Here is a 91,585-nt window from a genome sequence, read left to right as displayed (position 1 = left end):
ATGGGGAGTTCGTCGCGCCCGTTTATCTGCGCCCAGCCGGTGAGGCCCGGCAATACGTCGTTGGCTCCGTATTTGTCGCGCTCGGCTATGAGGTCGTACTGGTTCCACAGAGCGGGACGAGGGCCGATGACGGACATTTTGCCAGTTATAATACAAAATATTTGCGCTAATTCATCTAATGATAATTTTCTTAGCCACGCTCCGCTTTTTGTTATCCATTTAGACGGATCGTTAAGCATGTGGGTCGGCATGTTGGCGGGCGCGTTTGTGTACATCGTTCTGAATTTCGGCATCATGAAGGTAGTCTTATGTATGCCAACTCTTTTCTGCCAGAAGAGCACTGGGCCATTGGAATCTGCCTTCACGATAACAGCGATCAGTGCCATCGGAAGCGCCAGAACGGCCAAGCCGCAGACGGAAATTATCAAGTCTATCAGACGTTTTATAAAGCATTTATACATTATAGACACCCAATATGCAATGTACGCGATTTTGTAGTTCTATGTATGCTTCTACGCGCGCGGCATTTGCTTACAGTGTTTTCTGCCGTTATCGGGCTCTTCGGCCGCGCCTTGTATTGCTTGTGAATTATCAAGAATTTGTTTCAATGACGCCGACTCCCCCGCCGTGTGTTCTTTCAGCTGCTTTGATGAGCGCTCCGTCATGCTTAACGTTTGCTCATGCGACATACCTTTGGCTGTATATCAAATAAAATGAATCAGCCTTATAAATGTCTATATATTTTTACTTCACATAGGCTAAAAAGTCAATCTCTACAGCACGTAAATACATTATCTCTAGTCATATAATTTTTTTGCTTGGCACGGAAGCCGTGTAACTATGTGGTTTTATGAGTTTTTCCTATTATCGCGTCGCTGTTGTTTTTCTATTTTATGGTTTTTCACTGGCATAAATAATATCAGTATGCTGTATGCCGCTATTTTAAATTTGTTACTGTTGTATTCTACATAGCGAACGCGGCAGGTTTTCCTTAGCTGTATTGATTTATGAAAATCTGCTACACTGATTGACAGCTTCATTGAAACGCATCAGACAAGCGTGTTTGTTGGGGTATCCCGTATTCAGTTACCGTCATAGCTTTAGTTAAGATGTTTTTGCTTTGCGCGGACATAGGGGGCTGGCGATGTGTGAAAGCGGACGGCGGCGTGTCGCAGGTAAGCAAAGGCGGCGTCCGTGTTTCCGACGGGCACCGCCTTGCGAAGCAAATTTGATGTGGTTCGTTTTCTAGTATCTGAATAGGAAAAGGCGCGCGAAGATTATCGCCGTTACTACCAGGTTGACGCGGATGGAGTATATTTCCTCTTCGCGCGCGCGTTTGGCGTCGAAGGGCTTTTCGTTTGGGGATTTATCGGGGAAGCCCCCGCGCGGGTATGGAATGAGCTGCGGGACACGCTTTTTGAATTCTTCGTATTCATTCCCAAATTTACCGGCGAGGAATTCCTCTTCGGCCGGGATTATTATCATCGAGTAGAGGAGCATGAAGGCGACGACGAAGGCGGCGACCCATCCCCAGCCGACCATCAGCGACCATCCGAGGCCCATTATCGCGTTTCCGGCGTAGAGCGGATTGCGTACCCATTTATATGGCCCCCAGGTGACAAGCACCGGCGCGCCTATGACTTCCGTCCTGTATTTGGGGATGTAGCCGGCAGCCCAGAATCTCAGCGCCTGGCCGCCGAGGACCAGCGCGAGGCCGACCACGAATCTTGCAAGATCGAATTCGCCCGGAAATATCAATATGCCAGCCGCAAAGACGCCCCAGAAGAGCCCTCTGCATTTGAACGCCGTGGAACTTACTTTTTTACTTACTTTCATTCGCCGTATCCGCCTTTTTCGTATTGTCTTCGGAGAGGACTTTGTCGGCTCCGCCCCATCCGAGCATTCTTAATATTATACAGGTTCCTATAGCTATCCCGGTATATTCGGAAAGCAAACGCCATGTGACCGCCATCACTCCGGCGACGCTCCACGGGACGAAGAGGCCGAATACAGCGACCGCCCCGCCTTCGGCAGCTCCGCTGGCCCCGGGCGTCGGGATAAAGTATAGCATGAACAGCAGCAGTGATTCAGCCAAAATACACTGCAAGTAGTTGACCGAAAAGCCCGCTGCGAGTATCAGGCAGGGCATTATCGACATGTACGTTATGAGGTGCGCTGCGGCGAAGAGCGCCGAGAGCGCGAACCATGCCTTCCCGGTCGATGTGAAGAGCTTGATGTTGTCGTTGTAGGAGCTTATCTCGCGGTTTATCCAGCGCGCGACGCGGAGCAGGTATTTCGACTTGAGCAGGCCGATCTTATTCACCCATACGAGCACCGCGTTTACCCAGCGCTTCATCCATCTCGGGCGCGCTATGCTGACGACGAGGAGAAACGCGCAGGCGCCGATGAAGACGACGACGTAGCAGGCGTACCATCTGAGGTACGAGTATCTTTCCAGTATGTCCGGGTCGGCTATCATGGAGAAGGGAACGACCATCGCGAGCAGGAATAGTACCTGAAGCGTACGGACTAGAGTTATAGCGACCGACTTCCCCACCGAGACGCCGTATCTGTAGAGCAGATAGACTTGGAACGGGCCTCCGCCGCTCTGCATGGGCGTGATTGCGCTGCCGAAGTAGTTTATCCATATCACAGAAAGAGTGCGGCGCAGAGTCAGCCGCTCGCCCGCAGCCCGCGCTAGCGACATGAATTTGAATGCGTCGAGCAGCCACATGAGCACGACGAGAGCGGCCGCGCAGGCGAGCAGCGCCGGGTTCGCATCTTCTAACATATCGAAAGTCGAAGCGTCTATGCTGCAGAAAAGCACTCCGACTATGGACAATACGACGATTATGACGAATATCGAAAAGCTCTTTTTTACGCTCATTCTGTCCTCCCTGGTATGAAACGGGACAACATAGTTGCCGCGTGTTCTATTATTTTAACATAGGCTCGGCTGATGAGAGGGAATAAAAATCCTCGGAAATCTGAGGAAGCCCCTCGCGCCACGCGAGTGCGGCGGCCTTCGTCCTGTCTGTCAGTTCAAGCTTCTTCAGTATGTGGCTAACGTGGTTCTTTATGGTTTTTTCGGAAAGTATCATTTTTTTTGAAATTTCTTTGTTGGTTAGGCCGTGCGCCAGCCAGTAGAGGACCTCGCGCTCACGCGGGGTTATTTCGCAGAGCGGGTCGTTCAGCCGTTCCGCGCAGCCGCGTCCTCCGGCAGCCGCCAGCACTTTTTTGCTTATGTAGCGCTCGCCGCGAGTGAGGGAGCGCAGTGCGGAGACGAGCTCCGTCATATCCGACATTATGGACATGACGCCGATCCCGGCGTTTTCGCCGGCGAGCGACAGGAGGTCTGCGGTCGGCTCGCTCACTATAAGCAGCGCCCGCATTTCTTTTTTCTTTCTTTTTACCTCGCGCAGCGTATGTATCGTTTCCGCGTCCGGCGTCAGCCGGTGTATCACGACGGCGTCCGGATCGCGTTCGAAGGCCGCGCGAAGCGCCGCGGAGCCGCTTCCGTCAGTTGTTTTTACGCTGAAGTCTTCTTCCGCGCCAAGCGCGGCGCGCAGCGCGTCTGTGAAGAGCGATTCGGCGTCGGCGAGAATTATCTCGATTTTTTTCATTGCGGCGCACCTCCGGCATATTCTGTGTTAGCATAATATTATATCTCCGAAGGGGAGCGATTTCGCTGAAAGATTTTGAGGAGCTTTACCCCATATCGAAAAAAATATCACGCTTCGTCGGCGAAGCCATAAGGGATTATAACATGATAAAGGCAGGAGACGGCGTTATGATAGGTCTGTCGGGAGGGAAAGACAGCCTTCTGCTTTCTCTCGCGCTCGCCGCGCTGCGGAAGCGCAGCCCGGTGAAGTTCGATCTTCGCGCCTGCATGATAGACCAGTCGGGCGGGGAGATGCGGACGGGCGAGGTGCTCAAGTATATGGAAACGCTCGGCATTCCCGTGACTGTGACGACGCATCCGACGTATCAGATAATGAAGGAGCGCGGGGAACGTTCGCCGTGCAGCCTCTGCGCCAACATGAGGCGCGGAATGCTGGCGAACGCCGCGCGAGCCTGCGGCTGCAACGTGCTGGCGCTCGGACACCATAAGGACGACGCGGCGGAGACGGTGCTGATGAATCTGTTTTACGGCGGGCGCTTCAAGTGTTTTCACCCGCATCTTTATATGAGCCGGACGCAGGTCCGCGTGATACGGCCGATGATATATGTCGAAGAGCGCAATATCAAGCTCGAAGCGGAGCGCCTCGCACTGCCGGTGACGAGCTCGTGCTGTCCTTTCGGCGGCGCGACGAAGCGCGACGAGGCGAAAGCGACGCTGGCACGTCTGATGGAGGAGACTCCGGAGCTGAAGAGCAACATCATCCACGCGCTGAGGAACATGCGCGAGTCCGAGGGGTGGCCCGATGGAATGCTGAACGGCTGAGTCTGCGGCTCCGTCGGCTGCTCGGGAAGATTTCTTTCCCGCCTGCGCCTGCGTCTATATCGTCTTCCCTTCTTTTATATAGCGCCATAGCGTCTCCCGGTCTACCGGTATGAATTCTCCGGCGGGCAGTGTTTTCAGCGTCAGTTTGCCGATTTTGCGGCGCAGCAGGCGGCGAACGTCGTTCCCCAGGGCTCGCGCCATTAGGCGTATTTCGCGCTTTATCCCCTCGCCTAAGACGACCTCGAACCAGCACTGCATCGGATTGCGCGCGAGGCGGCGGACGGAAAGCGGCTTGAGGAACACTCCGTCGGCGTCTACGCCTTTCGTCCAGCGTATGAGCGCCGGCTCGTCCATCGGGCGGCGGAGCTCAACCTCGTAGGTCTTTGTGAAGCCGTTCCGCGGGTGTATGAGCTCCTGCGAAAACATGCCGTCGTTCGTGAGAATCATCAGCCCCTCGCTGTCGCGGTCGAGCCGCCCTACGGGGAAGAGGCGCAGTCTGTCCATCGAAGGCGGCAGTATATCTATGACGGTGCGCTCGCGCGAGTCCTCAACAGCGGAGAGCACGCCCTTCGGTTTGTTGAAGATAAGATATGTAGATTCGACCGGCGATAGCTCGCGTCCGTCGAGCTCCACCACGTCTCCGGGGGCGACCTGACGTCCCGGCTCCGTCACCGTCGTGCCGTTTATGCGCACGCGCCCATCCGTTATATATTCCTCGACCTTGCGCCGCGCTCCCGCGCCGCACATCGCGAGATACCTGTTGAGCCTCACAGTCCCCTCACTCATCGCAGTTCGTCTCCTCCCGCGTTTCTTCATCCGGCGTTTCGTTTTCCGGCGCGTGGCCGTCCGCGTCTTCTTCCTCGTATTCTCCGCGAAGTTCTTCGAGCGTCGGCAGAGCGCTGATGCTCGAAAGGCCGAATATTTCAAGAAATTTGTTCGTCGTGCGGTAGCGCCGCATGGATTTTTTGCGGCTGTCGCTGCGCGGCCTGTCTATAAGGCCGTTTTTCAGAAGAGTCTCGACTACGCGGTCGCAGCGGACGGAGCGTATTTCCTCTATCTCGGACATCGTTATCGGCTGATTGTATGCGATTACCGACAGCGTTTCTAGAGCTGCGCGCGAGAGCCGGATGCGCTGTGTCGAAAGGAAGGCCGCAAAGCTCTCTACGGCATCGGCCAGGTCGGGCGCAGTCGCCATCTGCCAGCCTCCGCCAATGTGCAGCAGCGTTATGCCGCGCCCTTTCGCGTATTGGGCGCGCAGCGTCTTTATCGCGCTTTCGGCCCGCTCGGGCGAAATGCCTAGATGAGCAGCTATCGTCTCCGCCGGAACGGGCTGCGGCGAGACGAAGAGCAGCGCCTCCACCTGACGTTCTATGAGCCCCAGTCCTATATTTTCGTCAACAGGCGGCAATTTCAACACCTCCGAGCGTCTCCGGCTGGATTATATGCACCATGCCGAGACGCGAAAGCTCAAGCAGCGCAAGCAGCGTAACGATGAGCGCCTTTTTGCTCCGCTCCGCGAGCAGTTCGCCTAGCGGAAGTCTCCGCCCCGCGACTATTCGCATCAGCTCGTCCATACGTTCTTCTATCTGACGTTCCTCCGGCACTGCGTCCGGAATCTCTTCCCAAAGCATAGCCTCTTCGTCGTACCGCGCAGCGGCGCGGCTTTCTTCGACGCGCGCGTATAGTTCCCACCACTTTGTCGCGAGCATCTCGAGGTCGCCTATATCATAATAATAGTTGTCTTCTTCGTCCGTCACGCGAAGGAAACAGAGCTCGCGCTCTTCCTTCGACGCCGCGAGCCAGCGCGCCGCCGCCCTGTACGGGCGGTAGCGGTTCATTATGAACTCAAGCTCCTCTTCGGAGGCTATAACGTCCTCATCCGGGGGAAAATCGTCCTGGACCGGAGCGCGGTCCGGAAAGAGCGAATCGACTTTGCGCAGCAGCAGGCGGCTCGCGAAGGAGAAAAAGTCCGCGAGCTCGTTGAGCGTCGCTCCTTTCGCGCGCACGAGAAAGTCTATATACTGAGTTACGAGCTCCGTGAGGTTCAGCTTCACGGCGTCCATTTCGCGCGATTCTACCAGATGGCACAGAAGGTCGAGCGGCCCGGAGAAGCTGCCGAGGTGTACCTCGAAGCCGGCTTCTTTGCCCTCCTCCGGCGTGTACGCGGCGCTATTTTCCGCCAAGGCCGGCCTCCGAAGCCTCCGCACCGCCGTCGATTATTGTCACCGGAAGCCCCGTCTGCCCGGCCGCGATGGCGGCGAGCGCGGGAAGCGAGACGCGCTCCATTTCGCCGTGGTCGCATGCCGCGACGTAAAGCCCGGATTCAGCCGCCTCTTCGCGCGGGTGGTAGGTCACGTCGGAGGTAATGAAGCACTGCGCTCCGAGCGCGAGCGCCTCTGGCCAGAAATCCATGCAGGCCCCGCCGCCCAGAGCGACGCGCCGCACGCAGCCGTTCAAATCGCCGTAAAGCGAAAGCTCCGTCAAGTTCCAACGCTCGCGCAAAAGCTCGCCGAGCGCTCCGAAATGTACTCCGCGCGGCAGATCACCAGCCGCTCCGAGTCCCCACGCGCCGCTCTGCGACGGTATCAGCGGCTTGATGTTTTTAAGTCCGAGCTGCGACGCAAGGACGAAGTTAACGCCCTCCGGCGAAGAGTCCCAGTTCGTATGCGCCGCGTATAGCGCCACGCCGTTCTTGACGGCGGCGAGCAGCGTCTTCCCCACATGGCAGTCGTCGGTCACGGATTTGACCGGACGGAAAATAATCGGATGATGCGTGAGCAGCAGCCCGCAGCCGAGTTCCGCGGCGCGCGCGACCGCTCGCGGCGAGGCGTCGAGCGCGACGGCTATCCGCCGCACTTCAGCGCCGCGCTCTCCGGCCTGCAGTCCAGGGTTGTCCCACGGCTCCGCCCATTCTTTGGGCGCTCTTTTCTCTATGGCTTCGATAATATCTGAAAGTTTCATGACAGCACCTCAAATTGTCTCTTTGATTTATTTTATAACGCAGCCGGGGTGAACGTCAAAGCCGGAGAGATATCCAGACAATAAGCGCGCCGCCGGCTCTATCGAAGAGGCGCGCGGCTCATATAAACGAGCGGAATACATGGAACCGTCCGTTCCCTGCCTGCGGATATGAAAAGGCCGCGAAGCGGTTTCCCGTTCCGCGGCGCGCAGAGCACCCAATAAGCCGGGTTTTGTAAGGGGCGTGCGCCCCCGCCAGCCATTTATCTAATCCCGCGCTTGCACGCGGACTTAAGCGGTCGTACCCGGGAGTCGGCGGGCCGCCTCATCCTCCCCTATTCGACCTTGCTCCTGATGGGGTTTGCCAGGCCCGCGGGTTCCCCTCGCGGCCGGTGGGCTCTTACCCCGCCTTTTCACCCTTACCGCTTTCGCGGCGGTCTGCTTTTCTGCGGCACTTTCCCTGGGTTCGCACCCGCAGGAATTTCTCCTGCATCACGCCCTGCGGAGCCCGGACTTTCCTCCCGCGCCATGCGCCGGCGGCTGGCTCGGATACTCTAACAGTGTATTATAGCACGCGGCGGCGCCTCTCATCAGCCTTCGAGCACGGCGTGAACCTCTTTCAACAGCTCCGCTATCTTCAGCCCCTGCGGACAGCGGCGCTCGCACCGGCGGCGGCCGACGCATTTGTCAGCCTTGCGCGTGCCGGAACGGTACGCTTTTTTAACATTTCGGCCTTAGTTCTAATATAAAGGCCGTAGTAGACGAAGGCTCTGGAAATATGGACTGTCTTAGGACCATAGCAGACAGTATTTGCAGTCCGTACAGCCTATTGCGGACTGAACATCGAAGGTCGCGCGAAGCGATGTTATCAGCTCTTCCCCCTCGTGCGTCATTACGTCCGGCTCGGCCTCGTCGAATATTCTGATGAAGCCCTTGAGCTGTCCGAGCCTCGAAGAGCCGCGAGTATCACGCCCGCCCTCGGTTTGTGGAGCAGGTATATGCCGGCACGGTCGGTATTGAGCCTCCGAAGCTGTTCGTCGAGAAATTTCTCAAGGCCGGAGCGCGAAACGCGCAACCCGGTTTTTCAAGCGTATTTCCCTCGGCTTCAGCCATATTGTCAATGCAAGAGCATACAAAACGGCGCGCCGAAGGCGCGCCGTGCGATAATGCTTTTGTGTTTTCTAGTGATTTCTCACTATTTCCTTGATGACCATGAGCCTGCTCAGAGTCGAGCGTTCCATTTCGTCAAGCTTCATCGATATGGAGCGTATCGCCTCCGAGAAAGACGGTATCATAACGTGCTCGAGCGCGTTGACGCGGCGGCGGGTGCGCTCTATTTCGAGCGCCATCGCGCGCACAGCCTTTTCCTCGGCGGCGAGGCGTACAAGTTTCGGCATCACGTCGAGGAATTTTTCAAGCGCTACGTCGAGACTGCCCGGCGACGCTGCGAGGCCGTAGTTGAGTTCGGAGTGCTGCTCCGGCAGTGCGTACTCCGGCACGCGGACGCTCATGATGTTCCTGTATTCGACGTCCACGCGCAGGTCGCCGCTTGCCGCCATCAGAGTCTGCTCCAGTATCTGCGGCAGGGTCTGGGCGCGCGCGAGCAGGAAGCCGCCGTAGCATTCGCTCAGCTCTTTTTCAACGCTGAGGCGCAGCTCGTATGTGGCTCTCGCGCGCACAAGGAACTCCTTGACGAGCGCGTCCTGCTTGTCTTTCAGCAGCTTGTGTCCGCGCTTCGCTACGACGAGCTGTCTCTTGAGCCGCGACAGCTCCATTCTGTTGGGGTTGACGTTAAGCGCCTTTGCCATCGAAGGTCACCCCTTCCTACTGCTGTTCCTGGTGCGCGAGTTCCTCTTGTGCCTCGACGAGCGGATTAAGGTACTTCTCTATGTATTCGTCTCTGACGCGCTTGAGCTCCTTGACCGGGACGAGGGTCAGCAGTTCCCATCCGAGCTGCAGCGTGTCTTCTATACTGCGGTTGTCGTACTCGCCCTGGCGAACGTACCTGTCTTCGAAATCATCCGCAAACCGCGCGAAAGCCTTGTCCTCTTCAGATAGCGCGCCTTCGCCGAGGATGACCGCGAGCTCCTTCGCTTCTTTACCGCGCGAGTAGGCGGCGAAGAGCTGGTTCATAAGGTCGGCGTGATCCTCGCGGGTCTTGCCCTTGCCTATTCCCTTGTCCTTAAGTCGCGAAAGCGAAGGCATGACGTCGACCGGCGGATAGATGCCCTTGCGGTGCAGCGTGCGCGAGAGGATGATCTGCCCTTCCGTGATGTAGCCGGTAAGGTCGGGGATCGGGTGCGTCTTGTCGTCTTCGGGCATCGTCAGAATCGGTATCTGCGTGATTGAACCCGTCTTGCCGCGAAGGCGTCCCGCGCGCTCGTACATCGTCGCAAGGTCGGTGTAGAGGTATCCGGGATAGCCGCGGCGTCCTGGGACTTCCTTACGAGCCGCGGAGATTTCGCGAAGCGCTTCGCAGTAGTTGGTAAGGTCGGTCAGTATGACGAGAACGTGCATTCCCTTCTCAAACGCAAGATATTCAGCCGCAGTCAGGGCGAGGCGCGGAGTCGATATGCGCTCGATCGCAGGGTCGTCCGCGAGGTTGACGTACATGACGGTGCGCTGAAGAGCGCCGGTCTTACGGAAGTCTTCCATAAAGAAGGATGCTTCTTCAAACGTGATGCCCATCGCGGCGAATACGACGGCGAAGTCGGAGTGTCCGCTGATGACCGTGGCCTGACGCGCGATCTGCGCCGCCATTCTGTTGTGAGGCATACCGCTGCCGGAGAAGATAGGAAGCTTCTGCCCGCGGACAAGCGGGTTCATACCGTCTATCGTCGATATACCGGTCTGAATGAATTCCGACGGGTAGTCGCGCGAAAACGGATTCATCGGGTTCCCGTTGACGTCGAGCGTCGCTTCGGGAATTATCGCGGGGCCGCCGTCGATGGGGTCTCCGCGGCCGTTGAAGATGCGTCCGAGCATGTCTCTTGAAACTGGCAGCTTCAGAACGTCGCCGAGGAAGCGCACCTGCGTCGTATTGACGTCTATCCCGCTGCTTCCCTCGTAAACCTGGACGAGGGCGCGGTCGCCGTTGATTTCGAGCACGCGGCCGCGGCGGTGCTCGCCGTTGGCGAGCGTAATTTCGGCAAGCTCGTCATAGCTGACGTCGCTAACCTTGTTGACCACCATAAGCGGGCCCGAAAGGTTGGATATAGTTCTATATTCCTCAGGCAACCTCATCGTGCTCACCTCCCATTGCCAGCAGTTTGCCTAGTTCTGTTTTTATCTTGGCCTCAAGCTCGTCGAGCTTGGCCAGTTCGTTCTCTTCCGTGTAGCGCATGCGGGCGATTTCTTCGCGCACAGGCATATCGAATACGGAGCGCATCGAGCCGCCGCGCTTCAGGACCTGCATTCCGAGCGAATGGAAAGTGAGAATGTTGCGAAGCATCTTGAACTGTTTGTCCATCGAGGCGTACGTGTCTATCTCGTGGAAGGAGTTCTGATGCAGGAAGTCTTCGCGTATAGACTTAGAAGTCTCAAGAACCATACGCTCTTCCTTCGACAGCGCGTCGACGCCTACGAGGCGGACGATTTCCTTGAGCTTGTCTTCGTCTTCGAGCAGAGACATGGCTTCCGTGCGGTAGACGCTCCATTCTCCATCGTAGAAACCGTCCCAGTAATCGCCAAGCTTCTGCGCGTAGAGCGAATAACTGTTAAGCCAGTTGATAGCCGGGAAGTGGCGCTGGTAAGCGAGCTGCGAGTCGAGTCCCCAGAAGACCTTCGTAACGCGCAGCGTGTTCTGCGTTACCGGCTCGGAGAGGTCGCCGCCGGGAGGAGAAACGGCTCCGATGACGGAAACAGCGCCTTCGCGCCCGTCCTTGCCGAAACAGATCGCGCGGCCGGCTCTTTCGTAGAAGGAGGCGAGACGGGTACCGAGGTAAGCAGGATAGCCTTCTTCACCGGGCATTTCCTCAAGGCGTCCCGACATTTCGCGGAGAGCCTCGGCCCAGCGCGAGGTGGAGTCCGCCATAAGCGCTACTGAATATCCCATGTCGCGGAAGTACTCAGCGATCGTGATACCGGTGTATATGGACGCTTCGCGCGCGGCGACGGGCATGTTCGAGGTGTTCGCTATAAGCAGCGTTCTCTTCATAAGCGGCTGCCCAGAGCGCGGGTCTTCGAGTTCGGGAAATTCGAGAAGAACGTCCGTCATCTCGTTTCCGCGTTCGCCGCATCCGATGTAGACGACGATTTCCGCGTCGGCCCACTTGGCGAGCTGATGCTGGATGACCGTCTTGCCCGAGCCGAACGGTCCGGGGACGCAGGCGGTGCCTCCGCGCGCTATCGGGAAGAAGGTGTCTACGACACGCTGCCCGGTCGTGAGCGGCACCTCAGGCGGAAGACGCTTAACGACGGGGCGCGGCGTACGGACCGGCCAGCGCTGGAGCATCTTTATCTCATGCTCTGTGCCGTTCTTATCGACGACGACCGCCACGGTCTCCTCGACTGTAAACTCTCCGTGCCGTATTTCTTTTACGACGCCTTCCACTCCATGCGGAACCATGATCTTATGCTCAACGAGAACAGTCTCTTTCACTATACCGACTACGTCCCCGGGGCCGACCTCTTCGCCCTCCCTGGCTGCAGGTTCAAAAGCCCACTTACGCGTACGGCTAACCGCCGGAACGCTGATCCCTCTGAGGATGTAGGGACTCTGCGCCTTCTCCTGGATGGCTTCAAGCGGGCGCTGGATGCCGTCGAAAAATTCCTCTATCAGTCCCGGAGCGAGCTCGACGGAGAGCGGCTCTCCCGTGCTCACGACCGGCTCGCCGGGAGCGAGTCCAGACGTTTCCTCGTAAACCTGGACGGACGCCTGATCGTCTTTAAGCTCTATTATTTCACCGACAAGGCCGGCTTTTCCGACTTTAACGACGTCGAACATACACGCGCCTGCCATGCCGCCGGCTATAACAAGCGGGCCGGATATCTTTTCAATATATCCGGTAACGGCGTTTGGTGTGGTCAAATTAAATCGCCTCCATCATAATCATCATTTATCACCGAATATGTCCATTCCGACAGCGCGCTCGACGTTGCGGCGAATCGTGCGGAGACCGACGTTCATCGACCCGCTCTGATTCGGCACGGGAATTATGCTGATATCGGAATACTCGTTTATTTCGTCCACGGCCTCCGTGAATTTGGCGTAAAGAGCCTCTTCCAGGAACAGCGCGGCGTATCCCGCGCGCGCGAACTTATTCAGAGTCTGCGGAACGGCGTCGTTGTTTTCTTCAGTGACGATCACAACGTCAAGCCCTATCGCCTTGAAGGGCAGTATGCTTTCATAGCTGCCGACCGCCGCCATCGGTGCTCTTTGCTTATGCGCCGACATTACGCAGAAGCCTCCTTACCTGGCCGCCGTCCTTGGCGTTTGCCTTCGAAACAGCGATCATGCGAATATTTTTAACCTCGAGCTCCTTGGCCCACAGGTAGGCGATGACGTTGCACGGGGCGCTGGAGCTGTAGCGGCTTCCGAGAACTGTTCTGAGGTAGAAGTCGTCGAGCTCGCGCTCGAGATTCATCGTAACGTCCGCAAAGGACGCCCCCGCGTCTATTGAGGAAAAGAGTCCGGCAAGGTCGGAGTAATCTATCATCCTCCCCCACGTCTCAAAGGGCTCGGGCAGCATTTGAGCAAGAGTTGCGAGATCTATGTTTCCGCCGTCGTGGAGGAATGACTGCGCGCGTCCGGCGTCGAAGCCGAAGCGCTTCAGCCTCACCAGCGAACGGATGTTCTCGCCGTCAATCCTGATCTTGACCCAATCGACGACCTCCGGCACAGCCAGCTTCTCGGCCTGCTCCAGCATCACCGCGAACATCTGCTTGTCGAGGAGGCGTTCCGTCTCTAGCACATCCCTGCTCTGTTCCCAGACTGAAAGGCATTTCGGGAAGAGCGTGTTGAGCCCGAACGGAAGGAGCTGATAGTCCTCGGTCTCCACGTCGGAGATAAGCTTGTCGACAGGGTACGAACCCAGCGATGTGAGAAGGTCCCACCGCTTCTTTCCTCCGCTCCTTACGCTGAAAACGCTCTTCAGCATGACTTTTGCGTTGCTGAAGTCGTACGGCAGCCTAAGCAGGGCGACGAGCTCCTTCTGCGGAGCGAACGAGTTGATCTCCTCGTAGGTGTCGTGCAGCACCGTTTCGAGGACCTTGTCGAAGCCTCCGTCGCCCGAGACCGATGTCAGCGCTGCCGCGTAGGAGGTCTCCCCAAGGATTTTCATAACGGAGGCCGTATCATCGGCGTCCAGCAGCCTTGTGAAGACAGAGGCGTCAAGAAGGCGAAGCTCCATAGCGCGTATTCGCGCCACAGCATATCCGTAAGCCTCCTTATATGACATCAGGCCACCTCCTCATCACGCCGACGGGAACAAACGCTTTACAACGTCAGATTCCTGTTTTTCCTGGGAAACTTTAAGCAGCATCTCCCATGAACAGTTCACGCTGATTCTGCCTCTCCTGAGTATGAAGCCGCCCGATATGCCGGCCTTTTCATCCGAGAGGGAAAGCTTCGTCCCGTGAGCGGAGTTGTAAGAATCTATCCACGCCGCGTCGATATACTTCTCTCCGTTTCCAACCACTACCTCTTCGTCCTTGGCAGTCACGCCTCCGTCCAGAAGGGCGGAGCAGAAGGAGAGGTACCGGTCCTCCGGGAGCTCTTTCATTTTTTCGAGCGCGCCGCGGTACACGTCGTCGATGAGATCGCGCTTGGCGCGCAGCATCATCTTGCTCACGTCTATATTGGCGACAATTTCACCGCGTTTTATGATCTCGGGACGTTCCGCTTCAAAACGGGCGTCGAATCCTGCCTTTATCTCGCCGCACTCCTTCTCAGCCTTGCCTGTTATGGAGCCGGCCTGAGCCTTGGCCTTAGAAAGGATCTCGTCCGCCTCTTTCTGAGCGTCGTTCCTGATCTTTTCCGTAATCTGAGCTAAAGACATGACGTTCAGCTTCTTTGCTTAGAGCTGGATTCCGTTGAGCAACAGAATACTGATAAGCAGGCCGAAGACCGCGTAGGTTTCGCACATGGCGGGGAGGATGACCGCTTTACCGATTTCCTCGGGACGCTTCGCTATCATAAGTATCGAAGCGGCGGACGACTTACCCTGCCAAATAGCGGAATAGAAACCGACTATCGCTATGGGGAGACAGGCGAAGCAGATGCCGAGTCCCTGCCATACGGTCAGCGCGGCGCCGCCGCCGAGAAGTCCCGACTTCTGCATGGCGAGGACGGCCACAAGCAGGCCGTAGATACCCTGAGTACCGGGAAGGGCGAGAAGGACGAGCGCGTAACCGAATTTCTTGGGATCCTCGGTCATTATTCCGGCGGCCGCTTCGTTCGCGAGGCCTATACCCCACGCCGACCCCGAACCGGCGAAGCCGACCGCTAGCGCCGCTCCGAGAATAACCAGCATCTGTCCAAGCTGTTCACCCATTGTTGCGAGAATTGTTTCCATAGTATACTTTACCTCCTTGAAAAATTGTGTTGCGTCTGCTTATCGTTAGCTTGCGGAAGACTCTTCCGTAATGCGGGAATACTGAGCCGCGTTGTTGAGCGGTGAGAAATTGCGCCCAGAGGCGTCGTAGAACTTGCCGAAGAACTCGACATACTGGAGCCTCAGCGGATGTATGAACGCTCCGAGAATGTTGACGGCGATGCTGAACAGGTGCCCGAGAACGAAGAGGAGCACCGCCAGTACGATGCCGACGTACGGAACGCCGGAAACGAGTCCCGCTAGAAGGTTGATGACCATGCCTACAGCGGCGGAGCCGAGGCCGAGCGCCAGAAGGCGGCTGTAGCTGAGCACGTCGCCCAGATAGCCCGTAACGTTATAGAGGCTCATGACGCCGGAGAAGAGCTTGCCGAAAAGGCTGGGCTTCTCCCTGCCCTGCGTCGCCACGAGGACGACCGCCCCTAATATAGAAACGACCTTGCCAGGCAGCAGCATCGAACCAGGAGCATAGCCGCCGGCCGCGCACCCAAACAGCACGAGACCGCACAGAAGCAGTATCCATCCGCCCTGGTCGGCGCAGGCGGCGAACTTGTCTCCGGCCTTCCAGTTCTGATAGAAGGCCAGCAGAAGTCCATACAGTATCTGCACAAAGCCGAGAACGAGCGAAATCGTCAGCATCGTTATAGGATCGCCCATCGGGTTCAGCAGCTGGATTTTTGACGCGACAGGAGCGACGCCGCTGAGGAACGGGAAAACCGTAAGCGAATCGCCGAACCACGACACCGTTATCGCGCCGAAGGCGACCGCCACCATCATGCCGGCGACCATCATCACGAAAAACTTGCGAAGCGTCGGCGGAAGCTGGTAGCGTATCAGGAAATAACCTAGAATCGCCGCAACGACAAGCCCGTACCCCGCATCCCCGAAGCATATCCCCATAAAAAGGAAGAAGAACGGGGCCATGTGCGTGGTCGGGTCGATCTTGCCGTAGGTCGGCGTTCCGTACATTATCGTAAGCGGCTCGAGGCACGCGGACCACGACGGGTTCCTGAGCAGCGACGGAGGTTCTTCGCCGTCGTCCGGCTCGACCTCAGCAAACTCGGTGTAGGCTTCGTAACGAGCGACAGCGGCGCTGACCTTCTGCAGCTCCGTCCTCGGAGTCCACAGGTCCCATATCAGCACGTCGTCCGTCGGCTCGCCGGACTCCATCGCCTCAAGTCTGCGGCTCACTATGCTCCAGTAGTCGCAGTGCTCGCGTGCGGCCTCAAGCGCTGAATCTGCGCGCGCCGTCAGACGCTCGGCGATATCGTTTTCCTTCGCCTCGCACGCCGCTATCTGCCCGTTGATACGTTCTTTTTCTTCAGCCGAGGTAAGAGTGAAGTCCTTAGGAACCTCTATACGCGCAGCTCCGAACTCCGACGCGACTTCGAGAAGCCTGTCCGAGTCGCTCTTACGGTAAAGTACTGCGAACACGGTGCTCGGGTCCTTCTCGGCCCCTGGAATTTCCTGTATCTCGGCCAAATCTCCAAGCGTCTCGGAGATTTTCGCGCGCATCGCGGCGGCTGAATTCTTCTGAACTCCGTAGATAGCGCCCGCTACGCTTTCGGTGCCCGTAGTAAAAAATTCAAGCGGGTATTTGATCTTCTCAAGCAAAACGATCTGGGTCTGGAGCCCCTTCAGCCTGGAAAGCTCCGCTCGGGTTTCGGTGAGCTCCCTTTCAGCCTCCCTCATCGAGGAAGTAAGTTTTGCGAATTTCTGTTCGTCAATCTTCGCGGCCAATTCGCCGAAGGTACGGGCCGGAGCGCCGCTCAGCATTTTGCCCAAGGATCCGCCGCTCTTGCTTTCGTACGGCTCCAAAAGGCGAATAATAAACTTGGCGTCTCCAATCAGCTCGTCGATACGGCGCTTCCGCTCACGCAACGGTTCAATAGCCTCCGCGCGAACGGACGGATCGCCGTTCTTCCCGGCAAATTCGCAGCACCCCAGCGCCTGAAGGCCGGCCGCTAATTCATCGGCTACGGATTTATGTACAGCTATCCGCGCCTTACACATTTCAGCGAGAGCCATAAGCCGCCATCACCTCACTAACCAGCCAGTTTGCTACTTCGTCCGTATCTCTTTTCTTACTTTCGTAAAACGCTTTCGCGTCGTTTTCGCCCTTCTGCGTTATCTCAAGAGCCCTGGCTTCCGCCTCTTTTTCGGCCTCCGCCACCCTTTCGCGCCACTGCCTGTGACACTGCTGTTTTGTGCTCTTGACAGACTGCTCCGCCTCGGACTGAGCGGCGGCGATCATTTTCGCTGCTTCAGCCTTCGCGTCAGAGACGATGCTCTTCGCCAAAGCCTCCTGCTCCCGAATTTCCTGTGCAAGATTATCCGCCAATGAAGTCACCCCCTCCCAGAGCTTCTATAGTTAGAAGATATTTCACAATACATTAATAGATTTTAGCGGCATTTTTTAATTGCGTCAATTTTCACGCATTTGTATAAAATATACCGCAAGCCGTTAAATAGGCACATATTACGCATATATAAAAGCAATTTCTCTAAAAACGCATTATATAGTAAATTTAACGCAAAATTTCGTTTATAAAAGCATTCCGATTGATTTACTTAATTAAAGTACTCGATATGCTCATATAATTTAAATTATGCCTTTCAAACGTCGGCTCGGCTGCATAACATGAATCTTACTCGAACGGCACTGTAAAATTACGCATTGAACGGCGGCCGCCGCTTTTCACTAACAGCGTCTGCCAAGAATGTTTTCTTTGTTCATTTGCATAAAAACATTTTTGGGCAGAGATTCGCGATACGCACGCACAGGCTGGAAATTTTACTCTCCTGGCAGTATTCTTAAAATTCACGGCTCATAATAAATTTTATACTTTATAATGAGAGAGCGGAACACCAGAAGGCATTCCGCTCTCTCATTTATTTTGGCAGTCCCTAGGAGATTCGAACTCCTGTTAACGGGCTGAGAACCCGCCGTCCTGGGCCCCTAGACGAAGGGACCGTCTTACTAAGTAAGTGGCTGGGGTACAAGGATTTGAACCTCGATTACCTGATCCAGAGTCAGGCGTGCTGCCGTTGCACCATACCCCAATCGGGCCGGACAGGGAGTATTATATATGAATCCGCCATAATGTCAACAACGAATCGAAAAAATTTTTTACGGCCGGGAAATCTGCACATAGAGCACGCGCCAGTTTCCGCAGGCGGAGTTTTCCGCCGTTGACGGCCCGGGAGGCCGTTGCTATATTCAGGATATCATGCACACAATCGCACGAGGGGGAGTAAGGATGTACGGCATCAAGTGGACGGACAACAGAATGCCGAGAGGCGGCGGGAAGCTTGAGATAATGTCGCTTCGGAATGTAGAGGCGGCGCGCTCGTTCCACGAGAGTTTTCCGCAATATAAAGAAACGCCGCTCGCGGTTCTCGACGGGCTCGCCGGTTTCCTCGGAGTCGGTAAGCTCTGCGTTAAGGATGAATCTTACCGTTTCGGCCTCAACGCTTTCAAGGTGCTCGGAGGCTCTTTCGCCATGGCGCGCTACGTCTCCAAGATCACTGGCCGCCCCGTTGAAGAGCTCGGATACGGCGAGCTCACCTCCGGCGGATTGAAAGAGGAGACAGGAGAGATAACGTTTTTCAGCGCTACGGACGGCAACCACGGGCGCGGCGTAGCATGGGCGGCGAAGATGCTCGGACAGAAGTCGGTGATTATGATGCCGAAGGGTTCGCAGGCGGCGCGTTTCGAAAATATCCGCGCAGAGGGCGCGCTCACGACGATAGAAGAATTAAACTACGACGACTGCGTGCGCAAGGCGGCGAAGGCCGCGAGCGAGACGCCGGGCGGCGTGCTGATACAGGACACGGCGTGGGAGGGATATGAAGAGATACCGTCGTGGATAATGCAGGGTTACGGCACTATGGCGATGGAGGCCGGCGAGCAGTTTGAGCGCTCCGCCGGGGCCGCGCCGACGCACGTGTTCGTGCAGGCGGGCGTGGGATCGCTCGCTGGCGCCGTAGTCGGCTACTTCTCTAACAAATATCTTAAAGACACGCCTGTCTTCGTCGTTGTGGAGTCGGACCAAGCCGACTGTCTGTACAGGTCGGCGTGCGCCGGCGACGGAGAAATAAGGACGGTCGGCGGCGACATGAAGACTATTATGGCCGGGCTCGCGTGCGGCGAGCCCAGCATAACTTCGTGGCAGATACTCAAAGACAAAGTTGCCGCCTTCGCCTCGCTGCCAGACCGAGTCGCGGCGGACGGGATGCGCATTCTTGGAGCCCCCCTGCCGGGCGACCCGCGCGTCATATCCGGCGAGTCCGGCGCAGCGCCGCTCGGCTTTCTCTACGCGCTCATGCGCGGCGGCGAATTGGCGACGCTTCGCGAAAAACTCAAAATCGGCAAGGACTCGCGCGTCTTGCTATTCTCCACCGAGGGAGCAACTGATCCGGAAAATTACCGTAAAGTCGTCTGGGAGGGGACGTGCGGAAGCCGCGAAGACAAGGCTTAGAAGGTTCCACTGAAATGCCGTTTGTTCCATTCTGTTGATTGCTTGGCCGTATAAAAATGCCGGAAAGCCATGACAACAGGCTTCCCGGCATTTTTTGTATGTAAGGCGCCTCAGGAACGGGGCGACGGCGGCCAGCAACATTCCGCGCCTCTTAGCGCCGCTCTTTAAGGCCTGACGCCGTCCAAAAATTCGCTGAAGCTGACATCGTAAAACTGCTTTATCAATTCATAGAGAGAATCAGAGGACGCGCCTTCACAGTCTGAAATTTCGCCCGTCTCGTGATCCCAGAAAACGAGCTTTGAGTTTTCCGCGCCGCCGTCCTTCACTGCATAGCCGTAAAGGCCGCCAGAGCCATCTGTAGCGATGAAGAGCGGCTTCGCTCCGGCGAACCACCACTCAGAGGGCATAGCCTCGTTGTATTCGATAATCTCTTCCAGCGCTAACAGAAAGTTGCAGTCGCCGTCCATTTCCAGGAGTATGGCGCGCAGTTCCGGAGGAAATGAGATGCCGAGACGCTCCTCCGCCTCGGTTATCTGTGTTTCGCTCACTGGAAGACGCGGCTTTATATCTTCGCCGTACTTTCTTGTCGTCTTATAACTGTTCACCAATTCCAAGTACATATGACTTTCTCCTGTTTTATGAAATCTTCCCTACACTGCGTGCCCATTCGAACATCGCAAGAGCGGCGGCTACAGAGGCGTTGAGCGAGCCCGCCGCACCGAGCATCGGGATGTAGCGCACGTCGTCGCAGGCTTTCGCGGTCGCCGTGCCGAGGCCGTTTCCCTCCGCGCCTACGACTATCGCGCTGCGCGGCGGCAGGTCCTCGCGGAAGAGCGTGTCGCGCCCGTCCATGTCTAGGCCGGTCACCCACAATCCGGCCTCCTGAAGCTTACGCACTGTCTGAGCCACGTTGCCGGTAAGCGCTGCCGGCAGGCGGAGCGATGCTCCGGCGCTCGTCTTGACTACGGTGCCGGTCGGCAGGCAGCCGCCGCGTTTGGGTATCAGCACGGCGGACGCGCCGGCGGCTTCGGCGCTGCGTATCATCGCGCCGAGGTTGTGCGGGTCCTGCACGTGATCGCAGAGCAGCACCATGACTGGCTCAGGCGCCGGCGGAAGAGATGCGATGAGTTCGTCGGCGTCCCAAAGCTTCGCCTGCGTCAGATAGGCCGCCGTACCCTGATGGTTCTCTCCGCCGGTCAGACGGTCCAGAGCCGCCTGCGCGACATTCTGAAAGGTTATTCCGTTGTCGCAGCAAAGGGAGATTATCTTAGTTTTTATGTGCGGCTGCATCGTCTCCGAAAGGAGCACCTTCATGCAGCGCTCCGGCGAAACTTCAAGCAGCGATATGACGGGATTGCGGCCCCAGCAGAGCTCTCCGTCCGCCGCGGCTTCGCGCACCGCCGGCTTTTCGCCCTTTTTTCTGAATTTCTCCATCGTTACGCTCCTTTTCTGATCTCCGCCAGGAACTGCGCGAGATATTTCGACGTCGGGCCGTTCGCCTTGGCGACCTCTTCCGGCGTACCTTTCGCAATGAGCTTTCCGCCGCCTTTGCCTCCCTCGGGCCCAAGATCCATTATATAATCGGCCGAGGCGAGCACGTCGAGGTTGTGTTCTATTGCAAGCACGGAGTTGCCCTGTTCGACAAGCTTGTGCAGAAGGATGAGCAGCTTTTTCACGTCCGTGTAGTGGAGGCCCGTCGTAGGCTCGTCGAGCAAATACAGCGTATTGCCGCGGAATTTTTTGCCGAGCTCGGTCGCGAGCTTGACGCGCTGGGCCTCGCCTCCCGAGAGAGTCGTCGCTGGCTGGCCGAGGCGTATGTAGCCTAGCCCAGCTTCCTGTATCGTTTTGAGCTTGTTCGCTATGCGCGGGACTGCGCCGAAAAATTCCGTCGCCTCGTCCACCGTCAGCTCCAGCACGTCGGCTATGGAAAGCCCCTTGTACTTGACCTCGAGCGTCTCGCGGTTGTAGCGCTTTCCCTTGCAGACGTCGCACTTGACGTAGACGTCGGGCAGGAAAAGCATCGAGACCTTTATGACTCCGTCGCCGTTGCAGGCCTCGCACCGTCCGCCCTTGACGTTGAAGCTGAAGCGTCCGGGCTGGTAGCCGCGCAGCTTCGACTCCTGAAGCTCGGAGAAAAATTCGCGGATGTATGTGAACACTCCGGTGTATGTGGCCGGGTTCGACCTCGGCGTGCGTCCTATCGGGCTCTGGTCTACCAGCACTATGTTGCGCAGCGGCTCGTATCCGGTTATCGAGTCGAATCTGCCGGGACGCTCGCGGAAATCGCGGTCGAACTTGCCGCGCAGCCCTTTATATAATATCTCGTATAGCAGTGTGCTTTTGCCGGAGCCGGAAACTCCCGACAGGCAGGCGAAGGTGTTGAGCGGGATGTCTATGTTCAGCTTTTTCAGGTTGTTTTCGCGCGCGCCGCGCACCTTGACGAACGACGAGGGCTTCCGCCGCTGCGGATGCGGCATGTACGTCCCGTCGGCCTCTCCGCGCAGATAGAGCGCGGTGCTCGAATTTCCCTTCATTATCTCTTCCGCGCTGCCGTCCGCTATCAGTTCGCCGCCGCGCTCGCCCGCTCCCGGGCCGAGCTCGAGTATATGGTCAGCCGCCGCCATCGTGTCGCGGTCGTGTTCGACGACGAGGACGGTGTTCCCTATGTCGCGTATCGCGCGCAGCGTGTCGAGCAGCCTGTTCGTATCGCGCGGGTGCAGCCCTATCGTCGGCTCGTCGAGTACGTAGAGGACGCCGGTGAGCTGCGAGCCGATCTGCGAGGCGAGGCGTATTCTCTGGCTTTCGCCGCCGGAGAGTGTGTCCGCGCGGCGCGACAGGCTGAGATAGCCCGCCCCTACGTCGTTGAGAAATGCGAGGCGCTTGCGCACCTCTATGAGCGCGACGCCGACTATCTTCTGCTCGCGCTCGCCGAGCACGAGGCCGTCGAGCACCTTTATCAGCTCGTCCACAGGCATTTCCGTAAGCTGGCGGATGTTGTACCCGCCGAGCGTCACAGCCAGCGCCTCCGGCTTGAGGCGCGCGCCCTTGCAGGTCGCGCATACGTCCTCAACACGGTAACGGTCCAGTTCTTCTTTATAGTTTTCGGATTCCGTCTCGTTATAGCGTTTTTCTATCCACGGGATGAGCCCGATATACTTGCCGTTGTATTCCCAATCACCGTGGCGGTCCGTGAAGACGAGAGGAAGCACCTCGTCCGAACCGTAAAGCAGGGCCTCCTGCGCCTCGCGCGGAAGCTCGCCGAACGGCTTGCTGATGTCCCAGCCTTTTTTCTCTGCGAGCTTCTCCGCCTTCTGGATCATGTGCTTCATCGCCTTCCACGGAATGAAGCCTCCCTCCGCGAGCGGCAGTTCGGGGTTGACCGCCAGCTCCGGCGAGAAGTGCATGTGAAAGCCGAGGCCGCCGCAGTCAGGGCAGGCTCCTACAGGCGCGTTGAAGGAAAACAGGCGCGGCTCTATATCCGGCAGACTTATCTCGCATACCGGACAAACGTACTTTTCCGTCAGCTCGTTGTCCGGCATACCATCCGATACAAGCAGCACGAAGCCGTCCGAAAGTTTGAGCGCCATCTCCACGGCTTCGCTGAGGCGCAGCCGGTTGTCCTCGCGCACCTTCATGCGGTCGATAAGGCACTCTATAGTGTGGCGGCGCTTTTTGTCGAGTTCGACGGCCTCTTCGAGCCAGTAGAGCGTCCCGTCTATGCGCGCGCGCATGTAGCCCTGCTGGTGCAGCTTGAGCAGAAGGTTCCTGTATTCGCCCTTCTTGCCTTTCACGACCGGAGAGTATATCTCAAGCGGCTTCCCGTCATATTCTTTGAATATCAGGTCTATTATCTCGTCTACACTGTAACGGTGCACCTCACGCCCGCATTTTGGGCAGTGCGGCGTGCCGGCGCGCCCGAAGAGAAGGCGCAGATAGTCGTATATCTCCGTGACGGTGCCCACCGTCGAGCGCGGGTTGTGTCCCGTACCCTTCTGTTCTATGGAGATCGCCGGAGAAAGGCCCGTTATGTCGTCTACGTCGGGCTTGTCGGACATTCCGAGGAACTGGCGCGCGTACGACGAAAGCGACTCGACGTAGCGCCGCTGCCCCTCGGCGTATATCGTGTCGAATGCAAGCGAAGATTTGCCGGAGCCGGACGGCCCCGTGACGACGACGAGTTTATTTTTTGGTATATTTACGCTTACGTTTTTTAAGTTGTGCTGCCTTGCTCCTGTAATTTTTATTTCCTGTTCCAATGGTGCCTCCGCCTTTCAGTTTCTGAATGTCGTCCCTAAGCTGAGCCGCAGTCTCGAAGTCCAGCTTCTCAACCGCTTCCCACATCCTGCGCTCCATCTCCGCAATGCTTTCCTTATTCTCCGCGAGCGGCGAGGCGGCGCGCATTCCTGCGTAACGTTCTTCGCCGTCTTCCGTGAGCTCGTCTGGCAGCAGGTTCTTGACGGACTTGATTATCGTCCTCGGGACTATGTTATGTTCTTCGTTGAACGCGATCTGCGCCTCTCGGCGGCGCTTCGTCTCGCGCATCGCAAGCTTGATGCTGTCCGTAAGCACGTCCGCGTAGAGTATAACCTTGCCGGCGCTGTTGCGCGCTGCGCGGCCTATCATCTGTATCAGCGAGCGGTGGGCGCGGAGATAGCCTTCGCGGTCCGCGTCGAGTATCGCTACGAGCGAGACCTCCGGCAGGTCTATGCCTTCGCGCAGAAGGTTGACGCCGACGAGCACTGCGAATACGCCGAGACGAAGGTCGCGCAGCAGCTCGGCGCGCTCAAAGGTGTCGAGTTCCGAATGTATGTATCTGACCTTTATGCCTAGCTCAGCCATGTACTCCGCAAGGTCTTCCGCCGAGCGCTTAGTGAGGGTTGAGACGAGCGCCCGCTCGCCGCGGTCTACCACGGGACGTATCTCCGCGAGCAGATCGTCGACCTGCCCGGTCGCCTTATGGACCTCTACCTCTGGGTCCGGGATTCCGGTGGGGCGTATCAGCTGCTCTACTACGTGGTCAGAATGTTCAAATTCGTAGTCTCCGGGCGTCGCTGAGATAAAGAGCGCGTTTTTGAGCACCGGCTCGAACTCATCCCATTTCAGCGGCCTGTTGTCGAGGCACGACGGGAGACGAAATCCGTGCGCGACGAGTATCTCCTTGCGCGCCCTGTCTCCGTTGTACATTCCGCGCACCTGCGGCAGCGTCATGTGCGACTCGTCTATAAAGAAGAGCGCGTCTTTCGGAAAGAAGTCGAGCAACGTCCCCGGCGGGTCGCCCGCCTCGCGTCCGTCCAGGTACCGAGAATAGTTCTCGATGCCGGAGCAATAGCCGACTTCGAGCAGCATCTCGAGGTCGTACTTCGTGCGCATCTTGAGCCTCTCGGCTTCGAGATATTTTCCTTCACTCGTAAAGCGCGCGCAGCACTCCTCCATCTCTTTCTCTATCGCCGAGGCGGCGTTTTTTATCGCGTCAGGGCTCGTCACGTAATGCTTCGACGGGAAAATCCCGAATTTTTCCTTGCGCGCGACGCTGTTGCCGGTTACGGGGTTTATCTCGTCTATGCGCTCTATCTCGTCGTCGAAGAAATATATTCGCAGCGCCGTGTCGCTGTAAGATGGAAATATCTCCATCGTTTCGCCGCGGCTCCTGAATGTGCCGGGAACGAGCGAAACGTCGTTGCGCTCGTAGTAATTTGCGATCAGCTTCATCATAAAGTCGCGCCGCTCCCAGCGCTCCCCGCAGGCGAAACGGAATATCGCGTCCTCGTAGTTTTTGCGCTTGCCGAGGCCGTATATGCACGAGACGCTCGCGACGACGACCACGTCGCGCCGTTCGAGAAGCGCCTTCGTAGTCATGAGACGCAGTTTCTCTATGCGCTCGTTGACGGAGGCGTCCTTCTCGATGTAGACGTCGGAAGCGGGAATGTAAGCCTCGGGCTGGTAATAGTCGTAGTAGGATACGAAATAATTAACGGAGTTCTCAGGAAAGAACTCCTTGAACTCGCTGTAAAGCTGCGCAGCGAGAGTCTTGTTGTGGGCGAGGACGAGCGTCGGACGGTTAAGCGCCGCGATGACGTTCGCCATGGTGAAGGTCTTGCCGCTGCCGGTGACGCCGAGCAGCGTCTGACGAGTCCCGTCCTTTTCGAGAAAGCCGCGCACTAGCTTGTCTACGGCCTGCGGCTGATCGCCGGAGAGGCCGAACGGCGCGGTAAGCTTAAATTTATCTTCCATGGTGTCTTTCCCGCACATCCTCCTCAATCAGACTAAAACCGTTAAATTTTAGCACAATCCGGCAGCTTATGCCCTACTGCATAAAATTGGGCCGCTCCTGTGGGAGCGGCCCGTAATATTTGCTATTTACTTTCGTCCATAGGCGCGTTGAGCGTTTTTTCATCGACCTGCTCGATGTCCGGCAGCTCGCGGACGACCGAATCTCCGTCGGGCCCGCTGGGCGGCTCATCCGCACCGTCGTGCTTCTCCGTCTCTTCGCCGCCGTTCGCGGCGTCTTTGCCCTCCGGCGACGGATGCTCCTTCTTCGGGTAGCCGAGAAGTTCGTCGAGCTCGTCGCCCTCAAGCACCTCTTCTTTGAGAAGGCGCTGAGTTATCTCTTCGAGGCGTTCGCGGTTCTCCGTCAGTATGTCGTGCGCCCTGTTCATGCAGCTGTCGATTATCGCGCGTATTTCAAGGTCTATCGTATGCGCGACCTCTTCGCTGTAGTTGCGGTCGTCGACTATGTCGTGTCCGAGGAACACTTCATGCTGCTTACGTCCGAGCGTGACGAGGCCGAGTTTGTCGCTCATGCCGAACTGCGTAACCATCTGACGCGCTATCTGCGTTGCTCGCTCAAGGTCGTTCGAAGCCCCCGTCGTCACGTCGCCGTAGCGTATCATCTCCGCCACGCGCCCGCCGAGCAGGACACATATCCTGTCGGAAAGTTCCTGCTTGGAGACGAGGAATCTGTCCTCCTCGGGGAGCTGCAGCGTGTAGCCGAGCGCCATGTGTCCGCGCGGGATTATGGAAATCTTGTGAACTGGGTCGGTCCCCTTTATCTTCGCGGCGACGAGCGCGTGTCCCGCCTCGTGATATGCTATTATCTCGCGTTCTTTTTCGCTTATCACGCGGCTCTTGCGCTCGGGACCGGCCATTACGCGGTCGATCGCCTCTTCGAACTCGGGCATGCCGAGCTTCTCTTTGTCGCGGCGCGCCGAAAGGAGCGCGGCTTCGTTAACGAGGTTGGCCAGGTCGGCTCCAACGAAGCCTGGAGTCCTTCTCGCTATGACGTCGATATCGACATCGTCTTCTATCTTCTTGTCTCTGAGGTGGACTTTAAGAATGTCGCGGCGTCCGTTCACGTCCGGCCTGTCTACGACTACCTGGCGGTCGAAACGTCCGGGGCGCAGAAGCGCAGGGTCGAGTATATCGGGACGGTTGGTCGCGGCGATCAGTATTATGCCGGAGCCTGCCTCGAACCCGTCCATCTCGACGAGAAGCTGGTTCAGAGTCTGCTCGCGTTCGTCGTGGCCGCCGCCGAGCCCAGCCCCGCGGTGACGCCCGACGGCGTCTATTTCGTCTATAAATATTATGCATGGCTGATATTTGCGAGCCTGTTCAAACAGGTCGCGCACGCGCGCCGCTCCGACGCCGACGAACATTTCAACGAAGTCTGAGCCGCTGATGCTGAAGAACGGCACGTCCGCCTCGCCAGCTACGGCCCTCGAAAGCAGCGTCTTACCGGTTCCCGGGGCGCCGAGCAGAAGCACGCCTCGCGGGACCCTCGCGCCGAGTTTCGTGAACTTAGCCGGATCCTTAAGGAACTGCACGACCTCCTCGAGCTCTTCCTTGGATTCGTCGCATCCGGCCACATCTGCGAAGGTCACCTTGGGACGGTTGTCGAGGAAGAGCTTGGCCTTGCTTTTAGCGAATCCCATAACCTTGCTGCCGCCGCCCTGCATGTTGTAGATGAAGTATATCCATACGCCTATAAGCAGCAGAGTCGGAAGCAGCGACGTGAGCAGCGCGGTAAGCCAGGAATTCTTAGGCGGCGGGACGACCTCCACTTCGACGCCCTTCTCCGAGAGAAAATCCGGGAGCGACGACGCATCGACGATATAAGTGACAAACTCTCCGCCGGATTTCAGCATTCCGGTAAGTTTTTCGGGGTCTATACGCACCTTCGTCACATTACCGTTGTTTACCTCGCTGCGCATGACGTTGTACGGCATGACGTTCGTCTGCGCCGATTTCTGACCGCTGTCGGGGCCGAGGAACACATTGACCAGGCTGACCACCAGCACGATCAGGACAATGTACATCCCCACGTTCTTAGAAATTTTTTTCAATCTATGTTGTCCTCTCTTTCCTATTCTTCCTTTTTATACTAGTCTGCCGGCTCCGCCACATGTATCGCGGGAAGCTGACGGAAACGTCCGGCGTAGTCGAGGCCGTAGCCGATGACGAATTCGTCTGGGATCACGAAACCGGAGTATTTCACTTCGACAGGCTGCGTGCGGCGCTCCGCCTTGTCGAGCAGAACGCATATTTCAAGCGAAGCCGGGCCGCGCTCGCGCAGGAGTTTTACGATGTAGTTGAGCGAAAGGCCGGTATCCAGTATATCCTCGACTATCACGACGTGCTTGCCGTGGATGTCGGTGCTCAGGTCTTTTTGTATTTTTACTACGCCGCTGCTCTTCGTCGAGGCGCCGTATGAAGCTATGGCGAGAAAATCGATCTGTACGTCGACGTCCGGCCCCATCTCGCGTATAAGATCGGAGAAGAATACGACCGCGCCCTTCAGTACGCACACGAACACGACCTGTTTCCCGGCATAGTCCTCGCGTATCTTCGCGCCGAGCTCTTTAACCTTTTCTCTTATTTTTTCTTCGGGTATAAGCGTTCTGCCTATTCTATATTCCACTCTCAAGCACTCCCTCGCGGAGGAAAATCTGTCTGCAACAATAGAGAATGATACCACACTTTAATTATCCCGCCCACCACGGGAGATGATTTTCGCCGCGGCTTTTTCCGCGCGCGCGCGTTTTCTCGACGTCGGCGCGGCGCAGCCATCCGAGGCCGCGCTCAGAATAACACGTCTCGACGTCTAAAGCCCACTGAAAGCGCCAGAAGCCGCCGCGCCTTATAAGTGAAAGCAGCTCCTCCGTGCGCCGGCGCGAAAGCACGGGAAGCGACAGCGCCGCACCCTGCGCGCGAAGCATTTCGCAAAGCAGCGTATCCGGCAGCTCCTTCAGAGGCGCGGCGCGCCATGCGGCGAGAGCCGGCGGCTGCGTGAACGATACCGCTTCAAGCGCACGGCGCGCCGCGGCTGCGCGCTCGTCCGTTTCGACCGAGACCTGCCGCGCCAGGCCGAGCATGACGTTTTCAAAGCCAGGATTGAGGTTGTCCTTTATCCATGGGATCAATATGTTTCGGATTTTGTTGCGCATATAATCGGACTCGTCGTTGGTCGCGTCGTCGCGCCACTGCACTCCGTTTTCCTTGAGAAGCGCGCGCAGCTCGGCGCGTGTGAAATCTATGACCGGGCGCACTATGTTTCCCCTGCGCTCGGGGATTCCGCGCAGCCCCGCTATTCCTGTGCCGCGCGCAAGGTTCAGAAGCTGCGTTTCAACGACGTCGTCAGCGTTGTGACCGACGGCGATGAAAGGCAGGGAATAACGGCGCGCCGTCTCCTCGAAATGCTCGTAGCGCGCGCGGCGGCCTGACATTTCAAAAGACTCGCCTTTTCCTCGCGTCTCATGGACGTCGACGACTTTTACCGAACACTCTATCCCCCACTCGCGGCAGAGCCCGCGCGCGAATTCAGCGTCGCGGTGTGATTCGCCGCCTCTGGTGCAGTGGTCGAGGTGCGCAGCTACGACGCGTCCGCTGAAAAATTCTTTGAGCAGCCACAGCGTCGCCACGGAGTCGCCGCCGCCGGAAAGCGCGCAGACGATCCCCTCAGCGCCGGCCCAGCCCTGCCGTCCGGCTGCAGCGAGAAATTTCTTCCTGGCCTCAATCAGAGACGTGTTCAAGCTCTTTCTGTCCAAACGGGCACCACCGTATAAGCGTGCATTCTCCGCAGCGAGGCCGGCGCGCGTTGCATATACCTCGTCCGTGCTCGAGGAAATTCAAATGCCCGCCGCGAAAGCGCTCTTTAGGCAGCTCCGCCTCGAGAAGCCCCTGAATCTTGTCCGGCGGAAATTTCTCCCCGGCCCAGCCGAATCGCTTGCTGAGCCGCGTAATGTGCGTGTCTACGGGAAAGCCCGGCATATCTAGGTCGAAGCATTCAACGATGGCCGAGGTCTTGGGGCCGACGCCCGGCAGCGACGTGAGGTAGGCGCGCACCTCCGGCTGCGTCCAATTACGCAGCTCCTTTATAGAGTAGACGCCGAACCTCTCCTTCACCGCCGCCAGTATCTGCTGTATGCGAGGCGGCTTCGTGCCGCTCATTCCGGCGATGCGCAGCACTTCCTTCAGCTCGTCGATGTCAGCGGCCGCGACCTCGTCCCATGAGGCGTAGCGCGCCTTCATATTCGCGAATGCCCGGTCGCGCAGCTTGTCGTTGGTGTTCTGCGACAATATAGTCAGTATGAGGTCGTCGAGCGGCTCCTCGTAGCAGAAATCGCTCGCAGGGCGGGCTTCGTTGCCGTACAGAGCCTCGAGCCCGTCAAGAATCTCCTTAACGTCGTGCAGAGCCATCACTCGGCCTCCCTGCCGCCACCGGCGGACTCCGGCGACGCCTTTTCTTTCTTGGGCTGCCTCTTTTTCTTCGGAGGATCTATCCTGTCGCCGATGACCTTCTTATAGCGGAACGAACGCTCGAGCCATTCCTCGAGGGCCGCCTGCACTCGCCCGTGCACGCTATCCTTCGGGTAGTCTCCGTTCTCGTCAGGCGTACCGGCGGGGACTCCGGTAAGTATTTCTATGCCTTCGTCTATGGTCGAAATGCTCCATATATGGAATTTGCCCTTCCTGACGGCCTCCGTCACTTCATGGCAGAGCATAAGGTGACGTTCGTTCTGCACAGGGATCATGACGCCCTGGCGTCCCGTCAGCCCATTGTGCTCGCAGTAGCGGAAGAAGCCCTCTATCTTTTCGTTGACGCCGCCTATAGGCTGTATGTTGCCGCGCTGGTCCACGGAACCGGTCACCGCTATCCCCTGATTGAGCGGAATTTCGGCTATCGCGGAAAGCAGGCAGTAAAGCTCTGTCGACGACGCGCTGTCTCCCTCTATGCCGCCGTAGGTCTGCTCGAAGGCGATGCGCGCGCTTATCGAAAGCGGATACTTCTTCGCGTACATGCGCCCGAGATAGCTCGTAAGAGTCATAAGCCCCTTGTTGTGTATAGGCCCGGTCATGCGGACCTCGCGCTCTATGTTGACGACCCCCTCCGTCCCCATGAAAACGTTGGCCGTTATGCGCACGGGCGAGCCGAACGAATGATCTATAAGCTGAGAGACGGTCAGGCCGTTTATCTGTCCTACCGCAAAACCGTCCGTGTCTATCCTTATTACGCCGTTTTTATACTCGTCTAAGACCTTTTCTTCCCACATGTCGGAGCGGAACAGCTTTTCCGAGAGCGCATTCCTTACGTGCTCCACGCCGACCTGTCGCTTTCCTGCGCCCTTGGCTAGCGCCGTAGACTCTACCAGAACCTCAGCGATTTTATTGAGCTGGGTAGAAAGCTTGTTCTTATCCTCTACAAGGCGCGAGGCCCACTCTATCACCTCTCCGACCGCCGCAGCCGTGAAATGCAGCTTTCCCTCACGTTCGACGAAGCCGGCGACGAAGCGCGCTATCTGCATTTCGCTTTCATCTGTACGCGGCATCTCCGAGTCGAACTCAGCCTTGACCTTGAACACTTTGGAGAACTCGGGGTCGTATATGTTCAGCAGGTAGTACAGATACGGAGTACCTACGATGACGACCTTCATATCAACCGGGATAGGCTCCGGGCGCAGCGAGGATACAGGAATGTAGCCGAGCTGCTCCGCGAGATTTTCTATGGCGAGCTCGCGGTAGCGCAGGACGCGCTTCAGCACGTCCCACGACATGAACTGACGCAGAAGCTCGTCCGCGTCGAGCAGCAGGAATCCGCCGTTCGCCCTGTGCATCGCGCCCGGCGTTATGCGGCGGAAGTCGGTGTAGAGATTGCCCTGGCGGTTCTCGTAATCAACTTTGCCTACTAGGTTGTAATATATGGGGTTCGTCTCGCAGACGACTGGCGCACCGTCGTTCGGATTGTTGCTGACGAAGGCGTTCACCTCATAGCGCGAGAAATCTACGTCGGCCTGGTCGTCGCGCACCGCGGCGAGAAAAACGTTGAAATTAGCTATCAGATCCTCGGAAAAATCGTCGAGCCAGCGTTCGAGCTTCTCGTTCGGCTGGTATTTCGTCCTAAGCTCAGACATCACCGGCGCTATCGCGACGCGGCATATCTGGCTCTCCAGCTCGTGTATCTTTTCTTTCAGGTCTTTTTCCTTTTCTCTGATGAGGCGCAGCTTTTCGAGCGTCTTCTGAGAAATTTCCTCGGACGCCTTTTGGAGCTCGGCCTGCTCGCTTTCGGAGAGCTTCTCAAACTCTTCCTGCTGCATCTCGCGAAGCACCGGCTCCGCCTCCTTGGGCTCCTCGCCCTCCGCAGCTTCGCTTCCAGGCGCGGGAAGCGGCGGAGCCGTTATGAGCGGAAGGTTGACGAACCCCTGCGGCGTGCGCTTGATAGCGAAATTCTTCGACTCGGCCCATTTACGCAGCTCTTCCATTATAGAGTTGACCTCGTCCTGGAAAGCCTTGACGAGATGCGCTTTACTGTCCTCGAACTCGTTGTTGTCGAAGGCCTTCGACAAAGCGGTCTTCAATTCCTCAACAGCGTCAGCCGCGTCCTTCGCAAGCTCGCGCCCCCTGCCGGCTGGAAGTCTGAGCGCAAGCGGCACGCTCGGATCGTCGAAATTGTAGACGTAGACCCAGTCGTCCGGCGCCGGCATCGACGCCGCTGCGTGGCGAAGCTCTTCCAGCGCGTAGGTCGTGCGTCCGCATCCCGGCTCCCCGACCATGAATATGTTGTATCCTTTGCTCTGAACGGACAATCCGAAATTGACGGAACGAACCGCGCGTTCCTGTCCGATAAGCCCGGAAAGCTTGTCCAGCCCCTTCGTCGTCCTGAATCCCAGGGCGCTGAGGTTTGCCTGACGGCGAAGACTGCTTGCCGGAAGTTTTCTATCTTCTGAAAGGGACATGAAGCTCCTCCTGTTTACCGCCATACCGGCGATAAAAGTTAATATTAGTCAATTGCTGAATTATATCACAGCGAAATAATTTAGGGGACAGATTATATACGGCTTTACCGCCCCCTACATAACGAAAAAGGGAGAACGCCGCGCGCTCTCCCTTGCTGTCAGATTTCTTTATATTTTTCTATGTATAAATACGAAAGAAATACTTGTTGATGAAGCTTACAGCTTCTCCACGTTGGAAGCCTGGGGGCCCTTGCTTCCCTGCGTGATTTCAAAGCTTACCTTCTGGCCTTCGTCAAGGGTCTTGAAGCCCTCGCCCTGGATTGCGCTGAAGTGTACGAATACATCGTTGCCTTCATCGGTGGTGATAAATCCGTAACCCTTCGTCGCGTTGAACCATTTTACTGTGCCGTTGCTTTTCAAGGTGTTGCCTCCCAACAGGAAATATGTTTCATCGGCTTGCGCCGACTGAGCTTACATTATACTTTTATCAAGCGCTTGTCAAGGAAAATACCGGAATTCTAATGTTTTTTCATCGGTTTTCATCAAAATTTTGATTCTATAACAAACAGCGAAATAAATCAATCTCTTAATGCGAGATTTTTATGCGTTCTAAAAATAATTCTACAGACCTACGATTTCAAGCTGAAAATAGCAATCCAAGCTTGTAATTTTTTCTGGAAACTATTGTTTGATATTCATTGATGTATTATAATATCACCGTTAAGTCAGTATTGGTTAAATATGGCTTACCGAGGAGTGATGGAAATGGATATGAACAAGCTGACACAGAAGTCGCAGGAAGCATTCTATGAAGCGCAGAACTTGGCTGTCCGCTACGGACACCAGGAAGTGGACGCTGAAAACGTAGCCCTGGCGCTTATTAAGCAGGAGAACGGCCTTATCCCGCGCCTTCTTGAAAAAATGAACGTTCCCGTCAATAACATAGCCGGGGCGATAGAAAACGAACTCAACCGCAAGCCGAAAGTTTCCGGAGCCGGACAGGAGAGCGGCAAAATCTACATCTCACAGCGTCTGTCCAAGATACTGGTGCGCGCGGAGGACGAAGCAAACGGACTCAAGGACGAATACATATCGGTGGAGCATATTTTCCTCGCGATACTGTACGAGACGAAGGGCAGTCCGCTGGGAAAGGTTTTCGAAACATTCGGCGTAACGCCGGAGAATTTCTTGAAGACGCTATCTGAAGTACGCGGCAATCAGCGCGTGACCAGCGACAACCCGGAGGACACCTACGACGCGCTTGAGAAATACGGACGCGACCTCGTGAAAGCCGCGCGCGAGAACAAGCTTGACCCAGTCATAGGACGTGATGAAGAGATACGCCGCACGATACGCATACTGAGCCGCAAGACGAAGAACAACCCCGTGCTCATAGGCGAGCCGGGCGTCGGGAAAACGGCGATCGCCGAAGGGCTCGCGATGAGGATCATGCGCGGCGACGTTCCGGAAAATCTCAAAGACCGTATAATTTTCGCGCTCGACATGGGATCGCTGATCGCCGGCGCGAAGTTCCGCGGCGAATTCGAGGAACGTCTGAAAGCCGTGCTCGACGAGGTCAAGAAGAGCGACGGACGCATCATCCTCTTCATAGACGAGCTCCATACGATAGTCGGAGCCGGAAAGACGGACGGCGCGCTCGACGCGGGCAACATGCTTAAGCCGCTGCTGGCGCGCGGCGAGCTGCACTGCATCGGCGCGACGACGCTCGAGGAGTACCGCCAGTACATAGAGAAGGACGCGGCGCTCGAAAGGCGCTTCCAGCCTGTGCTGGTCGAGCCGCCGAGCGTAGAGGACACCGTCTCCATCCTGCGCGGACTGAAAGAGCGCTTCCAGGTTCACCACGGCGTGCGTATCAAGGACAGCGCGCTCGTAGCGGCGGCGGTGCTCTCAAACCGCTACATCACCGACAGGTTCCTGCCCGACAAGGCCATCGACCTTATCGACGAAGCATGCGCGATGATACGCACGGACATCGATTCTCTGCCGGCGGAGCTAGACACGGCCAACAGACGCGTGATGCAGCTCGAAATAGAAGAGGCGGCGCTGAAGCTCGAAAAGGACAAGGCGAGCCTGGAGCGTCTCGAACATCTCCAGAAGGAGCTCGCCGACGCGAAGGAGCACGCGAATACGCTTCGCGCCCAGTATGAGGCTGAAAAGCAGGACATTTCTAAGATTCGCAACGTCCGCGAAGAGATAGAGAAAGTCCGCCATCAGATAGAGGACGCGGAACGCAGCTACGACCTCAACCTTGCGGCGCAGCTCCGCTACGGCACGCTGAACAAGCTTGAAGCCGAACTGAAGGCAGAAGAGCAGAAACTTCAGGAGGCCGACGGCGGCAAGCCGAAACTACTGCGCGAAGAGGTCACCGAGGACGAGATAGCTGAAATCGTATCGAAGTGGACCGGGATACCGGTCGCGCGCCTCGTCGAAGGTGAACGTGAGAAGCTTCTCCACCTCGACAATATCCTGCACGAGCGCGTAGTCGGCCAGGACGAAGCCGTAAGCCTCGTCGCGGACGCCGTCCTGCGCGCGCGCTCCGGCATCAAAGACCCGAAGCGGCCTATAGGCTCCTTCATCTTCCTCGGCCCGACCGGCGTCGGAAAGACGGAGCTTGCGCGCGCTCTCGCGGAAGCGCTCTTCGACTCGGAGGACAACATAATAAGGATAGACATGTCCGAGTATATGGAGAAGCATACGGTCTCTCGCCTCGTCGGAGCGCCTCCGGGATACGTCGGATATGAAGAGGGCGGTCAGCTTACGGAAGCGGTTCGCCGCCATCCGTACTCGGTCGTGCTCTTCGACGAAATCGAAAAGGCGCATCCCGACGTCTTCAACATCATGCTTCAGATACTCGACGACGGGCGCGTCACTGACAGCCACGGGCGCACGGTTAGCTTCAAGAACTGCGTGATAATAATGACGAGCAACATCGGCGCGCAGATCCTGATAGAGGGCATGAACGACAAAGGCGAGCTGCCGCAGAGCGCGATAGACGAGGTTATGTCCATCCTGCGGTCGAAGTTCCGCCCCGAGTTCCTTAACCGCATCGACGAGATAATCTGCTTCAAGCCTCTGACGCTCGACAACCTGCGTAAGATAGTACGTCTGATACTGCGCCAGCTTGAGCAGCGGCTCAACGACCAGGGAATCAGGCTCGACGTCTCCGATGCGGCGCTCGATCTCTGCGCGAAAAACGGATACGACCCGGTGTACGGAGCGCGCCCGCTGAAACGATACGTTCAGAAAGCGCTAGAAACACGCATCGCGCGCGCGATAATTGCGGGCGAGGTGCGCGACGGCGGCACGATACACGTCATAGACAACGAGGGCAGGCTCGACATGACATTCGAGAACGCCCCCGCGGAGAACGAAGACAAATAAACGGACAAACAACCGAATCAGAACGAGCCGGACGGCGGCAGCCAGCCGTCCGGCTTTTTACGGCCCGCGCGGCTGTAAAAAATCAAGATTTTTATTTATAATGACTGCTGCAAATTTTTAGGAGGGAAGATATTCATGGCTGAAAAGATGGAATTCCAAAGCGAAGCCAAACAGGTTCTGGAGCTGATGATCAACTCCGTCTACTCCAACCCCGACATATTCGTAAGGGAGCTCGTGTCGAACGCTTCCGACGCGCTCGACAAACTCCGCATAGAGAGCCTCAGCGACCAGTCGCTCGCGGAATACGCGAAAAACGGGCGCATCGACATAACGATAGACAAAAAAGCGGGAACTCTGACATTCTCCGACAACGGCATAGGCATGAGCCGCGACGACCTAGTCTCCTACCTTGGAACGATAGCGCGCAGCGGCACAGGCGAGTTCATCAAGGCGCTGCAGGAGGCGAAGAACGGCTCCGCCGGAGACCTCATCGGGCAGTTCGGCGTCGGATTCTACTCAAGCTTCATCGCAGCCGACAAGGTGACTGTAGATACGCGTAAAGCCGGTTCGCAGGAAAGCTGGAAGTGGGAATCGGACGGCGACGGCACATACACCATAGACAACGGTACGCGCGAGACTAACGGCACTACGATAACGCTGCACATGAAGCCCGCCGGAAAAGACGACGAGGGCGAGGATCTCAAGGACTACCTCTCAGAGTGGACCATCCGCGGCATCATCAAGGAATACTCCGACTTCGTGACATATCCGATTTACGTCAAAGACGCGGAGGACGACAAAAAAGACGGAAAGGAAGAGCCAGTCAACTCGATGAAGGCTCTCTGGACGCGTCCTCAGAAAGAAATAACCGACGAAGAATTCAACGAATTCTACCGCCACATCTCGCACGACTGGGAAGATCCGCTCGAACGCATATATTACAAGGCCGAGGGCGTCAGCGAGTTCCGCGCGCTGCTCTTCATACCGTCGCGCCCGCCGATGGACCTGTTCTATCAGGACGGCAAACACGGCGTTCAGCTCTACATCCGCCGCGTCTTCATAATGAACGACTGCAAGGACTTGATTCCGGAATACATGCGCTTCATCAAAGGCGTGGTAGATTCCGAAGACCTCTCGCTAAACGTCTCGCGCGAAATGCTCCAGCAGGACCGCCAGACGGCGCAGATAAAAAACAGCCTAACGAAAAAAGTGCTCGACACGCTCTCGAAGCTGCGCAGGGACAAACCTGAGACATACGCTAAATTCTGGCAGACCTTCGGAGTCGTGCTAAAAGAAGGAATAATATCCGACACGCGCCACCGCGAAGAGATAATGAAGCTCTGCACCTTCGAAGGCTCAAACGGCGAAAAAACGACGCTCGAAGACTACGTGATAAAAATGCCGGCCGGACAGGACAAAATATACTACCTCACCGGCTCGTCGCTCGACAACCTCCGCAGCTCGCCGAAGCTCGAAGCCTTCAAAAAACGCGGCGTCAACGTACTGCTGCTCTCCGACCCAGTAGACGAGATATGGGTGAACAACGCGCGCAAATTCGACAAGTATGACTTCGTCTCCGCCTCGGCAGAAAACGTGGAACTTCCGAAAGGCTCGGAGAGTTCAGAAAAACATTCGGAAGAAGTCGAAAAAAGCGGACTCGTAAAGAAACTCAAAGACGCGCTGGGAAGCCTCGTCGAAGACGTAAAGGTCTCAGACCGCCTCGTAGACTCCCCCGTCTGCTTCGTCCAGAAGGGCGAAGAGATTTCTCCGCAAATGCGCAACTTCTTCAAGGCGATGGGACAGGAAGTCCCCGAGGAAAAGCGCGTCATGGAGATAAACCCTGACCACGCGCTAATCAAAAAAATCGCCGAGGAATCCGAAAAGCCGGACTTCAACGCAAACGACTGGTCGAGCGTCCTCATGGGGCTCGCCTCGATAGCCGACGGACAGCCCGTCCCCGACGGCAAGAAATTCACGGCTCTGCTCAGCAGGATGCTCGAGAAATAACGGCGCAAAAAACTGAGCGCCCTTCGTATGAAGGGCGCTTTTTTAGTATATTTCAAAAGCTCATCCTGTAATAATACCAGTTCCCTATTATACGGCGGGTTATATAGCGGTTGTCTCCGCCTGGCTCGGCGTATTCCCATCCCCCGCCGCTGCGGCGGAGTTTCATTTCCACGCCTCTGAAGCCCTTCGGCGCTCCGTCGGGTGAATTATATATACCGGCGTACCATCCGGCTGGGGCTATTCCGAATGAGGCACAGGCAAAGTCTACGGTCCCGTCCGCGCTTATGACGGACGGCCCGCGCACGCCGCATAGCCCGTCCAAGCTCGGCGCGCCGCCGGCGCGGAGCGCTGCGGCCGCACGTTCGAGCTCGTTTTCGTTGATTTTGAATATCAGCGAAACGTAAGCGTAAGAGCCGGCTGCGCGCGGAAGAGCGAAAAAGCATACGCAGAAGATGACGAGCGCCGCCGCGAGAGGCTTCGCTATGTGTTTCACAGCAGCCGTACCGCTGGAGCGGTCATACGCGCGCGCCGAACACGCGCCAATATTTCCAGTACAACGCGGCGGACGCGGCGCACACGAGCAGGCCGGTGAAACGGTACGTGTTGCTTACGCCGAGGACGGGCGAGAGGTAGCCGTACATGAGCGGGCTCGCTATCCATCCGACGTCTATGACGAGCAGTACTAGCCCAGTCGCCTTAGGATGATACTGCGGAGGCATGAGGTCGCCGACGAGCGAGAAATTCGTCGGATAGGCGACGCCGATGCCGAGACCGAACAAAGCTCCGAAAAATGCGAACATCCACGCGGACGAGCAAAATGCCAGCCCCGAGAGCGCGAACCCCATAACAGCGACCGAAGGGGCGGCGAGCCTGACGCGCGGAGCTTTGGATATGAGGCCGAAGCCGAGCGTGCGGATGGCGACAGCCGAGGCCGCGCTCGCCACCATGAAGTAGGAAACCGATACTCCGCGCGCGCCAGCGAGCGACGCGACGGAGAGCGTCCCGGCGTCCGCCAGCGACATTATTATCGCGGTGAGCAGAAGCACGGCGAAACCTTTAGTCCGAAACAGATCTGCATAGCTTCCCCACGAGCTTTTTTCCTTGCCGGTGTAATTCAAGTCGCTGACCTTCCAACCGACTGCGGCGCAGATAACGGAAATGGCTACCGGCGTCCATACATAAAGCGTTCCGAAACCGCCTTTTATCAGCTGCTCGCAAAGCGGCACGACCGTCGCGAGAGGAAGCATCGAGCCCGTTGTAAAGAGCGCGAAGCCTATGCCGCGAGATTTTTCGTCGAGAAGTATGGATTGAGCCGCTACGGTTGCAACGATGAATACGCTGAAAAAAATTCCGCTAAGCGCGCGGAACACAAGCAGCGAAGCGCCGCCGCCCAGAGTCAGCGCTATGCCGGCGGTCGCCGCAGCGCAAAGCAGCGCGCTCCCTATGAGCGTCCGCCGAATGTCGAACCTCTCCATCACAACGCTTCCGAGCGGACGGCAGAACAGCGTGACCATATAGAACGCGCTTAGGAACAGCCCCGCGCGCTGCGGAGTCGCCCCAAGCGATTCGTAGAACGGGCCGAAAAGAAAATATGCGTTCGAAACGCAGGTCATACCATAATAGGCCAAGAAGATAAGAAAAATCTGTCGGCTGTTCTTATTCATTCCTCTCATCCTTCAAAAAAGGCGCCCTCAAAAGAGGGCGCCCATGCAGATTCGGCAAAAATATTATTCTTCTTCGTCCTTGCGTTCCTGTGCGGCCTGCTCGATTACCTTCTTCGCGATGTCGCCAGGAACCTCTTCGTAGTGGCTGTACTCCATCGAGAAGGAGCCGCGCCCAGAGGTCATCGAACGAAGGATTATCGCGTAGCGGAACATCTCGGAGAGCGGGCACTGAGCCTTGACTATCTGAAGTTTTCCTTCGCTGTCTATGCCCATTATACGCCCGCGGCGGCTGTTGAAATCGCCCATTACGTCGCCGAGGCAGTCCTCGGGAACCGTGACTTCGACGTTCATGACAGGCTCCATGAGCACCGGGTTCGCCTGCTCCATGCATTTCTTGAAGGCTATCGAAGCGGCGATCTTGAAGGCCATTTCCGACGAGTCCACGTCGTGATACGAGCCGTCGAATATAGCGCAGGAGAAGTCCGTCGCTGGATAACCGGCGAGGTATCCGCGCGCAGCGGCCTCGCGGAGACCTTTTTCAGCGGCCGGGATATAGTTCTTCGGAACCGCGCCGCCGACTATCCTGTCTATAAATTCGATGCCGGCGTTCTTATCGAGCGGCGCAAGCTCGAACCATACGTCGCCGTACTGGCCGCGTCCGCCGGACTGCTTCTTGTGCTTGCCCTGAGCGCTCGCCTTTTTCTTTATCGTCTCGCGGTACGGCACCTTCGGCGTGCGCGTCTCGAGGTCGACCTTGTAGCGCTCCTTTATCTTAGAGAGTACGATATCGAGGTGCATGTCGCCCATGCCGGAAAGCACGGCGTCGTTGGTCTCGGGATTCTTCTCATACGAAAGCGTGCGGTCTTCCTTGAGCATCTTGGTGATGGCGTTTCCGAGCTTGTCTTCATCGGCGCGGCTCTTCGGGAAGACGGCTACGCTGTAGACCGGCTTCGGGAACTTTATCGGGCGGAACTTGAGCGTCTCGCCCTTCATCCCAAGCGTATCGCCGGCAATGGTGCTCTCAAGCTTCGGAATAGCCACTATATCTCCGAGGATTATCTCCTTGCCCTCAGTGCTGTCCTTGCCGCGCATGAAGCGGAAGGTGCTGATGCGCTCTTCCGTCTCTTCGTTGACGTTGTAGACAGTCTGGTCGCTGGTGAGCTTGCCGGAGAAGACCTTGACGAACGAAAGCTTTCCAACATACGGGTCGACCATGACCTTGAAGACAAAGGCGAGGAATTTAGCGTTTTCGTCGGGCGGGATGTTGACGACCTCGTCGCCGTTGAGCGCGGCACGGTGAAGCATATCCTTCGGAGACGGCATATAATCGCTTATCATGTCCATGAGCTGGACGACGCCGATGTTGAGCGTGCCCGACCCAGGTATTATCGGGAACAGCGCGCGCGCGCATACGGCCTTGCGCAGCACGCCGAGAAGCTCATCTATCGAAAGTTCTTCGCCGTCGAGATAGCGCATCATAAGCTCGTCGTCGGCTTCAACCGCGCGCTCGATAAGAGTCTCGCGCGCCGAAGCTATCGCGTCCGCCATGTCGGCGGGAGCCTCTCCCTCGGTGAACTCCTTGCTTCCGTCGCCCTTATACATATAGGCCTTTCCGGTAAGAACGTTGACGAGGCCCTTGAAATTCTGCTGGCTGCCTACCGGCAGATAGAGCGGTACGGCCTTGTCTGAAATGTTTTCCTGTATATCTGCCACGACGTTGTCAAAGTCGGTATTTTCTCTGTCAAGTTTGCTGATGAAGAAAATCGCCGGCGTCTCGAATGTCTCAGCAAATTCCCAGACGTTGTGGGTCTGTACTTCGACGCCGGAAGTAGCGTTAACGAGGACGAGCGCACCGTCGGCGACGCGCATCGCGCAGCGCTGTTCTCCTACAAAGTCGGCAAAGCCGGGAGTATCCAGAATATAAAAAGTTTTGTCCTTATACGGAACGGTCGAGAGAGAGGTGCTGATGGAAATACCGCGCTTCTGTTCCTCGGAATCGAAGTCAGAAACCGTGTTCTTGTCCTCGACCCTTCCCATGCGGCTTATAAGCCCGGCGTCGAACAAAAACGCCTCGTTCAGCGTGGTCTTCCCCGCACCTCCATGTGAAATGAGCGCGATGCTGCGGATGTCTTCAGGTTTGCGTGTCCCCATTACTTTCACTCCTTCTTGTGCTATGAAGCATTAGGTATAACTTGTTCATTTATGACTCACTGATAATACTTGCATTAAGGAGTTACGTCAAGAAACGAGATAAAGCAATGCGCGGCTCGTATATAAGCGCCCAGATGATTGCGTTGAAACAACCGTATGGCTGGAAGGTTGTTTGTGAAATTAACGCAGCAACACCCCTTTGCACGAATATCACAACGCCGCGTTTTTTGCCGTGTTTCCGCCGCTTCTGTATCGATTGACGCAAACCGGTAAGTCCCTTGCCACAGCCGTCGAGTCCGAAATACGGTCCGGCTGACTTTTGAAAACTTGTAAACCTAATCGAATGCACCCAGGTAAGATTTTTAATAAACAGGCTGAATCATGATGTATTCGCCTACAGTTCCTTGCCTGCCAGCAAAGAACAGCTAGACTTATGAGGGATAAGATGAGAACTGCACGTTTCGAAATAAATTCCGCGTATTTGAACAGAGTCCTTTCTTTGAGCACAGTATGCAGGCTTCAGGTTAGATATCAACCGATGGCGTATTTATACGCGCCTTTTGCAATCGTTCGCGCGAGGCTCAAATAGATATTTTAATTATTGCAGTGAGATGCGGAGCCTCTTCTGCGCCCTCTCATCATCCATAAGCGGCATAGAGCGAAAAAGGCTATGCCGTAGAGCGAGGTGAGAGGTGCGGCCAGGCCGACCAGCGATAGGGAGGCTCCGGGGAGACCGGCCATGAAGAGGCTCAGCGGGATGCGGACGAAGAGCGCGGAGGTAATGCCCTGCGCCATGACTGGCATGCTGACGCCGCAGCCGTTGAAATATCCGATGGCGCTGAAAAGCACGCAGGTAAGCACACATTCCGGCGAAAAGCCACGCAGGTAATCAGCGCTGCGCACTATTACTCCGGCGTCGCCTGTGAAGACCGACGAGAGCGCGTCCCCGAAAAAGAACCCGGCGCAGAACATGAAGAAACCGAAACCGCAGCCTATGGCGGCGGAAGCGCGGAAGCCCTGCGCCGCCCTGTCCGCGCGCCCGGCGCCGATGTTCTGCGCTACGAAGGCCGATAGGGTCTGCATGATAGACGACGGCACGAGCATTATTACCGCGACGACTTTCTGCGCCACTCCGTAGCCGGCGGAAGGAAGCAGCCCCATGCCGTTCACTATCATGTTGAGAACCAGGAAGGAAAGCTGAACCGTAGTCTCCTGTATCGCTATAGGAACACCGACGCGCATGATCCGTCTCAGCTCCGCCGCGTCTATGCACAGATATTCGCGCGAGAAGCGGAACGGCAGTTTTCTGCTGCGCAGCACGGCGAGCGACGCTGCAACCGACACGAGCTGCGCGAAGACCGTGGCTGAGGCGACACCCGCGACATCCATGCCGAGCAGCCCCGTGAGCAGGAGGTCGCCTATCACGTTCACGACGCAGGCTATCCCCACGAAGAGCAGCGGAAGGTTCGCGTCGCCCGCGCCGCGCATGACGGCGCTTATCACGTTGTAGAAAATTATGACAAGCAGGCCGCCGCAGCATATCCGCAGATAGGCTACGGCCTTAGCGTGCGATTCCGGAGGCACCCTCAGCAGCGAGGCTATGTCGCCGGCGAAAAGCTCGAGCGCCGCTGTCAGGACGATGCCGAGGGCCGTGAAAAGCAGCAGCGACGTGCCGATCGCTCTTCCGGCGAGGTCGCCGCGGCCTTCTCCGAGATGATGCCCGACGACTACCGTTATCCCCATCGCGAAGCCGGAGACGACGAATGTGACGAGCTGCATGAAGGCGCTCGCCGTACCGACCGCAGAAATGCTCGACGCGTCGCCGAACCAACCGACTACGAGCAGGTCTACAGCCCCGTAGGCGGCCTGAAGTATTAGCGCGCCGAGCACGGGCAGCGCGAATCTTACGAGCGACGGCGCGACCGGCCCCTCAGTGAACGATTTCCTCTTTTCCGTTTTGTCGTTAAACATTAAGATGTTCCACTCGCTTTTTATCAGATTTGCGGCGGACGCCCGAAGCGCGGGCCGCACCGACTATTATATGGATTTACCCTGCGCGGTGAATTTAGCGTATGTTATTATTGATAAGCAAACGTTATTAATCTTTTGGAGGGCTGCGTGAGATGAATATTTTTCAGATAAACTGTTTTCTGGCAGTGGCCGAGAATCTGAGCTTCGCGCGGGCGGCCGAACAGCTCCACGTGACGCAGCCGGCGGTGACGCAGCAGATACACGCGCTCGAGAAAGAGCTGAACGCGAGGCTTTTTACGCGGACGACGCGCGCCGTGAGGCTGACGGAAGAGGGCAAGAGCTTTTTCAACGACGCGAGGCAGATGTCGGAAATTTACGAGCGGGCCGTAAAGCGTTTCGAGCACGCCGCTTACGGCGAAATTCAGACTCTTTCGATCGGCTGCTACAATTATCCGTGTCTTTTCCTGCTCACGGGCGCTCTCGGCAAGCTCGCCGCGGCCTTTCCGAATTTCCATCCGCGCCTTCAGGTCGTGCCGTTTCTCCGTATTTACAGAATGCTGGAGGAAGGCGGCCTCGACGCTGTAGTCAGCTTTCGCGAATCGGATTCCATGAAAATCTCCGCAGCTTATGAAGAGCTAGGCAAAGTCCCGGTCGTCTGCGTGTGCAGGAAAGACCATCCGCTCGCGCGGCTCGGCCGCGTCACGGCAGACGACCTTCGCAGCGAAAAACTCGTGATGTTCACGCCGTCGCGCACATCGCCGCTTATCGCGCAGACGCAGGGCGCGCTGATGGGAGGACGCGCGCCGTCGGAGTTTTATTTCTGCGACTCGGGCGAGGCGATCGTCGTCCTCGTCGACGCCGGTTTCGGCGTCTCGGTGCTGCCCGACCTCTCTCTGCCGAAGACTCTCGAAATCACGAGCGTCCCGTTTGAAGATGCCGAGCCGCTTTCGTTCGGCGTCTACCACAGGGCCGCGCACGGCGGCGAGCTGCTCGACGCTTTTCTGCGCGAGCTGAAGGAGGACATTTTTAAGGAAACACGGCGCCGCATATAGCGCGGAAGCGCCGCGTCCGCCGGCGGATAAAAACGGACGGAGCCGCGGATTCTGCGTGTCCGTCCGGCTCCGTCAGTGATTTTTATAAAACGCGCGGGACTATCCCAGTTTTTCGGCTATCGTCTTCGCGACTTCCGCAGGGTCTGCGCTTCCGCGCGTTTCGCGCATTACGAGCCCCTGAAGGAATTTCGCCTTCGCGCCCTTCTTGTCCGCGCCTTTTCTGATCGTTTCGACCGCTTCCGGCTGCGCGGCGAAGACTTTGTCGATGACGGCGGCGAGCGCGTCGCCCGTCATGCGTCCGCCCGAAGCGCCGCATTTCTTCATCGCCTCTTCGAGCGTGAGTTTTTCGCCGAACATCGCGGCGAGCACATCCTTCGCCTGAGTATTGGAGAGTTCGCGCTTCTCCACCTTTGCTATGAGCGTGCCGAGCTCTTTTGCCGGGATCGGGAATTTCGTGATGTCGAGCTGCTCTTCGTGGAGTATGCGCTGCACCTCCATGCGGGCCCAGTTCGCTGCCTTCGCGGCGGGCGCTCCGGCCTTGACCATCTCTTCGTAGTAGTCGGCCATCTCGCGCTGTTCTGTGATTTGCTGGCTTTCCTCGAGCGAGAGGCCGTACTGCTCCATGAAGCGGTCGCGTTTGTCCCACGGCATTTCGGGCAGCGAGGCGCGTATGCGTTCCACATAGTCCGGCTTCGCGTCTATCGGCGCGAGGTCCATCTCGACGTAGTAGCGGTAGTCGCGGGCCCCTTCTTTGCTGCGCATCGAGCGCGTGACGCCCGCCGCGTCGTCCCAGAGACGCGTCTCCTGCACGAGCGCGCCGCCCTCGTCGAGCACGCGGTTCTGGCGCGCTATCTCGTATTCGAGCGCGCGCTCTATCGACTTCAGCGAGTTTATGTTCTTCAGCTCGACGCGCGTGCCGAACGAGCCGTCGGGGTTGCAGAGCGATACGTTGACGTCGACGCGCAGCGAGCCGGATTCCATCTCGCCGTCCGACACGTCGAGATAGCGCGCGAGCTGGCGTATCTGCGTGACGTAGGCTATCGCCTCGGCGGGCGAGTTCATGTCCGGCATCGAGACTATCTCGGAGAGCGGCATCCCGCCGCGGTTGTAGTCGACGAGCGAATAGGCCGCGCCCGAAAGCCTACCGTCGGCGGTCGGGTGTACCAGCTTGCCGGCATCCTCTTCGAGGTGCAGGTGGTCGAGGCGTATCCGCTTCGGCTTGCCCTCGGCTATCACGTCGAGGTATCCACCCTGCGCTATGGCGTGCTCGTACTGCGTTATCTGGTAGGCTTTCGGAAGGTCGGCGTAGAAATAGTGTTTGCGGTGGAAGCGCGTGCCGTCCTGTATCTCGCAGTGGAGGCCGAGCCCCATCTTCACGGCGAGGTCGACCGCGTGGTCGTTGATCACCGGCAGCGTGCCGGGCACGGCGAGGCATATCGGGCAGACGTTCGTGTTCGGGGTCGCGCCGATGTAGTCCGTCGAGCAGCCGCAGAAGAGCTTCGTCTTCGTTTTGAGCTGAAGGTGTATTTCAAGTCCTATGACGACTTTTCTTTTCATCTCGTTGACCTCCTATTCCGTTTCGACGGGCGCTGGCTCTCCGGCGGCTTTTTCTATGACTGAGGCGCAGGCCAGGAGCTCCGCGTCGCCGAAGCGCGGCGCAAGTATCTGCACGTTCGCCGGCAGCCCTTCCGGCGTGAAGCTGAGGTTGAGGCTCATGCTCGGGAGCCCGGCGAGGTTCGCTATCGTAGTAAAGACGTCGCCGAGGTACATCCTTACGGGGTCGGTTTCGCTGAGGCCGCGCTTGTATGCGAGCACCGGCGTTATCGGGCATATCAGGAAATCCGCCGTGCGGAAGAGCTCTTTGAACTCGTCGGAGATGAGCTGGCGCACCTTCGTGGCGGGGACGAAATAGTTTTCGTAGTAGCCGCGCGTGAGTATGCAGGTGCCGACGAGTATGCGCTTGCTCACCTCTTCGCCGAAGCCCTCCATGCGGCTCTTTTTATACATTTCGGAGAGGTTCCGTCCGTCGGCGTGATGTCCGTAGCGCATCCCGTCGTAGCAGGCGAGCTTGGAACTGGCGTCTCCGAGCGCGACCATGTAATAGCAGGCGACGGTGTGCTCCATCGTTATCGGCAAAGCCGCCTCGATTATCTCCGCCCCGGCCTCGCGGCAGATTTCGACGGCCCTGTCTATCGCCGCGGCGAGAGGCGCGTCAATGCTGTTTTTGTCGTAGCCAGTGAGCACGGCGACCTTTTTGCCGGCGAGCGACGCTCCGTCAAGCGCGCCGCTGAAGGACGGGCGCTCGTATGCGTCGCAGGTCGAGTCGTTCGGGTCTTCCTTCGCGAGCACGTCCATCATCACGGCGAGGTCGCCGACGTTGCGCGCTATCGGCCCGACCTGGTCGAGCGACGAGGCGTAGGCGACGATGCCGTAGCGGCTTATCTGTCCGTACGAGGGCTTCATGCCCTGCACGCCGCAGAAGGCCGCCGGCTGGCGCACCGAGCCGCCTGTGTCGCTGCCGAGCGCTACGGGCACAAGTCCCGCGGCTACGACGGCGGCGCTGCCGCCAGAGCTTCCGCCGGGGACGCGCTCCGTGTCGCGCGGGTTGAGCGTCGGGCCGAATATCGAGCTTTCGGTCGTGCTGCCCATCGCGAACTCGTCCATGTTCGTCTTTCCGACGAGGACGGCTCCGGCCTCCTTCATATTTTTGACTGCGGTCGCGTCGTACTGAGGCACCCAGCCTTTGAGCATGTTGCTGCAGCAGGTGGTCTCTATGCCGTTCGTGCAGAAATTGTCCTTTACGGCGAACGGGACGCCCGCGAGCGGCCCCGGGTCTTCGCCGCGGGCCACGGCTTCGTCGATTCTGCGCGCGGCGGCGAGAGCCTCATCCTCGCAGAGCGTCACGACTGAGTTGTATTTTTTGTCCAGCGTCTTTATGCGTTCTATCGACTCGCGCGCGACCGACTCGGCGGTGAAGCGCTTCGACTTCACGCCTTCTGCTATCTCGCGCGCGGACATTTTATAAAATTCCATGCGCTACTCCTCCTCGTCTTCGAGCGCGATTATACGCGGCACGCGGAAGAAATCGCCGTCGCGCACCGGCGCCTGCGCCAAAAAGGCGTCGCGCCCGTCCCATTTCACGGGCTCGTCGCGGCGGCGCGCCGGAGCCTTCTTCACGTCCCACTCGAACGGCGGCACGTCCTCGCCCGCCAGCTCCTGCATCTTATCGCACATTCTCAGTATCTCGTTGACGCGGTCAAGGACTTCCTGGTACTTCTCTTCGGGCAGTCCGATGCGCGACAGCGTAAGCACTTCGCGCAGTCTCTCCCTGTCCATCTCCATGTTCTTAATCATATATGAACCCCCTTGAGCGAGGAATATTCCGTTAATTTTCCGCAGTTTCCGCGGTTTCCGGCCAGTCGCCCGAATCCGCGGCGGCCAGCTTCGCCATGAAGGCCGCCTCGTCGAGCACGGGGACGCCGAGGCTCTGCGCCTTTATGTATTTGCTTCCTGGATTTTCCCCGACGACGACGAAGTCAGTCTTTTTGCTGACGCTTTCGGCGACTTTGCCGCCGCGCTCCTTTATCAGCACGCCGGCCTGCGCGCGAGTCATTCCCGAAAGCTCGCCGGTCAGCACGAATTTAAGGCCGTTCCACGGAAGCGGCCCGGCCGCCGCGCTTTTCGCCTCTTGCTCGAAACGCACGCCGGCTGCTCTGAGCTTATCCAGCAGAGCGATGTTGTGCGGCTCTGTGAACCACGCGTGGAGCGACTGCGCGATTATCTCTCCGACGCCATCGACGGTCTCAAGCTCTTCTACGGCTTCGCGCGACTTTTCCGCGAGAACGTCCAGCGAGTTGTATCGCTCCGCCAGGTCGGCGGCGGTCTTCTCCCCGATGTTGCTGATGCCTAGCGCGTTTATGACCGCGCCGAGCGGACGGCTCTTCGACTTCTCTATCGCCGCGAGCAGGTTCTGCGCCGATTTGTCGCCCATCCGGTCGAGCGCCGCGACCTGCTCCTCCTTCAGCGAATATATGTCCGCGTAGTTCGAGAGCAGCTTTTTTTCGACGAGCTGCCCGACGAGCTTCTCGCCGAGGCCCGTTATATCCATTGCGGAGCGCGAGGCGAAATATATGATTCGCTCCTTGACCTGCGCCGGGCATGCGCTGTTGGTGCATTTGACCGCGGCCTCGCCCGGCAGCCTTACGGCGGTGGAGCCGCATACGGGGCATGCCTCCGGCAGTTTAAAGGGCTCCGTCCCGTCGGGGCGTTTTTCGTACTCGACGCGCACAACCTCCGGGATTATCTCTCCGGCTTTGCGCACCCATACAAAATCTCCGACGCGCACGTCTTTTTTGTCGATTTCGTCCTGATTGTGGAGCCCTGCGCGGCGCACGGTAGTTCCGGCGAGCCGTATCGGGTCGAAGACGGCGGTCGGCGTAAGCACGCCGGTACGCCCCACTGTCACCTCGATGTTTTTTATCTGCGTGAGCTTTTCTTCCGGCGGGAACTTGAAGGCGATGGCCCATTTCGGGGCTTTCGCCGTCACGCCGAGCAGAGGGCGCAGCGATATGTCGTTGAGCTTGACGACGACGCCGTCCGTGTCTATCGGATGCTCAAAGCGTCCCGTCTCCCACTCGTCGAGGTAGGCGTATATATCTTCGAGCGAAGAGCAGAGACGGTCGCCGCCCTGGGTCGGAAGGCCGAGTTCTTTCAGCCATTCGAGCATTCTCTGCTGCGTCTTGACGCCGTATTTCTCAGGTTCTATCACCTGATAAAGATATATCTTCAGCCTGCGCCGGGCCGTTTCTCTAGGATCGAGAGTGCGCAGGCTGCCGGCCGCGGCGTTGCGCGGGTTCGCGAAGAGCGGCTCTCCGTTTTCTTCGCGCGCGGCGTTGAGCGCCGCGAAGCCTCTCTTGTCTATGCAGACCTCGCCGCGCACCTCAAGCGTCCCTTCGACCGGGACTGAGAGGCGAAGCGGCATCGTCCTGATAGTTTTGAGGTTCGCAGTGACGTCCTCGCCTATCTGTCCGTCGCCGCGCGTCGAGCCGCGCGTAAAGACGCCGTTTTCGTAGATCAGCGAGACGGCGAGGCCGTCTATCTTCGGTTCGCAAAGCACCTCGGGGCTTTCGTCCGACAGAGCTTCGCCGAGTTTCGTGTAAAACTCGGCGAGCTCGTCGCGGTTCAGCGCGTTTTCGAGGCTCATCATCGGTTCCGCGTGGGCGACCTTGACGAAGCCCTCGCGCGGTGCGCCGCCTATCCTCTGCGTCGGCGAGTCCGGTGCGGCGAGCTCGGGATGCTTTTCCTCTATCTCCATAAGCTCGCGCATCAGCCTGTCGTACTGAAAATCCGAAATCTCCGGCGCGTCGTCCTCGTAATAGAGCCGCGCGTGGCGGTCAAGCTCCGCGCGCAGCTCTTCTGTTCTTTTTTTCAGATTTTCAAATTCGCCCATGAAACTTTTCCGGCGCCGCCTCTAGTCCTTCGGCCTCATCGTCGGGAAGAAGATGACGTCGCGTATGCTCTTGGAATCCGTCAGTATCATCACGACGCGGTCGATGCCGATCCCCATTCCTCCGGTCGGCGGAAGGCCGTATTCGAGCGCATTTACGAAATCCTCGTCGAACGGATGCGATTCGTCGTCGCCGTCGGCCTTCTTGCGCGCCTGGTCGATGAAGCGCTCGCGCTGGTCCAGCGGGTCGTTGAGCTCGCTGAAAGCGTTCGCCATCTCCCAGCCGTTGATGTAAAGCTCGAAGCGGTCCGTGATGTCCGGGTTCTCCTTGTTGCGCTTTGAGAGCGGCGATATGACTGTCGGGTGTCCCATGACGAAGGTCGGCTGTATCAGCTTGTCCTCGACATATTCGTCGAAGAAGAGCGGCAGGATGTCGAAGCGCGTGAACGACGGCTTGATCTCCAGACCGCGCAGCGCGGCCTGACGGCGCGCCTCTTCGTCCGTGATGTTTATGAAGTCTACGCCTACGTGCTCGTTGACGAGCTCCGCCATCGTAGCGCGGCGGAATGGCGGGTTGAGATTTATCTCCGTCCCCTGATAGCTGACGACGCGGCCGCCGAGCTCGTCGGCGCAAGCGACTATCAGCTCCTCGGCGAGGTTCATCATGTCCTCGTAATTGGCGTACGGCCAGTAGACCTCCATCGTCGTGAACTCCGGGTTGTGGCGCAGGTCCATGCCCTCGTTGCGGAACTGTTTGCCTATCTCGTAGACGCGGCCCATCATGCCGACGACGAGGCGCTTGAGGTAAAGCTCCGTCGCGATGCGCAGGTACATGTCGATGTCGAGCGTGTTGTGGTGCGTGATGAAGGGGCGCGCGTTCGCGCCGCCAGCAATCGTAGAGAGTATAGGCGTCTCGACTTCGAGAGTTCCGTGGCTGTCCAGGACGCGGCGGAAGGTCTGTATTATCTTCGTGCGCTTGCGGAATACGTCGCGCACCTCCGGATTGGCTATGAGGTCTGCGTAGCGCTGGCGGTAGCGGACCTCCATATCTTTGAGGCCGTGGTACTTCTCGGGCATCGGGCGCAGCGCTTTCGACAGGAGCGTGAAGCTGCGCACCGACAGCGTAAGCTCGCCGCGCTGCGTGCGGAACGGAACGCCTACAAGGCCGATGAAATCGCCCGCATCGACCCATTTCTTAAAGAAAGAGTAGTCCTTCTCGCCGAGCACGTCGAACTGGAAGCAGAGCTGCAGGCGGTCGAAGCCGTCCTCGAATGTGGCGAAGGCGGTCTTTCCGTGGCGGCGCAGAACTATTATGCGCCCCGCCGTCTGAATCTCCTCGTCGGCCCACTCTTCGGGCTTGAGGCAGCCGTATTTCTCCTTTACATAGGCGAGGCTGTGCTTCACCTCGTAGTGGTCCTGCTTGTAGGGGTCGTAGCCCTCTTCCGAGCGGAGGCGCGTCAGCTTGTCCTTGCGCTGGCGGAAAATCTCCTCTTCCGGCATTACGTTCTGCTGCGCCGGCGCGTTCTTCTTCTCTTCTGCCACTTGAATCACATCTCCCGTGTGTTTATTAAAACTCTATGATGACGCATATTTGCGTTAATGCCGCGTTTCCGCGCCGCATTCGCTGCTTTCGCAAGATGCGCGGTCTTTCAGGAGTTTTTCCATTTCTTCCCATTTTCTGACCATGGCGCCATCGCGGCGGAGCTTCGGCGCTCCAGCGAAGCCCTTAAACAGAGCGCCGAGCATTCTCTTCGCTATCATGAGAGCGAGAGACTCTCCCTCGGTATTATAGATGTTTCTACCGAGTTCGAGAAGAATTTCGGCCTGCGCCTCCGGGGACTGAGTGCAAAAGCCGTCCGGCACAGGCGCGCCGAGCAGTTTCAGCGCGCGCGGCACGAGCAGCGCGTCGCGCAGCACGCCGCGGGCCGCGAGCACCGCGGCGCAGCCGCGCGACAGATAGTCCGCGAAATCCTCCGGCGCGTAGCAGTCGCCGCTTCCGCCTATCATTCCTGGAAACATCGCGGCGACCCCGCCTACGGCCTCGCGCGACGCGGTCCCCTCGTATCTCTGGGCCGGCGTGCGTCCGTGTACGAATATAAAATCCGCCCCAGCGTCGAAGAGCCTTTCGCAGAACTGCTCGGTAGTGAGCGCCGAGCCGCGCGGCATGACGCGCACCTTCGCCCACACAGGGAGGCCGAATTTTTTCAGCGCGCTCATCATAGCCGCGGCCTCGTCCGGAAATTCCATAAGCTTCGAGCCGGCGCCCTTCTTCGTCACCTTCGGCATCGGGCAGGCCATGTTGACCTCGAGCGCGTCGAACTGGCGTATAGAGAGCGCGATCTCCGCGCCATTCGCCATGTCAGCGGCGCTCGCGCCGAAGAGCTGGAGCGCGCACGGGCGCTCGTCGTCGAAGCCGTAGAGCAGCTCCTTCGTCTTGCGTCCCTTGTATATGAGGCCGAGCGCGCTGACCATTTCCGTATGGACGAGCCCAGCGCCGAGCGCCCGGTGGAAGCGCCGGAAGGAACTGAAGGTTATTCCCGCGAGCGGCGCGAGCCATACCGGATTGGCGACCTCGACGCCGCCGACTTTTTTCGGCCAGCCCGGCGGAGCGAAATCGCGCGGCGCGCCTGCGGCCTCAGTCAGCAACGCGGTTCCTTTCGTACAGTATCCTCAGACCGTCGAGCGTAAGCCACTGGTCCACTGTGTCGATGCGGTTCGAATATTTCGCGATGAGCGGCGCGTGGCCGCCTGTCGCTACAACGCGGCATGGGCCTCCGAGCTCCTTGAAAATTCCCTTGATTATCTTATCGGCCATGCCTACGGTGCCGTAGATTACGCCGGACTGTATCGCCTCTACCGTGTTGCCGCCGATGACGTGCTCGGGAGCGGTGAGCTCTATCTGCGGCAGCTTCGCCGTGCGCGAGAAGAGCGACTCCATCGCAAGTTCCATTCCCGGCGCTATCGCGCCGCCGAGATACGCGCCTTCCGCCGATATGACATCGAAAGTTATGGCGGTCCCGAGGTCGACGATGACTAGCGGAGCGCCGTATTTTGCGCGTCCCGCTACAGCGTTCACTATGCGGTCGGCCCCGATGCCGGTCGGGTTCTTCATCTTTATCGTTAGTCCGGTGTTGAGCTTCGCCGTCACGCGGATACAGTCTATGCCGATATATTTTTTTACGCCTCCGCGTATCATCTCGTCGAGCGGCGGCACCACGCTGCCGAAAATCGCGCCGTCGACGGCGCTCTTGTCTATCCCGAACGACGAGAGCATCCCCTGCACCATGAAGCCGACCTCGTCCGCGGTGCGCTTGCGCGAGGTCAGCCGCCAGTGTCCGACGAGCTTTTCTCCGTCGTAGATGCCCATTACCGTATTTGTGTTCCCAATGTCGAAGACGAGAAGCATCCGCCATTCCTCCCAGAGAGATAATACAATTTTTATATTTTACTACACGGAGCGGAGATACAGCAGCAGTATCACGGAAAAGAGGACGATGAAGGGCGTGCGCCCAGCCGGGGCTCCGCACCTGAGCGCGGCCGCGGCGCTGAAAACGGCGGCGGCGAAGACGAAAAGCATCGCAGACCAGCCTACGCCCGCCGGCGCCAGAGAGGCGAGGAATTCAAGCGCATTCTGAGAGAAACTCAGGATAATTTCGGAGAGCGCGGCGAAGAATGACGAGAATGGAAGACCGAGCAGCGGAGGCAGGGACAGAGCGAAAACCAAGGGAAATATCACAGCGAAATACGGCACGGCGACGACGTTGATGAAAAGCCCGGCGACCGGCACGGAAGAAAAGACCTCAGCCACGACAGGCGCGCTGACGAACCAGACGAGCACGGAGAGCGCAGCGGCGCCGGAAAAGCCGCGCCCAGCGAAGCGGGCTCCGGCCGTTATGAAGAGCGCCGCGAGCACAGACAGACGCCACCCGACGTCGAAGAAGCTCCACGGATTATAGAGCAGCATGACGCAGCCTGCGGCGCTGACGTTGTTGAAGGACGAATACGGACGCCCGAGGGCCTCCGCCGCGAGACACATCTGCGCCATGACGGCGGCCCTAACACCGCCGGGCGGGAAACCGGCGAGCGCGACGTAGAACCACATCGCCGCCGATACTACGGCTGTGCGCGCCGCGCCGCCGCGCTGGAGAAAGAAGAGCAGCCCCGCAAGCACGCCGACATGAAAGCCCGATACGGAAAGCAGATGTATAGTGCCGGCGCGCTCGTGCGGCTCCTCTATCGCGGCGGAGCGACGCCCGGTCGTGAGCGCCGACATATAGGCCGCGCTCAAGGGATACAGCCGGCCGGCGAAAACCCCGTCGAGCCGTCCGCGCCACGCCGCGACGCCGGACGGCGGAGCCGTCTCGCGTATCTCGAAAAGCTCGAGCCTTTTTACCGCGCCCTTGCCGCGCCAGAAAAGCATCTCGTCGAAGCCGCCGCGCTCCTCCGCGCGTTTGAAATCGAACGACGCGCCGCGCAGCCAAACCTTCGCGCCTTCGCGCGGATTCTCGCGAGTGTAGGCGGCGGCGCGCCCGTATGGAGTCTCGATCAACACGGCACGCCTTTTGCCCCACTCGCGCGAGAGCAGGACTTTTCCGGCGGTCTCAACTCGATCCGGAAACGAGATATTCTCGCGCACGCGGAGGATCGATACGAAAGAAACCGCGAATGAAATCATAAGCACGAGGCAAAGCATCCGCCGCCAGCCGGGAACGACGCCGGCCGTCCCCGCAAATATCGCCGCGGCGCACAAAAGCGCCGAAGCGAGCGCCGCGGCGGCGGGCGGCGCGAAAGTGCGCACGCCGAGCAGGATCGCCGCGCAGAGAGATAAAAATATGAAAAAGGCGGGAGCCGAGGAGAGAGGCCCCTCCTTAGCCGCCAACCGTTATGTCGTCCTTTATCGCGTCGAACTTTTTCGGCCCGATGCCCTTGACGTTCATCAGATCCTCGACGCGGCGGAAAGGCCCGTTGGCCTCTCGGTAGTCGATTATCGCCTGCCCGGTCTTCGGCCCTATCCCGGCAAGCGAGTCGAGCTCGCCTAGGCCCGCGGTGTTGATGTTGATTTTGCCGGAGGCGGCAGATGCGCGCGGCGCGGATGAAACTGAGGCCCGCGCCGGAGCTGCGGGCGCGGAAGACTGAGGCGTAACGGCCTCGCCCTTGCGTGGGAATTTTATATGGACGCCGTCGGTCAGCATAGCGGCGAGGTTTACCGCCTCCTGGTCGGCATCGGCGGAAAATCCTCCCGCGGCGTTCAGCGCTTCGTAGACGCGCGACGAAGGCGCGATTTCGTAAACGCCCGGATTGCGCACCGCACCAGTGACGTAGACGACCCATTTCTGCGGCAGAGCGGTACTTTGCGTAACAGAGGCGAGACGCTCCGGCTCCTGCGCCGCAGGCGCCGCGGCCTTCGGCGTAACGTCGAGCGTGTCCTCCATCTGCGGCAGCTCCGTCGAAAGCCCCGCCGTATCCTTGCCGAACTCTCCCTTAAATGAGTTCAGCAGAAGAAACGCCGCTGCGAAGCATATAATTCCCGCCGCGGTCAGGACCTTGCCGGAGGCGCGGAAATTCACGGCTTTCTCCTCCGCTCGCCCTCAAGCGACCAATGGCTCGCGCGCGTTATCGTGACCGGAATCGTTTTGCCGAAGTCCTCCTCGCCGCCGGGGATTATGACGACCTTGTCGGTCATCGTGCGGCCCTGTATCTTGCCCTCGCCGCGCGGGGCCCATCCGTCGGCCAGTATATCGAACTCCTGTCCGACATATTGCTCGTTCGAGGCGCGCGCTATCGACGCCTGCAGCGCGTTTATCTCGTTGAGGCGCGCGGCCTTGACGCGATTGTCTACCTGACAGTCCATCATCGCGGCGCGTGTCCCCTCGCGCGGAGAGTAGGCCGCCGTGTGGACGATGTCGAACTTCACCTTTTCAAGAAGCCTGTAAGAATCGCGGAACTCCTCCTCCGTCTCGCCCGGGAAGCCTACTATCAAGTCGGTCGTCAGGCTCACGTCCGGAAGCGCGCTCTTTATCCTGTCCACAAGCTCGAGGTACTGCCCCGACGTGTAGCCGCGGTTCATCTCGCGCAGTATCCTGTCGCTGCCGGACTGCACCGGCAGATTTATCGCGCGGCATATGGACGGGCTCTCCTTCATCACGTCGAGTATGTCTGCGTCGAAATCCTTCGGGTGCGAGGTAGCGAAGCGCAGGCGCTCGAGCCCGGGCAGAGCCGCCGCGTCGGCGAGCAGAGAAGCGAAGCCGTAGCCGTTCTTCAGATCCTTGCCGTAGGCATCGACATTCTGCCCGAGCAGCGTTATCTCGCGCACTCCGCCGTCGATGAGGGCCTTCATCTCGTTCAATATATCCTCGTGGGCGCGCGACTGGAGCCTGCCGCGCACGTAAGGGACTATGCAGTAAGAGCAAAAGCGGTCGCAGCCGTAGGTTATCGTGACGTATGCCTTGAACGGGTTCGTGCGCGCCGTCGGCACGACCTCGAGATCGATGAGCGCGCGCGGATCGTCGTCCATGAAAAAGCGCGGCGCGCAGTCGGGCGTCAGCTCCGCCGCGGCCTGCGGGACGAGGCCGAGATGGCGCGGCCCCGAGACGAGCTTGACGCAGGGAAATTTTTTCGCCATTTCGCGCCCGATGCGCTGAGCCATACAGCCGACGAGGACGACTGAGGGCTTTCCCGTCCTGCGGCGCTGCAGGTCGTAGCGGCCTATTTCGCTCGCGGCCTTCTGCTCCGCCTTCTCGCGTATGCTGCACGTGACGAGCATCACGACGTCGGCCTCGTCCTCAGCCGACTCCGTCCACCCCATATGGTTCATAGCGGTGCGCAGCCTGTCCCCGTCGTAGGAATTCATCTGGCACCCGAAAACTCTGATAAAAAATTTACGCAAAGGCCGCCGCTCCTTCGATTCATATTATTTCCGGCGCGCCGAAACGCCGCCGTGAAAATATCCCGGCAACACGCGCGCCCGTCCATTTTTAGTATTTTACATTACGCGGCAAAATTTGTCTTTGCGGCGCGCCGCGGCGAAAACGGCGAAAAAACGAAAAATCCCCGCGCGTCCGCTTCGGGCGCGGGTGAACGGTCAACTGCGTGATGTGGGACGACGTGATATATTAAAAAACCGCATTAAGCGCTATACTTAGCGGCGAAAAATGACGTGACGGAGGGAAGCGATCATGTATAAAAAATTGACTGCGGCCGCAGCGGCGGTGCTGCTCGCTGCATCGGCGGCCTTCGCGGCCGGCCTGCCTGAAATAGAAGGATGGACCAACGGGACGCTGCGCGAGACGAAGCTGGAGGCCGTCTCCGGCAGCCACGGCACATGGCAGGAACGTGAATACAGGACGGCGCGCGGCGCGAAATTCCTCGCCGTATTGATGGAGGGAGCCGGGCCGAAGCTGTGGAAGCCGGTCTCGCGGATAAATGAAGGCGGCGCGCCCGACGGATCCGGCGCGGAACAGCTCACTGTCGCAGGTCTGGACGCGGTGCTCGAAAGCCGCCCCGTCCTCGGCCTGAGCCTGGTCGTAAAGACCGGCAAGGACGCCGTGCTAACGCTCGAGTCGCAGTCGGCGGGCAAGGAAGAGCTGACCGAAGCGGCGGAAAAACTGATCGAGACGATGAAGGCGTCGTGTACGGAAACACAGGGCTAACAAGCATAAACGTACGCCATGCGGCAACGCTCATGGCATTAAAAGAAAGACAAGGGCCGGAGATAAACAGCTCCGGCCCTTGGTGATTTCTTATTTGGTGCGGGAAAGGTACTACAATAACTAGACATAAACGAAACAAAAGAATCCCTTTGCTCCAAAATCTACTAATTTTTAACTAATTTTAGTGTCTAACATCTTATCATTCAACCATTAGTAGTATAACACATATTTGATATAGACACAAGCTACCAATCTGTTTTGTGATTTTTAATAAAAATTTTTAATAAAAATTAACTCGACTTGACTTTTAGAATATCTTGTGCTACTATACATCATGACGAAAGGAGGTAGTGCTCTATGAGCCGTGACATAAGAGTTAGTCAAATCTCAATTCGTTCATATTGCAGCAATCAATATGAGCGACTACAAAATAGAACCGCTCTTTCGTGACATTAAGTATGTGTCCGAAGCGCTTGGCATGTCGCCACAGACTATAAAACGATGGGTTCGTCAAGGCAAGTTCCCGCAGCCCGTTAATTATAGTGAATTCTCAAGAGAGAAACTTGGCGGAACAGAGCCTTATCGGTGGACAAGAGTTGCACTGAATGCTTGGTATAAAGATTATACTGGAAGCGAAGTTGAAGTTCTTGTTTTCTAAGTAGCACTACTCAAAAGAAAGTCTGTGTGAAAAACACACAGACTTTCTCTATTGGATAAGATAAATTTTTTAAAGAGTTAAATCAAATATTTCTCTTTCCGTCATCTTATCAACATTAGGTTTTACCTTTTTAGATTTCCTATCTTCATAGTTTTTCTTCATACCTTCAATTAACGGCATAAATCGCTCTTCTTGCGGATAATAACAAAATTTACATGTGAAATTTTTATCACCGAAGCGATTTTTCATAGCGCGTAGGTTTACATATCTAGGCGTATGATTTTCAGCTTTAGAAATCTCTGCTAATTTGTCATCGTCACTTTTCAATTTCTTATATTCTTCATCGTAAAAGACATTTAATTCTAAACCTAAAACACAATCAGCAGTAAACTCTACCTGCCCAGATTCTTTCGGCGAAGTTGCGTCAAGTGGGCGGTAATAACTGCTTCGATTGACACTACTTATAACAATTATAGGGATGCGAAACATTTTCGCCATTTCCCTAATTTCTTCCATTACTTGATTCACTACAAGGCGTTCTTCTCGATGATGTTCAGCGGTACGTATGACTTGTAAATAATCTATAAATACAATAGGCTTTGTTTTTATTGTATCTATATGTAGTTTGATATACTCTGAAATATCATGTATTTTTGTTTTAAAATTACATGATACCACTCTCATATATGGAGCAATTTTATCTTTATATTCTTCTATATATTGGTCTCGTATTGCTTCATATTTGCCATAACGAAAGTCCCTAGCACATATTAACCTATTTCCGCCACCTGTTAGATTTTTATAATAGAGATATGTTAGACTTTTTGAAAGCATTTCTTCTTTTGTTTGTTCTATACTAAAAAATAAAACATGTTTCTTTTGTTCTGCTAATTGATTCGCCATTTGCAGACAAAATGTTGTTTTACCTACACTAGATGTTCCAGCTACAATATATGCTCCGGCAAATAATCCACCAGTAACCTCATCAAAGTTATCAAATCCAGTATTGCCATGAGAGGATAATTCATTTTCTGTAATATCTTTTAAATACTTATTCTCTAAATAATAGTTATCGCTATCCAAATCATAGCAGTCTACTATATTGTTATAATTTTCTTGAGAATCTTTTTTATCCATAAATTTATTCAAGGCTAAATCGATAGTTCTATCTAAATATGTCTTATTGTCATACCATTTACTCCGACAACGACTTGTAAAGTCAAATAATATTTTCTTAATTACCTCTTGGTCTTTTGTATATTGTGCGATACAGTTACACAGGCGCAGGTCTACACTACTATTATTTGTTTCGTCATTGGGATTATCTTCAGTAGGATTTACCGGCATAGATGCGAGACTGTTAAATACCTCATCACGCAATAATTTTTTCAAGGCGTTACCTAATTCATCTGCATGTCCAGGCATATATTTATAATGCATAATTATTGCTTCTTTTTCTCTGGCAAAAACGGTGCTCGGAGTTTGTGGAATGGCATTACCAGTGACAATAATTGCCCTGTCTCGCCAATAAAACTCCAAGCCATTATATCTATTCCGAAATGTATTTGGTAAGGTCCCCCAAAAATATATATGTACTCCATTTCCACTTTTTGAATATTCAGTGTAGCTATTAATTGTTGCAATGCAGTCCTGTGCCATGTCTGATAAATTTCCACTTTCATCAATACATTTATCAATATCAACGACTGCCAAATTACACGTACCACCTGTAACTAAACCAATATTGTATTCTGTATCTTTTGTAGCCTCTGTAACTTGCTCAAAAGTAAGCCAGTGCTGCTCATCTGTTGCATCTATTGCTGTGCCAGTCTTAGCATCGACAGGGACTTTACCATTAAAGGCTATCCACTGATTTATACTCTTTAAGTCTTCTGGAATTTTATTCATATCATACATTATTGAAACCTCCATATTATGATTCAAAATAAATTTTTCTATGTTGTTTTTCATAGGTAAACGACTTGATAATTTTATACTCTTTCAATTTGTCAAAAACATACCCTATATGTTTATATAATTTACTCCTTACATTCCTGATATTCTGATTACTGACATCTGTCAAATTTAGCTTCTCAAACAATGTATCCAAACGCAATATACGTTTTTTGTTCACAGCACTGTAACCAATTTTCTTTGCCTTGGTAAATGAGCACAAATATATTGAACTTAACATAATTAATTCATCAATTCTTTCATAATCTTCATTGACCTTCTTTAATATGCAAGATGGAACATGTATAATCTGTTTTAGAGCCAGAGCAAATGCATAAGGCACAACAGGAGATTCAATCTTTATTGCCATACTAGTTTTCCCATTATTTGTTCGATATTGTGTATAAGACACATCTAGCAAAAGACCTTTATATATATAATTATCTCCCAGATAATCTTTTATAAATTTTTTAAGATTTTCTTTCCTTGTATTAAAAATAACATCTATATATTTATTGACGTTATTAAACGATATTTCTAAAGAGATATTATTCAGAAAATCAATACTAGATTTTATAACTTGTTCCTGTTTTTTTGAAACACGCGAATCATCTCCGTATAGCAAATTCTTTATTTGTTTTATTGTCACATATTGTGTTTTATTGTTATAATACAGGCTATTAATTGCATTATAAACACATAAGTCAAGCATTAATTCATCTTTTGTTCTTTGAATATTCTTTTTTAAAAATATTTTTCCATCTATATTTAATATCAACTTTCTCATTTTTAAAGTAGATTGAAAAGTAAGATTTTCATACTCTTGAATTTCCCCAAAAATATCCCTCGTTAATTGAGTATTATCAATTGATATTCCACTAATTTCAGTAGGTCGAAGGATTTCATATATTTTAGGAAACAATATATTTTCATATTGTTCAAATAATACTGGATATTGTTGTCTTATAATATTAAGCGATAGTTCATATTCTCTCTCTATGACTAATTTTATATAATTTGCATTAAATTTCTCTTGTGAGCAATTAAAACACAATAAAAGAGTATCGATAGACGGAAATTGTGCTAATCGCATAAATTCTTGATTATATATATATTGTAGTAAGTTACTATTCATGATATTATTAGATTTATTAAGCACAGAAATAAAGTTTTCCACATCTTGTTTTGTTCTTTCAATTGCATTTAACCACCCTTTTCTATTTTCTTCTTTTTCTAAAGCTATCTGCACTTTTAAATAATCATCATTCCCATCAAAATGAAAGATTTGTGCTTCAAGAGGTAATTTTTGAAAGATAGATTGAGGATTGTACATTACTTTCATGTTTTTATTCATCCTTTCCATTCGCCGCGCGGAACAATCGACTATTATTCCACACTTTTATATATATAAAGCATATTCGCTTTTTATATATATAAATACCTTAAATAACTTTAATATACTTTAGCAAAAAAACCGCATTATAAAATTAACTATTTTTTTAGAATATCACTGATTTTATTCATACTAGCTAATATTACAATGTAATCTATAATCACATAGTACGTACTGTATTATTACTAATACGGTAATGACTAGTTACCAATACAATCGCCTATAAAAACCATACAAAAACATTCACCGCTTTCAATATCAATTTATGCTTGAAAAACACATGCTTTGCGTTCCTCGAACACACATCAATAATAGCATAAAGTTTATAAAATGAAAATAATGTATAATATAGTTCAATTTATCCCAATTGCCCCTCTTTCGTATCATCTTAATTTTCTAAAAAAATATTTTTCATGAAAATTTTTCAAAGTAACACAATCTTATTGTGTTACATATACAAAATAGCCATAAATCTAGTTATAGCCTAGGCCTATGGCCTTTTTCTTATTTCCTATAAAAAATTCGCCCTTCTATTATGTAACATAATATGCTATAATATCATTGTTTGTTAAATACATGGAGGTTGCTGAATGGAATTAGTTGAGCCTATCAGGGACATGAAAAAACTCGAAAAAATGAAGAAGTATCTCAAAGGCAAAAATCTTCGTGACTATTGTTTGTTCGTGTTGGGCATCAACTCCGGCCTTAGAGTGTCAGATTTGCTCAACCTCAAAATTGATGACGTTGCTGATAAAGGCAAATTAAAAGATAGGATTCATCTTATTGAACAGAAGACGGGGAAGACTAAGGACTTCCCTATCAGTGATACGGCTGCTAAAGCTATCAAAGAATATCTTGGCGAATTGAATGATGATACCGGTTCTGATTACCTTTTCCAGTCCCGTAAGGGGAAAAAGGCCATTTCTCGTATTCAGGCATGGAGAATATTAAATGAAGCTGCGGCTCATGCAGGACTTGAAAAGGATTCTATCGGAACTCACACTATGAGAAAGACTTTCGGTTACCATGCCTATAAAAAAGGCATGGATATTACTATTATTCAAAAGCTGCTGAATCATTCCAGCCCGTCTATAACGTTGTCTTATATCGGAATTACCAGAGATGATTTAGATAACGTCTATCTCAACTTGAACTTATAAAACTTATAAATTTAAAAAATTAGCCTCTTTGTCTATTTTTTAATTTCAGATATTCCGTTGCAAAATGCAGGTCACGTGCATACGTGAAGATTTTAAATTTCTCGTCTGGGGACATTGTTTTCATCATTTCGATGACTGACTTCATAGTGTCCTCCAGATTGTCTATTGAGTTTTCGTCTTTATCTCTAATATATACTTTAGGCTGGTCGTCTCCAAGAATCATCTCGTTAGGAGTACATTCTAATAGTTCCATCATCTTAAACAATTTCTTGGAAGAGGGCATTTGTCTGCCTGTCTCTATTTCAGACAGATAGCCTATAGAAATATCAAGCTGCTCGGCAAATACAGCCTGTGTCAGTCCTTTTCCGGCTCGAAGCCGCTTGATATTCTCCCCTATCTTCCTGTAGTCAAAACCACTCATAGATACAATCACCTCATATATATGATGGTATCGGCTGAGTGGTTATACTAAAACAACATATAGATGATAAAAAATAAAAGTTTTATAGAGAATCATTGATATCCAAGAAATAGATGTATATAATACAATTAATTATTGGGGAATGCTATCTACAAATTTAATCTAAGGAGAAATAGCTAATGGAAGAACATACCTTGATACCAACTGTAAAACCATCACAAGAATTTATTGAAATAGCTCTTGATTTTGCAAACCCCTTGGATTTGGTGCGTGAGGCAATTAGTAATGCCTTTGACGCTGGAGCAGACCGCATCAAACTTGGTTTTGATGTTATAAGAGAACATGGCGATGATGTGTTTAAGATTATTATAGAAGATAACGGCTCTGGTATGGATTTTGATGATTTACAATCATTTTTTGATTTAGGTAATTCGACACGAAAACATGAGAAGGATAAAAATCCACATAGTTGCGCCTTTATAGGAGAAAAGGGGCATGGGACAAAAATATATTTTAATAGTGACAATATAGAAATAGAAACATTAAAACAAACATCTGATACAAATAAAATATATAGGGCAACCTTGTCCAACCCACGTAGAGAATTATATGATGGTAATATCCCGAAAGTTACAGTTACAGAAGAAATAACAGCCAGTAGTGAACACTATACAAAAATTATCATCAAAGGGTACAATGGAAATAAAGCTGATAAATTTACACATGATAGACTTCGGGATTACATATTATGGTTCACTAAAATGGGGTCTATTGAAAAAGAACTGGGAATTTTAACAAATAAGGACGTTAAACTAGAGTTAAAAGGAATTGATTGGGATGCTAGAAAATCAGGATATGATGTTATTGAATTTGGACATGTCTTTCCGCCTGAAAGTACTAATAGCAAAAGTTTATTAAAAAGCTATACACTGGATGCAGCAAAACATTATTGTAAAAAAGTCATTGTTGTTAATGATTATCTGAATGGACAAGCTGGGCATATTGCAATACAAGCTGTTTTTTATATAGAAGGAAACAATGTTAAATACAAATACAACCCTATGATAAGGCGTAAAAAACTAAGGCCCAAACCAGGTGCATATACAGTGCAGGAGAGATATGGTCTTTGGATTTGCAAAGATTACATCCCTGTACAAAGAAAAAATGAATGGATAGTTGAAAAAGGCTCTGAGTTTACTAAATTTCATGCTTTTATAAATTGCCAGGCATTAAAATTAACTGCTAATAGAGGGTCTATTGAAAATACCGAATCGTATATTTTAGAAGCACTGCGCGAAAAAGCGTGGGAAATATACGATAAGGTATATCACGAAACTGCCTTACCTGACCTAGATATGCTTGACACAGAAATAAACGCCATATATACAACAGAAAAAGAAATTCGTGATTTTGACAGAAGGACAAAATATATCGATAAGTCAAAGATAGCAGATTATAAAGGAATAAGGCTTGTCGAGCCAAGGCAAGAGATTGGTGTCTACACATTGTTTATGCAGTTATCTCAAATAGAGCCAAACTTATTCCCTTTTACCATTCTTGATTACGATACAAAATCTGGTATTGATGCTATCGTAGTAGACAATGCAGATTTAAATAAGCCATTAAAAGAATGTTATAAATCATATGTCGAATTTAAAAACCTCCTTGATAAAAGGTTTAATCATTCTTTTGAGAAATTGAATAGTATTATTTGTTGGGATTTAGCAAAGAAAAAGAGTGACGATACCCTACATGATGGAGATGAAGTGCTAGATATTACTCAGGATAACGCTAAAAAACGCATCCTTCGTGTTGTTAAGCCATCTGAAGATAATAGGCTAGACCATACACGTTATTTTTTGGATAATGAAACATTACCACGAAAAATTGAAGTATTTGTTTTGAAAACATACTTAAAAGAAAAACTTGGAATAGAGTTTAGACCACGCACAATGAAAGAGTGTTACTAAAGGTATAAATAATAGAAAAAACATTATATCAGGAGATAGAACGGATGAACAAAAAATCACTATTGTTAATTATATCGACACTAGCATTAGTTGTAATATGCGTATATGTATCAACAGCCAACGCATTTCCAGCTCCACAAGGCATACCTGTGCCACAGAATTTAGTCAATGAATTGCCATCAGTTTTGATGAATAACCTGAACAATTCACAAAAGTTGCCAAGTTTTGAAGAATTAAAAAATATTTATATAGAAAGCGACTATGGGAAACGTTTGACAGGTAAGGATATGTTAATGATAGAAGCATATGTACAGCAAAATTCCAAAGACCCAAACGCATGGATACTATACGGGAAAGCAAAATGGGCTGTTGTATCCAGGCCAGATACACCTATGCAATGTTTTTTAAAGGCAAGTCAACTTGGTTCTGAAGAAGGCACAGTGCTTTATTATTACTGTAAAATGCATGGCCCGTATGGAGGAAGCGTCAACGATTTTAATGTACTATATGAGATGGCTCAAAAAGGAAATCTCCTTGCAGCATTTATCGTAGCTGAGACATTAACTCATGGAAGAGATTATTGTCCATTTGTATTCGATTTACCTGATGAACAAAGGCTTGGTGCGGCTGCAACATTCTACGAAATGGTAATCAATGCAAATTTTATTGATTGGGGTAAAAATTGTTCTGATATTGCTAAGTTGCGTCTGCAAGAAATGGGGCGCTCTTTTGCAGAAACACCTCAGCAAAATACTCAAAATAATAGCGCCGCTACGAATATGTCTTCTAATCCATCATCAACAGGCGGAAAAGCTGCATCTGGGGATACTCTTCGAGGTTTTGACGTAAAATATCTTACAGATGAGCAAAAAAAAGATGCAGATGAAGCCTTCTATTCCCTCGAAGATGACGCTATAAAACTAGATGGTATAGTAGCCTCTGACGGGAAAGCGCCGTGGAGGCTATCAGAAAACGTATTAAAAACAAGTCCAGCGCTGTATAAACATTACAAAGACCGCCACGGGAAATTACAATATGTAGTTGACACTTTACGTAAATGTCTTGACGACATCCGTGCAGGGGAGGCAAAAGACACCGCATACTATACAAATATCTACAATAAACTTACCAAAGAAAAAGTGTTTGATTGGGTTGAAGATGCTAATAAAAGAAAAACTGCGTATGTCAAAGTGAAGGACTGCTGTGAATATTATGCCAGGGTTGCTGCTGCTTATCATTCTTTTGCAAGTATTCCCAATAGCCGTTTAAAAGAAATAATAAGTGAGCAAAGAGTATATGACGGTGGCAGAACTATAGGCGAAGCCATAGATTTCGCTCTGGAGAAACCCAATTGGCAGTTTAGAGAAATTTTAGTAGAATGCAACCCAAAAAGCCAAGGTACAATCATAATGTCAAAAACTATTGCAGTGGATGGATACTATGAATCCGCCCTTAATACAATGGTGCATGGAATGTTGTTTTTTCGTGTTCTTCAGACAAATGGAGAGCAAAGTATAAAAGTTGAATACGCTCTAGGTAAAGAGGATGAATGGTTTGATTATGCCTTGAGATAGACAGATATACTATTTATTTTGTTAGAGGCCGGGTTGTTATAACAAATTAATGGCTCGGCCCTATTTATTGTGTTGTAAAGGAGATAATATGTATAATAAATGAAATGACAGCATAAATAAAGGACTAGAATATTATGCTCAACATGTTACACTTATCGTAATATAACGGCGTAAATATCTCATTTGAGAAATAAATTTTTGCCTTCTTGGAAATAAAATGCTATTATAATAATAAGGATTATAAAGCATTTTTGAAGGAGGAAATATACATGGCAAAAACTCAAACAACAACAAAAAGGCCGCGGCGCACGGATGAAGAAATTGAGCAGACGCTTTTAGAGAAATTACAAAAAGTACAGGAGCGTATAGCCAAAAAACATTCAAAAGTCTATACAGATATTGGATATTTGCTCTGCCGGATGGCAAGTTATGATGTTTCAAAATTAACAGACGAACAGAAAACTGATATTGAACAGAAAAACGATGCAGGAAAAGCTCTTGTCAGGCAGATTGCCGAAAATATAAAATAGAGAAATTATTAATAAACAAAGAGGCCGAATATAAAAAATTCCGCCTCTTTGTTTATTTTTCAAGCACTGACGCATAAAATAAATCATTACCTCAATACATCTCTAATCAGCAATTTCTTTGTCGGCAGATTTTATTTATCTCAAAAAAATTATTTACTATATCCTATATTCTTTTCGCTCTTCAAAACTAACGATTATATCAAGAGGATTATGTAATAATGTGTTTGCTATCTCTTCTTTGATGTTCTCATGAATATAACCGCCTTTGAAATACAGCCGTTTATCGCCGCTTTGTATATAGAGGCCATTCATATAGGTGCTTTTTAATAGGTTTTCATTACATAACTCTTGAAGTTCAAAATATTGCCTGTTAAACCTTGTATTGACATACCTAGGAGCAGATATTTCTTTAAACACTGATTCTGTATTTTGCATTTTGCATTTGGATGAATTTGTTATGGGCGTATCTCTCAAATATCAGTTTGATGTTAATTTTGTTTTTAGTCTTTTCAAGATAGATGTTTGAATAATTATATTCTATGCCGTTTTTCATAAAATATACATTTATGTTTAAGAATATTACTATATCTACCATATTCTCAAAACTATACTCATCATCATTATCTATAAAAACCTTATGTGGCGGTAAATATGTTTTTCCAATCAAATCATCAACTTTTATTGAGTAATAATCATTGTTCCTGTTATAGTAGGCGTTTACACCTTTTGCCAATAATTCATCTTCATCGCCTGAAAAATATATGTATAGGTCTATTTTCGGAAGCGGACTCAACAAATCAGTCCTTTCAAAAGCTATTATTGGCAAGTTTGAGTTGTCCTATTGCCAGTTGCCCTTATATTTCCCCTGTTTAAATTGTTCTAGCCCACGCTTAATGACGATGGCGTCCTCTATTCCCAAATACTTATCGGCTGGGCTGTTTGTAATTTCTTTCACCGACCATTCAATTTCAGCCCTAGAGGCGACAAAGCCGCTGCGAAGCATCACTCTTTCATATCCCCGTAATTTTCTTCTTACTTTTTTAAGATGTCTTTGTTCTATGTCCGTCAAGTGTTTATGTTTCATAATCCGCTCTGTCGCTATCCTCTCTTTTTAATCAACGCATTGTCATCGTCGACATCAAAGATTACCGTAATGTCGCATTCTTTATCTTTATCCACATGAAAACGTGAGAAGTAACGCCTTTTTCCCCTTTTTACGACATACACCCCGCGCATAAAGGCGTCTTTCAAAAAATCCTTACTGGGTATTCTGTTTATGCAGAACTGGGAACAGTTACAATTACTGAGGAAGTCTCCCCCATTTTCTATAATCTCAAAATCTGTAGTTTCAACATTTGCTATGACGTTATCAAGCTCGTCAATCGTGATAAATTCGTCGCAGCCATCTTTTTCAAAAACGGCCTCTATAGTTATCCCCTTGCGGCCTTTCATCACATGGAGATTGCTGAAAAAGTATTTCTCACCTTGCCTGTCGAAGAAGGCTCTTTCCATGAATACGCTGCTTACCCGCATTTTTCCCCTAAGCTCATCAACGTCGATAAAGTAACAATCCGCCTCTGGGCAATAATCACACTTCGCACCTTTCACTACAGGAGCTTTATCGTAGCTGACATAAACATTCACTTTCGGTCTCGGCATATATATCATTCTCCTTTTTACTTGTATCAGGCTTTGACAGTTGTAGGCACGACCGTTTTATTATCATAAAAGATATAGAATAGCTATATTTACCTACCAAGCGGCGTTGTGCTTTTTTTTTGAGCGTTATATATAAAATACAGATTACTCGCTATTCAGTTCGATAATAGGTGTTTCCCTGCGTTAGATAAGCGACCAATAAATTTCTTGGCTTGGCTATTATACACGTTCCTTTAACTAATATCAATACAAAATACATGTATTTCTTGAAAAACCATTGACATTTGTTGTTTATGTCTATATAATATGTCCTTGTCGTTAATCGGCGCATTCTTTTCAACTTATCAAGGTTAAATGGTTGTCTGTTTTGTAAGTGTACGGCTTCTGCCGTCGGCTTAAAAGAGAAAAATCGGCAGTGTATGGCATGAATCTATGTTATGTGTAACTGCCGCCGCGTAAAAAATAGTTTTCTTGCCCCATGTACTTTTTATGCTTTACCGAAAACATAAAATAAAAATTTTCAACAAGAAAGAGTGATATAGAAATGCAAAGAATGAAAGCTGCTATGTACTCTGATTTTATGACAGCAAAAATACTTTTTGACGGCATCAACTGCGACTATTCTCCGGCAGGGGACTATTTCTGTGTTGACGAGAAAGAGATTGCGGCTCAAATTGTGTCAAAAGAGCGTCATTTAAGATTTTGCTCTGAACGCTTAAACTATACTTTTATGTTAAAAAATGGACATAAATACTTATTCAGCAACATATTGATAGAGAAAAAATATAAAAACATGCTGAACTTCAAAGTATATTATGAAAGTGAATGGCAGGGTAGGTTTTATAAACCTGAGAACTTTTACAATGCCATCAGAGGCATAGACATTAACGATAAGAGGTTCTTCTATAAATCAAGAAACTGCATATTCGTAACAATACCTACAAATCAGTTAGAAGGGCGTATGATACTCAAGGACACATTCGTCAGCGGCTTGTACATCCCCAGAGACGGCGAGAAATTATACTTTAGAGATGCAGAGATTGAAAAAGAAGGCGATTCAGCCTACCTGACTATTGGCTTTTCTTCGTTGGAAGAGGCCAGTTTTGTTCTGCATAGAGACCTTGTGGCAGAGGAGTAAGATGAACATGCTGGATAAAGACAAAATCGTAAAAGAGCGTATCATCAACAACGAATACCCCAAGAAAGAGATACACGAAATAGACCATTCCAAGCTGCTGGTCATGCTGTACAGCCATATCCCCTTCGTCCTTGCGGATGTCAATCTCAGCAAAGAGTCTGAGCTTCTCGACTTCATAAAAGCCAACCGTATGCAGTACATAAAATTAAGCTGCGCTTGGAAGGATATGAGGATTAAAGGCTATAAGGCTATGAAGGCGAACAGAAACGTTTTATACCTCATGGCCTTTGCCGAATATGCCGTGTATGACGAAGATGGGCTTCAAAAAATTGTGCCGGTTATTGCTGAGATGATAAACAAAGAGCTGATAAGAAGCTCCCATATGATTCTCTATCGTCTGGAAGCTAAAGATAAGTCGGATATGTCCATACGATACGACATATACGACACAGAGGCCGATATGATGCCTATAAACGATAAGCACCTGATATACTCGGCCTCCATATATAACTTGTATCTGCGCGATGCATTAAAACACCTTATAGACGAATACATATCGGTATCACACGATATGCAGACGTTGGAAAAGGATGAATTTGGTAAATATGACGAGATTCATCTCAACGTCGATGGGCATTATTATGCATACCTTAGAATATTGCCGTCCCTATTTCCCTTTGTCGGCGGAGTTTTCCCGCGCAATATGATCCCGCTCACGTTTTACAACATAAAGGTCAAGTGGTGACATACAGGAACCGGATACAACAAACACAAGATAGAAGGGGGGTTCCGTATGATAATCAATATCCACGGCTACAATGGTAAAGGAAACAATTCAAAATATGAATGGCTGAAAGAACACTTTCCGGCAGAAACTATTATTTCCCCTACTTTGAATCATGGCGGCGGCATTACTCCGTCCCTGTCAAAGCTGAAATATGAGATGTTCATGCACGGATATGATATGAAAGACGGCACGAAGAAAATCCTCATTGCGACAAGTATGGGCTGTTTTGCCGGATATATTCTTCATACGAATTATGGTTTTGATAAAGCTATTTTTCTAAATCCCTGTTTTTTGCCGTTTCTGCACCTAAGCGGCGACGATAGAAAAGAATTTGTGTTAAAAGATTATGTCAAGCAATTTGAAAAATATTTTTATGATTGGGATGATGGAGAAGATAAATTTATAAATAGAACAGTTCATATCGTATATGGCAGTAAAGATGAAAGAATCAATCACAAGATTGAGACCGTTCCACTTATGCCGTACAACTTCAAGAACTGGCACGAGGTCGATACGTTTCATGATATTCATATTACAGGCGAGGTAGAAAAGACGATTTTAGATATACTCAGCCAGTGACCTCAAAGAATTTACAAAAACAAAACATTTTGGAATGTATAGAAAAAAATAGAAGGGGTCGTGCATAATAATGCAGCTAAGCTGCGCCACACTTATTTATTGCAGGAACACAAAGAGATTTCTAATAGTCCATCCTACCAACAGCCCATTTTACGAAACAGACCATGAGACTAATATAAAAGTGCCAAGCAAAATATGGGGGCTTCCGAAAGGCATTCATGAAGACGGCGAAGACTATCTCGCCGCGGCCTTGAGGGAATTGAAAGAAGAAACCGACATCGACGCCGATGCGGATAAAATGATTGAGGTAGGCAGATTCCAATATAAAGCAGACAAAGACCTGTATGTCTATCTCTACATCGTAGACGACGAACTTCCCGTGACATGCGTATCAACGTTTCTTGATAAAGACGGCATGAGGAAGCCGGAGAACGACGGCTACAAATACGTCACGGCTGCTGAGATGGGCATGTATATGAATACGAAGATGTACAGGTCTATAGGCAGAATAATAGCTGAATATCAGGACAGAGGCGTAATCCGATAGATAACGAGAGACTATATAGGCTTTGAACATTAGACACATTCAGAAAGGGGCTATGTACATTGGACAATACCAAGAAAATCATGACAGTCAAAGAACTAAAAGCCCGTATTCCAGAAGTGATAAATGCAATCCCAAAAGATGAATTACAGGCTAAAGGGCTTATGCCCTATGTAGTGTTCAGCTATATGGGGACAGACGGCAAAGAGCATAACGTAAAGCCCAGAAGGTGCGGAGGCGGTTATCTCTATGACGGTGCGTATCATCAGACAAAAGACAGGGTATTCAGGATTGAATACTGTATAAACGACTTGATGGATGCAAAAATAGTATTAGAGGGATTCCAGTACGAATATTTGCTTATTCATTCTCTTTTGACGAGTATCAGCAGAAGCATGATATTTTCGTCGGATATACTAAACGCCCCAGTTTGTTTCAGCTATAGGACATATGCACATGACGATACTGTACTCATCGGAATACATGATTGTGTCGCAGAAGACGACGAAGAAGGACATATAGTGCTAAAGCTCAAAGCATCTCCAGATAAACGTTATGACTTCGATTGGGAGAATTTAAGCGACGGCTCCGGATTTGACTTCGCCTTCGCCAGTGAATACTGCGAATATCTCGAATGGTTGGAAGAAAAGAAGTCCGCCGAAAAAGATACAATGCTTGAGTAGCAGAAAATCAAAAATAAGGCATGTCTTTTTCCAGAGAGGCATCATTTATCCTCTTGATAAAATAAGTGCCTAGAAACGCCTAATTTTGTGCGAAAACAGGCTAAAAAGCAACAGAAATCATCGTTAATTTATGTGTTTTTGACAAGCAACTGAAGAAAGGAAGAAAGCTATGTCCCTAACAAACACCCTCCTATTGCAGTCTATAGAAGGGAAAGAAAGATATTACTCAAACAAGATATTTGTTAAACAGAACGCCCAAGATTTGGAACGGCTGCTTGATACAAAATATGCAGGTGAGATAACCTATAAGCTCAATACAAGCATCCGCAGCCGTTCAAACAACACGGCCTATTATGATGTCGAGTTTGTGAATTTGGCGGAGAACGACATGTATAAGAATGTAGTTGTAAGAATAGGGGACTACCCGCAAGAATTTGACGAATTTATGCCACACTGTAGTACATCTAAAGCAATATTCAGCATAGCGCCTGACGAAACTACCATTGATGAACTAGAAGAGCAGTTCGACAAGATACTGGGCAATGAGGAAATAATATCTGTTACAGCCAGAAAAATACTAACAGGCGAAGAGGAAACAGAAGATGACTATATAATGTTATATCGATTTGATGCAGATATTAAGGCCAAGCCAGGATATGTAACAGGAAGCTCCGGTAAAGGTGTAAGTAGCGCCGTCAGAGATGCATTCAGCGAAGGCAATAAAGATAAATTTCCTACTCTCTCGATGAAAGAATACGGCGAATTAAGAGACTGCGTTCTCGGAATATTGCAAGAAGAGGCTGAAAAGATACGAAAGAAGTGTGAAGATGCAGATGAAATGGAAATAATAACAATACTATAATGTAAATCAGAATAGCGTAATACCGTTAGAATCTGAAAATTTATAACCAAGAAACTTCATATATCTATATAATAAAAAGTGGAATAGCAATTTATTCCGCTTTTTATTATGTGTGTTCTTTGTTTTACTAAATTTTTAAAATTTAAACAATAGTTATATAACGTTAATTCAATAATATTATTATATGATATTTTTAATGTTTAGCGGCAAATTGAAACAGATATTAGACAAAATACTCTTAAAAACAAAAGGAGGATACTGTTTAACGAAATTTGCATGAGATGTGAAGCATATTCTGGTTATTCCCATATATTGATTTATTAAAGTTATATAGTCTTTATTTTGCATTCTATTTGTCTCAGAAATAGAAGATAATGCTGCATTCATAAACGTCTTTCTAAAGCTAGAAAAGCATAAACCTGGCCTTTTAATTCTTATTGTGACTAAAAATCTTTCATTAAACCAACGATTAAATGTTTTATATTCATTATTAAAATCAACATTATCATTTAATAAACTATATTTTTCAAATAAAAAACCATTAGTATCAAATATAGACATTATATCTTTTACATAATACAAAAAGCCAAATTTTATAACAAAACGATGCAATGGAATAACTCTACATGATTTATTTTTATTGGTAAGTTTTAGACACAAAACATTATCAACGATAACAACATCATTAAAACGCAAATTATACAGTTCATGCAATGTTGCCCCTGTGTATAAAGCCAATAGAGACAGCCACAACGCATATCTTTTATCATATATTTTATTCCTATAGTTTTGATTAGCAAAAATCGCATCAAGGTCAGAAGAAGTAAATATAGAGTTTCTATCCTTATTATCTAATGCTTTATACATTAAATAACCAAGTAGTCTCCTTTCTAAAAAAGATAGGGGGATATATCGATAACAATAACTTTTATAATGAACACAAATAACGATATATCCCTCGTATTTTTTATTTAATTACCTATAATATAAAAAATTAAGCAACTGCTTTTTTACTATATCCTATCTCATCAAGAAAATTACTCCAATCTTGTAATAACGCCCTTCGACATTCCAAATGTTCCGATTCGTCATATATTCGAGCAACACCTGTTCCAACTACGTGGTCTAACTGTTTCTCTATAATTTCACGCCCATATTTTGAATCCCACATTTCATGAGCAAACGTTGAGAATGTCGTTCTAAAGCCATGAGTAGTATGCTCTTTATGTGTATCGTATCCCATCAACTGTAAAGCCGCATTTGTCGTTACATTGCTTATTGGTGTCTTAAAATCTCCACGTTTATGAAAAATATAATCATCAATTTTCAGAGAATTGCCCCTAATGACTTTCAGTTCGTTAAGCATATCTTCAACTTGACAGCTCATAGGAACTTTCAAACTATGTTTGTTTTTTGTATTTTGTACTGTAATTATCTTATTTTCCCAATCTATATCCCTCCACTTGATATGACGCATCTCACTACTCCTCGTTGCACAATGCAAAAGAAAAATCAACGCCCCTCTAACAATAGGATTACCACTATAGCCATAGATATTTTTTATGAGATTAGGCAACTTTTCTTTATCTGTGATACCAGGGTGCTTCTTTTCTGTATATGTACGATGTGAAAGCAGTGTTCCTTTGGGCACTGGATTAATAATAGTCTTTCCCTCTCTATCTATACCATACCCCTCATTGATAGCAAACGTAAAAACCATATTGTATATTCCCTTGACCTTTTCGGCACTAGGGGCACTTAGCTTGTTTAAATCTGTTGAAATATCTAAAGTGGTTATGTCACATATTAGCTTTTTATTGTTTTTACTGGTCTTTATGTGGCAGTTATATCGGGACATGATTTTTTCTTCTGTAGTTGGTGCTACAGTTTTGCGCCAATATTCATACCATATATCAAAAACATCTTCAAATGACTTTATACGTTCTAAAATTACCTCTTTTTTTTTCCTTTCCAATTCCGCATTAGGGTCACTACTCCTAGCCAATTCTCCCCTTATTTGCCTTGCTTCTTTTAAGGACACATTAGGATAATCACCAATCTTCCCTTTATACCAAACTTGTTGTCCTGTAACAGGGCTTGTATAACGATACATCCACTTATAGTGGTACGAAACCCTTCCACCTACTTTAATAGGGGAAACATAAATATACAGTCCATTACCGTCACTTTTATATTTCGGTTTGTTCACTGGTTTTATCGCTTTTATTTCCTTGTCTGTCAAATTCATTATTTCATGCTCCTTTATGTATTTCAGAATTTTTCAAACTTGTAAGTATTATATCTACACATTTTATATTTGTCAACTATTTTTTATAAAATATTAAAAAATAAACTTATATTAAGCTATAGCGATTTATCTCATCTTGTCTTTTTGAAATTCCGCATTCATAAACCGTCTAAATTCAGCATAAAAGTCAGTATGGCACATAATTTAAGGGTGTCTGATTTTCTTTCTACTATTTCATGGAAAAACTCACTCATACCAACATTTCCCAGGAATTTAGTAACACATTAAAAACTACTTTTCTACTGCGATTTTCTTACTACTGTTTGACTAAAAGCATGACATCTTAGTTAACGCTAGTTGTTCTATATTTACATAAAGTAATCTTTTTAAAAATCCAACTAACACTCTACGAAGCCGCTCTATTACTAACTTTTTCAGAATTTATGATAGACACTGATTTTGTTTAATAAGTTGGAAATGTTGCCTGAATGTAGAAAATTGGTGCGGGAAAGGCACACCATAAAAATTTGCATAATAGCTGATTGTACCTAGTCTTATATGTTCATTATTTTTCTTTGTGCCGCTCTTGTGCCGTGTTTAAATTCGGGAAAACATTTTTTAAGGCGGCGGGGTAATTTCTAACGCCGCCTTATCCTATCCTTCGTTCTATGTATCTGGCCAACGAATCTCTAGTTATCCTATGCTGTATTTTTACAAGCCGCCCCTCTTTGGCAGCGAGCATTATTGCCCCTCGTGTTACTCCGGCAAGCTCCGCGGCTTCGTTTATTGAGACGGTCGTCTCTTTCAGCCTGACGGCGGCATCAGCCCATTCCAGTGGGATGGCGTAAGAGTTACCTATCAATATAGCGCCAGGGATTTTCCCGTTCCGACACATCTTCGAGATGTGCCCCTGAGACAGCCCAGTCATTCGTACAGCTTCCGCCGTGGATATATATTTTTTTTCTACAGCCACTCTCTTGGCTCTCCTTTCATATAAGCGTACTTCCCGCGATACGTCTCCGCCTCAAAGCCAAGCCCGGCGAAACGCTCCTGTAGGTACGGAGGCACGACGGCCCATATCTCTGTGACGCCGTGGTCTTTGAACCAGTTCATCTGGAGGTTGAGAATCGTCCGGTAGACATCCTTCTTGCGGTACTTTTCCGTGACCCATGCGTCATAGAGATGGCCGACGCCGTGCCTGTCCACGCCGAAAGAGCCGAAGCCTATCACCTCGTCTGTGAGCAGCGCGACCACCCACATGCGCCCCGCCGCGTTGGATATGCGATAGCCTATCTCCCGCCTGTATTTGAGCAGCGCGAAGAACTTCCCCATCACCCCGTAGAACTCGCGCTCGTCCTCGTCGGCGCACATGAGCCTATAGGTTATCGTCTTCTTCGGCATTGTCGGCCTCCCATGAGCGAGAGAACTCTTTGTCTTTGAAAAGCGCCGCAAGACCGGAGATCTGTTTCAGCCGGAGCAGCTCTTCGGCGTCCATGCCGATGTTTTTCATTATCCACGCGTCGGACATCCCCGCCTCGACGAGCTCCGCGACGATGTTTTTCATCAGCTCCACGTCGTGCGTGCCGCGCGCGCGGTTGTGCCGTATTGTGCTCGCCATGCGGTTTGATATGTCCTTGTCAATGACAGTCACTGGTATCATTCCGTGCTCGCGCTCGTAAATGTCCTTGTGCTTAAGCATCGTCATCCAGCGGTGAAACCCGTCTACTATCTCGTAGACGTCCTCCTCGGGGATGTAGTAGCAGACGATGGGCATAGTATAGCCGTCCTCGAGTATGGATTTATAAAGCAGCTTCATCTCAGGCGGCGCGACGGAGTTCGGGTTATACTCGTTCGCGCGTATCCGTTCCACCGGGACGGGTCTCACATCATAAGCCGGGCTTCTGAACATTTATATCCTTCCTTCCGTTCCCTCTTATCTCTGTTATAAATTCTTGTATTTCTCCATCGCCTTGCGGCGCTTGACCGTCGCTTCCTTCGTCGGGCCGAAGCCGGCGTATTTACAGTAATAGTCGTTTTTCATTATGCAAATACACATACGCTTGTAGGACGGCACGACAGTGAACTCGGAGCAGTCTATGTCGTCCGGGTACTCCGAAAAGCGCAGTATCTCGCGACCCTCGTACTGCTTCGAGGGACCGACGTGCTCGACGCCCGGTATTGTCTGCATTATTTCCTTGACCGTCTCTTTCCTGACTCCGCCGCCCTTCTCCATCCAGTATTTCTTGCTGCGCCGGAGCACGTCGTCATAGTGTTCCGCTGTGGCCTTGTCCATCGTCGTGAGCAGGAACTCGTAATACGACTTCCACGTGTGGCCCGCCGGAAGTTTTATATCCTTCCAGCCCATAGCTATCGTGTCCCCGTATATCGCGGTGAAGTTGACGCCGTTGACGCGCCCGACCATCTTCGCCCAAGTAGACGGGTCAATGACCTTATACAGCCGGAGGCTCGCCGCGCCGCACTGGTGGAACGGAGATGCGACGCGCATCTGCTCGACCGGGACGCCCGCCATGTAGTAGAGGTCATAGAGCTTGTTATAGTCCCATCCGAATTTCGCGTTTGCTATCCATACATCCGCCGTCTCCCAGTCGTATATCGGGTAAGCGTTGACGGTGGAGCCGTCTACCTCGGTGAGCCAGCTCTTCCCCTTATAGCCGGTCGTTTTGTCTATCCTTGCCACCGCGCTGTAGCGGCTGAGGCTCTCCGTCGCGCGTATGCCGACGACGACCGCGGTGCGTCCGTTCTCCTTCGCGTACCACTTCGAGAAGTTTTCCTGAAAGACGTAATCGCTGTCTCCCGGGGTAAAAGGGGCCTTGCAGTTGTCCTCGTTGACGACGAACTCGTTGTCGGGCATCGGGCGCACCCAGATCTCTTTTTTCGCCTTCTCCCAGGGATACCAGTACGCCCCGGTCATGCTGCAGGCGCAGCTTGCGCCTACCGGCATACAGCACCAGTATTTTTCTATGCCGGGGAACGCCGCGAAGGTCTTTTCAACGAACTCGGTCGTGGCTCTGTACTGAGCCTCGTAGTCGATGTGGTACATGGCGAGCTTGCCCAGCAGGCCGCGCTCTTTCGCGTACTCGTAGCAGAGGTTGAGGCAGACGCCCGAGTCCTTGCCGCCGGAGAAGGCGACGAGCACGCGGTCGAACTCGCCGAAGATGTAGTCGAGCCTCTTCTGCGCCGCCTCGTATACGTTTATGTTCGTATAAGTTTTTCCCGTCTTCACAGCTTCCTCACCATCTCCTTCAGCTTTTTCACTTTATCAGCCTTGCCTGTGTCCTTGTCGTCTTTTATCCGCTTCACCTCGCGCCGGAAGGCGTCGAGAAGGCTGCCCTTTTTCGTAAGCGCTTCATCTATTTTCTCGTCTATCGTGTCTGAGGCGCAGAGGTCTATGTAAGTAACGTGCCGCCTTTGTCCGTGTCTGTGACAGCGGTCTTCGGCCTGCAGCCGCTCGGAGTACTTGAAGCCGTTTGCGAAGAATATCTGCCAGCGGCAGAACTGGAGGTTGAGCCCGTGGCCGCCGCAGCTTTGAGTCGCCACTAGAAAGCGAGCCCCGTCCTTCGCCTCGAAGCGGTCAAGCTCGGCGTCGCGCTGCTTCGCGTTGAGCCCGCCGTGATAGAGGCAGACCTTTTCCTTCCCGTATTCTTCGCAAAGGGCTTCTGAAATGTCTTCTATCGAGTTGAGATATTTCGCCCAGACGATGACCTTATCTTCCGGCAGTGAGCGGACGACGTCGAGAAGGGCCTCCGTCCTGCGGCTGTCGTACCGCCTGAGCTCGAAGCTGTCCCTGCCCGTTCTTACGCGCTCGAAGCCGCAGACTATGGTCTGGAGGCTCGTAAAGAGACGGAATATGAGCATGGAGCTTCTACGCCAGAAGGAATCCGGGTAGTCGTCGCTCATATAGCTTATGGTGTAGCGGCTTTCGAGTTCGTCCATGTCGTGCTCGAATTTTTCTTTTGCCGCCTCGTATGCCTCTTCCTGCTCGTCCGTGAGGCGTACCCAGCGCGTTTTGTAGAGCTTGTCGGGGATCTCCATGCACTCGTCTTTCGTACACTGGTAGACGTAGGGCTTTATCTTCTCGGCAAGATACGGGACGTTGTGCGCTCTGACTACGAGCCCAGGACGCTTCGGATGGTATTCGAGATGGTTGGCCTCGAAGGAGTAAAAGCTCTTGTAGCCGAGTATCTTCGGCGAGAGGAAGTACATCTGTGAGAAGAGGTCAACGATGCCCTGTGTGAGCGGCGTGCCGGTGAGTATCGTGCGGTATTTCGCCTTTTCCGCGAGCAGCGTGACGCGCCGCGTGCGGATGGCGTTGTGTCCCTTGATGTAGCTGCTCTCGTCCATGACTACGAATGTCTTGTCGGTGATTATCGCGTTCGCCGCCATCGTGACGCGCGAGGACGACGAAAAGCTCTCTATGCCGACTATATACCAGAGCTTGTCTTTCGGCAGAGCGGAGTCGGTCTTGTCGCCGAAGACGTATATATCCTCCGGCGTGCAGTCCGTGTGTTTCATTATCTCGCGCCGAACCGTCTCTTTAAGAGACACAGGGCATATCCAGAGCACATGGTCTATGCGCGGCGCGCGGAGCTTGGCGAGCTCTATGACCGTGCGCGTCTTACCCGTGCCCATGTCCATGAAAAGCCCGGAGACCTTTATACCTCTGACCTTATCGACCGCCGCCTGCTGGTGCGGTAAGAGCTGTGTCGTTGTGTTAATCTGCCTCATCGTCTACGAGACTCGCGTCGACCGCTTCTTCTTTCGCCTCGAGCTTCGGGATTCTGCCGGGGACCGGATGCGTTTCCGTTTCAGGCGTTTTTATGTCTTCGCAGACGAGGGCCTTACGGTCGGCCTCTTTGGAGACGGCGATAAGCTCCTGCGCGCCGGGCGAGAGGTCGAACTTGTTGCGCTCGGCGAAGTCTTCGACGAGCGCCCAGCTTTTGCCGGGGACGACGACGCCCCCTTTTTCACTGTTCCACTTCGCACCGGGGAGACGTTTAGCTCCGCGGTACCAGTCTTCGTCTTTGCCCCAGTAGACGATGAACTTATCCTCGCCTAACTTAAAAATCCTGCGCGGGTTATACGGCTTATATTCTCCGTTTATGACGCGCGCGACGAGCTCTTTTTTCGGCAGCTCGACCGCGTAGCCGCATTTGAGTATCTTCGCGGCTATCTCGCATACTCTGTCGTCGATGACGGGGTTGTCTTCATCGTAGTTTCCGCGCCACGCGCCGGAGGCCCACTTGTAGCCGAGGCGGCCCTTCACGAGCTCGACGACTTCTTCTATGCGCTCGGGCGTCGAGACGACGATCTGCCTGCCGCCCTCGAGCTTGCGGATGCTGATTTCCGCGTGTATCTGAGATTTGACCTCTTCGGGCTTGACGGTGCAGGATGCGCGCCTTTCGGCCTCGGTCTCTTCGAGAGCGTCTATCTCGTCTTTGGTGACGGGAGTGACGCCTATCTTTATCTCTTCGCCCCGCGCGGCCCTGTCCGCAAAGATGCCGAGCTCTTCGTCGGTCAGGCCGTCAAGGACAGTTCCGGGCGTGCCGCTTTTTATTAGCGCCGCGATGCCGCTCATTATATTGCCGACAAGCTCGACGGTGGATTCCGCCATCTCCCTGTGTTCTATCCACCAACTCGCTTTGTCGTGCGAGTAGCAGAAAGACGCCCATGCGTTTATGGCGCGCTGCGCTTTTGGCTTTTTCGAGTAGTAGCCGAGATTTTTCGTGATGCCGTCCGAGAAATTTCCTCGGATTTCCGTCGCCCATTTTATCTGCTTCTCCGTCCCCGTAAGCTCCGGGAGCCCGAGTTCTTCGGCGCGCTCCTTGAGTTGAGCCTGCTGTTTTTCACGCGCCTCTTTCAGAGATTTTTCGTAACACGCGGGGCACAGAGCGTGTTCTTCGTACCAGCGGATTTTGTCCTCTCTATCGGCTGATTTGCCGAAGAGGTTGACTACGCCCTCGTGACCGCAGGAAAAGGTGATAGTGTATTTAGCCATTAGCGTTCTCCAACACTAACACGACGTTGCTTCGTATGTTCCGCAACCGCCGATGGGGACATAGCCCAGGCGAGCCACAACCTTGAGAGGTTCGCCGTTTTCGTCGGTGCGGATAAGGTCTATCGCCGAGATAACGCTGCCGTCGTCGCCATAATAGTATCCGTTGTCGTCGCGTATCAAGCGGAATATGCGTCCGTCTTCGAGAGTGACCGTTTCTTTTTCGTAATCCTCCGAGCCATCGAGCATGGCGTTGATGTCATTCAGAGTCACGTCTCTTTGCTCATAGAGATTGCGTGTCCGTCCGGTGAGCGCCAATGCGTGGCGTTTCCAGTATTTTATCGGGCGGCAGAGTTCCGAATAGGCGTTTGACGCCTGTTCCCAGTCTTTACGGAGCGCGTTGATTCCGGTCTCTTTTAGCAACTCTTCTTCACGATCCATGAATCGGTCGCTGTCTTCGCATATATTCTCGTCCGCGATGCGTTTTTTGATACGCCCCCGCTTTATATCAATGATTTCAAGAATCTGTTGCTCCTCCTGCTTCGTGCTTGCACGGGCGGTCTTGAACGCTTCAGGGGAAATGTCGTTTAAGGTCTTGTTTATCAGTTCGCCGGCTAAGGGTCTCGTCATTGTGTTTTTTCTCCTTTCTTTTTCGTCGATTACCACAGTTATAATTCTCTGTCCCTCTTTTTCACGCACCTCGGATATGTGACATCCGGCTATGGTAGGAACCAAGCCGAGAAGCTCATAGAGCGAGCAGCCGAGAATTTGCGCAATTTCTTTTATGGTGGATACCGGCGGCTCCACTTCGCCGCGCACCCAGCGGGAGACGGTTACGAGAGCTACCCCCATCTCAGATGCGAGTTCGTTTTGTGTGACGCCTGCTTTTTTCAGAGCGTTTTTAAGGCCGGGAACATAATTATTCATTTTAGTCTCTCCAATCCGATATTATCCATGCCGCGACTACCCCGCCGCCTAACCCGTTGACCAATGCGATGAAGGAATTCATGTCCCAGTCTATGAGATAGCAGACCGCTAAAAAGACCACCACAGGACAGATATACTTAAATTTTAATTTTCTCATTGTTCTGTGTGATAGAATTAAGAAGAAGGAGGGGAGTTTCCCCTCCCCGGGATTACCGCTTCCGCTTGCGACGTTTGCGGTTTTTCTTCTTCTCGTCCTTCTTTGCTTCTCTAAGCTGTAATATTCCGACTATCAAGTTCAGAGTCGCGATTGCAAGGGCGAGAAGTTCCCTTTCTTCTTTATCTAACACTTCATCACCTCCTCTGTGACTATTATTATATCATTTTATGACGTTTTGTAAAGCAAAAACAATCATATTATGATGTATTTTTCTCTGTGTTCGGGCACAAAAAAAGAGGGGCGGATTTCTCCGCCCCATATAATACCGCCGCGACACGGCTGCTCCCTTTGCATTTGAATTTTAGATTTTTGTCCGTGCCGCAGTGGCAAACTTAATTTGCAATCGCCCCTACCGCCCCGCCGATGACGAGGCCGAGTATCAGCTTGCCCCAGCCTTTCTGGCGCTCCGCCTCCGCCTTGCGCTTGTAAGCGTCGGACATCGCCTTAAGTATTTCGTTCTGCTCGCGCAGGAGCGTCCGCTCTTCCGCGCTCGCCGTCGTGTAGGCGTTGAGCTCGTTGATGAGCTCTTGCGTGCTCTTGCGCTCTTCCGAGAGCGCCTGCCGTATGGCCTCAACCTCGGCGACGAGCGCGGCGTTGTCGGCTACAACCTCGCGTATATCACTCTTCGGTGCTGCTATCTCGCCGCTCTCTGTCAGCGTTGCGCTTGCGAGCGCCGTCGATGAGGCGATTATAAGCAGCAAGCAGCTCGTTGTCAGATAGAGTGCGAGCTTTGCGGTACGCATCGGCGGTCACCTCCTCGATGGCGCGGTCATGCTCCTGCTGGAGCCGGTAGATCTCCTCCTGCTTGCGGTCGAGCTCGGTTTGGAGGCCCGTCACCTTGTCCTCAAGCGCTTTGACCTGCTCAACGCTTTGTGCGTAGGCCGAGCTTAGTGACGAGAGCTCGCGCTTGAGCGACAAGTCTCTTGCATATATCCCTAAGACGAGCAGGGCTATGAGCGCCAAGCCGACGAGATGCCATTTGTGCGAGGCGAGCCAGTCAGCCGCTTTTTTGAGCGTCGTCTTGACTGCCGTCATTATCTTCGTCATGTTGAGGTAGTTCGCCTCCTTCACACTTTCCCGCTTCCGGCGGGTTGGCGCGGCGCTTGAAAAGATACGCGCCCCAGATGCCGCCTGTGAGGGCGCATAGTTCCGAGAACCCCGGGAACATGCGGTCTGCGCGCACCCAGACGGCAACGCACCAGACTATCATGCCAGTGAGCACAGCCGCCGCGACGCGAGGCAGGGACATAGCTCGGAACTCTAAGTCGTCGTAGAGTATCGAGGCGAGGTCGCGAAAGGGCTTGAGAGCCGCGCGCGCGATAGCTTTCAGTGTCATCATTTTCCTCCTCCGAGATGGGAGAAAAGCCAGCCGATGAAGCCGCTTACACCTAGCCCGAGCACGTATATGACTCCGTGAGCGATGGCCTTGTCACGCGCAGCGTCTACGGGCACGTCGGTCTCTATGTGATGTTTTATGGATTCTATAAGCGGCATTATCTGCGCTTGCTGCGCTTTTATCTCTGAGATTTCTTTTTCCATTGAGTTTATGCGCGTATATATGTCCGCATGGGCTTGGCTGCTCCTGGATTGCAGCTCGATGCGCATGGCTTCTACGGTGCTCTCTATTTTTCGCAGCTGCGCGCCCTGAGCCGTCACCCACGCGCGAAGGTCTTCATCGCCCATGCGTCCGCCTCCTATCTCTCGCCTATGAGTTCGCGGTTGCGCGCCAGCCTGTTCAGCCAGCCGCGCAGGAACTTCGCCTGCGACGGGTTGCTTTCGACGATGGCGCGATAGTATTTTTCACGCTCGTTGCAGTAGATTTCGCATATCAGCGACACGTTGCCCTTGAGGTCGAGACACTGGCAGAGTGCCGAAAGCGTCTTCGTCCCGACGGCTCCGTCTACGTCTACGCGCACGCCGATACCGGCCTTCGCGGCGTAGTTGTTGATGGTTCTCTGCAAGAGCTTCGCAGCCCCGCCGAGCCCGTGGTTGACCGCCGCGTCGAAGTGCAGCGTGCAGAGCGGAGAATCCATGTCGCAGGCGTGTGACGGCTGCCAGTAATAGCGCTCGTATATGACGGCGGCCTCGTCTCGCGTGAGCGTCTTAACGTCGGTATGCTTGACCAGGCCGTCATTGTAGGCTCGTCGCATTGTGGAGGCGGTTATGCCCATGTTGGTCTCGCCGCCTCGGTCGTGCGGATCGTCTACGTAGCCGCCCTCGTTAGAGAGCACGAACGAGAGCGCGGATGAATATTTTTCGTCCAAAGTTATCACCTCTCAAAAAGCAACGGAGCCCCGAAGGGCTCCGCATGACAAAAATAAAGAGCCTCTGAAGAGGCTCTTTCGGCTGATACTGTTGTCGCACTACTCGTAGATGATGCACCAGAGCACCGCCACGCTCGCAGGCGTGACGTTCTGGGAAGCACCATAGATAGGGTTAGCATTTTGCGCGTGAAATCGCACAACTTCTCCACCGATAGCATTACCGGCAGATGAAGGGGCAGATAGTCCTATCGCAACTGCAGAAGACCAGCAGCCGGGATTCTCTGCTGCATCGCTTTTGGTAAAAACGCCTGATGAGCCAAGATTAACTAACGCCGCATATACAATGTTAGGATAAGTACCAGACGCTAATGGTCTAAATATTAGAGAACCGTATAAATCCGGCAATCCTTCTGCTATCGATGCCCCCGCTGTACGCTCTGCATCTGCACCCGCCAGCCACCGCCCGCGCATGTCAGGCAGATTGAATGTCGATACACCGTCCCCAGCGCCCGCCTTGGTGCCGAGAACGGCGAAAAGCTCCTTGTACGCCTCGCGGCTTACCTCCGAGCCGTCACACGCCAGAGTGCCGGGCGGGGCCGTCTCGCCATAGTATGGGAGGACGAAGCCCACGCCCGCGTTGATGACTACTTTCTGCATCTCTCCGTTCTCGTTCTGCATGTAGGTCGAGTAGTAAGCCATCACGCAGCCCTCCCGGAGAGCGGCGAAATGACTACTATTTGACTGCTAACTAGGGAGGGTTGCCCCCCCCCCGTGTACACTTTCTAATTGTTATCTGTATCATGGTTTATTATTCTCCTTATCACACATATATTACGCATGGCAGGAACGCCACGTTCCGCGGGCGGTTTTCGTCGGCGGTCGGAATACCGGCATTGGCAAGACTTAATGTTACCTGTCGATACTGTCCTCCCACACTTGTGTCGGGTTGTGTCGCCATAGATGTGTCCGTTAGTCGCGGAATGCCAGTAAAACACCCTGTGGCCCGGGTAAATATACCATTTGAATCAGCTCCGAATAAACCGGACATATCCCTTATCGCGTCCCCCTGCGTACTCCCCACCGTCCGGCTCGTCCCGTTGAAGCGCGGGAACTCGTCTCTCCAGTCCGGCAGCGCAAACGTGCTCACACCGTCCCCCGCGCCGTACTGTGTGCCGAAGATGGCGAAGAGCTTGGCGTAGGCCTCGCGCGAGACCTCGCTGCCATCCGCTACAAGTGTGCCAGCGGGTGGCGTCGGTGTCGTGGCCAAGAGTAAGCAGCCGGTGAAGTCAGGCAGATGGACTTCGTTCGCATTGCCGTACTCGTCAATGCCGGAAGAAATAAGGGAGGCCATCTATCGCGCCTCCCTTGCTGAAACTGCTCTATGTTGTCTTAGGTTGCATACTCTGCGATAGTGTTTACCACAGAGCGCCCCCCCGTATACATTACGTAATGTCATTATTTATGCCTCCGTGACCTCTTCCCACTGCCAGAGGCCTGCCGTGCCCGGTGCCCATGTACACGGTAGCATGTCTGCTTTGGCTAAGTAGATTTTGCCGTTGTAGCTGTAATATTTGCCGTTGTACACGTCCATGCCGTCCAGATAGGTGTACGGATTTTCGAGCGTGCCGTCCGGCTCATCGCCGGTCTCGCTGTCTACCGAGAGCGGGCGATATATCGCGAGCATACCCTCCGCGCTCGGCGGCTGCGTCTCGATTGCCGTGACCTGCTGGATTACCTCATAGACGACGCCCTCGTGGACGAGGCGGTATCCGGCCTCGTAGGTCTCGCCCGCCTGCCACTCGTCAAAGAGTCTAGCCTTGGCAAAGGTCTTAAATTCAGCGGCGGAAAATGACATCGTCTGCACGGCGCTGCGCTGCATGGCGGCTGTGATTATGTCGTTGGCCTGCCGCTGTGCCTCTGCGAGGTTGCGGCGCTCCTGCACTTCGGGCGGGATTACCCAGCCGCCGGTTTCCTCGTCCCAGACGGATTCACCGTCTTTCGGTTCGGTCTGTGTCCATACGGTTTCGTCAGGCTCGACGCCGATGTCCTTGATTTCGTGCAGCTCGCGCGTGGCCTTGTCGTACCACTTCTCGCCGCGGTGGTCGGGCATGAGCGTCCACGCTTTGGAGGCTGCGTCAAAGCACGCGGCCTGCTTCTCGCCCGCGGTCGGCGGCTCTGTGGTCGTGGCCGCTGCGGGGATAAGCCACTTATTTTCGCGAGGTGACCACTGGCACGTGGCCTTTGCCTCCGGCTTGTACTCGCCGGTGGTCTTGTCGTAGGTGTATATGACTGGTGCGGCGGGTCTCTCCGCCTGCTGATTGTTGCTCATATTCAATTTGCTCCTTTCGGGATTTTTAGATTATTCGTAGACTACGCAGATGTTGACTGCATAGTTGAGTGGCCGAGATGTCCACCCAATATTTCCGCTTACAATTTCACTTTGTGGTATATACCCCATTGGTGTATATGAGTATGATGTATTTGCCCTTGGAAGCGTCCCTTCGCTATCTCGTTGGTACACAGCAAGTGCAATTTGGGAACCATTGTTGCCAAGACAATATTGACCAACGAGAGTAGCATCTTGCAATACTCCTAAATTAGCTGCATTGCCGCCGACACAACGCAAAAACGCGCCACGGAAATCCGGCAAGTTGAACGTCGTAGTCCCGTTACCGGCCCCATACATCGTGCCGAACACCGCGAAAAGCTCGCTGTACGTCTCACGACTTACCTCGCTGCCGTCACAGGCAAGGCAGTGCGGCGGAACGCTCTCGAAACCGAAATACTTGAACTCGCCAACATAGCCAGAGAGTATGAACTTCGATGGCTGGCCATACTCATTGATGCCACTCCTGACGCCAATCATCTTGCGTCCTCCGCGGCAACAAAGAGATGACTACTGGGGAGGACTACCCCCCCCGTATATACTTACAGTATGCTAACATTGTATGTGTCCTCCTGTGATTATTACTCGTAAACGATGCATGGCAAAATTGCCACGCTCGCGGGCGTGACGTGGTTGGATGCACCGTAGGTAGGGTTAGACGCTGAAGCGTTGAAGTTCACTCTAGACAGAGTCGTGTTCGAAGTCGGTTGCGCAATAACTCCGTAGTCGTTTTTGCCTGGCACGCCAGAAAAAGCGCCACTTGCCACGGTAAACAAATTGTCGTTGACCCATCCAACTGTACCAACGATGTCCGGCAGCCCCTCCGCTACCTCTTCGCCCGCACCGCGTTCTGTGTCAGCGCCCACCATCCACCGCCCGCGCAGGTCTGGCAAATTAAACGTCGTAGAGCCGTCGCCCGGCCCGCAGAGCGCGCCTATCTCCTCATAAAGCTCGTGGTAGGTCTCGCGCGAGATTTCCGAGCCGTCGCAAACGAGCGTCCCAGGCGGCGGCGTGCTGCCGAAGTGCGGGATGATGTCGCCTATCGCGCAGCCCAGCAGTACGCTGCTCGGCGCGCCGGTCTCGTCGACGCCGTACTCTCTGACGCGGGCCATCATGCAGCACTCCCTGAGAGCGGCGAAATGGCTACTATATGACTACTAACTAGGGAGGATTGCCCCCCCCCGTGTACACTTTCTGCGTGTATGCTGTATCATTGTTCAATATCTCCTATCTACTCGTAGATTATGCACGGCGTCAACACCACGCTTTTGGGCGTTACGTGGTCGGATGCGCCGTAGATGTCATTGTCGTTTTGTGCGTTAAACCTCAACACAGTAGTCCTTTGCCCGGTTGTGTTGCTGGTGCCCGTGCTCAAAACGTCTCCCCATTCATCCCCTGATTGGAATTCTGTGGATATTAACCCTGCGCCATTATAAACTCCACTATCCACAATGTTATTGGGCGGCATTGGCGAGCCTGAGTTGTTGGAATAATTACGTGCTTGTATTTGTCCTGTCAAATTTGGCAGCCCCTCCGCGACACGGTCCCCCGCCTCGTGCTCCGTCCCAGCGCAGAGTATCCATACGTCGCGTAGGTCGGGCAAGTTAAACGTAGTCTCGCCATCTCCTGCGCCGCAGGAAACGCCGAGGAAGTCAAACAGCTCCTTATACGTCTGTCGAGACACAGCAGAGCCGTCGCAGACCAGCGTGCCAGCGCGCGGGGTGGCTCGCGGCGAGAAAACGATGTCACCCACGCGCGATCTGGATCTGACGCCCGAGGACTGGCCATATTCGTCAACGCCGTAGCTCTCGATGTCCGGCATCTCAGTCCGCCCTCCGCGCGCGGGATATGTTAACTATATGTTGCGTCCTATGGAGGAGCGCCCCCCCCCCGTTTGCATATACTAACTGTCATTGTTTTGTTTCCTCCTATACGTATCTGATGCAGGGTCTTAACGCGACATTTACGGGGCGGTTCTCGGCGGCGGTGGGGACAACACGCGAAGCGTCAAACAAAATTCCGTCATAACCGGTTAATTTGATTGTATTTGGGTTCGCTACACTTCGCGCTTCATTCGTGTCAGTTGTATTGTTGCCAAAGCAACCATTGTTAGATGCTGATAATATCGGTACATCACCACCGTTTACATCTTGCCATAGATAATCAAACAACCGTCCCTTAATGTTCCGTATTGCATCACCCTGCCTCACTCCCAAATCCGCATTGTTCTCCCCGCCGTCGCCGCGCACAAAGATGCCTCTGAGGTCAGGGATGTTGAACGTATCCGCACCATCCCCGGCTCCCCACGTGGTGCCTATGGCGGCAAAGAGCTCCTTGTACACGTTGCGGTTGACCTCGCTGCCGTCGCAGTAGAGATAGCCCTCCGGGATTTCCGGGCCAGCGAACCACGTCGGGAAGCCGATTGCGGTCGGGACCCTGGTCTGGATTAGATTGCCGTACTCGTCCGGCACATAAACAACGTCCATCGGTATGCTCATGTCTTACGCCCCCTTTATAGTGACCGAGCTGTAGCAGTAGCTTTGCAGCAGCTTTGTAATCTGGTCTTGGCTGTACTGCGTCGTCGTGACGAGCGCCACGCCGCGCGCGGTAGCCTCTGGGATAAGCCTGCTGCGCTCGAGCCTCGTTATCGGCGACGGTATGACGTTATTAGCGTTGTCGAACCACACCGTGACCGTCGTCAGCCCGCTGCCGTAGACCGGCGAACCGAAGACGCGGCAGAGATAAGCGTCGGACGAGTTGAAGCGCAGCAGCTTGCCCATCGGGAACTTGCCTGTGGCGTCGCCCGCCACGGTGAAAGTAGTGTCGCCCGTCCGCGTAGGGATAGGCTCAAACAGCCACGTCATATCTCCCCACGGCATTTTTTGCCAGTATTGCCCCGTCGTGTCCGAGTGCGGAGCCATCACCGTGCCATTCGGGCCGTTGGCTCCGACGCAGAAATACAGATTGTCGTCGGAATCGTCGTAGACCAGCGCGGGAGGCGCGTAGCTCTGCTGCGCGTCGTATGTCCAGACGCCGCCGGTCTGCATGAACACCGCGTGCGCCGAAAGCGCGTAAAGGACGGCGTTGAAGTCCTTGCGGTCGGGGGCCACGCCTCCGGCCCCGAGCGGAAGCGCGGTTATCGGCGGGAAGCCCAACTGCCAGCTCGCCGCGCCCGCCGTCGTGCTCTCCGGGATAGTGTTCTTATCGCCGTTTATTGCAAACGGCTCAGGTATAAAATTCGGCTGTGCCATGTCTCACACTCCTTCATGCGCCCTGCACAATGCCGTAGCCGTCAAACGTCCCCTGGTTAAACGGCTGTAAGCCTGAGCCGTCGAAGCCAAAAGTACGGTCGGGGTCGATCTGGTAGTATTCCCAGCCGACGCCCGCGCCGCGGTTGAGCAGGCCGTAGTTCTTAAAAATCTCGATTTCGTAGCTCGAAAGGTAGAAGTAGAAGATAACTCGTATCTTCATAATCCCGTTTGGGACGATGCCCTCAAGGCCGATGGACGTTACCACGTCGCCGAAGAGCAGCGACAGCAGCCGGTTCTGCGCCTCCGCTGTGTCCTCGGAGATGTTCGCCATAGCCTTGTAGTAGATGAGTTTTCTGTAAGCCTCGTC

General features: G+C 52.9%; 90 protein-coding genes, 2 tRNA genes and 1 other RNA gene (1 of these 93 only partly in view). 16 read left to right on the top strand and 77 right to left on the bottom strand.

The window, feature by feature from the left end; translation table 11 throughout:
- The 4 genes from B5F39_RS03225 to B5F39_RS03210 form a co-directional block, all read right to left on the bottom strand.
- Window positions 1-461: sugar transferase (locus tag B5F39_RS03225; RefSeq protein ID WP_087363823.1), on the bottom strand; the 461-nt coding region annotated here is incomplete at its 3' end.
- Window positions 462-1,245: 784 nt separating this feature from the next.
- A complete protein-coding gene (locus B5F39_RS03220; RefSeq protein WP_087363764.1) occupies window positions 1,246-1,836 on the bottom strand; it encodes an isoprenylcysteine carboxylmethyltransferase family protein in 591 nt (196 codons plus the stop codon).
- Window positions 1,823-2,887, bottom strand: coding sequence for a lysylphosphatidylglycerol synthase transmembrane domain-containing protein (locus B5F39_RS03215; RefSeq protein ID WP_087363761.1), 1,065 nt, complete (start codon window positions 2,885-2,887; stop codon window positions 1,823-1,825). The genes B5F39_RS03220 and B5F39_RS03215 overlap by 14 nt, the downstream gene beginning before the upstream one ends.
- A 49-nt stretch (window positions 2,888-2,936) precedes the next feature.
- Window positions 2,937-3,623: a response regulator transcription factor gene (locus B5F39_RS03210; protein WP_087363759.1), complete on the bottom strand. Its 687-nt coding sequence runs from the start codon at window positions 3,621-3,623 to the stop codon at window positions 2,937-2,939.
- Window positions 3,624-3,790: 167 nt separating this feature from the next.
- Here B5F39_RS03210 and B5F39_RS03205 point away from each other — a divergent pair, with 167 nt between their 5' ends.
- Window positions 3,791-4,444, top strand: a complete 654-nt coding sequence (locus tag B5F39_RS03205) for a tRNA 2-thiocytidine biosynthesis TtcA family protein (protein WP_239391060.1) — start codon at window positions 3,791-3,793, stop codon at window positions 4,442-4,444.
- A gap of 54 nt (window positions 4,445-4,498) precedes the next feature.
- On the opposite strand, the gene B5F39_RS03200 is transcribed toward B5F39_RS03205, so the two are convergent.
- From B5F39_RS03200 to B5F39_RS03125, 17 genes are all read right to left on the bottom strand, one after another.
- Complete coding sequence (locus B5F39_RS03200; RefSeq protein ID WP_087363756.1) at window positions 4,499-5,230, bottom strand: pseudouridine synthase; 732 nt, start codon at window positions 5,228-5,230, stop codon at window positions 4,499-4,501.
- Window positions 5,223-5,852 (bottom strand): SMC-Scp complex subunit ScpB, encoded by a 630-nt coding sequence (gene scpB / locus B5F39_RS03195; protein ID WP_087363754.1) that lies wholly within the window; start codon window positions 5,850-5,852, stop codon window positions 5,223-5,225. The genes B5F39_RS03200 and scpB overlap by 8 nt, the downstream gene beginning before the upstream one ends.
- On the bottom strand, window positions 5,839-6,627 hold the full coding sequence (locus B5F39_RS03190) for a segregation/condensation protein A (RefSeq protein ID WP_087363751.1): 789 nt from the start codon (window positions 6,625-6,627) through the stop codon (window positions 5,839-5,841). The genes scpB and B5F39_RS03190 overlap by 14 nt, the downstream gene beginning before the upstream one ends.
- Window positions 6,614-7,405, bottom strand: a complete 792-nt coding sequence (locus B5F39_RS03185; protein WP_087363749.1) for a Nif3-like dinuclear metal center hexameric protein — start codon at window positions 7,403-7,405, stop codon at window positions 6,614-6,616. Before B5F39_RS03185 ends, B5F39_RS03190 begins: the two co-directional genes overlap by 14 nt.
- Window positions 7,406-7,609: 204 nt before the next feature.
- Window positions 7,610-7,958, bottom strand: an RNA gene (gene rnpB / locus B5F39_RS03180) — RNase P RNA component class A.
- Window positions 7,959-8,294: 336 nt separating this feature from the next.
- Complete coding sequence (locus B5F39_RS14205) at window positions 8,295-8,477, bottom strand: hypothetical protein (RefSeq protein ID WP_158095914.1); 183 nt, start codon at window positions 8,475-8,477, stop codon at window positions 8,295-8,297.
- 106 nt (window positions 8,478-8,583) lie between these two features.
- A complete protein-coding gene (locus B5F39_RS03175; RefSeq protein WP_087363747.1) occupies window positions 8,584-9,210 on the bottom strand; it encodes a V-type ATP synthase subunit D in 627 nt (208 codons plus the stop codon).
- A gap of 16 nt (window positions 9,211-9,226) precedes the next feature.
- Complete coding sequence (locus B5F39_RS03170) at window positions 9,227-10,645, bottom strand: V-type ATP synthase subunit B (protein WP_087363745.1); 1,419 nt, start codon at window positions 10,643-10,645, stop codon at window positions 9,227-9,229.
- Window positions 10,632-12,431: a V-type ATP synthase subunit A gene (locus tag B5F39_RS03165; protein WP_162608296.1), complete on the bottom strand. Its 1,800-nt coding sequence runs from the start codon at window positions 12,429-12,431 to the stop codon at window positions 10,632-10,634. Before B5F39_RS03165 ends, B5F39_RS03170 begins: the two co-directional genes overlap by 14 nt.
- Window positions 12,432-12,455: 24 nt before the next feature.
- Window positions 12,456-12,797, bottom strand: a complete 342-nt coding sequence (locus B5F39_RS03160; RefSeq protein WP_087363742.1) for a V-type ATP synthase subunit F — start codon at window positions 12,795-12,797, stop codon at window positions 12,456-12,458.
- The gene (locus B5F39_RS03155; RefSeq protein WP_087363739.1) at window positions 12,784-13,800 is read right to left on the bottom strand and encodes a V-type ATPase subunit; all 1,017 of its coding nucleotides are present in this window, start codon (window positions 13,798-13,800) and stop codon (window positions 12,784-12,786) included. The genes B5F39_RS03160 and B5F39_RS03155 overlap by 14 nt, the downstream gene beginning before the upstream one ends.
- Before the next feature lie 15 nt (window positions 13,801-13,815).
- Complete coding sequence (locus B5F39_RS03150) at window positions 13,816-14,400, bottom strand: V-type ATP synthase subunit E family protein (protein WP_087363736.1); 585 nt, start codon at window positions 14,398-14,400, stop codon at window positions 13,816-13,818.
- Between the two features lie 18 nt (window positions 14,401-14,418).
- Window positions 14,419-14,916 (bottom strand): V-type ATP synthase subunit K, encoded by a 498-nt coding sequence (locus B5F39_RS03145; protein WP_087363733.1) that lies wholly within the window; start codon window positions 14,914-14,916, stop codon window positions 14,419-14,421.
- 45 nt (window positions 14,917-14,961) lie between these two features.
- A complete protein-coding gene (locus tag B5F39_RS03140; RefSeq protein ID WP_239391066.1) occupies window positions 14,962-16,728 on the bottom strand; it encodes a V-type ATP synthase subunit I in 1,767 nt (588 codons plus the stop codon).
- A 238-nt stretch (window positions 16,729-16,966) separates the two neighbouring features.
- On the bottom strand, window positions 16,967-17,293 hold the full coding sequence (locus tag B5F39_RS03135; protein ID WP_087363727.1) for a hypothetical protein: 327 nt from the start codon (window positions 17,291-17,293) through the stop codon (window positions 16,967-16,969).
- Between the two features lie 557 nt (window positions 17,294-17,850).
- A tRNA-Glu gene (locus B5F39_RS03130) sits at window positions 17,851-17,926 on the bottom strand.
- Window positions 17,927-17,941: 15 nt separating this feature from the next.
- A tRNA-Gln gene (locus B5F39_RS03125) sits at window positions 17,942-18,015 on the bottom strand.
- 197 nt (window positions 18,016-18,212) lie between these two features.
- Here B5F39_RS03125 and dpaL point away from each other — a divergent pair.
- The gene (gene dpaL, locus B5F39_RS03120; RefSeq protein WP_087363724.1) at window positions 18,213-19,433 is read left to right on the top strand and encodes a diaminopropionate ammonia-lyase; all 1,221 of its coding nucleotides are present in this window, start codon (window positions 18,213-18,215) and stop codon (window positions 19,431-19,433) included.
- Window positions 19,434-19,597: 164 nt separating this feature from the next.
- Here dpaL and B5F39_RS03115 read toward each other — a convergent pair whose 3' ends face one another.
- From B5F39_RS03115 to B5F39_RS03070, 10 genes are all read right to left on the bottom strand, one after another.
- A complete protein-coding gene (locus B5F39_RS03115; RefSeq protein WP_087363721.1) occupies window positions 19,598-20,053 on the bottom strand; it encodes an SMI1/KNR4 family protein in 456 nt (151 codons plus the stop codon).
- A 16-nt stretch (window positions 20,054-20,069) separates the two neighbouring features.
- Window positions 20,070-20,867 (bottom strand): 23S rRNA (guanosine(2251)-2'-O)-methyltransferase RlmB, encoded by a 798-nt coding sequence (gene rlmB, locus B5F39_RS03110; protein ID WP_087363717.1) that lies wholly within the window; start codon window positions 20,865-20,867, stop codon window positions 20,070-20,072.
- Between the two features lie 2 nt (window positions 20,868-20,869).
- The gene (gene uvrA, locus B5F39_RS03105) at window positions 20,870-23,689 is read right to left on the bottom strand and encodes an excinuclease ABC subunit UvrA (RefSeq protein WP_087363714.1); all 2,820 of its coding nucleotides are present in this window, start codon (window positions 23,687-23,689) and stop codon (window positions 20,870-20,872) included.
- A complete protein-coding gene (gene uvrB, locus B5F39_RS03100) occupies window positions 23,613-25,664 on the bottom strand; it encodes an excinuclease ABC subunit UvrB (protein WP_087363816.1) in 2,052 nt (683 codons plus the stop codon). Before uvrB ends, uvrA begins: the two co-directional genes overlap by 77 nt.
- A gap of 122 nt (window positions 25,665-25,786) precedes the next feature.
- A complete protein-coding gene (ftsH, locus tag B5F39_RS03095) occupies window positions 25,787-27,772 on the bottom strand; it encodes an ATP-dependent zinc metalloprotease FtsH (RefSeq protein ID WP_087363711.1) in 1,986 nt (661 codons plus the stop codon).
- Between the two features lie 38 nt (window positions 27,773-27,810).
- The gene (hpt, locus tag B5F39_RS03090; protein ID WP_087363709.1) at window positions 27,811-28,347 is read right to left on the bottom strand and encodes a hypoxanthine phosphoribosyltransferase; all 537 of its coding nucleotides are present in this window, start codon (window positions 28,345-28,347) and stop codon (window positions 27,811-27,813) included.
- A gap of 64 nt (window positions 28,348-28,411) precedes the next feature.
- Complete coding sequence (tilS, locus tag B5F39_RS03085) at window positions 28,412-29,473, bottom strand: tRNA lysidine(34) synthetase TilS (RefSeq protein WP_158095912.1); 1,062 nt, start codon at window positions 29,471-29,473, stop codon at window positions 28,412-28,414.
- Entirely contained in the window at window positions 29,439-30,125 is a 687-nt protein-coding gene (locus B5F39_RS03080; RefSeq protein WP_239391058.1) for an endonuclease III, read from the bottom strand. Before B5F39_RS03080 ends, tilS begins: the two co-directional genes overlap by 35 nt.
- Window positions 30,125-32,659, bottom strand: coding sequence for an ATP-binding protein (locus tag B5F39_RS03075; protein ID WP_087363701.1), 2,535 nt, complete (start codon window positions 32,657-32,659; stop codon window positions 30,125-30,127). Before B5F39_RS03075 ends, B5F39_RS03080 begins: the two co-directional genes overlap by 1 nt.
- Window positions 32,660-32,875: 216 nt before the next feature.
- Window positions 32,876-33,079, bottom strand: a complete 204-nt coding sequence (locus B5F39_RS03070; RefSeq protein ID WP_087363698.1) for a cold-shock protein — start codon at window positions 33,077-33,079, stop codon at window positions 32,876-32,878.
- A 345-nt stretch (window positions 33,080-33,424) separates the two neighbouring features.
- On the opposite strand from B5F39_RS03070, the gene clpB reads away from it, so the two are divergent.
- Window positions 33,425-36,061 carry an ATP-dependent chaperone ClpB gene (gene clpB / locus B5F39_RS03065; RefSeq protein WP_087363695.1) on the top strand — a complete coding sequence of 879 codons (2,637 nt, stop codon included), beginning with the start codon at window positions 33,425-33,427 and terminating at the stop codon, window positions 36,059-36,061.
- 135 nt (window positions 36,062-36,196) lie between these two features.
- Window positions 36,197-38,068 carry a molecular chaperone HtpG gene (htpG, locus tag B5F39_RS03060; protein ID WP_087363692.1) on the top strand — a complete coding sequence of 624 codons (1,872 nt, stop codon included), beginning with the start codon at window positions 36,197-36,199 and terminating at the stop codon, window positions 38,066-38,068.
- Between the two features lie 52 nt (window positions 38,069-38,120).
- Here htpG and B5F39_RS03055 read toward each other — a convergent pair whose 3' ends face one another.
- The 4 genes from B5F39_RS03055 to B5F39_RS03040 form a co-directional block, all read right to left on the bottom strand.
- Window positions 38,121-38,561, bottom strand: a complete 441-nt coding sequence (locus B5F39_RS03055) for a hypothetical protein (protein WP_087363689.1) — start codon at window positions 38,559-38,561, stop codon at window positions 38,121-38,123.
- A 22-nt stretch (window positions 38,562-38,583) separates the two neighbouring features.
- Window positions 38,584-39,732 carry an MFS transporter gene (locus tag B5F39_RS03050; RefSeq protein ID WP_087363687.1) on the bottom strand — a complete coding sequence of 383 codons (1,149 nt, stop codon included), beginning with the start codon at window positions 39,730-39,732 and terminating at the stop codon, window positions 38,584-38,586.
- A gap of 63 nt (window positions 39,733-39,795) precedes the next feature.
- Window positions 39,796-41,883 carry an elongation factor G gene (gene fusA, locus B5F39_RS03045; protein ID WP_087363685.1) on the bottom strand — a complete coding sequence of 696 codons (2,088 nt, stop codon included), beginning with the start codon at window positions 41,881-41,883 and terminating at the stop codon, window positions 39,796-39,798.
- A 594-nt stretch (window positions 41,884-42,477) separates the two neighbouring features.
- Window positions 42,478-43,854 carry an MATE family efflux transporter gene (locus tag B5F39_RS03040; RefSeq protein WP_087363682.1) on the bottom strand — a complete coding sequence of 459 codons (1,377 nt, stop codon included), beginning with the start codon at window positions 43,852-43,854 and terminating at the stop codon, window positions 42,478-42,480.
- A 152-nt stretch (window positions 43,855-44,006) separates the two neighbouring features.
- Between B5F39_RS03040 and B5F39_RS03035 the strand changes: the two genes are divergently transcribed.
- Entirely contained in the window at window positions 44,007-44,906 is a 900-nt protein-coding gene (locus B5F39_RS03035; protein ID WP_087363681.1) for a LysR family transcriptional regulator, read from the top strand.
- A gap of 99 nt (window positions 44,907-45,005) precedes the next feature.
- On the opposite strand, the gene gatB is transcribed toward B5F39_RS03035, so the two are convergent.
- The 10 genes from gatB to miaB form a co-directional block, all read right to left on the bottom strand.
- Complete coding sequence (gene gatB / locus B5F39_RS03030; protein ID WP_087363679.1) at window positions 45,006-46,463, bottom strand: Asp-tRNA(Asn)/Glu-tRNA(Gln) amidotransferase subunit GatB; 1,458 nt, start codon at window positions 46,461-46,463, stop codon at window positions 45,006-45,008.
- 12 nt (window positions 46,464-46,475) lie between these two features.
- Complete coding sequence (gene gatA, locus B5F39_RS03025; protein WP_087363677.1) at window positions 46,476-47,939, bottom strand: Asp-tRNA(Asn)/Glu-tRNA(Gln) amidotransferase subunit GatA; 1,464 nt, start codon at window positions 47,937-47,939, stop codon at window positions 46,476-46,478.
- 3 nt (window positions 47,940-47,942) lie between these two features.
- Complete coding sequence (gene gatC, locus B5F39_RS03020; RefSeq protein WP_087363676.1) at window positions 47,943-48,260, bottom strand: Asp-tRNA(Asn)/Glu-tRNA(Gln) amidotransferase subunit GatC; 318 nt, start codon at window positions 48,258-48,260, stop codon at window positions 47,943-47,945.
- 31 nt (window positions 48,261-48,291) lie between these two features.
- Window positions 48,292-50,355 (bottom strand): NAD-dependent DNA ligase LigA, encoded by a 2,064-nt coding sequence (gene ligA, locus B5F39_RS03015; RefSeq protein WP_087363674.1) that lies wholly within the window; start codon window positions 50,353-50,355, stop codon window positions 48,292-48,294.
- A gap of 21 nt (window positions 50,356-50,376) precedes the next feature.
- Window positions 50,377-51,852, bottom strand: coding sequence for a lysine--tRNA ligase (gene lysS / locus B5F39_RS03010; RefSeq protein WP_087363813.1), 1,476 nt, complete (start codon window positions 51,850-51,852; stop codon window positions 50,377-50,379).
- A gap of 96 nt (window positions 51,853-51,948) precedes the next feature.
- Entirely contained in the window at window positions 51,949-52,998 is a 1,050-nt protein-coding gene (locus B5F39_RS03005) for a tRNA-dihydrouridine synthase (protein ID WP_087363671.1), read from the bottom strand.
- Window positions 52,988-53,758 (bottom strand): type III pantothenate kinase, encoded by a 771-nt coding sequence (locus tag B5F39_RS03000; RefSeq protein ID WP_087363811.1) that lies wholly within the window; start codon window positions 53,756-53,758, stop codon window positions 52,988-52,990. The genes B5F39_RS03005 and B5F39_RS03000 overlap by 11 nt, the downstream gene beginning before the upstream one ends.
- Before the next feature lie 42 nt (window positions 53,759-53,800).
- Window positions 53,801-55,231 carry a ComEC/Rec2 family competence protein gene (locus B5F39_RS02995; protein WP_087363669.1) on the bottom strand — a complete coding sequence of 477 codons (1,431 nt, stop codon included), beginning with the start codon at window positions 55,229-55,231 and terminating at the stop codon, window positions 53,801-53,803.
- The gene (locus tag B5F39_RS02990) at window positions 55,221-55,919 is read right to left on the bottom strand and encodes a helix-hairpin-helix domain-containing protein (protein ID WP_239391054.1); all 699 of its coding nucleotides are present in this window, start codon (window positions 55,917-55,919) and stop codon (window positions 55,221-55,223) included. Before B5F39_RS02990 ends, B5F39_RS02995 begins: the two co-directional genes overlap by 11 nt.
- On the bottom strand, window positions 55,916-57,238 hold the full coding sequence (gene miaB / locus B5F39_RS02985; RefSeq protein ID WP_204245021.1) for a tRNA (N6-isopentenyl adenosine(37)-C2)-methylthiotransferase MiaB: 1,323 nt from the start codon (window positions 57,236-57,238) through the stop codon (window positions 55,916-55,918). The genes B5F39_RS02990 and miaB overlap by 4 nt, the downstream gene beginning before the upstream one ends.
- A 289-nt stretch (window positions 57,239-57,527) precedes the next feature.
- Here miaB and B5F39_RS02980 point away from each other — a divergent pair, with 289 nt between their 5' ends.
- Window positions 57,528-58,001 carry a hypothetical protein gene (locus tag B5F39_RS02980; RefSeq protein WP_087363667.1) on the top strand — a complete coding sequence of 158 codons (474 nt, stop codon included), beginning with the start codon at window positions 57,528-57,530 and terminating at the stop codon, window positions 57,999-58,001.
- A 727-nt stretch (window positions 58,002-58,728) separates the two neighbouring features.
- On the opposite strand, the gene B5F39_RS02975 is transcribed toward B5F39_RS02980, so the two are convergent.
- Together B5F39_RS02975 and B5F39_RS02970 are read right to left on the bottom strand one after the other, a co-directional pair.
- Entirely contained in the window at window positions 58,729-60,630 is a 1,902-nt protein-coding gene (locus tag B5F39_RS02975; RefSeq protein WP_087363665.1) for a DnaB-like helicase C-terminal domain-containing protein, read from the bottom strand.
- Window positions 60,593-61,954, bottom strand: coding sequence for a hypothetical protein (locus B5F39_RS02970; protein ID WP_143330638.1), 1,362 nt, complete (start codon window positions 61,952-61,954; stop codon window positions 60,593-60,595). The genes B5F39_RS02975 and B5F39_RS02970 overlap by 38 nt, the downstream gene beginning before the upstream one ends.
- 641 nt (window positions 61,955-62,595) lie before the next feature.
- Here B5F39_RS02970 and B5F39_RS02965 point away from each other — a divergent pair.
- Window positions 62,596-63,165, top strand: a complete 570-nt coding sequence (locus B5F39_RS02965; protein ID WP_087363662.1) for a site-specific integrase — start codon at window positions 62,596-62,598, stop codon at window positions 63,163-63,165.
- Between the two features lie 19 nt (window positions 63,166-63,184).
- Here B5F39_RS02965 and B5F39_RS02960 read toward each other — a convergent pair whose 3' ends face one another.
- Window positions 63,185-63,586 carry a helix-turn-helix transcriptional regulator gene (locus tag B5F39_RS02960; RefSeq protein ID WP_087363659.1) on the bottom strand — a complete coding sequence of 134 codons (402 nt, stop codon included), beginning with the start codon at window positions 63,584-63,586 and terminating at the stop codon, window positions 63,185-63,187.
- 179 nt (window positions 63,587-63,765) lie between these two features.
- Here B5F39_RS02960 and B5F39_RS02955 point away from each other — a divergent pair, with 179 nt between their 5' ends.
- The 3 genes from B5F39_RS02955 (at window position 63,766) to B5F39_RS02945 (ending at window position 67,660) form a co-directional block, all read left to right on the top strand.
- The gene (locus tag B5F39_RS02955) at window positions 63,766-65,556 is read left to right on the top strand and encodes an ATP-binding protein (protein WP_087363656.1); all 1,791 of its coding nucleotides are present in this window, start codon (window positions 63,766-63,768) and stop codon (window positions 65,554-65,556) included.
- Window positions 65,557-65,600: 44 nt separating this feature from the next.
- Window positions 65,601-67,130, top strand: a complete 1,530-nt coding sequence (locus B5F39_RS02950) for a hypothetical protein (protein WP_143330637.1) — start codon at window positions 65,601-65,603, stop codon at window positions 67,128-67,130.
- A gap of 269 nt (window positions 67,131-67,399) precedes the next feature.
- Window positions 67,400-67,660 (top strand): hypothetical protein, encoded by a 261-nt coding sequence (locus tag B5F39_RS02945; RefSeq protein WP_087363653.1) that lies wholly within the window; start codon window positions 67,400-67,402, stop codon window positions 67,658-67,660.
- A 156-nt stretch (window positions 67,661-67,816) separates the two neighbouring features.
- Here the strand turns inward: B5F39_RS02945 and B5F39_RS13980 are convergent, their stop codons facing one another.
- Genes B5F39_RS13980 through B5F39_RS02935 form a run of 4 tightly spaced genes read right to left on the bottom strand, consistent with a single transcriptional unit; the run spans window position 67,817 to window position 69,319 of the window.
- Entirely contained in the window at window positions 67,817-68,077 is a 261-nt protein-coding gene (locus tag B5F39_RS13980) for a hypothetical protein (RefSeq protein WP_143330635.1), read from the bottom strand.
- Window positions 68,070-68,486 carry a hypothetical protein gene (locus B5F39_RS02940; RefSeq protein ID WP_087363651.1) on the bottom strand — a complete coding sequence of 139 codons (417 nt, stop codon included), beginning with the start codon at window positions 68,484-68,486 and terminating at the stop codon, window positions 68,070-68,072. The genes B5F39_RS13980 and B5F39_RS02940 overlap by 8 nt, the downstream gene beginning before the upstream one ends.
- A 12-nt stretch (window positions 68,487-68,498) precedes the next feature.
- Window positions 68,499-68,729: a hypothetical protein gene (locus tag B5F39_RS13975; RefSeq protein WP_158095911.1), complete on the bottom strand. Its 231-nt coding sequence runs from the start codon at window positions 68,727-68,729 to the stop codon at window positions 68,499-68,501.
- A gap of 29 nt (window positions 68,730-68,758) precedes the next feature.
- Complete coding sequence (locus B5F39_RS02935) at window positions 68,759-69,319, bottom strand: hypothetical protein (protein WP_087363649.1); 561 nt, start codon at window positions 69,317-69,319, stop codon at window positions 68,759-68,761.
- Window positions 69,320-69,863: 544 nt separating this feature from the next.
- On the opposite strand from B5F39_RS02935, the gene B5F39_RS02930 reads away from it, so the two are divergent.
- From B5F39_RS02930 to B5F39_RS02905, 6 genes are all read left to right on the top strand, one after another.
- Window positions 69,864-70,457 carry a hypothetical protein gene (locus B5F39_RS02930; protein WP_087363647.1) on the top strand — a complete coding sequence of 198 codons (594 nt, stop codon included), beginning with the start codon at window positions 69,864-69,866 and terminating at the stop codon, window positions 70,455-70,457.
- A 7-nt stretch (window positions 70,458-70,464) separates the two neighbouring features.
- Entirely contained in the window at window positions 70,465-71,202 is a 738-nt protein-coding gene (locus B5F39_RS02925; RefSeq protein ID WP_143330633.1) for a hypothetical protein, read from the top strand.
- Between the two features lie 48 nt (window positions 71,203-71,250).
- A complete protein-coding gene (locus B5F39_RS02920; protein WP_087363643.1) occupies window positions 71,251-71,823 on the top strand; it encodes a hypothetical protein in 573 nt (190 codons plus the stop codon).
- Between the two features lie 181 nt (window positions 71,824-72,004).
- Entirely contained in the window at window positions 72,005-72,370 is a 366-nt protein-coding gene (locus B5F39_RS02915; protein ID WP_343217567.1) for an NUDIX hydrolase, read from the top strand.
- Between the two features lie 59 nt (window positions 72,371-72,429).
- Complete coding sequence (locus tag B5F39_RS02910; RefSeq protein ID WP_087363639.1) at window positions 72,430-73,050, top strand: hypothetical protein; 621 nt, start codon at window positions 72,430-72,432, stop codon at window positions 73,048-73,050.
- Between the two features lie 193 nt (window positions 73,051-73,243).
- A complete protein-coding gene (locus tag B5F39_RS02905) occupies window positions 73,244-73,912 on the top strand; it encodes a hypothetical protein (RefSeq protein ID WP_143330632.1) in 669 nt (222 codons plus the stop codon).
- A 180-nt stretch (window positions 73,913-74,092) separates the two neighbouring features.
- Here the strand turns inward: B5F39_RS02905 and B5F39_RS13970 are convergent, their stop codons facing one another.
- The 25 genes from B5F39_RS13970 to B5F39_RS02800 form a co-directional block, all read right to left on the bottom strand.
- On the bottom strand, window positions 74,093-74,779 hold the full coding sequence (locus B5F39_RS13970; protein ID WP_143330631.1) for a hypothetical protein: 687 nt from the start codon (window positions 74,777-74,779) through the stop codon (window positions 74,093-74,095).
- A gap of 127 nt (window positions 74,780-74,906) precedes the next feature.
- Window positions 74,907-76,160 carry a site-specific integrase gene (locus B5F39_RS02900; RefSeq protein WP_087363635.1) on the bottom strand — a complete coding sequence of 418 codons (1,254 nt, stop codon included), beginning with the start codon at window positions 76,158-76,160 and terminating at the stop codon, window positions 74,907-74,909.
- Between the two features lie 649 nt (window positions 76,161-76,809).
- Entirely contained in the window at window positions 76,810-77,133 is a 324-nt protein-coding gene (locus B5F39_RS02895; RefSeq protein WP_143330630.1) for a helix-turn-helix domain-containing protein, read from the bottom strand.
- Window positions 77,124-77,561 carry a GNAT family N-acetyltransferase gene (locus tag B5F39_RS02890; RefSeq protein WP_087363803.1) on the bottom strand — a complete coding sequence of 146 codons (438 nt, stop codon included), beginning with the start codon at window positions 77,559-77,561 and terminating at the stop codon, window positions 77,124-77,126. Before B5F39_RS02890 ends, B5F39_RS02895 begins: the two co-directional genes overlap by 10 nt.
- Window positions 77,536-78,069 (bottom strand): ParB/RepB/Spo0J family partition protein, encoded by a 534-nt coding sequence (locus B5F39_RS02885; RefSeq protein WP_087363631.1) that lies wholly within the window; start codon window positions 78,067-78,069, stop codon window positions 77,536-77,538. The genes B5F39_RS02890 and B5F39_RS02885 overlap by 26 nt, the downstream gene beginning before the upstream one ends.
- A gap of 33 nt (window positions 78,070-78,102) precedes the next feature.
- Complete coding sequence (locus B5F39_RS02880; protein WP_239391052.1) at window positions 78,103-79,404, bottom strand: DUF3440 domain-containing protein; 1,302 nt, start codon at window positions 79,402-79,404, stop codon at window positions 78,103-78,105.
- The gene (locus tag B5F39_RS02875) at window positions 79,401-80,906 is read right to left on the bottom strand and encodes a DEAD/DEAH box helicase (RefSeq protein ID WP_087363630.1); all 1,506 of its coding nucleotides are present in this window, start codon (window positions 80,904-80,906) and stop codon (window positions 79,401-79,403) included. The genes B5F39_RS02880 and B5F39_RS02875 overlap by 4 nt, the downstream gene beginning before the upstream one ends.
- Window positions 80,893-82,176, bottom strand: a complete 1,284-nt coding sequence (locus B5F39_RS02870; protein WP_087363628.1) for a hypothetical protein — start codon at window positions 82,174-82,176, stop codon at window positions 80,893-80,895. Before B5F39_RS02870 ends, B5F39_RS02875 begins: the two co-directional genes overlap by 14 nt.
- Before the next feature lie 15 nt (window positions 82,177-82,191).
- Window positions 82,192-83,100 (bottom strand): helix-turn-helix transcriptional regulator, encoded by a 909-nt coding sequence (locus B5F39_RS02865; protein ID WP_087363626.1) that lies wholly within the window; start codon window positions 83,098-83,100, stop codon window positions 82,192-82,194.
- A gap of 1 nt (window position 83,101) precedes the next feature.
- A complete protein-coding gene (locus tag B5F39_RS14630) occupies window positions 83,102-83,224 on the bottom strand; it encodes a hypothetical protein (RefSeq protein WP_255376004.1) in 123 nt (40 codons plus the stop codon).
- Window positions 83,225-83,309: 85 nt separating this feature from the next.
- Window positions 83,310-83,447: a hypothetical protein gene (locus B5F39_RS14200; RefSeq protein WP_158095910.1), complete on the bottom strand. Its 138-nt coding sequence runs from the start codon at window positions 83,445-83,447 to the stop codon at window positions 83,310-83,312.
- A gap of 202 nt (window positions 83,448-83,649) precedes the next feature.
- A complete protein-coding gene (locus tag B5F39_RS02860; RefSeq protein ID WP_143330629.1) occupies window positions 83,650-84,018 on the bottom strand; it encodes a hypothetical protein in 369 nt (122 codons plus the stop codon).
- A complete protein-coding gene (locus B5F39_RS13965) occupies window positions 83,936-84,388 on the bottom strand; it encodes a hypothetical protein (RefSeq protein ID WP_143330628.1) in 453 nt (150 codons plus the stop codon). The genes B5F39_RS02860 and B5F39_RS13965 overlap by 83 nt, the downstream gene beginning before the upstream one ends.
- Window positions 84,315-84,656, bottom strand: a complete 342-nt coding sequence (locus B5F39_RS02855; RefSeq protein ID WP_143330627.1) for a hypothetical protein — start codon at window positions 84,654-84,656, stop codon at window positions 84,315-84,317. The genes B5F39_RS13965 and B5F39_RS02855 overlap by 74 nt, the downstream gene beginning before the upstream one ends.
- Entirely contained in the window at window positions 84,653-85,000 is a 348-nt protein-coding gene (locus B5F39_RS02850) for a hypothetical protein (RefSeq protein WP_087363621.1), read from the bottom strand. The genes B5F39_RS02855 and B5F39_RS02850 overlap by 4 nt, the downstream gene beginning before the upstream one ends.
- 11 nt (window positions 85,001-85,011) lie before the next feature.
- Complete coding sequence (locus tag B5F39_RS02845) at window positions 85,012-85,581, bottom strand: glycosyl hydrolase 108 family protein (RefSeq protein WP_158095909.1); 570 nt, start codon at window positions 85,579-85,581, stop codon at window positions 85,012-85,014.
- Window positions 85,582-85,680: 99 nt separating this feature from the next.
- A complete protein-coding gene (locus tag B5F39_RS02840; protein WP_087363618.1) occupies window positions 85,681-86,280 on the bottom strand; it encodes a phage tail protein in 600 nt (199 codons plus the stop codon).
- 121 nt (window positions 86,281-86,401) lie between these two features.
- Entirely contained in the window at window positions 86,402-86,932 is a 531-nt protein-coding gene (locus B5F39_RS02835; protein WP_087363616.1) for a tail fiber protein, read from the bottom strand.
- Window positions 86,933-87,040: 108 nt separating this feature from the next.
- On the bottom strand, window positions 87,041-87,910 hold the full coding sequence (locus B5F39_RS02830) for a hypothetical protein (protein WP_087363614.1): 870 nt from the start codon (window positions 87,908-87,910) through the stop codon (window positions 87,041-87,043).
- A gap of 30 nt (window positions 87,911-87,940) precedes the next feature.
- Complete coding sequence (locus B5F39_RS02825) at window positions 87,941-88,447, bottom strand: phage tail protein (protein WP_087363613.1); 507 nt, start codon at window positions 88,445-88,447, stop codon at window positions 87,941-87,943.
- Window positions 88,448-88,548: 101 nt separating this feature from the next.
- Window positions 88,549-89,079, bottom strand: coding sequence for a tail fiber protein (locus B5F39_RS02820; RefSeq protein WP_158095908.1), 531 nt, complete (start codon window positions 89,077-89,079; stop codon window positions 88,549-88,551).
- Window positions 89,080-89,198: 119 nt separating this feature from the next.
- Entirely contained in the window at window positions 89,199-89,789 is a 591-nt protein-coding gene (locus B5F39_RS02815) for a phage tail protein (protein WP_087363610.1), read from the bottom strand.
- Between the two features lie 106 nt (window positions 89,790-89,895).
- Window positions 89,896-90,465, bottom strand: a complete 570-nt coding sequence (locus B5F39_RS02810) for a phage tail protein (protein ID WP_087363608.1) — start codon at window positions 90,463-90,465, stop codon at window positions 89,896-89,898.
- Between the two features lie 3 nt (window positions 90,466-90,468).
- A complete protein-coding gene (locus tag B5F39_RS02805) occupies window positions 90,469-91,218 on the bottom strand; it encodes a hypothetical protein (protein WP_087363606.1) in 750 nt (249 codons plus the stop codon).
- A gap of 13 nt (window positions 91,219-91,231) precedes the next feature.
- Window positions 91,232-91,585, bottom strand: partial view of a DUF2612 domain-containing protein gene (locus B5F39_RS02800; protein ID WP_087363604.1) — the 3' portion only. Its footprint extends 318 nt past the window's final position; 354 of the gene's 672 nt are visible here — the last part of the coding sequence; the start codon falls outside the window, past its right edge; the stop codon is at window positions 91,232-91,234.

Source organism: Cloacibacillus sp. An23 (assembly GCF_002159945.1).
In the GTDB taxonomy this organism is placed as follows: Bacteria; Synergistota; Synergistia; order Synergistales; family Synergistaceae; genus Caccocola.
The sequence above is the reverse complement of the archived record's forward strand: the minus strand, read 5'-3'. Positions and strand labels throughout refer to the sequence as shown.

What these genes read in the sequence shown, in the direction of transcription:
- B5F39_RS03185 (WP_087363749.1), bottom strand. Translation starts at nt 7,405, where the DNA reads ATGAAACTTTCAGATATTATCGAAGCCATAGAGAAAAGAGCGCCCAAA.
- B5F39_RS02955 (WP_087363656.1), top strand. Translation starts at nt 63,766, where the DNA reads ATGGAAGAACATACCTTGATACCAACTGTAAAACCATCACAAGAATTT.
- B5F39_RS03160 (WP_087363742.1), bottom strand. Translation starts at nt 12,797, where the DNA reads ATGTCGGCGCATAAGCAAAGAGCACCGATGGCGGCGGTCGGCAGCTAT.
- B5F39_RS03170 (WP_087363745.1), bottom strand. Translation starts at nt 10,645, where the DNA reads ATGAGGTTGCCTGAGGAATATAGAACTATATCCAACCTTTCGGGCCCG.
- B5F39_RS02900 (WP_087363635.1), bottom strand. Translation starts at nt 76,160, where the DNA reads ATGAATTTGACAGACAAGGAAATAAAAGCGATAAAACCAGTGAACAAA.
- B5F39_RS02975 (WP_087363665.1), bottom strand. Translation starts at nt 60,630, where the DNA reads ATGAAAAACAACATAGAAAAATTTATTTTGAATCATAATATGGAGGTT.
- B5F39_RS13970 (WP_143330631.1), bottom strand. Translation starts at nt 74,779, where the DNA reads ATGTATAAAGCATTAGATAATAAGGATAGAAACTCTATATTTACTTCT.
- B5F39_RS03145 (WP_087363733.1), bottom strand. Translation starts at nt 14,916, where the DNA reads ATGGAAACAATTCTCGCAACAATGGGTGAACAGCTTGGACAGATGCTG.
- B5F39_RS02890 (WP_087363803.1), bottom strand. Translation starts at nt 77,561, where the DNA reads ATGCCGAAGAAGACGATAACCTATAGGCTCATGTGCGCCGACGAGGAC.
- B5F39_RS03035 (WP_087363681.1), top strand. Translation starts at nt 44,007, where the DNA reads ATGAATATTTTTCAGATAAACTGTTTTCTGGCAGTGGCCGAGAATCTG.
- B5F39_RS03000 (WP_087363811.1), bottom strand. Translation starts at nt 53,758, where the DNA reads ATGCTTCTCGTCTTCGACATTGGGAACACAAATACGGTAATGGGCATC.
- B5F39_RS03175 (WP_087363747.1), bottom strand. Translation starts at nt 9,210, where the DNA reads ATGGCAAAGGCGCTTAACGTCAACCCCAACAGAATGGAGCTGTCGCGG.
- gatB (WP_087363679.1), bottom strand. Translation starts at nt 46,463, where the DNA reads ATGAAAAGAAAAGTCGTCATAGGACTTGAAATACACCTTCAGCTCAAA.
- clpB (WP_087363695.1), top strand. Translation starts at nt 33,425, where the DNA reads ATGGATATGAACAAGCTGACACAGAAGTCGCAGGAAGCATTCTATGAA.
- B5F39_RS02835 (WP_087363616.1), bottom strand. Translation starts at nt 86,932, where the DNA reads ATGGCCTCCCTTATTTCTTCCGGCATTGACGAGTACGGCAATGCGAAC.
- B5F39_RS03200 (WP_087363756.1), bottom strand. Translation starts at nt 5,230, where the DNA reads ATGAGTGAGGGGACTGTGAGGCTCAACAGGTATCTCGCGATGTGCGGC.
- B5F39_RS02870 (WP_087363628.1), bottom strand. Translation starts at nt 82,176, where the DNA reads ATGGCTAAATACACTATCACCTTTTCCTGCGGTCACGAGGGCGTAGTC.
- B5F39_RS02950 (WP_143330637.1), top strand. Translation starts at nt 65,601, where the DNA reads ATGAACAAAAAATCACTATTGTTAATTATATCGACACTAGCATTAGTT.
- B5F39_RS03205 (WP_239391060.1), top strand. Translation starts at nt 3,791, where the DNA reads ATGATAGGTCTGTCGGGAGGGAAAGACAGCCTTCTGCTTTCTCTCGCG.
- B5F39_RS02855 (WP_143330627.1), bottom strand. Translation starts at nt 84,656, where the DNA reads ATGATGACACTGAAAGCTATCGCGCGCGCGGCTCTCAAGCCCTTTCGC.
- B5F39_RS02820 (WP_158095908.1), bottom strand. Translation starts at nt 89,079, where the DNA reads ATGGCCCGCGTCAGAGAGTACGGCGTCGACGAGACCGGCGCGCCGAGC.
- B5F39_RS03215 (WP_087363761.1), bottom strand. Translation starts at nt 2,887, where the DNA reads ATGAGCGTAAAAAAGAGCTTTTCGATATTCGTCATAATCGTCGTATTG.
- B5F39_RS03155 (WP_087363739.1), bottom strand. Translation starts at nt 13,800, where the DNA reads ATGTCATATAAGGAGGCTTACGGATATGCTGTGGCGCGAATACGCGCT.
- B5F39_RS03150 (WP_087363736.1), bottom strand. Translation starts at nt 14,400, where the DNA reads ATGTCTTTAGCTCAGATTACGGAAAAGATCAGGAACGACGCTCAGAAA.
- B5F39_RS02925 (WP_143330633.1), top strand. Translation starts at nt 70,465, where the DNA reads ATGCTGGATAAAGACAAAATCGTAAAAGAGCGTATCATCAACAACGAA.
- B5F39_RS02935 (WP_087363649.1), bottom strand. Translation starts at nt 69,319, where the DNA reads ATGCCGAGACCGAAAGTGAATGTTTATGTCAGCTACGATAAAGCTCCT.
- B5F39_RS02885 (WP_087363631.1), bottom strand. Translation starts at nt 78,069, where the DNA reads ATGTTCAGAAGCCCGGCTTATGATGTGAGACCCGTCCCGGTGGAACGG.
- B5F39_RS03210 (WP_087363759.1), bottom strand. Translation starts at nt 3,623, where the DNA reads ATGAAAAAAATCGAGATAATTCTCGCCGACGCCGAATCGCTCTTCACA.
- htpG (WP_087363692.1), top strand. Translation starts at nt 36,197, where the DNA reads ATGGCTGAAAAGATGGAATTCCAAAGCGAAGCCAAACAGGTTCTGGAG.
- B5F39_RS03040 (WP_087363682.1), bottom strand. Translation starts at nt 43,854, where the DNA reads ATGTTTAACGACAAAACGGAAAAGAGGAAATCGTTCACTGAGGGGCCG.
- B5F39_RS03080 (WP_239391058.1), bottom strand. Translation starts at nt 30,125, where the DNA reads ATGGCTCTGCACGACGTTAAGGAGATTCTTGACGGGCTCGAGGCTCTG.
- B5F39_RS02970 (WP_143330638.1), bottom strand. Translation starts at nt 61,954, where the DNA reads ATGAAAGTAATGTACAATCCTCAATCTATCTTTCAAAAATTACCTCTT.
- B5F39_RS02980 (WP_087363667.1), top strand. Translation starts at nt 57,528, where the DNA reads ATGTATAAAAAATTGACTGCGGCCGCAGCGGCGGTGCTGCTCGCTGCA.
- gatC (WP_087363676.1), bottom strand. Translation starts at nt 48,260, where the DNA reads ATGATTAAGAACATGGAGATGGACAGGGAGAGACTGCGCGAAGTGCTT.
- B5F39_RS03220 (WP_087363764.1), bottom strand. Translation starts at nt 1,836, where the DNA reads ATGAAAGTAAGTAAAAAAGTAAGTTCCACGGCGTTCAAATGCAGAGGG.
- gatA (WP_087363677.1), bottom strand. Translation starts at nt 47,939, where the DNA reads ATGGAATTTTATAAAATGTCCGCGCGCGAGATAGCAGAAGGCGTGAAG.
- B5F39_RS02840 (WP_087363618.1), bottom strand. Translation starts at nt 86,280, where the DNA reads ATGGCTTACTACTCGACCTACATGCAGAACGAGAACGGAGAGATGCAG.
- B5F39_RS03115 (WP_087363721.1), bottom strand. Translation starts at nt 20,053, where the DNA reads ATGTACTTGGAATTGGTGAACAGTTATAAGACGACAAGAAAGTACGGC.
- B5F39_RS02920 (WP_087363643.1), top strand. Translation starts at nt 71,251, where the DNA reads ATGATAATCAATATCCACGGCTACAATGGTAAAGGAAACAATTCAAAA.
- ligA (WP_087363674.1), bottom strand. Translation starts at nt 50,355, where the DNA reads ATGGGCGAATTTGAAAATCTGAAAAAAAGAACAGAAGAGCTGCGCGCG.
- rlmB (WP_087363717.1), bottom strand. Translation starts at nt 20,867, where the DNA reads ATGGAGAAATTCAGAAAAAAGGGCGAAAAGCCGGCGGTGCGCGAAGCC.
- B5F39_RS02960 (WP_087363659.1), bottom strand. Translation starts at nt 63,586, where the DNA reads ATGAGTGGTTTTGACTACAGGAAGATAGGGGAGAATATCAAGCGGCTT.
- B5F39_RS02930 (WP_087363647.1), top strand. Translation starts at nt 69,864, where the DNA reads ATGCAAAGAATGAAAGCTGCTATGTACTCTGATTTTATGACAGCAAAA.
- dpaL (WP_087363724.1), top strand. Translation starts at nt 18,213, where the DNA reads ATGTACGGCATCAAGTGGACGGACAACAGAATGCCGAGAGGCGGCGGG.
- B5F39_RS02815 (WP_087363610.1), bottom strand. Translation starts at nt 89,789, where the DNA reads ATGCCGGACATCGAGAGCTACGGCGTTGACGAATATGGCCAGTCCTCG.
- B5F39_RS02850 (WP_087363621.1), bottom strand. Translation starts at nt 85,000, where the DNA reads ATGGGCGATGAAGACCTTCGCGCGTGGGTGACGGCTCAGGGCGCGCAG.
- B5F39_RS02825 (WP_087363613.1), bottom strand. Translation starts at nt 88,447, where the DNA reads ATGATTGGCGTCAGGAGTGGCATCAATGAGTATGGCCAGCCATCGAAG.
- B5F39_RS03140 (WP_239391066.1), bottom strand. Translation starts at nt 16,728, where the DNA reads ATGCTGAGCGGCGCTCCGGCCCGTACCTTCGGCGAATTGGCCGCGAAG.
- B5F39_RS02875 (WP_087363630.1), bottom strand. Translation starts at nt 80,906, where the DNA reads ATGAGGCAGATTAACACAACGACACAGCTCTTACCGCACCAGCAGGCG.
- B5F39_RS02965 (WP_087363662.1), top strand. Translation starts at nt 62,596, where the DNA reads ATGGAATTAGTTGAGCCTATCAGGGACATGAAAAAACTCGAAAAAATG.
- lysS (WP_087363813.1), bottom strand. Translation starts at nt 51,852, where the DNA reads ATGCCGGAAGAGGAGATTTTCCGCCAGCGCAAGGACAAGCTGACGCGC.
- B5F39_RS03050 (WP_087363687.1), bottom strand. Translation starts at nt 39,732, where the DNA reads ATGAATAAGAACAGCCGACAGATTTTTCTTATCTTCTTGGCCTATTAT.
- fusA (WP_087363685.1), bottom strand. Translation starts at nt 41,883, where the DNA reads ATGGGGACACGCAAACCTGAAGACATCCGCAGCATCGCGCTCATTTCA.
- uvrB (WP_087363816.1), bottom strand. Translation starts at nt 25,664, where the DNA reads ATGGAAGATAAATTTAAGCTTACCGCGCCGTTCGGCCTCTCCGGCGAT.
- B5F39_RS02865 (WP_087363626.1), bottom strand. Translation starts at nt 83,100, where the DNA reads ATGAATAATTATGTTCCCGGCCTTAAAAACGCTCTGAAAAAAGCAGGC.
- B5F39_RS02945 (WP_087363653.1), top strand. Translation starts at nt 67,400, where the DNA reads ATGGCAAAAACTCAAACAACAACAAAAAGGCCGCGGCGCACGGATGAA.
- B5F39_RS02805 (WP_087363606.1), bottom strand. Translation starts at nt 91,218, where the DNA reads ATGGCACAGCCGAATTTTATACCTGAGCCGTTTGCAATAAACGGCGAT.
- B5F39_RS03075 (WP_087363701.1), bottom strand. Translation starts at nt 32,659, where the DNA reads ATGTCCCTTTCAGAAGATAGAAAACTTCCGGCAAGCAGTCTTCGCCGT.
- B5F39_RS02810 (WP_087363608.1), bottom strand. Translation starts at nt 90,465, where the DNA reads ATGAGCATACCGATGGACGTTGTTTATGTGCCGGACGAGTACGGCAAT.
- B5F39_RS02830 (WP_087363614.1), bottom strand. Translation starts at nt 87,910, where the DNA reads ATGAGCAACAATCAGCAGGCGGAGAGACCCGCCGCACCAGTCATATAC.